At 54.4% G+C, this 113,116-nt stretch carries 117 protein-coding genes (2 of these 117 cut by a window edge); 72 read left to right on the top strand and 45 right to left on the bottom strand.

Annotated elements, in window-relative coordinates:
* Positions 1-455 carry the 3' portion of a DnaT-like ssDNA-binding protein gene (locus tag ACFPLB_RS04285; RefSeq protein ID WP_378228073.1) on the top strand. The gene continues 58 nt to the left of window position 1, outside the view, so the window shows 455 of its 513 coding nt (coding positions 59-513); its start codon lies off the left edge, out of view; its stop codon occupies positions 453-455.
* Between the two features lie 2 nt (positions 456-457).
* Here the strand turns inward: ACFPLB_RS04285 and ACFPLB_RS04290 are convergent, their stop codons facing one another.
* Entirely contained in the window at positions 458-631 is a 174-nt protein-coding gene (locus ACFPLB_RS04290; RefSeq protein WP_378228074.1) for a hypothetical protein, read from the bottom strand.
* A gap of 62 nt (positions 632-693) precedes the next feature.
* Between ACFPLB_RS04290 and ACFPLB_RS04295 the strand changes: the two genes are divergently transcribed.
* Positions 694-1,125, top strand: a complete 432-nt coding sequence (locus tag ACFPLB_RS04295) for a hypothetical protein (protein WP_378228076.1) — start codon at positions 694-696, stop codon at positions 1,123-1,125.
* On the opposite strand, the gene ACFPLB_RS04300 is transcribed toward ACFPLB_RS04295, so the two are convergent.
* Together ACFPLB_RS04300 and ACFPLB_RS04305 are read right to left on the bottom strand one after the other, a co-directional pair.
* The gene (locus ACFPLB_RS04300) at positions 1,118-1,399 is read right to left on the bottom strand and encodes a helix-turn-helix domain-containing protein (RefSeq protein ID WP_378228078.1); all 282 of its coding nucleotides are present in this window, start codon (positions 1,397-1,399) and stop codon (positions 1,118-1,120) included. The genes ACFPLB_RS04295 and ACFPLB_RS04300 overlap by 8 nt on opposite strands.
* On the bottom strand, positions 1,396-1,719 hold the full coding sequence (locus ACFPLB_RS04305) for a type II toxin-antitoxin system RelE/ParE family toxin (RefSeq protein WP_378228080.1): 324 nt from the start codon (positions 1,717-1,719) through the stop codon (positions 1,396-1,398). The genes ACFPLB_RS04300 and ACFPLB_RS04305 overlap by 4 nt, the downstream gene beginning before the upstream one ends.
* A 43-nt stretch (positions 1,720-1,762) precedes the next feature.
* Between ACFPLB_RS04305 and ACFPLB_RS04310 the strand changes: the two genes are divergently transcribed.
* The 7 genes from ACFPLB_RS04310 to ACFPLB_RS04340 all read left to right on the top strand — a co-directional run bounded on the left by ACFPLB_RS04310 (position 1,763) and on the right by ACFPLB_RS04340 (position 6,358).
* On the top strand, positions 1,763-2,830 hold the full coding sequence (locus ACFPLB_RS04310; RefSeq protein WP_378228081.1) for a head morphogenesis protein: 1,068 nt from the start codon (positions 1,763-1,765) through the stop codon (positions 2,828-2,830).
* The gene (locus tag ACFPLB_RS04315) at positions 2,823-3,281 is read left to right on the top strand and encodes an HK97 gp10 family phage protein (protein ID WP_378228082.1); all 459 of its coding nucleotides are present in this window, start codon (positions 2,823-2,825) and stop codon (positions 3,279-3,281) included. Before ACFPLB_RS04310 ends, ACFPLB_RS04315 begins: the two co-directional genes overlap by 8 nt.
* Positions 3,278-3,733 (top strand): phage tail terminator-like protein, encoded by a 456-nt coding sequence (locus ACFPLB_RS04320; protein WP_378228084.1) that lies wholly within the window; start codon positions 3,278-3,280, stop codon positions 3,731-3,733. The genes ACFPLB_RS04315 and ACFPLB_RS04320 overlap by 4 nt, the downstream gene beginning before the upstream one ends.
* A gap of 77 nt (positions 3,734-3,810) precedes the next feature.
* Positions 3,811-4,596, top strand: a complete 786-nt coding sequence (locus ACFPLB_RS04325) for a hypothetical protein (protein ID WP_378228085.1) — start codon at positions 3,811-3,813, stop codon at positions 4,594-4,596.
* Between the two features lie 75 nt (positions 4,597-4,671).
* Complete coding sequence (locus tag ACFPLB_RS04330) at positions 4,672-5,127, top strand: hypothetical protein (protein ID WP_378228086.1); 456 nt, start codon at positions 4,672-4,674, stop codon at positions 5,125-5,127.
* A 65-nt stretch (positions 5,128-5,192) separates the two neighbouring features.
* Positions 5,193-5,561, top strand: coding sequence for a phage tail assembly chaperone (locus ACFPLB_RS04335; RefSeq protein WP_378228087.1), 369 nt, complete (start codon positions 5,193-5,195; stop codon positions 5,559-5,561).
* A gap of 176 nt (positions 5,562-5,737) precedes the next feature.
* Positions 5,738-6,358: a hypothetical protein gene (locus tag ACFPLB_RS04340; protein ID WP_378228088.1), complete on the top strand. Its 621-nt coding sequence runs from the start codon at positions 5,738-5,740 to the stop codon at positions 6,356-6,358.
* A gap of 90 nt (positions 6,359-6,448) precedes the next feature.
* Here ACFPLB_RS04340 and ACFPLB_RS04345 read toward each other — a convergent pair whose 3' ends face one another.
* Together ACFPLB_RS04345 and ACFPLB_RS04350 are read right to left on the bottom strand one after the other, a co-directional pair.
* Complete coding sequence (locus ACFPLB_RS04345; RefSeq protein ID WP_378228089.1) at positions 6,449-6,742, bottom strand: hypothetical protein; 294 nt, start codon at positions 6,740-6,742, stop codon at positions 6,449-6,451.
* Entirely contained in the window at positions 6,739-7,140 is a 402-nt protein-coding gene (locus ACFPLB_RS04350) for a hypothetical protein (RefSeq protein WP_378228090.1), read from the bottom strand. The genes ACFPLB_RS04345 and ACFPLB_RS04350 overlap by 4 nt, the downstream gene beginning before the upstream one ends.
* Before the next feature lie 58 nt (positions 7,141-7,198).
* Here ACFPLB_RS04350 and ACFPLB_RS04355 point away from each other — a divergent pair, with 58 nt between their 5' ends.
* The 10 genes from ACFPLB_RS04355 to ACFPLB_RS04400 are packed head-to-tail and all read left to right on the top strand — an operon-like array spanning position 7,199 to position 16,742.
* Positions 7,199-9,718, top strand: coding sequence for a tape measure protein (locus ACFPLB_RS04355; RefSeq protein ID WP_378228092.1), 2,520 nt, complete (start codon positions 7,199-7,201; stop codon positions 9,716-9,718).
* The gene (locus tag ACFPLB_RS04360; RefSeq protein WP_378228094.1) at positions 9,715-10,452 is read left to right on the top strand and encodes a hypothetical protein; all 738 of its coding nucleotides are present in this window, start codon (positions 9,715-9,717) and stop codon (positions 10,450-10,452) included. Before ACFPLB_RS04355 ends, ACFPLB_RS04360 begins: the two co-directional genes overlap by 4 nt.
* Positions 10,442-11,026, top strand: coding sequence for a hypothetical protein (locus ACFPLB_RS04365; RefSeq protein WP_378228095.1), 585 nt, complete (start codon positions 10,442-10,444; stop codon positions 11,024-11,026). Before ACFPLB_RS04360 ends, ACFPLB_RS04365 begins: the two co-directional genes overlap by 11 nt.
* The gene (locus tag ACFPLB_RS04370; protein WP_378228096.1) at positions 11,026-11,427 is read left to right on the top strand and encodes a DUF6950 family protein; all 402 of its coding nucleotides are present in this window, start codon (positions 11,026-11,028) and stop codon (positions 11,425-11,427) included. Before ACFPLB_RS04365 ends, ACFPLB_RS04370 begins: the two co-directional genes overlap by 1 nt.
* Positions 11,420-12,952 carry a phage tail protein gene (locus ACFPLB_RS04375; RefSeq protein WP_378228097.1) on the top strand — a complete coding sequence of 511 codons (1,533 nt, stop codon included), beginning with the start codon at positions 11,420-11,422 and terminating at the stop codon, positions 12,950-12,952. The genes ACFPLB_RS04370 and ACFPLB_RS04375 overlap by 8 nt, the downstream gene beginning before the upstream one ends.
* 37 nt (positions 12,953-12,989) lie before the next feature.
* On the top strand, positions 12,990-14,219 hold the full coding sequence (locus tag ACFPLB_RS04380) for a DUF2793 domain-containing protein (protein WP_378228098.1): 1,230 nt from the start codon (positions 12,990-12,992) through the stop codon (positions 14,217-14,219).
* A gap of 1 nt (position 14,220) precedes the next feature.
* Entirely contained in the window at positions 14,221-15,045 is an 825-nt protein-coding gene (locus tag ACFPLB_RS04385; protein ID WP_378228099.1) for a hypothetical protein, read from the top strand.
* 1 nt (position 15,046) lies between these two features.
* A complete protein-coding gene (locus tag ACFPLB_RS04390) occupies positions 15,047-15,394 on the top strand; it encodes a hypothetical protein (RefSeq protein ID WP_378228100.1) in 348 nt (115 codons plus the stop codon).
* Positions 15,394-16,383 (top strand): hypothetical protein, encoded by a 990-nt coding sequence (locus tag ACFPLB_RS04395; protein ID WP_378228101.1) that lies wholly within the window; start codon positions 15,394-15,396, stop codon positions 16,381-16,383. The genes ACFPLB_RS04390 and ACFPLB_RS04395 overlap by 1 nt, the downstream gene beginning before the upstream one ends.
* Positions 16,380-16,742, top strand: a complete 363-nt coding sequence (locus tag ACFPLB_RS04400; RefSeq protein WP_378228102.1) for a hypothetical protein — start codon at positions 16,380-16,382, stop codon at positions 16,740-16,742. The genes ACFPLB_RS04395 and ACFPLB_RS04400 overlap by 4 nt, the downstream gene beginning before the upstream one ends.
* 115 nt (positions 16,743-16,857) lie before the next feature.
* Here the strand turns inward: ACFPLB_RS04400 and ACFPLB_RS04405 are convergent, their stop codons facing one another.
* Positions 16,858-18,228, bottom strand: a complete 1,371-nt coding sequence (locus ACFPLB_RS04405; RefSeq protein WP_378228103.1) for a phenylacetate--CoA ligase family protein — start codon at positions 18,226-18,228, stop codon at positions 16,858-16,860.
* A gap of 456 nt (positions 18,229-18,684) precedes the next feature.
* Positions 18,685-18,951, bottom strand: a complete 267-nt coding sequence (locus tag ACFPLB_RS04410) for a hypothetical protein (RefSeq protein WP_378228104.1) — start codon at positions 18,949-18,951, stop codon at positions 18,685-18,687.
* A gap of 68 nt (positions 18,952-19,019) precedes the next feature.
* Between ACFPLB_RS04410 and ACFPLB_RS04415 the strand changes: the two genes are divergently transcribed.
* From ACFPLB_RS04415 to ACFPLB_RS04425, 3 genes are all read left to right on the top strand, one after another.
* Positions 19,020-19,832, top strand: a complete 813-nt coding sequence (locus ACFPLB_RS04415; RefSeq protein WP_378228105.1) for a hypothetical protein — start codon at positions 19,020-19,022, stop codon at positions 19,830-19,832.
* Positions 19,829-20,080: a hypothetical protein gene (locus tag ACFPLB_RS04420; protein ID WP_378228106.1), complete on the top strand. Its 252-nt coding sequence runs from the start codon at positions 19,829-19,831 to the stop codon at positions 20,078-20,080. The genes ACFPLB_RS04415 and ACFPLB_RS04420 overlap by 4 nt, the downstream gene beginning before the upstream one ends.
* Before the next feature lie 126 nt (positions 20,081-20,206).
* Positions 20,207-20,440 carry a hypothetical protein gene (locus ACFPLB_RS04425; protein WP_378228107.1) on the top strand — a complete coding sequence of 78 codons (234 nt, stop codon included), beginning with the start codon at positions 20,207-20,209 and terminating at the stop codon, positions 20,438-20,440.
* A 31-nt stretch (positions 20,441-20,471) separates the two neighbouring features.
* Here ACFPLB_RS04425 and ACFPLB_RS04430 read toward each other — a convergent pair whose 3' ends face one another.
* The 3 genes from ACFPLB_RS04430 to ACFPLB_RS04440 form a co-directional block, all read right to left on the bottom strand.
* A complete protein-coding gene (locus tag ACFPLB_RS04430) occupies positions 20,472-21,011 on the bottom strand; it encodes a hypothetical protein (RefSeq protein ID WP_378228108.1) in 540 nt (179 codons plus the stop codon).
* A gap of 34 nt (positions 21,012-21,045) precedes the next feature.
* Entirely contained in the window at positions 21,046-21,495 is a 450-nt protein-coding gene (locus ACFPLB_RS04435) for a hypothetical protein (protein WP_378228109.1), read from the bottom strand.
* A gap of 298 nt (positions 21,496-21,793) precedes the next feature.
* Entirely contained in the window at positions 21,794-23,041 is a 1,248-nt protein-coding gene (locus ACFPLB_RS04440) for a mechanosensitive ion channel family protein (RefSeq protein ID WP_378228383.1), read from the bottom strand.
* Between the two features lie 109 nt (positions 23,042-23,150).
* Here ACFPLB_RS04440 and ACFPLB_RS04445 point away from each other — a divergent pair, with 109 nt between their 5' ends.
* From ACFPLB_RS04445 to ACFPLB_RS04455, 3 genes are read left to right on the top strand one after another with little or no spacing between them, the layout of a single operon-like run.
* Positions 23,151-24,527 carry a leucyl aminopeptidase family protein gene (locus ACFPLB_RS04445; RefSeq protein WP_378228384.1) on the top strand — a complete coding sequence of 459 codons (1,377 nt, stop codon included), beginning with the start codon at positions 23,151-23,153 and terminating at the stop codon, positions 24,525-24,527.
* 36 nt (positions 24,528-24,563) lie between these two features.
* Positions 24,564-24,914 (top strand): MarR family transcriptional regulator, encoded by a 351-nt coding sequence (locus ACFPLB_RS04450; protein WP_378228110.1) that lies wholly within the window; start codon positions 24,564-24,566, stop codon positions 24,912-24,914.
* A 12-nt stretch (positions 24,915-24,926) separates the two neighbouring features.
* Positions 24,927-25,787, top strand: a complete 861-nt coding sequence (locus ACFPLB_RS04455) for a C40 family peptidase (protein WP_378228111.1) — start codon at positions 24,927-24,929, stop codon at positions 25,785-25,787.
* A 72-nt stretch (positions 25,788-25,859) separates the two neighbouring features.
* On the opposite strand, the gene moaB is transcribed toward ACFPLB_RS04455, so the two are convergent.
* The 7 genes from moaB to ACFPLB_RS04490 all read right to left on the bottom strand — a co-directional run bounded on the left by moaB (position 25,860) and on the right by ACFPLB_RS04490 (position 31,144).
* The gene (gene moaB / locus ACFPLB_RS04460) at positions 25,860-26,399 is read right to left on the bottom strand and encodes a molybdenum cofactor biosynthesis protein B (RefSeq protein ID WP_378228113.1); all 540 of its coding nucleotides are present in this window, start codon (positions 26,397-26,399) and stop codon (positions 25,860-25,862) included.
* Between the two features lie 5 nt (positions 26,400-26,404).
* Positions 26,405-27,274: a 4-(cytidine 5'-diphospho)-2-C-methyl-D-erythritol kinase gene (locus ACFPLB_RS04465; protein ID WP_378228115.1), complete on the bottom strand. Its 870-nt coding sequence runs from the start codon at positions 27,272-27,274 to the stop codon at positions 26,405-26,407.
* Between the two features lie 5 nt (positions 27,275-27,279).
* Complete coding sequence (locus ACFPLB_RS04470; RefSeq protein ID WP_378228117.1) at positions 27,280-27,465, bottom strand: hypothetical protein; 186 nt, start codon at positions 27,463-27,465, stop codon at positions 27,280-27,282.
* Positions 27,466-27,539: 74 nt separating this feature from the next.
* The gene (locus tag ACFPLB_RS04475) at positions 27,540-28,400 is read right to left on the bottom strand and encodes a S49 family peptidase (protein ID WP_378228118.1); all 861 of its coding nucleotides are present in this window, start codon (positions 28,398-28,400) and stop codon (positions 27,540-27,542) included.
* Positions 28,401-28,461: 61 nt separating this feature from the next.
* A complete protein-coding gene (locus ACFPLB_RS04480) occupies positions 28,462-29,244 on the bottom strand; it encodes a tRNA1(Val) (adenine(37)-N6)-methyltransferase (protein ID WP_378228120.1) in 783 nt (260 codons plus the stop codon).
* Positions 29,244-29,468, bottom strand: a complete 225-nt coding sequence (locus ACFPLB_RS04485; RefSeq protein WP_378228122.1) for a putative signal transducing protein — start codon at positions 29,466-29,468, stop codon at positions 29,244-29,246. The genes ACFPLB_RS04480 and ACFPLB_RS04485 overlap by 1 nt, the downstream gene beginning before the upstream one ends.
* Complete coding sequence (locus tag ACFPLB_RS04490) at positions 29,465-31,144, bottom strand: alpha/beta hydrolase (RefSeq protein WP_378228123.1); 1,680 nt, start codon at positions 31,142-31,144, stop codon at positions 29,465-29,467. The genes ACFPLB_RS04485 and ACFPLB_RS04490 overlap by 4 nt, the downstream gene beginning before the upstream one ends.
* A gap of 206 nt (positions 31,145-31,350) precedes the next feature.
* Between ACFPLB_RS04490 and ACFPLB_RS04495 the strand changes: the two genes are divergently transcribed.
* From ACFPLB_RS04495 to ACFPLB_RS04525, 7 genes are all read left to right on the top strand, one after another.
* Positions 31,351-32,367 carry a polyprenyl synthetase family protein gene (locus ACFPLB_RS04495; protein WP_378228124.1) on the top strand — a complete coding sequence of 339 codons (1,017 nt, stop codon included), beginning with the start codon at positions 31,351-31,353 and terminating at the stop codon, positions 32,365-32,367.
* Between the two features lie 193 nt (positions 32,368-32,560).
* A complete protein-coding gene (locus ACFPLB_RS04500; RefSeq protein WP_378228126.1) occupies positions 32,561-34,345 on the top strand; it encodes a tetratricopeptide repeat protein in 1,785 nt (594 codons plus the stop codon).
* A gap of 226 nt (positions 34,346-34,571) precedes the next feature.
* Positions 34,572-35,501 (top strand): glycine--tRNA ligase subunit alpha, encoded by a 930-nt coding sequence (locus ACFPLB_RS04505; RefSeq protein ID WP_378228385.1) that lies wholly within the window; start codon positions 34,572-34,574, stop codon positions 35,499-35,501.
* A complete protein-coding gene (gene glyS, locus ACFPLB_RS04510) occupies positions 35,501-37,651 on the top strand; it encodes a glycine--tRNA ligase subunit beta (RefSeq protein ID WP_378228386.1) in 2,151 nt (716 codons plus the stop codon). The genes ACFPLB_RS04505 and glyS overlap by 1 nt, the downstream gene beginning before the upstream one ends.
* A gap of 45 nt (positions 37,652-37,696) precedes the next feature.
* On the top strand, positions 37,697-38,686 hold the full coding sequence (locus ACFPLB_RS04515; RefSeq protein ID WP_378228127.1) for an L-threonylcarbamoyladenylate synthase: 990 nt from the start codon (positions 37,697-37,699) through the stop codon (positions 38,684-38,686).
* 5 nt (positions 38,687-38,691) lie between these two features.
* Entirely contained in the window at positions 38,692-40,116 is a 1,425-nt protein-coding gene (locus tag ACFPLB_RS04520; RefSeq protein ID WP_378228129.1) for an FAD-binding oxidoreductase, read from the top strand.
* Positions 40,117-40,308: 192 nt separating this feature from the next.
* A complete protein-coding gene (locus tag ACFPLB_RS04525; protein WP_378228131.1) occupies positions 40,309-40,875 on the top strand; it encodes a DUF6101 family protein in 567 nt (188 codons plus the stop codon).
* Between the two features lie 74 nt (positions 40,876-40,949).
* Here ACFPLB_RS04525 and ACFPLB_RS04530 read toward each other — a convergent pair whose 3' ends face one another.
* A complete protein-coding gene (locus tag ACFPLB_RS04530; RefSeq protein WP_378228133.1) occupies positions 40,950-42,143 on the bottom strand; it encodes a porin in 1,194 nt (397 codons plus the stop codon).
* 616 nt (positions 42,144-42,759) lie between these two features.
* Positions 42,760-43,743 (bottom strand): 4-hydroxybenzoate octaprenyltransferase, encoded by a 984-nt coding sequence (gene ubiA, locus ACFPLB_RS04535; RefSeq protein ID WP_378228135.1) that lies wholly within the window; start codon positions 43,741-43,743, stop codon positions 42,760-42,762.
* A 165-nt stretch (positions 43,744-43,908) separates the two neighbouring features.
* On the opposite strand from ubiA, the gene purD reads away from it, so the two are divergent.
* On the top strand, positions 43,909-45,213 hold the full coding sequence (gene purD / locus ACFPLB_RS04540) for a phosphoribosylamine--glycine ligase (RefSeq protein ID WP_378228136.1): 1,305 nt from the start codon (positions 43,909-43,911) through the stop codon (positions 45,211-45,213).
* On the opposite strand, the gene pdxH is transcribed toward purD, so the two are convergent.
* The 5 genes from pdxH to ACFPLB_RS04565 all read right to left on the bottom strand — a co-directional run bounded on the left by pdxH (position 45,214) and on the right by ACFPLB_RS04565 (position 49,174).
* Positions 45,214-45,831: a pyridoxamine 5'-phosphate oxidase gene (gene pdxH, locus ACFPLB_RS04545; RefSeq protein WP_378228137.1), complete on the bottom strand. Its 618-nt coding sequence runs from the start codon at positions 45,829-45,831 to the stop codon at positions 45,214-45,216.
* 193 nt (positions 45,832-46,024) lie between these two features.
* Positions 46,025-46,327, bottom strand: a complete 303-nt coding sequence (locus ACFPLB_RS04550) for a helix-turn-helix domain-containing protein (protein ID WP_378228138.1) — start codon at positions 46,325-46,327, stop codon at positions 46,025-46,027.
* Positions 46,328-46,408: 81 nt separating this feature from the next.
* Positions 46,409-46,786: a DoxX family protein gene (locus ACFPLB_RS04555; protein ID WP_378228140.1), complete on the bottom strand. Its 378-nt coding sequence runs from the start codon at positions 46,784-46,786 to the stop codon at positions 46,409-46,411.
* 280 nt (positions 46,787-47,066) lie between these two features.
* Entirely contained in the window at positions 47,067-47,324 is a 258-nt protein-coding gene (locus ACFPLB_RS04560) for a hypothetical protein (RefSeq protein WP_378228141.1), read from the bottom strand.
* Positions 47,325-48,478: 1,154 nt separating this feature from the next.
* Positions 48,479-49,174, bottom strand: coding sequence for an outer membrane protein (locus tag ACFPLB_RS04565; protein WP_378228142.1), 696 nt, complete (start codon positions 49,172-49,174; stop codon positions 48,479-48,481).
* A gap of 496 nt (positions 49,175-49,670) precedes the next feature.
* On the opposite strand from ACFPLB_RS04565, the gene ACFPLB_RS04570 reads away from it, so the two are divergent.
* From ACFPLB_RS04570 to ACFPLB_RS04585, 4 genes are all read left to right on the top strand, one after another.
* A complete protein-coding gene (locus ACFPLB_RS04570) occupies positions 49,671-50,063 on the top strand; it encodes an RT0821/Lpp0805 family surface protein (protein WP_378228144.1) in 393 nt (130 codons plus the stop codon).
* 134 nt (positions 50,064-50,197) lie between these two features.
* Complete coding sequence (locus ACFPLB_RS04575) at positions 50,198-51,130, top strand: DnaJ C-terminal domain-containing protein (RefSeq protein WP_378228146.1); 933 nt, start codon at positions 50,198-50,200, stop codon at positions 51,128-51,130.
* 95 nt (positions 51,131-51,225) lie between these two features.
* The gene (gene fabI / locus ACFPLB_RS04580; RefSeq protein WP_378228148.1) at positions 51,226-52,044 is read left to right on the top strand and encodes an enoyl-ACP reductase FabI; all 819 of its coding nucleotides are present in this window, start codon (positions 51,226-51,228) and stop codon (positions 52,042-52,044) included.
* A gap of 42 nt (positions 52,045-52,086) precedes the next feature.
* A complete protein-coding gene (locus ACFPLB_RS04585; RefSeq protein WP_378228150.1) occupies positions 52,087-52,677 on the top strand; it encodes a histidine phosphatase family protein in 591 nt (196 codons plus the stop codon).
* A gap of 180 nt (positions 52,678-52,857) precedes the next feature.
* On the opposite strand, the gene ACFPLB_RS04590 is transcribed toward ACFPLB_RS04585, so the two are convergent.
* On the bottom strand, positions 52,858-53,121 hold the full coding sequence (locus ACFPLB_RS04590) for a DUF1344 domain-containing protein (RefSeq protein WP_378228151.1): 264 nt from the start codon (positions 53,119-53,121) through the stop codon (positions 52,858-52,860).
* A 206-nt stretch (positions 53,122-53,327) separates the two neighbouring features.
* Between ACFPLB_RS04590 and aroC the strand changes: the two genes are divergently transcribed.
* From aroC to ACFPLB_RS04625, 7 genes are all read left to right on the top strand, one after another.
* Positions 53,328-54,428: a chorismate synthase gene (gene aroC / locus ACFPLB_RS04595; protein WP_378228153.1), complete on the top strand. Its 1,101-nt coding sequence runs from the start codon at positions 53,328-53,330 to the stop codon at positions 54,426-54,428.
* A gap of 90 nt (positions 54,429-54,518) precedes the next feature.
* The gene (ribB, locus tag ACFPLB_RS04600) at positions 54,519-55,610 is read left to right on the top strand and encodes a 3,4-dihydroxy-2-butanone-4-phosphate synthase (RefSeq protein WP_378228155.1); all 1,092 of its coding nucleotides are present in this window, start codon (positions 54,519-54,521) and stop codon (positions 55,608-55,610) included.
* 105 nt (positions 55,611-55,715) lie between these two features.
* Entirely contained in the window at positions 55,716-56,645 is a 930-nt protein-coding gene (locus ACFPLB_RS04605; RefSeq protein ID WP_378228156.1) for a histone deacetylase family protein, read from the top strand.
* A gap of 3 nt (positions 56,646-56,648) precedes the next feature.
* A complete protein-coding gene (locus tag ACFPLB_RS04610) occupies positions 56,649-56,900 on the top strand; it encodes an exodeoxyribonuclease VII small subunit (protein WP_378228158.1) in 252 nt (83 codons plus the stop codon).
* Between the two features lie 155 nt (positions 56,901-57,055).
* Positions 57,056-57,310, top strand: coding sequence for a hypothetical protein (locus tag ACFPLB_RS04615; RefSeq protein ID WP_378228159.1), 255 nt, complete (start codon positions 57,056-57,058; stop codon positions 57,308-57,310).
* Between the two features lie 65 nt (positions 57,311-57,375).
* Complete coding sequence (locus ACFPLB_RS04620) at positions 57,376-58,140, top strand: TlyA family RNA methyltransferase (protein WP_378228161.1); 765 nt, start codon at positions 57,376-57,378, stop codon at positions 58,138-58,140.
* Positions 58,137-59,384, top strand: a complete 1,248-nt coding sequence (locus ACFPLB_RS04625; protein WP_378228163.1) for a class I SAM-dependent RNA methyltransferase — start codon at positions 58,137-58,139, stop codon at positions 59,382-59,384. The genes ACFPLB_RS04620 and ACFPLB_RS04625 overlap by 4 nt, the downstream gene beginning before the upstream one ends.
* 23 nt (positions 59,385-59,407) lie before the next feature.
* Here the strand turns inward: ACFPLB_RS04625 and tldD are convergent, their stop codons facing one another.
* Positions 59,408-60,820, bottom strand: a complete 1,413-nt coding sequence (gene tldD, locus ACFPLB_RS04630; protein ID WP_378228164.1) for a metalloprotease TldD — start codon at positions 60,818-60,820, stop codon at positions 59,408-59,410.
* Positions 60,821-60,903: 83 nt separating this feature from the next.
* Positions 60,904-61,428, bottom strand: a complete 525-nt coding sequence (locus ACFPLB_RS04635) for an invasion associated locus B family protein (protein ID WP_378228166.1) — start codon at positions 61,426-61,428, stop codon at positions 60,904-60,906.
* Positions 61,429-61,762: 334 nt separating this feature from the next.
* Here ACFPLB_RS04635 and coxB point away from each other — a divergent pair, with 334 nt between their 5' ends.
* The 11 genes from coxB to rnhA all read left to right on the top strand — a co-directional run bounded on the left by coxB (position 61,763) and on the right by rnhA (position 70,932).
* Positions 61,763-62,629: a cytochrome c oxidase subunit II gene (gene coxB / locus ACFPLB_RS04640; protein WP_378228167.1), complete on the top strand. Its 867-nt coding sequence runs from the start codon at positions 61,763-61,765 to the stop codon at positions 62,627-62,629.
* Between the two features lie 37 nt (positions 62,630-62,666).
* Positions 62,667-64,313, top strand: coding sequence for a cytochrome c oxidase subunit I (gene ctaD / locus ACFPLB_RS04645; protein WP_378228169.1), 1,647 nt, complete (start codon positions 62,667-62,669; stop codon positions 64,311-64,313).
* Positions 64,314-64,416: 103 nt separating this feature from the next.
* Positions 64,417-65,358: a heme o synthase gene (locus tag ACFPLB_RS04650; protein WP_378228171.1), complete on the top strand. Its 942-nt coding sequence runs from the start codon at positions 64,417-64,419 to the stop codon at positions 65,356-65,358.
* Between the two features lie 5 nt (positions 65,359-65,363).
* Positions 65,364-65,522 (top strand): hypothetical protein, encoded by a 159-nt coding sequence (locus ACFPLB_RS04655; protein WP_378228173.1) that lies wholly within the window; start codon positions 65,364-65,366, stop codon positions 65,520-65,522.
* A 9-nt stretch (positions 65,523-65,531) separates the two neighbouring features.
* Positions 65,532-66,161, top strand: coding sequence for a cytochrome c oxidase assembly protein (locus ACFPLB_RS04660; RefSeq protein WP_378228174.1), 630 nt, complete (start codon positions 65,532-65,534; stop codon positions 66,159-66,161).
* Position 66,162: 1 nt separating this feature from the next.
* Positions 66,163-67,041 (top strand): cytochrome c oxidase subunit 3, encoded by an 879-nt coding sequence (locus ACFPLB_RS04665; protein WP_378228175.1) that lies wholly within the window; start codon positions 66,163-66,165, stop codon positions 67,039-67,041.
* Positions 67,042-67,191: 150 nt separating this feature from the next.
* Positions 67,192-67,599 carry a DUF983 domain-containing protein gene (locus ACFPLB_RS04670; protein ID WP_378228176.1) on the top strand — a complete coding sequence of 136 codons (408 nt, stop codon included), beginning with the start codon at positions 67,192-67,194 and terminating at the stop codon, positions 67,597-67,599.
* On the top strand, positions 67,596-68,348 hold the full coding sequence (locus tag ACFPLB_RS04675; protein WP_378228178.1) for an SURF1 family protein: 753 nt from the start codon (positions 67,596-67,598) through the stop codon (positions 68,346-68,348). Before ACFPLB_RS04670 ends, ACFPLB_RS04675 begins: the two co-directional genes overlap by 4 nt.
* 142 nt (positions 68,349-68,490) lie before the next feature.
* Positions 68,491-69,525, top strand: coding sequence for a 4-hydroxy-3-methylbut-2-enyl diphosphate reductase (gene ispH, locus ACFPLB_RS04680; protein WP_378228387.1), 1,035 nt, complete (start codon positions 68,491-68,493; stop codon positions 69,523-69,525).
* A 10-nt stretch (positions 69,526-69,535) separates the two neighbouring features.
* Complete coding sequence (locus ACFPLB_RS04685) at positions 69,536-70,498, top strand: homoserine kinase (RefSeq protein ID WP_378228180.1); 963 nt, start codon at positions 69,536-69,538, stop codon at positions 70,496-70,498.
* A complete protein-coding gene (rnhA, locus tag ACFPLB_RS04690; protein ID WP_378228182.1) occupies positions 70,495-70,932 on the top strand; it encodes a ribonuclease HI in 438 nt (145 codons plus the stop codon). Before ACFPLB_RS04685 ends, rnhA begins: the two co-directional genes overlap by 4 nt.
* A gap of 51 nt (positions 70,933-70,983) precedes the next feature.
* On the opposite strand, the gene ACFPLB_RS04695 is transcribed toward rnhA, so the two are convergent.
* Together ACFPLB_RS04695 and ACFPLB_RS04700 are read right to left on the bottom strand one after the other, a co-directional pair.
* Positions 70,984-71,469, bottom strand: coding sequence for a peroxiredoxin (locus tag ACFPLB_RS04695; RefSeq protein WP_378228183.1), 486 nt, complete (start codon positions 71,467-71,469; stop codon positions 70,984-70,986).
* Positions 71,470-71,555: 86 nt separating this feature from the next.
* Positions 71,556-72,407, bottom strand: coding sequence for a protein-disulfide reductase DsbD domain-containing protein (locus ACFPLB_RS04700; protein ID WP_378228184.1), 852 nt, complete (start codon positions 72,405-72,407; stop codon positions 71,556-71,558).
* A gap of 55 nt (positions 72,408-72,462) precedes the next feature.
* Between ACFPLB_RS04700 and ACFPLB_RS04705 the strand changes: the two genes are divergently transcribed.
* A complete protein-coding gene (locus tag ACFPLB_RS04705; RefSeq protein WP_378228185.1) occupies positions 72,463-73,074 on the top strand; it encodes a YqgE/AlgH family protein in 612 nt (203 codons plus the stop codon).
* A 229-nt stretch (positions 73,075-73,303) separates the two neighbouring features.
* Here ACFPLB_RS04705 and ACFPLB_RS04710 read toward each other — a convergent pair whose 3' ends face one another.
* From ACFPLB_RS04710 to thrC, 4 genes are all read right to left on the bottom strand, one after another.
* Complete coding sequence (locus ACFPLB_RS04710; RefSeq protein WP_378228186.1) at positions 73,304-76,213, bottom strand: EAL domain-containing protein; 2,910 nt, start codon at positions 76,211-76,213, stop codon at positions 73,304-73,306.
* Between the two features lie 65 nt (positions 76,214-76,278).
* Positions 76,279-76,863, bottom strand: a complete 585-nt coding sequence (locus ACFPLB_RS04715) for a GNAT family N-acetyltransferase (protein ID WP_378228187.1) — start codon at positions 76,861-76,863, stop codon at positions 76,279-76,281.
* Between the two features lie 12 nt (positions 76,864-76,875).
* Positions 76,876-78,168 carry a M16 family metallopeptidase gene (locus ACFPLB_RS04720; protein WP_378228188.1) on the bottom strand — a complete coding sequence of 431 codons (1,293 nt, stop codon included), beginning with the start codon at positions 78,166-78,168 and terminating at the stop codon, positions 76,876-76,878.
* 30 nt (positions 78,169-78,198) lie between these two features.
* Entirely contained in the window at positions 78,199-79,608 is a 1,410-nt protein-coding gene (thrC, locus tag ACFPLB_RS04725; RefSeq protein ID WP_378228189.1) for a threonine synthase, read from the bottom strand.
* A 117-nt stretch (positions 79,609-79,725) separates the two neighbouring features.
* On the opposite strand from thrC, the gene ACFPLB_RS04730 reads away from it, so the two are divergent.
* Positions 79,726-80,427, top strand: coding sequence for a hypothetical protein (locus ACFPLB_RS04730; protein ID WP_378228190.1), 702 nt, complete (start codon positions 79,726-79,728; stop codon positions 80,425-80,427).
* A 166-nt stretch (positions 80,428-80,593) separates the two neighbouring features.
* On the opposite strand, the gene smc is transcribed toward ACFPLB_RS04730, so the two are convergent.
* From smc to ACFPLB_RS04745, 3 genes are all read right to left on the bottom strand, one after another.
* Positions 80,594-84,052 (bottom strand): chromosome segregation protein SMC, encoded by a 3,459-nt coding sequence (gene smc / locus ACFPLB_RS04735; RefSeq protein ID WP_378228191.1) that lies wholly within the window; start codon positions 84,050-84,052, stop codon positions 80,594-80,596.
* Between the two features lie 82 nt (positions 84,053-84,134).
* A complete protein-coding gene (locus ACFPLB_RS04740) occupies positions 84,135-84,827 on the bottom strand; it encodes a DsbA family protein (protein ID WP_378228192.1) in 693 nt (230 codons plus the stop codon).
* A 139-nt stretch (positions 84,828-84,966) separates the two neighbouring features.
* Complete coding sequence (locus ACFPLB_RS04745) at positions 84,967-85,470, bottom strand: DUF721 domain-containing protein (protein ID WP_378228194.1); 504 nt, start codon at positions 85,468-85,470, stop codon at positions 84,967-84,969.
* 60 nt (positions 85,471-85,530) lie between these two features.
* Between ACFPLB_RS04745 and mutY the strand changes: the two genes are divergently transcribed.
* The gene (gene mutY / locus ACFPLB_RS04750; RefSeq protein WP_378228196.1) at positions 85,531-86,622 is read left to right on the top strand and encodes an A/G-specific adenine glycosylase; all 1,092 of its coding nucleotides are present in this window, start codon (positions 85,531-85,533) and stop codon (positions 86,620-86,622) included.
* 18 nt (positions 86,623-86,640) lie between these two features.
* Here the strand turns inward: mutY and ACFPLB_RS04755 are convergent, their stop codons facing one another.
* Entirely contained in the window at positions 86,641-87,774 is a 1,134-nt protein-coding gene (locus ACFPLB_RS04755) for a site-specific DNA-methyltransferase (RefSeq protein ID WP_378228197.1), read from the bottom strand.
* A 165-nt stretch (positions 87,775-87,939) separates the two neighbouring features.
* Between ACFPLB_RS04755 and ACFPLB_RS04760 the strand changes: the two genes are divergently transcribed.
* Positions 87,940-88,635 (top strand): HAD family hydrolase, encoded by a 696-nt coding sequence (locus tag ACFPLB_RS04760; RefSeq protein ID WP_378228198.1) that lies wholly within the window; start codon positions 87,940-87,942, stop codon positions 88,633-88,635.
* Between the two features lie 22 nt (positions 88,636-88,657).
* On the opposite strand, the gene ACFPLB_RS04765 is transcribed toward ACFPLB_RS04760, so the two are convergent.
* From ACFPLB_RS04765 to ACFPLB_RS04800, 8 genes are all read right to left on the bottom strand, one after another.
* Positions 88,658-89,143: a class I SAM-dependent methyltransferase gene (locus ACFPLB_RS04765; protein ID WP_378228199.1), complete on the bottom strand. Its 486-nt coding sequence runs from the start codon at positions 89,141-89,143 to the stop codon at positions 88,658-88,660.
* A gap of 21 nt (positions 89,144-89,164) precedes the next feature.
* Positions 89,165-89,359: a hypothetical protein gene (locus tag ACFPLB_RS04770; protein ID WP_378228200.1), complete on the bottom strand. Its 195-nt coding sequence runs from the start codon at positions 89,357-89,359 to the stop codon at positions 89,165-89,167.
* 1 nt (position 89,360) lies between these two features.
* Positions 89,361-90,437, bottom strand: coding sequence for a CgeB family protein (locus ACFPLB_RS04775; RefSeq protein ID WP_378228201.1), 1,077 nt, complete (start codon positions 90,435-90,437; stop codon positions 89,361-89,363).
* Positions 90,406-91,257, bottom strand: coding sequence for an FkbM family methyltransferase (locus ACFPLB_RS04780; RefSeq protein WP_378228202.1), 852 nt, complete (start codon positions 91,255-91,257; stop codon positions 90,406-90,408). The genes ACFPLB_RS04775 and ACFPLB_RS04780 overlap by 32 nt, the downstream gene beginning before the upstream one ends.
* Before the next feature lie 65 nt (positions 91,258-91,322).
* Positions 91,323-92,648, bottom strand: a complete 1,326-nt coding sequence (locus ACFPLB_RS04785) for a lipopolysaccharide biosynthesis protein (RefSeq protein ID WP_378228203.1) — start codon at positions 92,646-92,648, stop codon at positions 91,323-91,325.
* 56 nt (positions 92,649-92,704) lie between these two features.
* On the bottom strand, positions 92,705-94,111 hold the full coding sequence (locus ACFPLB_RS04790) for a mannose-1-phosphate guanylyltransferase/mannose-6-phosphate isomerase (RefSeq protein WP_378228204.1): 1,407 nt from the start codon (positions 94,109-94,111) through the stop codon (positions 92,705-92,707).
* Between the two features lie 27 nt (positions 94,112-94,138).
* The gene (locus ACFPLB_RS04795) at positions 94,139-95,455 is read right to left on the bottom strand and encodes an exopolysaccharide biosynthesis polyprenyl glycosylphosphotransferase (protein ID WP_378228205.1); all 1,317 of its coding nucleotides are present in this window, start codon (positions 95,453-95,455) and stop codon (positions 94,139-94,141) included.
* A gap of 818 nt (positions 95,456-96,273) precedes the next feature.
* On the bottom strand, positions 96,274-97,587 hold the full coding sequence (locus ACFPLB_RS04800; protein WP_378228206.1) for a DUF2793 domain-containing protein: 1,314 nt from the start codon (positions 97,585-97,587) through the stop codon (positions 96,274-96,276).
* Between the two features lie 83 nt (positions 97,588-97,670).
* Between ACFPLB_RS04800 and ACFPLB_RS04805 the strand changes: the two genes are divergently transcribed.
* The 13 genes from ACFPLB_RS04805 to ACFPLB_RS04865 form a co-directional block, all read left to right on the top strand.
* The gene (locus tag ACFPLB_RS04805) at positions 97,671-99,194 is read left to right on the top strand and encodes a hypothetical protein (RefSeq protein ID WP_378228207.1); all 1,524 of its coding nucleotides are present in this window, start codon (positions 97,671-97,673) and stop codon (positions 99,192-99,194) included.
* Complete coding sequence (locus tag ACFPLB_RS04810) at positions 99,194-100,204, top strand: glycosyltransferase family 4 protein (RefSeq protein WP_378228388.1); 1,011 nt, start codon at positions 99,194-99,196, stop codon at positions 100,202-100,204. The genes ACFPLB_RS04805 and ACFPLB_RS04810 overlap by 1 nt, the downstream gene beginning before the upstream one ends.
* A complete protein-coding gene (locus ACFPLB_RS04815) occupies positions 100,201-101,385 on the top strand; it encodes a glycosyltransferase family 4 protein (protein WP_378228208.1) in 1,185 nt (394 codons plus the stop codon). The genes ACFPLB_RS04810 and ACFPLB_RS04815 overlap by 4 nt, the downstream gene beginning before the upstream one ends.
* Entirely contained in the window at positions 101,386-103,509 is a 2,124-nt protein-coding gene (locus ACFPLB_RS04820) for a bi-domain-containing oxidoreductase (protein ID WP_378228209.1), read from the top strand.
* Positions 103,506-105,329, top strand: a complete 1,824-nt coding sequence (locus tag ACFPLB_RS04825) for an acyltransferase family protein (RefSeq protein ID WP_378228210.1) — start codon at positions 103,506-103,508, stop codon at positions 105,327-105,329. Before ACFPLB_RS04820 ends, ACFPLB_RS04825 begins: the two co-directional genes overlap by 4 nt.
* On the top strand, positions 105,326-106,426 hold the full coding sequence (gene wecB / locus ACFPLB_RS04830; RefSeq protein WP_378228211.1) for a non-hydrolyzing UDP-N-acetylglucosamine 2-epimerase: 1,101 nt from the start codon (positions 105,326-105,328) through the stop codon (positions 106,424-106,426). The genes ACFPLB_RS04825 and wecB overlap by 4 nt, the downstream gene beginning before the upstream one ends.
* Positions 106,427-106,548: 122 nt before the next feature.
* Positions 106,549-108,060 (top strand): heparinase II/III family protein, encoded by a 1,512-nt coding sequence (locus ACFPLB_RS04835; RefSeq protein ID WP_378228212.1) that lies wholly within the window; start codon positions 106,549-106,551, stop codon positions 108,058-108,060.
* Between the two features lie 17 nt (positions 108,061-108,077).
* Entirely contained in the window at positions 108,078-109,310 is a 1,233-nt protein-coding gene (locus ACFPLB_RS04840; RefSeq protein ID WP_378228213.1) for a glycosyltransferase family 4 protein, read from the top strand.
* A gap of 9 nt (positions 109,311-109,319) precedes the next feature.
* Positions 109,320-109,781: a hypothetical protein gene (locus ACFPLB_RS04845; protein WP_378228215.1), complete on the top strand. Its 462-nt coding sequence runs from the start codon at positions 109,320-109,322 to the stop codon at positions 109,779-109,781.
* Positions 109,782-109,891: 110 nt separating this feature from the next.
* Complete coding sequence (locus ACFPLB_RS04850) at positions 109,892-110,401, top strand: FecR family protein (protein WP_378228216.1); 510 nt, start codon at positions 109,892-109,894, stop codon at positions 110,399-110,401.
* A 181-nt stretch (positions 110,402-110,582) separates the two neighbouring features.
* Entirely contained in the window at positions 110,583-111,392 is an 810-nt protein-coding gene (locus ACFPLB_RS04855; protein WP_378228217.1) for a tyrosine-protein phosphatase, read from the top strand.
* A gap of 9 nt (positions 111,393-111,401) precedes the next feature.
* Positions 111,402-112,154: a polysaccharide biosynthesis/export family protein gene (locus ACFPLB_RS04860; protein ID WP_378228218.1), complete on the top strand. Its 753-nt coding sequence runs from the start codon at positions 111,402-111,404 to the stop codon at positions 112,152-112,154.
* Positions 112,155-112,197: 43 nt separating this feature from the next.
* A protein-coding gene (locus ACFPLB_RS04865) for a GumC family protein (RefSeq protein WP_378228219.1) crosses the window boundary here: on the top strand, positions 112,198-113,116 show its start. The gene runs 1,454 nt beyond the window's last position; the window shows 919 of its 2,373 coding nt (coding positions 1-919); the start codon lies at positions 112,198-112,200; its stop codon lies beyond the right edge, outside the window.

Here is a 113,116-nt window from a genome sequence, read left to right on the forward strand (position 1 = left end):
CGGCTTGGTCCGCTTCTGGCGTCAATGATCCGCAGCGCACTGCCGCCCTTGTCCGCGCCAGTGCTGCTCTGGATGGCATCTATGGTGGGCGCTTTGCCGGCCACAAGGCCGGTGGGCGCTCACAGGCATTGGCATGGCCGAGGTCGGGCGCATTCGATCACTGCGCAGGCGAGGACATCTCAAACGATGAAATTCCGCAGGAAGTTATCAACGCTGCCTATGAGCTTGCATTGGCGGAATTGCAGCGTCCCGGCTCGTCATCGCCGACGGTAACGCCGGGGCGGCTGGTGAAGCGCCAAAAGGTCGAGGGTATTGAACGGGAATTCTTTGGACCTGGGGATGGCGTTTCAGGATCCTCCGATGGGATGCGCCCGGTGCTCATGGCCGTAGAAGATGCGCTTCGTTGCGTGCTTGAGCCGGCAGGTGGCGGCTCGGTCGATCTGCTGAGAGTGTAACCCTAGTTGCTTCCGTCGTTCGGGCGGGCCTTGTCGCCTTGCTTATCAACGCTTGAAGTTGTTTTGGCGTCTGCGCTCTGGCCGTAGTTCGTTCCGCCAAGATGACCGCCGCCGCTGGTATGTTCGACCACTTTCTCGATGCGCTTCTGGATTTTTTCCTTGTCAGATTTGGACATGAGATTGCCTCCTGTTTTGTCTGACCAACACGCGAACTGAGGTTCTGTTCCCTGGAGGAACTATGGCCGGCTTTTATGACGAGATGCGCGACATGGCGACTGAGCTGCTTGGCGAGTTCAAGCAGGGTCGCGTGACGCTTACTCGCACTACCCAGGCAGAGAAGCCCGAAGATTGGCCGACATGGGAGCCGTGGACGGGCGAGACGACGACGCAGGTCTACGAACTGGACGCGGTAGTGAAGGGCGTCTCCGCGAAGCTGATTGACGGCAATGTCGTGATCGCCAGCGACCGCGAATTGACGTGCTCGCACAAGATGACGTTGGTCGAGACGATTGTCGGCGATAACGATCCTGTAGTTTCCAGCACGCCAGCCGAGTTTGATGCTGGGTTGCTCGATACGCTCAGCATCGATGGCAAGCCCGTCACCATCGTGCGTGATCTGACCGTGCCGGGGGCGGGAACGCCGGTCGCGCATAGGTTTGTGATTAGGTAGCAGACACCAATTCGACATGCAGTTTCGTGCCGGTCGCTTCGGCGTATCGGCGCAGGGTAGAAAGAGACGGAGAGACACCGCCACCTTCGAGGCGAGCCACGGCGGATTGCGTAGTGCCTATGCGCTTGGCGAGTTCGGCTTGCGACAGCTTCGCAGCCGACCTGGCGCGCACAAGGGCCTCGATGATCGCGAATTCAGCATCGGCCTTTTCGTATTCCTCGCGGAATTCGGGCTTGTCCATCAGGCGCTTCTTGAGGTCAGCAATCTTGGTCATGGCTTCACCTGCTTCATTCGTTCACGGGCGGTTTCAAGAGCGGTGCGCGGTGTCTTCTGCGACTTCTTGACGAAAACATGGAGTACGACAACGCGACGGCCCGTCATGGTGACGTAGAGGCCGCGCGCGATGCCTTCGGATGCCTTGGCGCGCAGTTCCCACATCTTGCCTTCAATGTGCTTGACGTGAGGCTCGCGAAGGTTCTCCAGCCCGACATTCTCCACCATCTCCATGAGGCGGATGAGACGGGCCTGTAATGCGGGCGGCAAAGCCTCGATTTCGGCATCTACGATTTCGAGGGTTTCAACCGTCCAGTTCATGACCGGAATATAGCGGATACGCTATAGTTGGGCAAGGGCCGACATGCTGAAAAGATTGAGCCAGCGGGAATTGCTGGAACAAGTTGCGGCCGACTGGTCCCCTCAAATTCGCGCGGCATGGGTTGAAGCCATCAATGCCATTACCTCTCGGATTGTCCTGCGCAGGATTGTCGAGAAGCTGGAGCGCGGCGACGTGGCCGGCGTCGTCCGCGATCTGGGCATCGAGGAAGGTGTATTCGCCCGCTTCGAGAACGCGCTTGTGCAGGCTTACAATTCGGGCGGGCTAGCGACGGTGGACAGCATGCCAGCGTTGCGCGACCCGGCGGGCAATCGCATCGTCTTCAGTTGGGGCGTGCGCAATCTTCCGGCTGAGCAGGCGATGCGCGATCACGCTGCTCGGCTGGTCACTGGCATCGTCACCGAGGCGCGGGACGGTATCGCTGCCGTGTTGACCGAGAACCTTGCGCGCGGTCAAAGCCCTTATGATGCGGGACGCATGATTGCGGGGCGTTTGAACAGGGCAAACGGCGTCAGGGAAGGCGGCTTGGTCGGCCTGTCGCGGCCGCAGATGGAAACTGTCGCCCGCATCCAGCGCGCCATGCGCGAGGGCGATACCGCCTACATGCGGGACTATCTGACCTTCGCCAACCGTGACAAGCGGCTCGACAGGACGGTGCTCAAGGCTATCCGCGAAGGCAGGGGTCTTGCGCCCGAGGAAGCCGAGCGGGTCACGCGTCTCTATGCGAACAAGGCGCTGAAATATCGTGGTGACACGATATCCATCTTGGAGACGAATACCGCGCTGGCGATGGCAAAGCGGGACGCCTTCCAGCAGCAGATTGACGAAGGCAAGCTTGAGGCAGGAGACGTTACCAAAACGTGGGGCCGCTCCATCAGCAGAAACCGCCGCGAAATGCACAGCGCAATGGTTGGCGTGACGGTCCCGTTCGATCAACCGTTCACCTTGCCGGATGGCATCCAATGCACCGGCCCGCATGACCCGGCCCTGCCTGCAAGCCATCGCGTGAACTGCAAGTGCCCTATGCCTGAATATCGGATCGACTTCACAGGGCAGGCTCTCCGGCGTTACCGCGAGCGTACCGGTGGCTAACCAGACATTCGCGGCCCAGATCGAGGGTTGGACACGGCGCGTAAAGGAAGCAGAAGAAGCGGTTTTCAAGGAAGCCGCTCAAGAGCTGGTAAAGCAGCTCAACGACCAAATCACGGAGATGGTCTACGACACGCCGGAGACGCCGAACTATCGCCGCACCGGCTTCCTGCGGGCATCTCTGGTGGCATCAACTGAGGCAATGCCCCGCCTGATCCGCGACAATCCGGGCGCGCCCGTCAATACGGATATGGGCAGCGTGATCCTCGTCATCGCCGGGGCCGAACTCGGTGACACGATCTATCTGGGATACACCGCCAAATATGGACTTTTCGTGCACTCGGGATCGAACGGTCGCGCGCCGCGCCCATGGGTTGATCTGGTGGCGCAGCGGTGGCCCCAAATCGTTGCCGCAAAGGCTGCCGAAGTTGGGAAGAGGTTCGGCCTGTTATGACCACGCCCACGATTGAGACAAAGATCAGCCAAGCCATACAGGCCCGCGTGGCAACTTGCCTGCCAGCCTATCCGAAGGTCTGGACAGATGGTGAGCCTGTGGCGCTGCCGACCGCTGGCGGCCAGCCTGCTCCATACATCGAGGCGCATCACGAGCCGAACAGGACGGTGCGGCACTTCATCGGGTCCAGCGATCCACACGAGCGGCCCGGCCTGCTGCTGCTGACCTTGTGCTGGCCGCTGACGAAGGTTGGTACAGGCTCCGGCAAAACACACAAGGACGCGATCAGGGAGATTGCGGGGCAGATCGCAAGTCACTTCCAGGCCGATCTGCCGATGGATTTTGAAGGAGTCAGGGTCCGCGTAACCGCCGCACCTAGCGTCCTCGGATCGTATCGAGATGACGCCTATCTGCGCACTCAGGTTCGCGTCACTTACACCTGTTTCGCCTGACCTATTCCTGACCCGATCAGGTTAACCCGCCCCGCCGCCGAGCGGGGTTTTTCTATGCCATAAAGGAGAAACCCCAGATGGCGATCAATGCAAACAAGAATTCTCGGCTGTTCATCAGCCCGACGCCAGTGGTGCCGGATACCATCAATGCGATGGATGATGGCACTGCTATCTCGTTCTTTCAGGCGATCAACGACTGGATCGAGGTCGAGGAAATTGAAGACCTCGGCACGGCAGGCGATACGTCCGAAGCCATCACCTTCACGGCGATCAATAACAGCCGCGCTCGCAAGCTGAAAGGCCCGAAGGACGCCGGTACTCAGTCGGTTGTTGTTGGTCGCGACCCTCTTGATGACGGTCAGGAAGCGCTGATTGCTGCCGAGGCAACCGATTACAATTACGCCTTCAAACTGGTCCTGAACGACGCCCGTTCCCCCACGCATTCCAAGTCGGAAATGTACTATGCTGGCATGGTCATGTCGAAGGCGACGAATCTTGGCAATGTGAGCAACGTTGTGCGCCGCAACTTTGATGTCGGCATCAATACCGGCGTCTATGAGGTACTGAGCGACAGCCTGGCCGCGCCGGTCAACACGCTGCTGCCTTCCATCTCTGGCGTCGTCCAGCAGGGCGAAACCCTCACAGCGCTGACTGGCGTTTGGTCGAACGATCCGACCTCCTTCACGTACCAGTGGCAGGAGGATGACTCCGGCTGGGCCGATATCTCCGGCGCGACCGGCAAGACGTTCGTCCCGGCTGCCGGACAGGTGGGCAATCCGCTCCGCGTCGTGGTGACGGCGATCAATGGCGCGGGCAGCACGTCCGCCACGTCTGGAGCAACAGCTGACACGCTGGCCGAGTAATTCTGCGCAGAAACGGGGCGGTGCGTTGTCGGGATGCGCCGCCCCTCCCGACATCCCGATATCAGGTGAGAAAATATGAGCAAGGAACAGGTGGCTGCTGCTAGCAGCTTCGATCTTTCATCCGTTGATACCGCTGATGAGTCCGTGATGCAGGTTGTCATCAATGGCGAACCGGTAGACTGGCACTGGCGCATTGCCGGGCCGGGGCATCCAAAGACCGTCGAGCAGTCCAACAAGCTTGCCAAGGAGCGTCTCCGGCGCGAGAAAGAGCAGGAGCAGGCGCGCATCAACGGCAAGCGCTGGAAGGCCCCTGACGAGTCCGTGGACGAGGTTCTGGAGCGCAACGTCAATCTGGTGGTGGATCGCCTTCTTGGCTGGTCGCCGGTGACAATGGATGGAAAGGATTATCCTTTCAGCCCTGAAAATGCGCGGGCGCTGCTTCTGGATCGGCGGAAAGGTCAGCTTCTCGTTCAGGCGCTGGAATTCCTCGGCGATGAACAGTCTTTTGGGAAGCGCTCGGCGAGCAACTGACCGGGTACGCCGAGCGCAGTTTTGAACTCGACCGCGACGAGGAAGGGCGGACGCGGCGTGATCGTTTGGAAAGTCGGCTTGAACGGGCGTTGCGCAAGAACCGGCAGGACATAGCGGATGAGTTACTGGCCGAGCTGGAATGCCCTCCTTTCCCGCTGGCGCTGAATTACGTCTGGCAGGCGTGGGTGAGGCTGCGCCGCCGGACGCCGACCGGCTTCAACGGGCCGAACCCGATCACTATCGAGGCAATCGACGCCTTCATCCGACGGACAGGTCTTCGGCTCGATCCTCGCGATATCGATTTGATTGAGGCGATTGACGATCTCTATCTTGCCAAGATGGCCGAGCATCAGGCCTCTGAGCGTGACCAGCAGCAAGCGCTCAAAGATGGGCTTGAGCAGGTGAGCAAGCAGGGGTTGAAATCTGCGGGGTAGGTTACTCGCCGGTTCGCTTTGCCTCCCCTTTTGCTGGGCCGGTTAGCAGGTCGACTCTGACGTCTGATAGAGCATATCCTCTCCATATTTTGGAGGGGGAAATGCGATACTACCGGAGAGTTTTCCAATATGCTGGGCGGCTTTGGCTACGAAGGCTGTACGATGGGAGACAGAAATTGATAGGATTCATACTGCAAACCGCTGTGGTTTTTGCCGTTCTGTACTATTTCCCCATTTTTGGGGATTTGGCCGCTCGAGCCGGGGTTGTCGGGTCAACAGTGGCCGCTGTCATAGTTTCGGGAGCGCTGTACTACCTTTACGACCTTTGGCGTTCGCCGGTGCTGATTGACAGATACCAGCGGGAGGATATCGGCCTGTGTCTTAAGGCCGCTAATGATATTATGGATTCAGAGAGAAAACTGCGCGGCCTTGGAGAACTCCATGCCGAGGGCATGAGGTTGATTGATGAAAACCTCTCCCACGCCGATCTGCTTGCTAAATATCAAGACTGGATTGCTCGGTGTGAAGCATACCTCGAAATAAATTTTGCATACGCCAAACTGCACGATTTCAGGAACAGCAAGCCGAGCCATTTTTCAATGCAGCAGGCATCTCATCCCCGATCGAGAGCGATAACTGATTTGCTTTTGTTGGTAGGGGCAAAGGTTGATGTGCTCGACCGTACCATTTCACTCGGTGGCGATGTTTCTGTTTTGCCGTCAATACGAATGAATGGGATTATAGAGCGGAGCAAAGACCCAGTTTATCGCGTCCTCGCGCCGATTGAGCCGGATTGATTTCAGTCTTACGCAAGTGGGCGCTGGCCTCCCCACGCCTATCCAAGCGCGAAAGGGCAGGGGAGTCGAGACTACCGAATGGGAGGTCGGTTATTTGTAGTCGTTCCAGTCGTTAGTAATGACGGGATCGCTGCGTACTTGATTGCGGGATTGTTCGGGGCCTGATCCATCGGCAATCTTCGCCAGATGCCTTTCAATCAGCGCAAGGTAAGCGATCACCCCGCAAGCCAGCACCGCAACAAGAAAACCACCGACTGCCCCAAGGATTAGGCCCATAGATGATCCATCGGTGCCATAGAGGCCCGCAAAGGCACCACCGAAGACGATCAGTAATGCGATCAGGCCGTTAAGGGCGTTGAGGGAGCTTGCAAGGAGGCGGTTCATTCAAATGTTTCCTTCGTGCCATCTTCGTAGATGATAGTGCGGACGCATGTGGTGACTTCGATTTCGCTCCGATTAACAGTCGCTAGGCGCGGCAAATCGGGTCCGAATGAAGTGATTGAGAGACTGGAAGTTTCTCCGGGGGCGAGCGCATCATCGCGATTAAGCCCGAGAGACGCGATTGCGCTACCGGTCGCGTCGCGGAATCGGATTGAGCCGTCGATCATGCGGTAGGGCTGCGTACCATCATATTGATATGTCAGATCGATCTTTGTGAAAACCGTATCACCTTCGCTGCGCAGATTTTCAGCCGTCCAGTTGTCTTGAACGGAAATCATCTCGGTGTTGCATGCGATGGCCGGCGAAGCCGCCATCACTACCGCTGCGAAAAGAATGCGCATTACAAGCCTCCCGTTGAATGCGGGAAGGTAGTCTCTGCATCACCTAAAGGTAAAGCCCATGGATTTAGCCACACTCGGACTGGCCGTCGATAGCCGCCCGGTTGCGGATGCGTCGAAAGACCTTGATCGCATCCGTGAAGCTGCGGCGCGGGCCGAAAAGCAGGCTGATAGCTTCGGCAAGCGCGTCGAGGATGCCGGGAAGCGCGCGGCGGCGGCCAATGACAACGCTGCGAAGGCTGCAGGCCGAGCTGCAAAGGCATATGACGGCTATAGCAAAGCCGCTAGGCTGGCAGCAAAGGCTATAGGGGCTGTTGTCGGCGCGGCCATTGGCAAAGCGCTGATTGATTTTGCGGACACATGGTCCGACCTCAATGCCCGCGTTGGGCTGGCGGTCCGCGACATGGACGCCAGCGGTGCGGTTATGGACCGTCTGGCTGCCGTGGCGAGGCGTACCTATTCGGCGCTCGACCTCACGGCTGAAAGCTATATCCGCAACGCTTCGGTGCTGCGGGAACTTGGCAAGAGCACCGCCGAACAACTTGACTACACCGAAGCCCTTAATCTGGCATTGGTTGTGTCTGGCGCGAAGGGTGATCATGCAGCAAGGGTGCAGGATGCACTTGGCAAGGCGATGGCTGCCGGCAAACTTCGTGGTGAAGAATTGAACACGGTTATCGAGCGCGGGGGCCGGGTTGCAGAAATCCTCGCGGAAGAACTTGGGATCAGCCAGAACCAGCTTCGGAAACTTGGCTCGGAAGGCAAAATCACCGGCGATACAATATACAATGCGCTGACGAAGCGGCTCCAGCAGTTGCAGGATGAGGCCGAGAGCATGCCAGCCACTATTGGCGACGGTCTTCTGCTGATCCGCAACGCACTTTTGCAGTTTATCGGTAGTGCTGATCAGGCTTCCGGTGCTTCGGAGACTTTTGCATCTGGTCTGATTGCTATTGCCGACAACATTGGCCGAATCGTCACGTATGTGGCAACAGCCGTAACGGCATTCGGCACTTACTACGTTGCCGCGATGGTGGCGGCCTACGTTTCCACCATGACGCTTTCTGGTGCTCTGGTGTTCCTTCGTGGCGCTCTTATCCGCACCGGTATCGGCGCATTAGTCATTGGGGCTGGCGAACTCGTCTACCAGTTTGGCCGCCTTGTCAGCGCTGCTGGTGGGTTTGGAAATGCAGTCGGCCTCCTTGGCGATGTAGCTGCGGAGGTATGGGAGCGCATCAAGCTTGACGGTGAGTCCCTCGTTTTAGGTTTGCAAGCACTTTGGGCGAAGATCGGAACTGCATGGCTCGAATTGATGGCCTTCATGCAGGAGCGATGGGCGAATTTTCTGCATAATGTTGCCGGAGCCGCCCGCAACCTTACGCATATTCCAGGTATGGAAGGGATAGCGGACTCGCTCAGTGAATCCGCCATCCGTGCCGGGTCCGCATTCTATGAAACGAAATCTGCGATTGGCGAGGCCCGTGCAGAAGCCGAGCGGTTAAGCGCTGCATCAGATGAAGCGGCAAAGAAGGCCTTAGCGCCCCTCGAAAGCATTGCAGCTATCCGCAAGGCGCTGGCAGATGCCTCTACGGGTGAAATCCCAAACACGCCCGGCGTCCGCTCACCAACGACCCCTGACATAGACAAGGCTGCGGAGAAGGCGAAGAAGGCCTACGACAAGATTGTTCTTGGCGCGAAAGAGTTCATTGCTGCGCAGGAACTGGAACGTCAGGCACTCGGCATGACAGAGGTTGAGGCCAACCGCCTACGTTACACGCAGGATCTACTTAATCAGGCGACCCGTGCGAGTATCGATCTGGATACTCTTGCAGCGGATGGCATCCGCACCAAACGGCAGGAGCTTACGGACCTTGCTGCGCAGATGGCTGCCGCTGAACAGGAAACCATCGCTGCCGCAGAGACCCAAAAGGCATATAATGATGCCGCTCAGAGTATGGGCGGCGTCTTCAAGGGCCTGCTTGACCGCACCAAAGACTGGAAGGACGCGCTTCTTGACCTGATCCCCGTCGTGCTGAAGCTTCTCAACACGATGAACGTCGCGCAAGGCGGGCAGGGCATATTCGGCGGAGGCCTTTTCCAGTCCTTCATTGGCAGCCTGCTTGGTATTGGGTTCCAGTCTGGGGGTTACACAGGGGCAGGGGCTGCCTCTCAACCTGCGGGCATTGTTCATGCTGGCGAATACGTGTTCAGCAAGTCGGCGGTTGATCGCATTGGCCTCGGCTATCTCGACAGCCTGCATTCGGCTGCAAAGGGCTACATGGCCGGTGGTCTTGTGAGCAGGCTTTACGCCCCAGCCAACACTAATCTGCGTGGGTTTGAGCGAGGTGGCTTTGTCCCACGAGCGCAGGGTTATGGTACCAATGCTGCTGTTGCGCAGGCACCGGCAAGATTGGACGTGTACGTCCACGCTGAAGAAGGAAAGATGTTCCGCCCTGTCATCAGGGCTGAAAGCCAAGGCGTTGCAGTTAAGGTCGTACAGGCTGCTGCGCCAGGTATTATGGAAGGATCGGTAACAGCCACACAAGCTGCGGCAAGGCAGAAGCCGGGGTTGTTTAGATGACCTATCCTTTCAAAACCTTCGATCTTTCAGAAAGCATCTATCGCGTTGTGACCGGCACATTTGGGCTGGTGCCAGATAGTGAGATTTCGACATCGGCATGGGGCAATCTGTTTCGCGTCAATGGCCCGCGTCATATGCGATGGGTTTCAGACCTGGAAATGGCTCCACAATATGATGATGGCGCTGAAGATCGTCGGATGACATGGGATGCGACGATGGCAAGGGCGCTGGGCGGCTATGTTGCCATGCGGCTTTACCATCCTGCCCGGATTTATCCACGCGGGTTTGGTGCTGGCATTTATCGTCCAGGACAAGGCAAGGCCAGTCTTGGTGGGCAATATGTCATAGACGAGCAGCATTATATTGATCGAGCGCATCATATCGATGGCGGCTCAACCATCGCCTATGTTGATGAGAATGCACCGCGCTATGCAGATAGCATCGTCATGCGTGGCCTGTGGCCGTCCAGCAAGGTCTTTCATGACGGTGATCATTTCGGACTGGGCGGCAACCTTCATATGGTTTCTGGTGACTGTCATTCAGATGCTGATGGCCGTTGCCGCGTTTCGTTTCTGTGGCGTCTGTGGAAGCCAGCGGTCGCCGGTGATCGTATCGAACTGCATAAGCCTACAGGACGCTTTGTCCTGTCTTCAAAGGACGAAGGGATGCAGTCTTATTCGATGTTGATCGGCGCAACCTCACTGGCAGCAGTCGAGGTTCCGTATGTCGAATAAATATCGGCGCTGGACGCTTGCTCAATATCTGCACTCTGGAAATGTGACGGACGTTGTTCTGGTTCATATGCAGCATCCTGACGGCCCGGTCTATTTGTGGAATGGAATGGGCATCCTCGACCATGACGGCCATGAATGGCAGGGGCTAGGTCGGCTTGGCTCTGTTCAGATCGGGGCATCTGACATTGAGGTCAAGATTGACGATGTAGTCTTCACACTCTCAGGCATAGATGATGAGTATGTCAGCTATCTCGACCAGACGGTTAAAGGCTGCAAGGCGTGGGTCTGGAAAGCATTCATGGGGCCTGATTATCAGGTGCGCTTTACAGAACTGCTGACTGATTGCGAACTGGATCAACCGAGCTTTACAGCCGAACCAAACGGCCAGATGACAATGAAGGTGGTTGCCAATGGCGGCTTTTACTTTCTTGAAGTCCAAAGCCGGGCGGTTTGGGATACAGAAGAACAGCGCAATTATCTGATTTCAATCGGCTTAGATCCAGACAGTGATACGGGCTTTGACATGATGTCGGAATTGAAAAATCTGACATTGGCGTGGGAGCATCCGGGTTGATGCCGCTGGATGTGTTCTGGTCGCGCTGTGAAGGTCAGATTGTCTTTGGGCAGAACGATTGTTGCATGGTGGTGGCCGATGTGATCGTTGCCGCTGGCGGGCCGGATATGATGGCTTCCTATCGCGGTCGATACAGTACGCGATTGGGCTTCATCCGTGCTTTTCGTAAAATGGGGCACGTGTCTCTTGATGCTGCGGTCATGGCTGAATTTTCTCGATACGGTCATCTTGTTTCAGCGCCACAGGATTTTGACGTGGCCGTGGTTTCATATGCTGATGGTGATAGGCCGATGACTTCCCCGGCCTTTTTCCATTCCGGCTTTTGGTGCTTGCGTTCAGAGCGCGGAATGTTTGTCTCAAAAGGCTCGCCCGACAAAATATGGAGGCTGAGGCATGCCTGATCTTGGTGCTTCACTGGCATTCTCGCTGATATTTGCAACAGGCATTACGTCTGGTGTTGCAGTGACGGGCTTGGTGACGGCGGGAACTCTTCTTGGCTATGCAGCACCACTGGCATTGGCGCTCGGTTCACAGGCCTATTCTTTATCGAAGCTGAAAAAGAATATTGCGCTAACAAATGATCCAGGCGGCCTTCAACAAATCTTGAAGCAGGCCATTCCTTCGCAACGTCTCATTCTTGGGCGGGCGACCACAGGTGGTGCACTGTTCTTCTACAGAGCAAAAAAGCCTTATATTTGGTATGGCATTCTGCTGGCAGCGCATGAGATTGATGGCTTTGAAAATCTGTTCATCAATGGTCACACAGTCTTTATCGGCGATGACGGGTTTGCCACTTCTGTGCCGTTTCGCGATGGCGACCGGAAATACATAGAGGTCAGTTTTCGGAATGGCACACTGGATCAGCAGATTGACCCGATCATTGCGCGTGACTTCCCCGACATGCCGGAGACCTTCCGCCAACGGGGTCACGCTACTATTGTCATCAAGGCGCATTACGGCTTTGGCGATGGCTTTGAAAAGCAATATGAAGACCATAAGCGCGTTTATGGCGATCAGGGTTCATTGCAGCCTATGGTGCGTATGCGCGGGGCCAAGCTACCGGATTTGCGCAAGGCGGGTGTATCGCTTTCTGATCAGGGCACATGGGTCTGGTCAGACAATGCAGCTTTATGCTTAGGCCGCTATCTGACACATAAATGGCCAGATACACAGATCCTGTCGCCAGACAGGCTCAATTGGGATCTACTGCTGCGTGCAGCAGATGAGTGTGATCGTTGGGAAGCAAGTAAAGACGGATCCACCTTCCGTCGCCACACAGTCAATGGGGTTGTCCAGTCCACAGACGATCCTTGGGATGTGATCGAGAACCTGAAAATCGCCATGGGCGGTCATGTCGTTTTGGAGCGCGGCAAGGTCTATCCTATCGTGCGTGGCAGACGAGAGCCAAAGGCAACACTTCATCAGGAAATGCTGGTCGGGGGCATTGAATACACGTCTGAGCCGCGCCAACGTGAGCAGGTCAATATCGTCAAGCCGACATTCATATCAGCCGACCGTGAATATCAGGAAGTGGCCGGGCCTGTGTTGCGTCGTGATGACTTGATCGCGCAAGACAACAAGCCGCGTGAGACTTCGTTGCGTGGGGCCTTTGTTGAAGATCATCGGCGCATTCAGCGGCTTGCCTCTGCCCAGCTTAATTGGGCGCGTGATGGCCGGACGCTGTCTTGCGGCGCCACTCTGGAAGCGTTGTCGTGGGGCGTCGGCAATGTCTATCGCATTCACTTACTTGGCCCACTGGCGCGTGTGAACGGGCTTTATGAATTGGTCTCGAAAGCCTGGGATGACCGCATGAGTGGCTACAGGCTGTCCTTTGTCGGCTATGTCCCGACCGCGACTGATTTTGATCCTGATGATGAGCAGGATTTTATCATTGATGAAGATGTTCTGACCGCTCAAGCGGCTTGATTTTATCCAACAATCTGAAACTTGCAGGTGCTTGTCCATGACGACTGCGCTCGAAGCGGCGTTTCCGCTCAACTCCAACTGGCCCGCGGCTACCGTCCGATCAAAGTTGGCAGAGGCGATGATTGGTGTGTTCGACACACCTGACCTGTCCGGCGAGGATTTCTCGATCCAGCCTTATGCAGCAATTGCAGTAGCTGGACCGGGTGGTGACCTGACCTTTTATGCTTTTGATGAGGCCGACACGACCACAGCAGACGACGGCGGGATTACCTGCATTGTTGTATCCGGGCGGCGCTATATCCGCTCAGGTGAAGTGATTGTTCGCGATGCGGCGATCAGCGCAACGATTAGCGCACAGCCAGCAACGCCGACCTTTGGTGATACTTATATCGTTCCACAAGCACCATCCGGTGATGACTGGTCAGGGCAGGCCAAGACGGTTGCAACCTACACGGCGCGTGGCTGGGTATTCAGGCAGCCTTTCGTTGGCATGATCGTCTATGTCGAGGATGAGGACGGCCTCTATCACTATGACAGTTCTGGAAACTGGATTTCCGGGCTGCCCATTGGGGCTATTGCAGACAGGTCAATTCCAGTGACCAAGCTGGATGACCCGTTTGCGATCATCAAGGTTGAGGATGTCCGAAACGACCCGCCTGCAACCGAGCCGACCATTGGCACGAGCTACATTGTCGGGACGGCTCCGACAGGCGATTTCATCGGCCATGTCAATGATGTGGCGCGGTGGGCAGGTTCGGTATGGACCTTTCTGCCTCCGACTGAAGGCGACACGATTTATCGCCGGGACAGCGAGCAGCTTTATACATGGCGGTCTGGTCAGTGGGTGCCGTCGGTTGATGCGTCGCCACTCAAGTTTTTTCTTCGAGGTGGTGATACCGGCACAGTAAATTTTCCTGACCAATCAACTTACGAATTGGCTGCTGCCAATGGGCTGACTGGCAACCCGGGCGATTTCTGGCTTGTGGAAATAGTCTCAGCAAGACTCGTAGCGTCTGGCAGTGGCACTAGAACCTTTAGGCTGAATATCTATTTGGATAATGAAAGCGAACCCCGCGTGCAGATTCTCTCTGTTACGCACAACTCTTCACCTGCGGACACCTCGTCTGCATTTTACTATATCGAAGTTCCTGATGCTTCGCCTCACGACATCAGATTTGTAATTGATCGTATTTTTTCTAATAGCTCGTCTACCACAAGAACAGCGCAGCTTGATTACAACATCAAACGTCTAACCCCGAGCGAATAAAATGCCAATTATCAAACCATCCACAGCCTTCAAGTCCGAGGCAGACTGGGTGTCTGCTGAAGTTCGGGCCTACATAAAAGATCAGGTCTCAACGCATGTCGATGTGGTGCAGGACGTTCGCAACAATGACTTTGAAGAGACACGATTTCTTTATGTCAGGTCAAAAGACGCAACCTATCGCCTCGAACTTTCAAATGGCTCGCCTGACGATGGTGATACAGTTCTGCACGATAATTTGGGCCGTCGCTATGTGAAAGCGCTCGGTTCGGGCGGCGTAAGGCCATGGGATGTGCAGGTCGATGCACTGGCTGATCGAGACGCCTATGACAATGAAGCGGCGGGCTTTGTGGTTCTCGTTTCTGATGCGGGTGAGGGGCGCGCTGCTGTTTTCACGATGGGGGATGGCGGAGTTGGCGACTGGAGCGATCCGGCCTATCTGACAGGCCCCGCCGACACGGTCACAGCAGGTCTGCTTACCACGCATAAGAATGACCATAACAACCCGCATGCCGTGACGGCTGCGCAGGTCGGCGCGACGGAAGCACCTGAAAGCGCAGATGATGGAAACGTGGCTGTCTTTGACGGCGGCTCAGGCAAGCTGAAAGATGCGGGCTTTGGGCCGGTTGATCCATCCGCACTGGCGCTTGCTCTTGGTGACAAGGCTGACACTAGTGCAGTTGCTCTCGCACTGGCTGATAAAGCCGATGTCAGCGCTCTCACATCTCACACCTCAAACACAGACAACCCGCATGCCGTGACCGCCGATCAGGTCGGGGCGGCAACACCTGGCAAGGCTATCGCGCTTGCCATGATTTTTGGAGGTTGAAATGGCAGCGCCTAATATTATTGAAGCCGAAACCATCACTGGCCGGGTAGTTACGGTCACGCTTGGCGCTTCGGCAACTGATATTATTGTCAATGATTCGGCTTCTGGAAAAGTGCTACGGCTGGGCGGGTTGATCGTGGCCAATCCAACTGTGCTTGCGATGCCGCTCACACTTTCGCTGGTCAACGATGATCCAGCACACACGGCAGCGCTGGTGAGTGATCTGATCGTTCCAGCAGGTGGCTCTCTAAGCGTTCCTCTTGATAAATTCAATCTGGAGGAAGGTGACAAGATTACCGGCTCTGGTGCCGACCTTCACGCTACTGCGAGCTTTGAGGAGATTTCGTAATGCGATCTCTTGCGCAGTTTTCAGGCTCGGTTGCGTTTCAGGAGCCATCTGTTTTAGGAGCGCCGGGCATCTGGTCACTTGAGGACGCGCTTCGCTATCAGGCACTCGGACAGTGGCCTGTCTGGACACCACCTGTTCTGTTCACCAGCGGTGCGCAGGGCTGCCTGATAGATTTGAGTGACCAGACTACCCTGTTCCAAGACGCTCAAGGCACTGTTCCAGTGGCATCTTCCGGCCAGCCAGTCGGGATGGTGCTGGATCAGCGATTGTGGGGCGGCAGGACGATTGAGCAAGAGTTGGAGAGGCAGCCGGAACTATGGACCAATCCTGTGCCTTCGATAGCCAATTACGCAGGAACGGTTGGCTCATATGATCAAGCTACAAAGCGTATGCTAAACACAGGTACTTCGGTGGGTGGGTTTCCTAGATTCCAATTTAACTTAGGACTTATTTCAGGAAAATATTACCAAGTTCACGGTCAACTGTCTGGCTCAATAGATAAGTTAACATTTGTTAGACTAGCAAATACCGGAGCAGCAAATAATTTGAGTTATGATTTTTCGTCCGGTCAAATATCTGGAATAGTTGTCAGTGCTGTCAATAATATTGAATTTTTAATTGATCTTTTTGGCAACTGGATACCCGACGATTACCTGCAAATTGACAGCCTGACCATCAAGGCGCTCACCGGAAACCATGCCTCTCAGCCCACCACAGCTGCACGTCCTGCCTTTCGCGACGTTGGCGGCGTCCGCTATCTGGAAAGTGATGGCGTCGATGATGCGCTCAATATCACACTGCCATCTGGCACATACACACGCGCATATGTGAATGCTTCTGGCACCATGACCATTGATGAGGCTGTCGCAATCAGCGGGCCTGAAAACATCATGCGTGAGCAGACAATCGCTGGCATCCTCTACATTGACCGTGATTTGTCCGATAGTGAGAAGGACAGATTGGCGACTTACTGGGGAGCAGCATCATGAGCGACTGGAACCTTTCAATCGTCATGATCGTACCTGCCGAATTGCAGGATCAGGCCAATCGCATTTCTTGTGCGCTCGATTATGACGTTCTGCCTGGCAACACATTCTCTGTAGCGTTGTCAGTTGATGGCAGTGAGCCTGCCACTCACTATGGCTGCCGCACATCTGCTAAGCAGGAGTTTGTTGATATTCTCAATCAGGCAGGTTCTGGCAATCTGCCTGAAATTGAGTGGTCTGATTTTGATCTGACACCAGACGATGTGGCTGCAGTGCTTGGCGCGCTCATTATCGATGTGCGACCTGACGATCAGGTCACCGGTCATTTCGATGATGTGATGGCAGCAAGAGAGTTGCGCTAGTCTACAATGCTTACGATGCAAGGCCAGTTAATACTCCGGATTAATAATGACGCAGAACCTATTAATAGGTGAATCTATTGTCATTAAAAATACTAATAAGTAGTTTAATTTAAAATTAAGCTTCAATATTATTAATGACAGCTTTAATTTTTCCAGAGGGAGTCTTTTCAACACTTGGAACTAGATGGTAGTTGATATCAATTGCGTTGACTCCAAGCCGCTTCTCAAACTCAAAACTCAATGCACTTTTGGTGCTTGCTTCATTGTAGTCGTGAGCAGGAACTATCATGACATCAATACTACCTATATCATTCTGTACAATCTGGATAGCTTGAACGCCAACAGCGTATTCAAGAACCTGATTTAACCCCATTATATTTCGACCATCGCGCAATGTGATATAATCTTCTGACCTACCATCAAAACCTAGAATATAAGGACTATGGCGTCCGCAAGTACATGGCTTGGTTATTAAGTCGGATTTAGCTGCATCGCCGATATCGTAGCGGATGAATGGCATCACTGGATTTGCAAATCCCGTAAAAATCATCCTGCCATTCTCAATTTCAAGGTGACAGCATTCGAAATCCAAATGGTAATGTCCTTGTGGACAGCTAGACAGGTTACCACAGAATTCCGCCATACCATACTGATCTGTCACGTGGCATTTAAATGCTTCTGAGATGAGTCGTTTGGAGTTTGCATCCAATGCGTCAGACCCTGTGCTCACTAGGCGAGGTGCTACCGGCAAAGAAATGTTGTTGTCGAGCATGAAGGCAGCAATTTGTGCGATGGAACTGGGGTACCCAGTTATAAACGGGAATTTTTTTCGTGTGAGCATCTTAATGATGGCGGGTAACTGTCGTTCACCCAAGTGATAAGAACTTAAATATGTTCTGTTTGCGAGAATATCTTCTCTCCAATAAGGTGGGGCCACCTGTGCCGAATGAACAGGTACCCGCGCCCCAACAGTGAGGAAACGTTCACCGCGCTGCCATCCAAATCTGTGTCGGTGTCTCCACCAGAGTGCCCACTGAAAAGCTAAAGAATCAGGGCTGTGTTTAATAACGAGAGGCGAGCCTGTGGTGCCGCTGGTCCTAGTTGTGATCGTTTTACGTGATGCTGTTAAGGCATACATTTCCTGCATTGAGGCACGTGCATTCTCTTTAGAAATAATAGGAAAATCTTTAAGTTCGGTCAGGTTCTGAATCTGGCGCGACGATATTCCATGCAGGCCGTAAAGCTCTTTATAGAACGGTACGTTTCGGCTTGCGTGCTTAATAATCTCATTGGTTTTCTGAATCTGGTAGGCTTTGATTCGATCTTTGTCCCACCATTCAGTCTCAAGAAGCCAATCGAACTTTTCTTTGTAATGGTGACTGTAACGTTTTCTATCCTGAGCGGCGCATAAAGCAGAAAAAAGTACATTCTGAACTAAAATGGGAGCCGTGTAATAAGCGCGCTGAAAAATTGACGGGATGTCCATAAGCCCTCCAAATTTCTGATTATAAGAAAATGCAATTTAATCTATCTTCTGGCAGTTGTAACATATCTGGAGTTTAGCTCACTCTCAATTTGTTCAGTTAGCTCTGTCAAAACGCTTGATGATTTCGATAATGAGATTGTCAGGGCCGCATAAGAAAAGGACCGGCGCTTTGGAGAGAGCCGGTCCTTAATCATGGTAGGTCACTTACACTTTCGAGTGATACCGAGAATAGCAAGCTCTATATGAAGAACTACATATTCTTGACCCTCGATCTCTGAAACAAGGTCGCGAACATCCCATAGTTTCATTATTGCCGTATCCACAACGGTTTCGGCTTTATTTCGTTTGATGGGCTGCTGAATTTCCTTCGCTATCTTCGCCTCCCCTATAGCTTGAAGGCTAAAAGCTATCGCAAGCTATAGTAGAGTCAAGAATGATTCTAATACGCCAAGAAAATCAGTGATGCAGATTCTTCATTAAACGCATGACTTCTAGCGTTACTGCGCGGGCTTGCTCGGGGGCTCTCGTTATTTTCTCAAGCTCACGGGCGACCTCAAGAGCTTCCTTGCCATATTTTGCAATAATCGTTCTCGCGATCATTTCGATGTCGATGTCTTCTTCATTATTGCACATTCTGGAATGACTCAAAGCCTTTGAAAAACTTGAATAAGGTGAACTTCTACTTAGCGCAATCGCTGTGAGCGCATCTTTGACAGAACGCAACCATTATCAAGTTGCATTAGGCCACAGGCTGATCAAGCACACCATCCGATAATCTGAAAGGAACTGACATGACGAACGTGCCAACCGGTGCGGGCGATCGCTATTACGTATATCGTCCGCTGCTTGATTTGATCGGCCTTTCGGAAGGAACTGATAAAGCTCGTGGCTATAACGAGACGCTGGCTTACGGTGCTTACACAGGTGGGCCAGTCGATCTGGTCAAGATGACGCTCAAACAGTTGGACGAGCTTCAGGGCCGCATGCTGGCGCATCCCAAAAACAAATGGAAGTCGTCCGCCTGCGGTCGCTACCAGATCGTGCGCACCACGCGGCGCGCCATCCAGCAGGCGCTCAGCATCCCGGCGACCGCTCTGTTTGACCGTGACATGCAGGACCGCATGGCCTGCTATCTGCTTGGTGGGCGAGGTATCGACAAATGGCTTGCCGGTCGGCTGTCTCTCGAAACCTTGCTCAACAATCTGGCGCGTGAATGGGCCAGCCTGCCGACATCTCAGGGTAAAGGCTTTTACAGCGGACAGCGTGCATCTGTATCTGTCATGCAGGTGACGGCTGCACTGTCTGCAGTAAGAACCAGACATGAGGCAGGACAGCCGAAGATCGAGGTTGAGGTGCCTGTGCCGGTCGAAAAGCCTGTGGTGCCTGAAACGGTTGAGGCCAAGGTCAAGAAAGAAACCGGCCTGTGGGGCTGGCTGACAACTGGCTTCGGTGGCGTTGGCGCTGCGATCGCATGGTTTCGTGACAGCCAGCTTGCTGACATTGCGGCATTCGGTGCTGTTGCGATTGTCGGCCTGCTGATCCTGACGTTCCTGGGCCCGAGGCTGGCAGCTTCCATTCGCAAGATACGTGAGGAACTGGCGTGAGTTTCCTCCTGTCGCCGCTTGGGCGGGTGCTTGGGAGCATTGCGGTCGCGCTCATGCTTCTTGGCCTTGCGTGGGTTCATGGCTACCGGGCCGGTGCTGCGTCCGAGCGCACTGCCGTTCTTTCCAGATCAATCGACGTGCTGCGCGAAAGGAACAAGGTCGATGACCAGATCAAAGGTATGGATGATGCTCGCCTGTGTCGCGCTCTTGGCGGGATGCCAGACGAGTGCGCCGGCCTCGGTCTGTGACGGCTGGCGGCGCGTGCCGGTGACGGCGGCCGGAGCCGTAAAACTGGCGGGTGACTCTGACCTGCGTGTAACTGGCGAGGGCGTAGCGTCTCATAATCAATTCGGGGCAAGGCAGGGGTGCTGGGAATGAATGAAGCTGAAGTGCGAAAGATTGTGGCGGATGCGGTCAAGGAAACGCTGACCAGCATTGGCATCCCGGCTGACAGCCCTATTGAGGTGCAAAAAGACATGGCTCACTTACGGGCGTGGCGGGAAAGTGTCTCAACCGTGAAGCGGCAGGGCCTCATCACGGCTGTGGGCATCCTGACTGCTGGTGTCATTGGGGCGATTTGGATGGCAGTTAAGGGGTCGCCATCGTGACCATCTTCCGCTCTTGCGCAATATGGTCGGGTTATCCGGCGTCTGCCATTTCTTCCAAAGCATCTGCCGCAGCTTCCAATAGCTGCACGATCTCACCGGCTCTTGGCTCATCCAGCCACAGCATTTCACACAGCACAGTTGTTTCGTTCGCTGCATAAACTGTGCCGCTCAGAATGTCGGCTGGCTCATGCTCTGGCAGCGGATTGCCATCGTCATCGCACTCAACAACACGAGCGATAAAGCGCGGTGGCTGCATGTGCATGATGTATTCGCGCACCTTGCCATCTGCACCAAGCGCGTCACCAATCAGCCATTCATCGCGCGGGAATGGGGATCGCTCAGTTCCGCCCATAAGTTGAGCCAGTTCTTTTTCTGCCCATTCAGGAATGAAGTCAGCAGCAATCCATCGCTGGACCTGTCGCACAGTTACATGCTTCCCGTCGCGGGTAGGCAGCAGGCGGGCAATCTTTGATTGCCAGCCGATTGATGTCCCGAGAATCGCAATAGCGACGGCTTGAAATTCAGCAGTGTTCATGTGGTTATCGCCTTTATTGCGCTCGGGCTTTTCCATTGGCCGCCCATATGGCTATGAGAGGCCTTGTCTTTCAGGTGGTCTCAACAGCCGTAGCAAGAATGTTGACAGGCTTTTTCATCTTGTCGAAAAGAACTGTAAGAGCGCGATCACCTTCTTTTAGTACAGTGCCTTCGCCGAATTTCGGATGGCTAACACGACGAGCGTTTTCGCCGGCATTTTTCAAGGCCCGTGCATTGTTCTCGGCCTGACGTGCAGACTTCTGATCTTTCTTGTAATCTGAAATAGTGGCAGCAGATACTGTTTTGCCCAGAATGACGCCTTCTGCGCCGAGGATTTCGCGGAAATATTCTTCGTCGTTGATATTCATCCAGTAGCAGTCAGCAATGTTGTTGACGTTTCTGGCGACGACGATCTGATCCTTGCGAGCACGAATAACGCGGCGCGCATAAGAGGCGGCAGTTGCAGGGTTGCCGAAATCTCTTTTGTCGCCAACGCCATCTTTGATCAGGAAATATTGCATGGTCTTTCTCCTTGTTCAGGTCCGAGGCGGCCTGTGCCGTCCTCATGAATAAAAAACTACGACACTTTTTACGACATTGCAAGTAGGAAATTGCATATTTTTGTATTAAGCCATCCCGCCGACAAAGCCTGATGTGGCGCTCTGTGACTGGATGGAGAGGCGGAAAAGGTGCGGGGGTCACGCTGGATTATTCAATGATAACAATGGCCCAGTTTAGCGCCAAGGTGCGGGTGCTCATTGGTTTTTAATCCAATCATATCAATTCATTAAGTGGCATGGAATTAACAATAACAGCGGGTTAATTTCCGGCAAAAGCAACTTTGTCAGGTAAGTTTCCCAAGGCCCATGTGCTGAGATCGGCACCGCTCGGGTTTTGGAAAACACGCAAGTTGAATTCCGGCAGAATGGCAAACAGATGGTCGAAAATATCGGCCTGAATGCCTTCATAAGAGGTCCAGACCGTGGTGTTGGTAAAGCAGTAGATTTCAAGCGGCAGCCCTTCCGGTCCTGGCTCAAGCTGGCGCACCATGATCGTCATGGCCTTGTGCACGCCCGGATGATTGCGCAGATAAGTGTCTACATAAGCGCGAAACGTGCCGATATTGGTGATGCGGCGGGTGTTGGCGGCAATTTGCGCACGGGGTCCCAGCTTCTCGTTCCATTGGGAAATTTCTGCCTGTTTCTGCGTCAGATAGGTTTCAAGCAGGCCAAAACGTTCCAGCTTGCGCAAATCTTCCGGGCCAAGAAAGCCGATGCTGTTCTGGTCGAGGCAGATGGAACGCTTGATGCGGCGTCCGCCTGATTCCTGCATTCCGCGCCAGTTCTTGAAGGAATCGGTCACCAGTTTGCGGATCGGGATGGTGGTGATGGTCTTGTCAAAATTGCGCACCTGCACCGTATGCAAGGCAATTTCGATGACATCGCCATTGGCGTTCAGGCTCGGCATTTCGATCCAGTCGCCGACCCGTACCATGCCGGTGGAGGAAATCTGAATTCCGGCAACCAGAGACAACAGCGTATCCTGAAAGACCAGAATAAGCACCGCCGCCATGGCCCCAAGCCCTGAAAGCAGGATTAGCGGTGAGCGATCAACCAGGGTGGCGATCATCAAAAGGGCGGCAATGACATAGACTGCGATCTTGAGCACCTGAATATAGCCCTTGATGGGCTTGATGCGGGCATCCGACCGGCGGTGATAAAGCGTGTCGACAATATTAAGCGCGGCGCTGATGACCATCGCCACCATGAGAACGATGACGGCAAGGGCGACATTGGTGATGACTGCCGTCACGGAAGCTGGCAGGTCGGGCACAAGCGTGATGCCGCTTGCAATCACCTGCGCCGGCACGATATTGGCCATTCGCTCGACAAGGCCATGACGGCGCAGTTCCTCGTCACGCCCGAAGGCTGTTTTGGCGACGATGCGGTCGAGGATTTTCAACAGGATGGATTTGACGACGAAATTGGCGAACAGGGCCGCCAGCATGAGGCCAAGCAATGCTGCCAGCGTCAACAGCCAGGGGTAGGATTGAAAAAATTCTGTTATGGAGGCCGTCACTGTCTGGCTTGCCTTGCGTTGCATTTTGAAAAAATCAGGATCATGGAAAGCCTAACATAACGGTAAAGTGAGCCGATTGAACCCTTGGAGACAGATGATGGCTGTAGAATTCGTCGCAAACGGTCTTGCCGGTGCGCTTCCTGTTTACCTGATGCGTAAAAACGGGCTGGAAAATGCCGGTTTGCCTCAAGTGGCGCAAGATTGGGCAAAAGCCAATGATTTTACCGGAGAGGCTGGCAAAATTCTGGTTTTTCCGGGTGAGGGCGGGAAAATCGGTGGTGCGCTGTTTGGCCTTGGCGACGGAACCGGCGGGATGCTGGCGCTGGGCAGTCTTGCACGTTTTCTGCCCAAAGGGGACTGGCGGCTGGAAGGCGAATTGAAAGACCCCGAACTGGCAGCGCTGGGAATTGTTCTGGGCAGCTATGTGTTTACCCGTTATGGCAAGAAGCCGGGTCGCCCGCTCAGGCTGGCTCTGCCTGAAACGGTCGATGCCAGCCGCTTGATGCGGCTTGGTGACGGTGTTTTTCTGGCCCGTGATCTTGCCAATACACCCGCCAATGACATGGGGCCGGATGCGCTGGAACAGGCCGTGCGCAGCATGGCCAAAAAACATGGCGCGGATGTCGCAGTGACAGCAGGTGATGATCTTCTGTCAGCCAATTTTCCGTTGATCCATGCCGTTGGCCGTGCCGCAGAACAGGCGCCGCGCCTCATTGATTTGCGCTGGGGGGCGCTTGATGCACCAAAAATAACGCTGGTCGGCAAGGGTGTGTGTTTCGACACTGGCGGGCTCGACATCAAGCCTGCTGCGGGCATGTTGCTGATGAAAAAAGATATGGGTGGGGCTGCCAATGTGTTGGGCCTTGCCTCGATCATTATGGCAAGCGGGTTGAATGTGCGGCTGCGGGTGCTCATTCCGGCGGTTGAAAACGCCATTTCCGGCAATGCGTTCCGCCCCGGTGACATTTTGCCCAGCCGCAAGGGGCTGACGGTTGAAATCGGCAATACGGATGCGGAAGGGCGTCTGGTGCTGGCCGATGCGCTGGCGCTGGCCGATGAGGAAAAGCCGGAGCTTTTGATTGATATGGCCACCTTGACGGGGGCGGCGCGCGTGGCGCTCGGGCCGGATCTGCCGCCTTTTTATACCGATGATGAGGGGCTGGCCACAGATATTGCCGCCGCTTCTGTCGCGGTTGAAGACCCGCTATGGCGCTTGCCGCTCTGGCAGCCTTATGATGCAAAAATGGCTTCTAAAGTGGCTGACCTGAACAATGTCAATGCGGACGGTTTTGCCGGTTCGATTACAGCGGCGCTGTTTTTGAAGCGCTTTGTCGAAAACACACCGGCATGGGTGCATTTTGATATTTATGCCTGGAACCCGGCTGAGCGGCCGCATGGGCCGGTAGGAGGAGAGGCGCAAGGCATCCGTGCGCTGGAAAAGGTGATTGCCAAACGCTTTGGCTCCCAAAACTGAAACGGAAGCGAAACGATTATCGTCTAAATCGGGGGCATGACTGTAACCATGCGCCCGATACAGGCCTTGCGGCTCTGGCAGGAAGTGTGCCTGCATGAAGTGCACGATGAGGCACCGGACCTGACCATGCGCCAGATGGCAATCTTGTTTACCATCTATCTGGAGGCCCCGCCCCATACGGTGCGCGGGCTGGCGCAAAAGCTGAATGTCACCAAGCCGGTGATCACCCGTGCGCTGGACAGGATGGGGGCAATGAAACTGGTGTCACGCCATCGCGATGAACAGGACCGGCGCAATGTGCTGATCCGGCGCACGGTGGAAGGTGCGCTCTATGTTGAACGTTTTGGGGATGCTATTGTGGGCAAGGCCCTTGATCTTCCAACCTGAAAGTGTGCGCCCGTGACGTCACGAGATCCCCGTCTTCATGCTTTTCGTGCCGATCTTGCCGATATCCGGCTTGAAGGTCAGGTGGAAGCACAGCGTTTTGTTGCCGGCCAGCCAGCGCGGATTTCTGTGGCGGTAGCCGATGTGCGCAGCGCGCCACGCGAGGATGCGGGCATCAACACACAATTTCTGTTTGGCGATGATGTGCTGGTTTTTGAGCGCAAAGAAGGCTTTGCCTGGGTGCAGGCCAAACGTGATTGCTATGTCGGCTATGTGCGTGAAGCCGAGCTTGGGTCTGATGATGCGCAACAGACCCACCTTGTTTGTGTGCCGCGCACCTTCCTCTATCCCGGCCCGGATCTGCGCTTTCCACGTGCGGGGTGTTTGTCGCTTGGCTCTGCGCTCACAATTGTGGGGGCCGCTCAAACACGCGGCACCGACTATGCGCTGCTGGCGGATGGCAGCGCTGTCATTGCCCGCCATCTGACGCCAATAGATGAAGTTGCGCCCGATTATGTGGCGGTGGCTGAAACACTGCTAGGCACGCCCTATCTGTGGGGCGGCATGTCGGGTTTTGGCATTGATTGTTCCGGTCTGGTGCAGCTTGCCATGCGCATGAGCGGACACAATGTGTTGCGTGATTCTGATATGCAGGCCGCAGGGCTTGGTGAGATGTTTGATCCCGGTGCCGATTATGCGAAGTTAAAGCGCGGCGATCTGGTCTTCTGGAAAGGCCATGTCGCCATCATGAGCAATGCAAAAGACATGATTCACGCCAATGGCCATACCATGACGGTTGCGCGTGAGGGGTTGGCAGAAGCAATTGCCCGCATTGGCTATCTTTACGGCACCCCGACCGGCTTTCGCAAGCCATAAAGCATAATCCCAAAAAGTTGCAGACTTTTTGGACAAGATTATGCGTACAAGTAATAGCCTGGAGCCAAAAGATCAGCTTTTGCTGCGGCGCAGATGCTCGTCGAGCCGCGGCATGATTTCCACGAAATTGCAGGGCATGTGCCGGTAATCCAGCTGATGTTTTAAAATGCCATCCCAGGCATCGCGGCAGGCACCGGGGGAGCCTGGCAGCACAAAGACAAAAGTGGCATTGACGACACCGCCCGTGGCACGGCTTTGTATCGTGGATGTGCCGATCTTGTCGTAGGAAAGACGCTGGAAGAGGGCCGAAAAGCCATCCATGCGCTTTTCAAAGATCGGCTCCAGCGCATCGGGCGTTACGTCGCGTCCGGTAAAGCCCGTGCCGCCGGTGGTGATGATGACATCGATATTTTCATCTTTTGACCAGCCCAGCACCTTGTCGCGGATCAGATCCTTGTCATCGGTGACAATGTCGCGTGCGCCAAGCAGATGACCGGCTTCCAAAATACGCTCAACCAGCGTCTGGCCGGAGCGGTCTTCATCAAGGCTGCGCGAATCGGAAACGGTCAGCACTGCGATACGCACGGGGATGAAGGAACGTTGCACAGCCATGATTTTTACTCCGTGGTCGAGGTGGCGGTGACAAACCAGTCCGGCTGGGCGCGCTGGATGGTTTGGGCAGCAATCTTGGCTGCCGTCTCACTCTCATAAAGCCCAAAACAGGTGGCCCCTGAACCGGACATGCGCACAAAGCTGGCATTATTGGCGCGCAAGGCTGCAAGACTTTGCGCAATGACAGGGGCAATGGCCAGCGCGGCTGTTTCCAGATCATTGCGGCTGGCGGCAAGCCAGCCCAGCAGGGATGAAAAATCGACAGGATCGGGCAATGTCTGCAAGGGCGGGTTCTGGCGGCTGGCCAGATTTGAAAACACCTGCGGGGTTGAAATTTCCACACCCGGATTGACCAGCACGACAAACAGTTTTGGCAAGCCGCAAACGGGTTTGATACGCTCACCTATGCCCTGTGCCAGCAAGGGGCGGGCGGCAAGACACATGGGAACATCGGCGCCAAGCTGTAACGCAATGGCGGCAATAATCTTGCTATCATCAATCTGCCAGTAGCGGGCCAGTGCGCGCAAGATGGCTGCCGCATTGCTTGAGCCGCCACCAATGCCGGAGGCAATCGGCAGGTTTTTTTCAAGCCGGATGGCGACCGGAAAAAGGTTGGTTTGTTTGCTCATCTGCCGCAAGCTCTCGCGGGCGCCAATGACAAGATTTTTTGCGTCAACCGGCAGGCCGCGGGCATAAGGGCCATGAATGGAAAAATGGTCGGCTGGTGCAGGCGTCAGTCTTAGATGGTCACCATAGTCGGTAAAGACGACAAGCGTTTCCAACTTGTGATAGCCGTCCAAGCGGCGGCCAACCACATGCAAAGCAAGATTGAGCTTGGCAGGCGCTGCCTCAACAAGCGTAACGACTGTGTCCACGCAGCTTAATCCTGAACGACGCGATACTCACCCGTTTTCGGGTCTTTGACCAGCGTGCCGTTTGCACCTGTTGCCCGCTGTTCTTCGGTGCGGCGGATGCGGGCTGTGACCCGCTCGGCTTCCCGGATAAAAGTGCGGTAGCCAATATAGGCGATGACACCCACGGTGATGAAGAAGATGATTTGTGGCATCTCAACTCTCCTGCGGCGCGCAAGGTGAAGGCAGACCGCCGATCTGTATCATGGTAGCGCCTGCATCTGGTTTTTTAAAGGCCGAAGCGAGACCAGAGGGCGCGTTCCTGTGCCGCATCCAGAATAGATTCAACAGCGGCAGAAGCCAGGTCGGGAGTTACATTGGCGCGTGAACCGAATGGTCCGACCCGTGACAGCAGCCCGCGCGGGGCGCTGATCAGCTTCATCCGGGTCTTGGCGCCATAGCGCTCTTTCAAGATTGTGCGCATGTCGCCAAGCCTGTCGACAAGGCCCAGTTCCACACCCGTCTTGCCGGTCCAGAACAGGCCGGTAAACAGGTCTGGATCATCTTTAAGCCGCGCACCGCGCCGCTCTTTGACCATGTCGATGAATGTGTCGTGGATTTCAAGTTGCAGGCTTTTCAGCCGCTCGACATCTTCCGGCTTTTCCGCCTTGAATGGATCAAGCACAGACTTGTTTTGGCCTGCCGTATGGACACGGCGCTCAACGCCGATTTTCTTCAGCAATTCCGGAAAACCGAAAGAGGCTGAAACCACGCCAATCGAGCCGACAATGGAGGAAGGATCGGCAATGATTTCGTCGCCTGCCAGCGCAATCATATAGCCGCCCGAGGCTGCAACATCTTCCACAAACACCAGAACTTTTCGGTTTTTCTCAACAGCAAGGTCGCGAATGCGCTTGTAGATCAGTCGTGACTGTACCGGCGATCCGCCCGGTGAATTGATGGAAATGGCAATGGCGGGTGCGTCAAGGGCAAAGGCTTTTTCTATCAATCCGGCGGTGGAAGCCAGTGACAGGGCAGGGCGCATCGGGGAGCCGCCTGCCATGATGGTTCCATGCAGGCGAATGACCGGAATGGTGACACTGTTGGAACGCCAGGCTTTGGGGAGAAGGCGATTGATGAGCTTTTTCAAATTCTTGAGACTCCGGGTCATCTGCGCGACATGTAGGTGATGGGGTTGCCAAGGCAAGTATTTAATCACCAAAAAGTGAGGCGCTTCCATTGCAGATATGGTCGGCCTGTGTGCTTAAATGGTGGCTGTCCTTGTCGTGCAGGATCAGCGGTGGGCGGATTGTCAGTCTGCCGCGCGCGCCGCGTAAACCCCGCAAGATGATGCGGATTGCGGCTGTGTCAGGGCGCGGGTGAATGGCAATCAGTTCCATGGTGCCGAAGCGCTTGTCTGCTGCATTCAAAATGGTGCGCAGCGATTGCGGGCGGGCAATGATGGAAAGGCCACCGCCCGGGCGGGTGACGGCAGCCGCACTGCGCAGCCAGCTTTCAAACAGATCATCATCCATCACATGCGCCTGCCGTTTTAATTCATCCGGCGTTGCCCGGTCTTTCTGCGCATTGAAGGGCGGGTTCATGATCACATGGTCAAAATGATTGTCGGCAAGGCCAGATTCGTGGCGTGCTTTACCGCTTAAACTGACATCGGCTTCCAGAACCTGCGCGCGGGCGCCAAAATGTGCATTGCCGGGATGGGCAAGGGTGGCGCGGGCAAATTCTGCCATTTCAGGAGAGCGCTCGACCAAAAGTGCACTGGCCTGTGCACAGCGTGACAGGACCGCAAGCCCGGCAGCCCCTGCACCTGCACCAAAGTCAGCCAGTTTTCCGCTAAAACCGGAAGGCAGGCTGGCAGCCAGCATCATGGCGTCCATGCCTGCCCGATGGCCGCCTTTGGCGGGCTGGACCAGAAAGAAACGCCCGCGGTGAAAGGCGTCCAGTGTTTGCTCCTGAGAAATGGTGCTGGCCATTATTTCGCAAAAATCTCGCTGGCGATACCCGCATCGGTCAAGATCTTGCGCGCTGTTTCGACCTGTTTGGCCTCTACAAGGATGCGACGTGGCAAAATGCCAAGTGAACCATCCATGACGCTCATATTCTGGTCGGCGACCATGCAGGCAATATTGGCGTCACGCATCAAGGCTTCAACGAATGAGATGATGACGGCATCATTGGTGCGCACAAGTTCAATCATGGCTCTTCCATCAAAACAGCAAAATGCGCTTTCAGCCGATCGATTTCTGACCGGGACCAGCCCTGCACATCCGTGACCGCAATCCACGCATCTATATAATGTTGTGGGGCATAAACATGGCCATGGCCCATTGGCGTGGTGGTTGCAGTCATCATGTCGACCAGCAATTGCAGGAAGCTGACGATCGGATACCAGCGCATCTGGGGCGACACGTCAGGGCCGCGTGGCTGGTTCATCCATTCGGGCTGACGATAGACCGAGAGCGGATCAAAAAACACCACTGCATCGCTGGCATATTGCAGATAGACCACCCGCAGCGGCCCCCAATGCGCACCGGGAATGTCGAGGGCGTTTTCCTGATGGGTAAAGCGCACATAAGAGCCGTCGCGAAAGCGCGGCAGCCACACCGGCGAGCCGGGATTGCGGCGTTGGGTGATGGAATGCCACAAATGGCTGGAATAGGGCGGCCCGACCCACAATGCGCCCTGATAGGGGTTGTCGAGGATTTCAAACAATTCATTGGAGCGCTGGGAATTGAGCGCACCAAGGCTCAAGCCATAAAGATAAAGTTTTGGCCGGCTTTCCCTGGGCAGGCTGGACCAGTAGCCATAGATTTCGGCAAACATGGCCCGCGAAACCTCGCCGCCATATTCAGGCTCGACCAGCAGCGCCAGCCAGCTTGCCAGATAGGAATACTGGATGGCGACAGTCGCAACATCGCCGCCATGGAGATAGTCCAGCGTATCAATGGCTTGTGGATCGATCCAGCCGGTGCCGGTGGGGGTGATGAGAACGAGAATCGAACGCTCGAAGGCGCCGATGCGTTTGAGTTCTTCAAGCGCCAGTTGTGCCCGCTCCTCTGGTGTCTTTGCCGAGCGCAACCCCACATAGACACGCAAAGGCTCCATGGCCTGACGACCGAGAAAGGCGGAAATCTGCTCTTTTGTGGGGGCGGTTGCAACATATTGACGGCCGCGTCGGCCAATACTGTCCCAATCGAGCAGAGAAGCCGAACTGCCGGTCTTGAGCGGATCTTGCGGTTGGGGGGTGTCGGGTTCAATCAGTTCATCGGCGGCCCGAAACGAACTGTCGGCAACATAGACCGCATAGCGAAACAGCACGCCATTGGCGAGGCTGAAAAAAATGATGGTGGCAACTGTTACACCTGAAACCGCAGCAATGCGACGCGGTAAAAACCCCTGCAAACGGCCATCGATAAAATCAAGCGTGAGGCGAAACAACCGGCTGACGCCAAGCAATATGGCGAAGGTGAGAATGGCGATCAGCCCGACCCGGAACGGATAGACGCTGTTTTCCGGCTCCATCCCGACCAATATGCGGATGGAATTTTGCCATTCAGCCGCCTGCCATAAAAAGATCAGGGCAATGGCGGTGCAAATGAGGGCAGCAAACTGCTTGACGCGCCGTGATGCCTTGCCCTTGAGTGCTGGCAGTTCCAGATAGCTCCACAGCCAGACGCTGAGCACGCCCGTCAGATAGCCGCAGCCAAAGGCAAGGCCTGCCAGTGCACCTTGCAAAAGCCATGTGCGCGGAATGAGTGAGGGCGTGAAGGAGGCGGCAAAAAACAGCGTTCCTGTTAACAGGCCTATGGTGGACAGGGATTTTGCCAGTCGTGAAAACAGAGCGCGGCTGCGCAATGTGATGGAACGAGACATGTTTTAGTCACTACCGTTGATCTTGCCTGTCTGTGATCGGTATAGTTTGCATGCACGGCTTTTCCAGCGTGTTTTGCCATTTATCATAAATTATGATGAGAAAGAGCGCTTTGGCCGCGCCAAATCGCCTCTTGCCGCAGGGTGTGCAACTTTCTAAAATCTGCTATCAGCCGCCGGGTTACGGGCCGGAAGTCAGGAGTTGTTTGTTGGGTATTGTGGTCAATCTCGAAGACGGCAAGCGTAAAGTCGCTTCCATTCAGGAACTGGTTTTGCTCACAACTGCCGATATGGGGCGGGTCAATGAGTTGATCCTGTCAAAGGCCGGTTCGGATGTCGCGATGATTCCCGAGGTCGCCAACCATCTGATCTCTTCTGGCGGCAAGCGTTTGCGTCCGATGCTGACGCTCGCAGCAGCGCAAATGTTTGGCTATGAGGGTGATGGCCATGTCAAACTCGCCACCGCTGTCGAGTTCATGCATACCGCAACCTTGCTGCATGATGATGTCGTCGATGAAAGCGGCATGCGGCGCGGCCGGAAAACGGCGCGCATGATCTGGGGCAATCAGGCCAGCGTTCTGGTCGGTGATTTTCTGCTTGGACAGGCGTTTCGCATGATGGTTGAAGTCGGCTCGCTGGAGGCGCTGGATGTTTTATCAAGTGCGGCTGCCATCATTGCCGAGGGCGAAGTCATGCAATTGGCGGCTGCCAAAAATCTGGAGACCACGGAAGACGAGCATTTTGCCGTCATCAAGGCCAAAACGGCAGCGCTGTTTTCGGCAGCGGCTGAAGTCGGGCCGATTGTTGCCAATGCCTCTGGAACCGACCGTGCCGCCTTGCGCTCTTATGGCATGAATCTGGGTCTTGCCTTCCAGTTGATTGACGATGCGCTGGATTATAGCGGGTCAAGCAGTGATCTGGGCAAGAATGTCGGTGATGATTTTCGCGAAGGCAAGGTTACGCTGCCGGTGATTCTTGCCTACCGCCGTGGCACTGATGAAGAGCGCGCCTTCTGGAAAAAGGCCATCGAGGACAATGAAACCGATGATGGCGCCCTTGAAAAGGGGATTGGCCTTCTGGCTCGCCATTCAGCCATTTCCGATACAATTGGCCGTGCCCGCCATTTTGGTGAGATTGCGCGCGATGCACTGGCGCCGCTGCCTGCCACACCACAAAAAGCGGCATTGATTGATGTCATCGATTTCTGCATCAGCCGGGTGGTCTGATTTTTTCCATTCCTGTTTATCGTTTTCCTGTTGAGGAAAAAATAAGCTCTGTGGTCAAATATGGCAGGCTTGGCGATGGATAGACCGGGATGTGGATTGAAGCATGATCCTAAAAAGGCCATCCTCTTCGCCTATAGGATAAAACAAGACGGGTTCTGTCAGAGCGTTTTAAAGGTTCCCGGCTGAAAGGATCATGATGCCGCATCAACCTATTCGTTGGCTTCCGGGGCGCTGGCTCGCCGGGCTGACCGTGGCAACGGCAATTGCCCTGTGCGGCCCGGTCGTGATGGCCAGGGAAACGGCCAAACCTGTCGGGGTTACCTCTTTTTCCGGCGCCTTTCTGGCTGCGCGGGTGGCCGAGGGCGACAATGACCTTGATAATGCCATCACCTATTACAAGCAGGCGCTGGCATTTGCCCCCGATGATGTGCCATTGCAGCAAAGCCTGATGCTGACATTGATTGCCCAGGGGCGTTTTGATGAAGCGTTGCCCTATGCCGACAAACTCAAGGAAGTGCCCGATATTGAGCGTTTTTCGCGTCTGGCGCTGGCGGTCGATACTTTTCGCAAGAAGGATTATCCGAAAGCTGAATATTGGCTGAAACTGTCCTTGCAGGCTGATCTTGACCGGCTCATCAGCGGGGTCATGACCGGCTGGGCGCAGTTGGGCTCTGGCCATGATGAGGACGCCATTTCCTATATTGCCGGGTTGAAGGGGCCGGAATGGTTTGATCTGTTCAGATCCTACCATCGCGCGCTGATTGCCGATGTTGCGGGGCAGAAAGAGGCGGCCGACAAAGCCTATCGCGCTACGCTTGAAAACACCTCGGCAGGAGGGGCAGCGCCCGAAACCTGGCTGCGCAATGCCGAGGCCTATGCCCGCTTTTTAAACCGCAATGGCAAGCAGGAAGAAGCACTGTCGGTGCTTGAGCGTTCCGAGGAATTTGTGACCGGGCGCGTCGAGATTGAAGCTTTGCGTGACAGTATCGCCACGGGTGAGGATATTGCGCCGATGGTGGCCGGCCCTGCCGATGGCGCTGCGGAAATCCTCGTTAATCTGGCAACGGCACTGAATCGTGGCGGCGGCGAGCCTTTCGTGCGGCTTTATCTGGAATATGCACTGGCGCTCAGGCCCGATAGCGATATTGTCTTGATGCAGCTTGCTGGTGTGGCTGAACAGATGCGTGACAGTGCGCGCGCCATTTCCTATTACAAGCGCATTTCCGACACTTCTGCATACAAGCAGGTTGCCGAATTGCAGCTTGGGTTGAACCTTGCCGATCTTGACCGGAAGGACGAGGCGATTGAACATCTAAGCGCACTGGTTGAAGCCCAGCCCGATGAAATGCGCGGCTATCTGGCGCTTGGCGGTGTTTATGGCTCACAGGAAAACTGGCGTGCTTCTGCCGATCTTTATGATCGCGCTGTAAAACGCCTCAAGACGCCTGAGCCTGCCGACTGGAATGTTTTTTACCAGCGCGGCATTGCCCATGAGCGGCTCAAGGAATGGAGCGCGGCTGAACCCAATTTCCGCAAGGCGCTGGAACTTAATCCTGAGCAGCCACAGGTCATGAACTATCTGGGGTATTCCTGGGTGGACATGAACATGAACCTTGAAGAGGCGCTGGAGATGATCGAGCGCGCCGCAGAACTGCGCCCCAGCGATGGCTATATTATCGATTCGCTGGGCTGGGCCTATTACAAGCTCAACCGTTTTGAGGATGCGGTCAGCGAGCTTGAGCGGGCTGTTTCCCTGCGCCCCGAAGATCCGGTTCTCAATGATCATCTGGGCGATGCCTATTGGCGGGTAGGCCGCAGACTGGAAGCGACCTTCCAGTGGAGCTATGTCCGCGATCTGGATCCAGAGCCGGATGTGCTGGAGCAGGTGGAAAAAAAGCTGCAGGAAGGCCTGCCGACAATCGAGCCGGCAACAGCGCAGGATGTACCAAAGCCAAAACAGCCCGAGCCAAAGGGCTGATTGACGCTCCAAGAGCACGGGAAAAGCCGTGCTCTTTTCTTAGTTCCAGAGCATTTTGTGAGCACAGATGGTACCATCTGACGCAAGCACAATGCGGCTAAAACAAGAGCTTGGAGCATTTCGTCTTCTTCCAAAGAAACAAGAAATGCTCTAGGGATGGCAGCATCTTCCCTTGCCGCATCAAGATCGAGGTCGTTTTCTCGTGAACGCCGAACTTCCCGCCCATATGCACCCCAGCCGCTCATTTCAGGGGCTGATCCTGACCCTTCACAATTATTGGGCAAATTACGGCTGTGCTGTTTTGCAGCCCTATGACATGGAAGTGGGGGCAGGCACGTTTCACCCGGCCACAACATTGCGCGCATTGGGGCCAAAGGCGTGGAATGCTGCCTATGTGCAGCCCTCGCGCCGCCCCAAGGATGGCCGCTATGGTGAAAATCCGAACCGGCTGCAGCATTATTACCAGTATCAGGTGATTTTAAAGCCCAGCCCGCCCGATTTGCAGGCGCTTTATCTGGGCTCGCTCGACGCCATCGGCATTGACCCGTTGCTGCATGATATCCGCTTTGTCGAGGATGACTGGGAAAGCCCGACGCTGGGCGCATGGGGGCTTGGCTGGGAATGCTGGTGCGATGGCATGGAGGTCTCGCAATTTACCTATTTCCAGCAGGTGTGCGGCATTGAATGTGCGCCGGTGGCTGGTGAACTGACCTATGGGCTTGAGCGGCTGGCTATGTATGTGCAGGGCGTCGACAATGTCTATGACCTGAATTTCAATGGCCGCGAGGGTGAAGAAAAAGTCACCTATGGCGATGTTTTCCTGCAGGCCGAGCAGGAATATTCCCGTTATAATTTTGAACATGCCGATACCGCGATTTTGCATCAGCATTTCATTGATGCGGAAAAGGAATGTCTGGCGCTGCTGGCGGCAGGTGCCGATCGTCCTGCCAATGAGCCGCATCGCATGGTCTTTCCAGCCTATGACCAATGCATCAAGGCCAGCCATGCCTTCAATCTGCTCGATGCGCGCGGGGTCATTTCCGTGACCGAGCGCCAGAGCTATATTTTGCGCGTGCGCGACCTTGCCAAAGCTTGTGGGGAAGCCTTTCTTCAAACAGAAGCCGGCGGCTTCCAGCCTGCGCAGGAGACTGCATGATGCCTGATCTTCTGCTTGAACTTCGTTGTGAAGAAATCCCGGCCTCCATGCAGCGCAAAGCTGCCGAGAGCTTGAAAAAGCTGGTCACAGACGGGCTGGTTGAGGCTGGCCTGACCTATGAGGCGGCGCGCAGCTACTGGACACCGCGGCGGCTGGCGCTGGATATACGTGGGTTGAGCGCCCGCTCGCGTGATGTGCGCGAAGAACGCAAAGGGCCTTCTGTAAAAGCACCAGACGCCGCCATTCAGGGCTTTTTGCGCTCGGCAGGACTTGCCTCGGTGGAAGAGGCGCATATCCATAGCGACCCGAAAAAGGGTGATTTTTATGTCGCCCATATCGTCAAGCCGGGCCGGGCCGCAGAAGATATTATTGCGGACCTGATGCCGGGCATTATCCGGTCCTTCCCATGGCCGAAATCAATGCGCTGGGGTGCGGCTTCCGGCCCCAGAGGCAGGAGCTATGGTGGCGTTGACGGGCGTGGCGGTGAGGCGCTGCACTGGGTGCGGCCCTTGCAGTCGATCCTGTGCACATTCGGGCCGGAAACGGCGGAACCGGAAGTGGTGGATTTTGAGGTTGAAGGCATACGCTCCGGCAATGTGACCTATGGGCACCGTTTCCATGCGCCGCAACCCATCACCGTCAAGCGCTTTGAAGATTATGTCGCCTCGCTTGAGGCCGCAAGGGTTGTTCTTGATGCGGACCGGCGCAAACAGATTATTTTGACGGATGCCAAAAACCTGGCTTTTGCCAATAGCCTTGATCTGATCGAAGATGAGGGCCTGCTAGAGGAGGTTGCCGGTCTTGTCGAATGGCCGGTGGTGCTGCTGGGGGAATTTGAAGAGGAGTTTCTGGAAATTCCACCAGAAATTATCCGTCTGACCATTCGCGCCAACCAAAAATGCTTTGTTGCCCGCCCGCAAGGGCAGGTAAAAGCGCTGGCCAATCATTTTGTGCTGGTTTCCAATATTGAGGCAAAAGACGGCGGCAGGGAAATTTCCCTTGGCAATGGCAAGGTGGTGCGCGCCCGTCTTTCCGATGCCGTGCATTTCTGGAAAACCGATCAGGCCGATGTGCCTGATCTTGCCTTGCTGGAAGCGTCTGCGCAAAGATTGGGGCTGGAACTGAAAAAGCCGCTTGATCAGCGTATGGCGCGTCTGGATTATCTGAATGTCACCTTCCATGCCAAACTTGGTACACAAGGGGCGCGGGTGGAGCGCATCGTAAAGCTGGCGCGCGAGATTGCCTCGCTGGTCAAGGCCGATCCTGAATGGGCGGCGCGCGCGGCCCTGTTGGCCAAGGCGGACCTTCAGACCGAAGTGGTGGGAGAATTTCCTGAACTGCAAGGCGCAATGGGCCACAAATATGCGCTGTTGCAGGGCGAAGAGCCTGCCGTTGCGGCCGCAATTGAAGAGCATTACAAGCCACAGGGGCCAACAGACCGGGTGCCGGTTGACCCGGTTTCGATTGCTGTGGCGCTGGCCGACAAGCTCGACACTCTGGCGGGTTTCTGGGCTATTGATGAAAAGCCGACCGGCTCCAAAGACCCCTTTGCGCTGCGCCGTGCGGCATTGGGCGTCATCCGCATCATTGTTGAAAACCAGATTGCGCTTTCGCTGGCCAAATGGGCTTCTTCAGACCTGTTGTCCTTCTTCCATGACCGCCTGAAGGTTTATTTGAAGGACAAGGGGGTGCGTCATGATCTGATTGAATCGATCATTACACCGCAAGCTGATGATCTGCTGGCCATTCTGCGCCGGGTTGAGGCGCTGGGCGTTTTTCTCGATAGCGAAGATGGTCAAAACCTGCTGGCAGGCGCCAAACGTGCTGTCAATATTCTGGCGGCGGAGGAAAAGAAGGGCACGGCAATTTCGGATGCTGTGGACACGGCTCTTTTGCGCGATGATGCAGAAAAAGCCTTGTTGAATGCGCTGAATCAGATTGAGAAAGAGACGCGCCACGCCATTGAAAAAGAAGATTTTCCCGCTGCCATGCGCGCATTGAGCCGCTTGCGCGAGCCGGTTGATTCATTTTTTGAGCAGGTGCTTGTCAATGATGAGGACATGGCAGTTCGCGCCAACCGTCTGGCTCTCTTGTCGCGTATTCGTATGGCCACCGGCGAGGTAGCGGATTTTTCACGCATCAACAGCTGATTTAGAGCATGATCCCGAAAAGTTGCAGACTTTTCGGATAAGATTATGCGTATAAACAAAGGGAGCGCCTCGAAGGTGGCTCAGATATTGCCTGCATATGAGGCGTTTGAGCCGGCCCTGGCCCTGCTGCGACAGGGTGATGTTGTCGCTGTTCCCACGGAGACGGTTTACGGCCTTGCCGGCGACGCCACCAATGGCACGGCGATTGCGCGTATTTATGAAGCCAAGGGGCGGCCGCGCTTCAATCCGCTGATTGCTCATGTCAGCGATATGGATATGGCCATGCGGATTGGTTTGTTTGACCCGTTGTCACAAAAATTGGCGCAAACATTCTGGCCGGGACCGCTGACACTGGTGGTGCCGTTAAAGCCTGATGCCAATATTCACCCATTGGCGACAGCAGGTCTTGCGACGATTGCCCTGCGGATGCCGCGCGGCTTTGCGGCCCGGTTGATTGCAGCCTTTGGCCATCCGCTGGCAGCACCCAGCGCCAACACCTCCGGGCGCATCAGTGGCACCAGTGCACAAGCGGTTGCTGCTGATTTAGGAGGGCGCATCAGCCTGGTGGTGGATGACGGGGCAACGCCGGTTGGGCTGGAATCGACCATTCTCAAGGTTGAAGATGGCAAGGTGAGGCTGTTGCGACCGGGCGGAATTGCGGCAGAAGAAATTGAGGCGGCACTTGGTACGCGGCTGGAGCGTGGGGCCAAGGGCATTGAAGCGCCGGGCATGATGGTGTCTCACTATGCGCCTGTTGCCGGGATGCGCCTTGATGTTGGACAGGTTTACCCAGGTGAGGCGCTGCTGGCCTTTGGGTCAAAGCGCGTAAAAGGCGCGGACAGGGCTGCAATGTTGCTCAACCTGTCCCCTTTAGGGGATTTGCGTGAGGCGGCAAGCAATCTGTTTTCTTTCATGCAGCAACTGGATCGCACCGGCGTCAGCATGATTGCCGTTGAGCCTGTGCCGATGCAAGGGTTGGGGGAAGCGATCAATGACCGGCTGGCACGGGCGGCAGCCCCGCGCAACGGGAGTTGAAAGCCATGAGCGATGCTAGTCTTGATCCGGCTCTATTGCAGCGTTTTACCGGGATTGTCGGTGCGCGTCATGCCTTGACCAGCCTGCAGGATATTGCCCCTTATGTGAGCGAACCGCGCGGTCTGTGGCATGGTCGCACCTTGCTGGTTTTGCGACCCGGCAGTGTCGATGAAGTCAGCCGCATCCTGCAACTGGCGACACAAACACAAACACCCATCGTGCCACAAGGTGGCAATACCGGGCTGGTTGGTGGCCAGATGCCGGATGCCAGCGGCGGGCAGGTGGTGCTGTGTATGTCACGGTTAAACACGATCCGGGAAATCGATCCGCTGTCAAACACGATCACTGCCGAGGCGGGCGTGGTGTTGCAAAATGTGCAGGAAGCAGCCGAAAAAGTGGACCGCCTGTTTCCACTGTCGCTTGCTTCACAAGGCTCATGCCAGCTTGGTGGCAATCTGTCTTCCAATGCGGGCGGCACCAATGTTCTGGCCTATGGCAATGCGCGTGAATTGTGCCTTGGCCTTGAAGTGGTGTTGCCGACAGGCGAGGTGTTTGACGATCTGCGCAAACTGAAGAAGGACAATACCGGCTATGATTTGAAAAGCCTGTTTATCGGGGCTGAAGGCACGCTGGGGGTGATTACGGCTGCTGTTTTAAAACTGTTTCCGCAGCCAAAGGGCAAAAAAGTGGCCTTTGCCGGCTTGCCGTCAGTGCAGGCAGCCCTTGGCCTGTTTGGACTGGCCAGTGAGCAGGCGGGCGGCAGCCTGACCGCCTTTGAGCTGATAGGGGGGCGGCCTTATGAGTTTACCCTTGCGCATGGGGCACGGGTGGTGCGGCCACTGGCAAGCGAATGGCCCTGGTATGCGTTGATGGAAATATCTTCCAGCCGCTCTTTGGAAGATGCGGGAGAACTGATGGAAGCAGTTCTGGAGGCGGCGCTGGAGGCCGGGCTTGCAGGCGATGCGGTTGTTTCAGCCAGTGTTGCGCAAGCACAGGCATTGTGGGATTTCCGCGAAAAAATGTCGGAATCGCAAAAGCCGGAAGGTGCTTCCATCAAGCATGATATTTCTGTGCCGATTGCTTCCATTCCTGCCTTTATTGAACAGGCGGAAAAAGAGGTGAAGTGCCTGGTGCCGGGCGCCCGTCTGGTCTGTTTTGGCCATATGGGGGATGGCAATCTGCATTATAATATTTCGCGCCCGGTTGACGCAGAGGACGCTGATTTTCTTGCCCTGTACCGCCCGGTGAATGATGTTGTGCATGCGGTTGTGCGCCAGTTTGGCGGTTCGATCTCGGCTGAACATGGCATAGGCCAGTTAAAGCGCACAGAACTGATTGCCACCGCGCCGCCCGTGGCGATTGATCTGATGCGCCGCATGAAGGCGGTCTTTGATCCTGCGGGGATTATGAATCCTGGTAAGGTTATCTGATTCTGAACGGTGGAGAATTTGGTGATATTTTCCTAACCATCTGGAAAGTCAGCAAAATTTAACCCAGTTTCTTAAGCTGGTCGGTAAGGTGCTCACGCTATCCTGCTTTCATAACGAGGCCGAAACGGCCCGGAGAAGATCGGAAACCAGAAGACTGGAAAACCGGCTCTTTTAAAGAAACAGGAAGGCATTATGCAATCTGGACTGAAACCAGTCTGGGCGGGGCGCGATATGCGTCTCGATCCCTTTCGCTTGCCACAAATGGTGAGCTATGCGGCTTGTGAGGATCAGGCTCATGTGACGCTTACCATCGATCATCGTGGGGCCGTATTGCGCCGCACGCTTGAAAAGAGCGGTCTGCCGGCGGTGATTGCACTGCCAGCCAATGTGTTTCGCGGCGTGGCTGCGCGCGCACTGGAAGATGAGGAGGGCAATGTTACGGTTACGCTGGAACTGCTGCATGAGGACCCGCTTTTGTCCGTGCCGCTTCTGGTTGCGCATGACCTTACCGATATTGCCGCAGACTGGCGCGCCTGGGCGGAAGCCTATCGCTTGCCGATGCTTCTGATCGAGGCTGATGGTGTGGCGCGCACATTGGAAGAATCGCTGGGTGCAGCCATCAAGACCCTGCCGCCGCAGGATCGACGGCAGGGCAGGGCGCCCGCCCGGCGCAGACCGCGTTTTCTTGCCCGTCGCCGCATGGGCAATCTGGGGGTGCGGCTGATTGTTTGCGGTGAGGAAATCATTGCGCGCAATTGAGACCTGTCTTTATCGACCATGACAAAAAACCCGGCAGTTTCCTGCCGGGTTTTTCTGATGATAGCTGCTCTTTTTTAGAACGAGCGCTGGAAGCGGAGGTAGCCGCCCCAGGAGCTTTTGTCTGCGCCTGTCGCCTGTGCCGCAGCGGAATCGATCCTGCGATAGGCAATTTCCGGACGAATCTCAAAGCCGGGAACCATGTTGTAGCGAGCACCAACAACGGCTCCGAAGGTTTTGGCATCGTCATAGGAAAGCTGAACGTCAAGAGCAGCCTTTTCGGTCATCCAGTACTGACCGCCGCCCCAGATGGCCCAGTCGCCACCCCAGGGTGCGTAATAGCTGATTTCACCCTTTTTCCAGTCGGTGCTGGTGTAACCGCCCATCACCCAAAGGCTCAGAGCCTCGTTGACATTAACGTCAAGGCGGATCTTGCCGGTGGTTTCTCCGAAGTTGGAATCGTAAGCGACGACACCTGCGATTTTGCCCCAGCCTTGCGTATATGAGGCACCGGCCACGACATGCGGGACGTAGGAATCAAGAGCCCCGACAATCCCATTGCCGTCTTCAACGCCGATGGTTGCCGAGAAGCCGTTGCCGCCATCAAAAGTGTAGGCGATATAGTGGCTCTTGCCCGGCGAATAGGCAATGATGTCATCATTGATGACCGAGCCGGCTGAATCGGTCAGCGATTCAAACAGCGAGTCCGAATAGGCGATGGTCAGGCCGCCGAGCTGGATGATGGCATGGTCGATTGCCCAATCTTGCTCGGTTGTGGTTGTCAGGCCGACTGGAACCGGCGTACTTGTATCCGATCTGGTAGAAAGAACACCTGTTGTGGTCGTCTCATTGTCGAAGTTCAGGGCGATATAACCACGCAGCGTGCCATATTCGGTTTCCGAGCGGGCATCCAGATTCACCTGAGCGCGCATCAGTTTGTAATAGGTGTCATGCGTCTTGGCATCGAAGCGGTAAACATGGTCTGCGGGTGGGTCGTTCGGGTTGGTGAGAACCCAGTTGCCCGGATTTTTCTTGTCCAGCATATTTTCATGGCCAAGGGCGCCAACGCCGATGTCGTAGCGCAGATAACCCCCGACCTTGAGGCAGGTTTCAGTGCCGGGGATGTAATAGTAACCAGCGCCGTAAACGTCGCAGATGCGGACATATTCGGCGGGTTCGGGTTCAGACACCATGATGGCGTCAGCGGCGCTTGCGCCTGATACTGTGATCAGACCCGCAGCGGAGCCGAGAAGAAGGCTCTTGATATTCATTATGCTCTCCAGTTCAAAACTGAATGGTTTTCTGGGGGCCCGGGAGGGCCGTGGATGAAAAGATCGTGCAAATAGCCCTCTTTCCGTCCCGATTGATTTCCCAGCGAGCACATTATGGCAAGGAAAATTACACCTAAAGGTTGCGAGTTGAGCAAATTGCAACCTTAATGTTGCATGAAAGACACGTTTTGTGCGGCAAAGGCTATTCCAGTGGGTGTCCTGTATCAGAGATTTTCAACTAAAAATAGTGTATTTACAATATATGCAACTTATGAGAGTGTTAAATCCTCGATCTCCAGTCGGGAGAGGCCTTGCCTGAGAGGGGACGCGTAACCTTTTGCAAGGCCTCTATTTTTTTGAAATTACATTCAAGAAAAATTGGGTGCAGGACAAAACATCCTGATCCTAAAAAGCTGCTCATAAGCTTCTCAGGGCACGAAAACAGCACTTACAAGTTGTATTTTTTGAAGGCCTTTACCGAACCCTGTACTGAATACGGTGCGCAAGTGCGCAGAGCATTTTGTGAGTACAGATGGCACCATCTGACGTCGCAGAAATGCAGCTAAAACAAGAGATTAGAGCATCTCATCCGTTTTTCGTGAAAACAAGAAATGCTCTACAGCATCGGCTTGAAAAAGCTCCAGCAGGCGCCGCCAATCAGGCCCAGAAAAACCAGCCAGCCCACCTGATTGTTCGATTTGAACAGTTTGAGGCACTGGTCATTATCATCAATGTCGAGAAACATGATCTGGCGGCTCATATGGACAGCAGCGGCGATCAGCCCGGCCATGGCAGGCATCGGCACCTGAGCATTGGCAAAAGCCACGGCAAAACACATCAGCGCGCCGCTATAGAGTACGACAAGCCATGATTTCGTGTTTTCGCCAAACAGGCGCGCAGTGGATTTAACGCCGACAAGGGCATCATCTTCCTTGTCCTGATGGGCATAGATCGTGTCATAGCCGATCGTCCACATGATGGCTCCGGCATAAAGCAGGATGGCCGGACCGTTGACGTCGCCAAATTCGGCCGACCAGCCCATCAATGCACCCCATGAAAAAGCCAGACCCAGAACGAATTGTGGCCAATTGGTGATTCGTTTCATGAAGGGGTAGGCAGCCACGATCAGCAGCGAGCCAAATCCAAGCAGGATGGTAAAACTGTCAAATTGCAGCAGAACAGCAAGTCCGGCCAGCGCCTGAAGGATGAGAAACAGCCAGGCTTTGGTGCGGCTGACCTGACCGGAAGGCAAGGGCCGCGAGCGGGTGCGTTCAACCTGATTGTCGATATTGACATCGACAATGTCATTATAGGTGCAGCCGGCTCCGCGCATGGCAACCGCGCCAATGAAGAACAGGATCAGCGTTGAAAGCGGTGGCAGCAGCGAGGCAAGCGTATCTTGCGGGCGGGCATAGGCGGAAGCGGCCATTGCCGCCGACCACCAGCACGGCCACATCAAAAGCTGCCAGCCGATCGGGCGGTCCCAGCGGGCCAGTTGCGCATAAGGCCACAGGACACGCGGCAAAATCTTGTAAACCCAATGCCCGCCTGGGGCGTCCGCCACGCGCCCTTGCGCGGTTTTTGATTGAATGGTTCTCATGGCAGATCAAGTGGCAGGCACAGGCAGCAGCGTCAAGGACCCTTCACACCGAAAATCATGTTGAAAACAACCGATATTGCCTCTGCATCTTGACCTTGACGGCTATCGGCCATAGCGCAAGCTCTTTCTGGTTGCGGATATGCCCAAGATAGAGGAGGTCTGCTCATGAAGGTTCTGCTTATCGGCTCTGGCGGCCGCGAACATGCGCTGGCCTGGCGTCTTTCGGCTTCGTCCCTGCTGACAAAACTTTATGCTGCTCCCGGCAATCCCGGCATTGCCCATATGGCTGAACTGGTGGCGCTTGATGTGGAGGATCATGCGGTAATATCCCGTTTTTGCCTTGATCATGCCATTGATCTGGTGGTGGTTGGCCCCGAGGCTCCATTGGTTGCGGGTCTGGCCAATTATTTGCGCGCTGCCGGCATTCGTGTGTTCGGCCCTTCAAAGGCAGCAGCGCAACTGGAAGGCTCCAAAGGCTTCACCAAGGATCTATGCGCAAGATACAAGATTCCGACCGGCGCTTACGGGCGTTTTTCGGCACTGGAACCGGCCCGGGCCTATGTGCGCGAACAAGGGGCGCCGATTGTCATCAAGGCTGACGGTCTGGCGGCTGGAAAGGGGGTGACCGTCGCCATGACGCTGGAAGAGGCGCTGGAGGCGCTGGAAGCCTGTTTTGACGGTTCTTTTGGCAGTGCCGGAGCCGAAGTGGTTGTCGAGGAATTTCTGACCGGCGAGGAAGCCAGTTTCTTTTGCCTGTGCGATGGCAAGACGGCGCTGCCCTTTGGTACCGCACAGGACCATAAGCGCGTTGGAGACGGTGACACTGGCCCCAATACCGGGGGCATGGGTGCTTATTCGCCAGCCCCGGTGATGACGCCTGAGATGATTGAGCGTACCATGCGCGAGATTGTTGAGCCGACTATGCGCGGCATGGCGGAAATGGGACATCCGTTTCAGGGCGTTTTATTTGTCGGCCTGATGATCGGCGAGGATGGGCCAAAGCTCATTGAATATAATACCCGTTTTGGTGATCCTGAATGTCAGGTGCTGATGATGCGCCTGAAGGATGACCTTCTGGTGCTGCTGAATGCAGCGGTTGATGGCCAGTTAAGCCATATGTCCACGCGCTGGCGCAATGAAACGGCGCTGACTGTGGTGATGGCGGCAAAGGGTTATCCGGCGGCACCCGAAAAAGGCAGCATCATCCGTGGTGTTGATCTGCTGGCTGGTGAAGCAGGGGCCGGTGAAGCAGAGGCTGATGAGGAGATAAAAATCTTTCATGCCGGAACAGCATTGCGTGACGGGCAATTGATTGCCAATGGTGGGCGAGTTCTGAACGTCACCGCCATGGGCGCAAATGCTGCTTTGGCGCAGGCTCGTGCTTATGAGGCGGTGTCCCGCATCGACTGGCCAGAAGGGTTTTACCGTCGCGATATTGGCTGGCGCGCCGTGGAGCGCGAACAGCAATAATCAGGGATAAAGCCGTGTTTTTGTCCAGCCCTGTCCTGAGGCGTCGCGTGAAAAGACAATGCGATCATGCAGGCGAAACGGGCGATCATGCCAGAATTCGATTGTCTGGGGCACAATACGAAAACCGGACCAGTGTGGCGGGCGCGGGATAGTGCCGATTGCATGGCGCGCCGTATATTCGGCAACCGATTTTTCCAGCGCAAAGCGGCTTTCCAGCGGGCGCGACTGTTTGGAAGCCCATGCGCCGATGCGGCTGCCGCGCGGGCGTGAGGCATAATATTCGTCGGCTTCTGCATCGCTGACAATTTCCACCGGGCCGCGCAGCCGCACCTGTCGGCGCAATGATTTCCAGTGGAAGCACATGGCAGCCTTCATGGTTGACAATATTTCGCCGCCCTTGGCGCTTTCAAAATTGGTGTAGAAAACAAAGCCATGCTCATCGAAGCCTTTGAGCAGCACCATGCGCACATTGGGCAAACCCTCTTTATCGACGGTTGCCAGTGCAACGGCATTGGGATCATTGGCTTCGGATTTTGAAGCGTCATCAAGCCAGCGTGCAAACAGGAGAAAAGGCTCTTCTTCCTGAGTAAAGTCGTCTTCGGTTGTTGAGTTAACCATTTAAATCAATGCCTTAAAGTCAGATTTTCAAAACCTGTTTCACCACTGAAATACGGGGCTTTTGCCGTGCTTTTTCTAACAGGTTCTGACCTGGAGCATTTCTTGTTTTCACGAAAAACAGATAAAATGCTCTAAGCTCTTGTTTAACCGCATTTCTGCGACGCCAGACGATTCCGTCTGACTGCAAAATGCTCTAAGGAACATCATCTTTCGCTGTCGGGCCGCCTTCGCCTTCAAGAGTGGCAAGGCGTCTTGTAACTGACTGGCTGAATTTTAAACGAACACCGGCTCCATTCGCTCCTTTTTCGGGCAGAAAGACTGCGCCAAGTTCTTCAAGCGTGGAGCGGAGAGCTGCGATTGCTTCATCGTCAGGTGTATTGATGCCGCGCTCAAACATCTCGATAGTTCTTTTCTCCACGCCGGATCTCTCGGCGAGTTTAGAACGACTTATTTCCACGATAGCCCGGGCGGCTTTGCAGATTGATCCAGTTATCATCTTTATCTCAAAAATGGTCTTGAGCTCGAGAGACAGGCTTTGGTTTCAAAAGTGGCTGGCGAAGGGAAGGTGGCAGCCGGTTTATGACCGGCTGTCCAGGCTCCAGGCCCCCGGTCCGGAAAAGACCAGATAGAGAAAGACAAAGCAGAACAAGATGGCAGCATCACCGCCGTTAAGAACGGGAAAGAAGTTTTGTGGTGCGTGGGCCATAAAATAGGCAACGGCCATCATGCCCGACAAGACGAAGGCGACGATGCGGGTTTTGAAGCCGATGACGAGGCAGATACCGCCAATAACCTCAAGAATACCGGCAAGCCCCATAAGGGACATGTAGTTTACGATGCTGCCATCTCCGGGGAAGCCAAAAAGCTTCTGTGTTCCATGTGCGATGAACAGAAGCGACGACATGATTCGAAGGATGGCGAGCGCTTGAGGCTGGTATTGGTCGAGCTGTTGCATTGTATCCCCCAGGGAAAATTTTTGACGACGCCTTATTTAGCATAGGCGGGCGAGATGGTGAACCATGCCAACAGTCGAAATCAGGATCAGCTAAGCCATACAGGCTCATGTGATGACTTGCCTGCCGGGCGCTGGCAAAGGTCGGTGCAGGCTCCGGAAAAACGCATAAGGATGTGATTGGAGCATTTCATTGGTTTTCGTGAAAACAAGAAATATTCTAGCGCCCGAAGCAGAAAAGGCCCCGCTTGTGACAGGGCCTTTTGTTTAAGTGTGGGGCAGTTTAGCGACCAAGCAGGCTATCTGAGAACACCACACCAGCACGTCCGGTGTTATCGTTGATGATTACAGTGGCTTGCGAACCGGCTCCCAAATCTGCTGGAACTGCAACATGAAGCGGTACTGAAGCGGTCTCGCCACTCTCAAACACGATGGTGCGAGCCTGATTGTCATATGAGCGCACCGGGCCAGTGATCGAACCGGCAAAAGCCGACCCTGACAACAGGGCGAAAGCAGCGGCGGAAGCAATAATCTTGATCATAGTCAACTCCTTGAATTGGATTTCAATTTGAAGCGAGACAGTCAGTTGCCTGCCCCGATGACCAAGAGATAAACATTTTTTCGTTCATCGTAAGGTGTTAATGTGTGTCTGGTTCGTTTACTAATATTGAACGACAATGGCTGGAATTTGGCCGTGGCTTTTCTTATGGCGCAACCTTTTTCGTACATCGAAAGGAACTGACATGGACCGCAATTTTGTGCGGGTGCTTCCGCTCGTCTTGAAACATGAAAGCGGTTTTCAAATTATGCGTCAGATCCGGGTTGCGCTGTCAGCGGATGGCTCTGGTGATGGGTAGGTTGGTGAGGGTTACATAAGAAAAGGACCGGCTCCATTGGAAGTTGCCGGTCCTTAAATTGAGTGAATGTGCATTGATTACTTACATTTTTTAGAAATTTCAAAGATGGCGATTTCTATGAAATAAACGACGCACTCTTGTCCTTTTATATTCAATAGCAAGTCACGAGCATTCCATAAATTCAGTATCGCAGCTTCCAGATTTTTTCCATTTTTTGTCTGCGTGAGATGTTGAGTTCGCGTCTTCATCTCTGCTCCCTTTTTTATTTTTTTGACTGCTGGTGAGGCAGTCGCAACTCAAGGCGGAGTCAAGAATGCTTCTAATGTAGGTGAAAATATCAGTGATGCGTGACACCAATTAGTCTTCTGACTTCCTCTGTTACAGCGCGTGCGTATTCGGGAATTTTGGATGTGCGTTCAATCTCTTGTGCAACCGCAAGTGCATCTTTTCCAAATTTTGTAACGAGCGTTTGGGCAGACAGCTTAATGTCATTTTCTTTATCGGATATCGTTTGATGGGTCCTAACAATTCTAAAGGTAGGTCAAATTGATCACGCCTACAAAGGCTCTCTGGCCTGATTGAGCAATGGCTAATTTCAGCGCAGGCAGCGTAGCGCAGTTTTAATCTGACAATCTTGAAAGGAAGCGCATTCCGGTAATAGCAGCCGGTGCCGTCAAGCTGGCGGCTGATCCCAACCTTCGCCCGACAGGGGAAGGTGTGGCGGCTGATAATCTATTTGGTGCAGGGCAATGGTTTGACCGCAAGTCAAATCAGCATGACATATACGCAAAATAAAAGGCCCCGCTTGTGGCAGGGCCTTAATCAGGATGATGGCTGATCAGAATTTGTAGGCGATGCCGAGACGGATGTCGTGGGTTCTTAGTTTGATGGAGTTTCCAGAACCCCAGTCATTATCGAAGTTCTTGTCGCCAAAGTCGCTGAAGCGATACTCACCTCTAATGAGGATTTTATCAGTAGCAGCATATTCGACACCGCCGCCGATATTCCAGCCTGTAAAAGTCTTCTTTTCCCGGAAGTCCCAGTCTCCGGCGCCGTTGTGGTCCATGTTGAATCCGTACTTCGCAGTCGAAAGTCCACCAGCAATGTATGGCAACCACCGATCCATAGCGTAGCCGAGGCGGGCACGAACAGCCGCAGTATACTTGATCTCAGCGCTTGCGACATGACCTATCCAGCCTGGAACGGAAAAGCCGAACTTTGAATCTGCGCTCGAGAGATTAATGTCGGCCTCTACACCTAATACGACATTGTTGATGAACTGATGGTTGTAACCGACATAAAGTCCGCCGAAGAAACCATCAGGGTTGTAATCGAAACTCCAGTTGTAAGTTTCGGTGTGATAAGGAGAGTCGCCCCATCCATACCCAACCTGAGCGCCGACATATGCGCCCGTCCAGTTGAAAGCGGTTGTGATGTTTTCATCCAGAGCAGGCTCGTAAATAACGGCATCAGCGGCCTGAGCCGCAGAGAAAGTCAGCGCGGTTAGCGCAGATGCAAGTAAAAGCTTTTTCATGATCAACCCCCACAAATCTGACGAAAAGACTGATGTCCGGTTGGCGGATTCGTCAATGGGATAATGCTCTTGAGAGGGATGCGCGTTTGCAATCAACTGCTGCTGTGGCGGCTGTGCAACAGGTCAGACTGTTTCTTTACATTTTGGAAAGGATACTTGATGACGAACGTGCTCTCCGGCGCGGGCGATTGCTATTAGATGTACCGCCCACTTCTTGATCTCATCAATCTTTTGGAAGGAACGGATCAAAGCTCACGGTTAAAACAAGAGCCTGGAGCATTTCATCCGCTTTTCGTGAAAACAGGAAATGCCCCAAAATACTGAAAATTCAGGCGGTGTTCAGTAATCTTCTGTTAACTTTGCATCGCCCATAGATTTGATCAGACTTTTATTATTGTGCACCGGAGATAAGCCATTGCGGCAAAGCGCACAGGCTTTAGACAGACAAGGAGGCCGAAACGCAGTTTTTTCAGGCCGTGTCCGGCTGGCGGTTGCCATGGCGCTGCTGCTATCGCTTGGCGGTTGCGGCATGGGCGGTTTCAGCCTCGAGAAAGCCGCAATAGACCGCTCCATCGTGACTGGCAATGTGTCTGCCGCAAAGGAAGGGCAGGTCGAAGATGTCAGCCTGCTGGCCGACCGCATCACCATCCGTAACGCTGCTTCTGCTGCCGATCTGCAAGAACTGGCCGGGCAGCCGATTCCATGGGTCAATGCCGATACGGGTGCGCGCGGGGTGATTTCCAGCATTGCCGAAATCCGTGACCGGGGCGAATTGTGCCGCGTTTTTTCCACCACGCGTGAAAATTTCGATGGTGTTGCCCTTTATAAGGGACGCATCTGCATGGTTGGCGCCGGCAATTGGCGCATTGATGAATTCGGAACGCTTTAAGCCCGGAATGCTTTAAGCCCGGAATACTTTAAGCATGTGCAGCCAGAGGTTTTATCGGCGCCTCTGGAATTTCTTGCCCGGTGAGCGCATATAAGGCCCGATACCAGATCGATCCGTTTAAACAGGCAGGATAGATGCGCGACCCGTATGAGGTTCTGGGCGTTGCAAAAAACGCCTCGGCCAAGGAAATCAAATCGGCTTACAGAAAGCTGGCCAAAAAATATCACCCGGATCAGAACCCGGATGATCCCAAGGCCAAGGACCAGTTTGCTGTGGCAAGCCAGGCCTATGAAATCGTTGGTGATGAAAAACAGCGCGCCGCTTTTGACCGGGGTGAGATTGATGCCCAGGGCAAGCCGCGCTTTCAGGGTTTTGAAGGGGCCGCTGGCGGTGATCCTTTTGCCGCGTTTCGTCACAGGCAGCAGGGGCCAGGTGGTGGGCAATACGGGTTTCGCTCTGCAGGTGCTGGCAGTGACGCCTTTGGCGATGATATTTTCAGCCATATATTCGGGGATGCTTTCAGCCGTCAGCAAGGGGCGGGACCCGGAGGTTCGGGCCGCCGCCAGCAGGCATCACGCGGTCCAGACATGAATGTCGAACTGGGCATAACCGTTGAAGAAGCGGCCTTGACACCAAAGGTGACGGCGCAATTTCCTGATGGCCGCAAAATTGCGGTCAAACTGCCTGCCTATGTTGAAGATGGCCAGACCATACGCCTCAAGGGGCAGGGGGGGCAGGGTTTTGGACAACCGGGTGATGCGCTGGTCAAAATCCGTTTTCTGTCACATCCGCGCTACCGGGTTGAAGGTCGTGATCTTCATGCAGACCTGCCGGTAACGCTGCGCGATGCGGTGCTTGGGGCACGAATTCCAGTGGAAACGCCTGCCGGTAAACTGGCGCTCAATGTGCCGGCATGGTCGAGTTCTGACAAGGTGCTGCGTTTGAAGGCCAGAGGCTTGCCAACCAAAGCAGGCGGCCATGGTGATCTTTATGTGCATGTGCGTGTCATGCTGCCGGATGGGAAAGACAAGGCGCTGGAAGCGCTTATGCGCTCCGGTCAGGAGTAGCTGGCTGTCGAAAGGCGGTCTTTGAGAACTTGAAGCCTGACAGCGCCTGTGCGATAGGCTTGCTTTCAGGCGGATCATTTGCGGAGAATGTTGATATGGCAGGTGGACAGGGCCTCATGGCCGGTAAGCGCGGCCTTATTCTGGGGGTGGCCAATAATCGTTCCATTGCTTTTGGCATCGCAAAGGCGTGTGTTGATAATGGTGCGGAAATTGCGCTGACCTATCAGGGTGAGGCTTTCAAGAAGCGGGTTGAGCCATTGGCGGCAGAACTCGGCGCCCATATTGTCGGTCATTGTGATGTCACCGATCCGGCAAGCCTTGATGAGGTATTTGAAAATGTGGCTGCCCATTTCGGCAAAATCGACTTTGTCGTTCATGCCATTGCCTTTTCCGACAAGGAAGAGCTGGACGGGCGCTATGTTGAAACCACCCGTGCCAATTTCAACCGCACGATGGAGATTTCGGTCTTTTCCTTCACCGATATTGCCCGGCGCGCTGAAGTGATCATGAATGATGGCGGCTCGCTTTTGACGCTGACCTATTATGGCGCAGAAAAAGTCATGCCCCATTACAATGTCATGGGCATTGCCAAGGCAGCCCTGGAAGCCAGTGTGCGCTATCTGGCGGTTGATCTGGGCGGCCGCGGTATTCGCGTCAATGCGATTTCGGCCGGTCCGATCAAGACATTGGCGGCTTCTGGCATCGGTGATTTCCGCTATATCCTGAAGTGGAATGAATATAATTCACCGCTCAAGCGCACCGTCACACCCGAAGAGGTGGGTGATTCGGGGCTTTATCTTCTGTCTGATTTGTCGCGCAGCGTCACGGGTGAAATTCACCATGTTGATTCCGGTTATCATGTTGTGGGCATGAAGGCGGTGGATGCGCCCGATATTTCCACAGTCAAAGACTGATCTTTATTATTTTTGAATAATTTTTGAAGGACGCAAGCAACGATGTCTGCGCCTATCTATATTGTGCGCCATGGTCAGACCGACTGGAACGCCGAATATCGTCTTCAGGGGCAGGCTGATATTGACCTGAATGCGCTGGGGCGCAGTCAGGCAACGCAAAATGGCCATAAGCTGTCGGCGCTGATCGGCAGCGATGTGCACGCCTTTGATTTTGTTGCCAGCCCGATGGCGCGCACCCGCCACACCATGGAATTGATGCGTACGGCCATGGGGCTTGATCCTGCCGCCTATCGTATGGATGAGCGCCTGAAAGAGCTGAATTTCGGTGATTGGCAGGGCTATACATTAGACGAGCTGGAAGCCCTGCATCCGGGAACCGCGCGTGAACGTGCATTCGCTAAATGGGATTTTTGTCCGCCCGGCGACGGGGCTGAAAGCTACCAGATGCTCATGGAACGGGTGGAGCCGGTGTTTCGCAAGTTGCGTGGCCCTGCAGTCTGCGTCACCCATGGCGGTGTGATCCGCTCCTTGTTTTGCCTTGTTGGTACTGTGACAAGGCAAGAGGCCAGCGCCCTTGTCATTCGCCAGGATCGCATCCTGTTGTGGCAGAACGGCACTCTGGAATGGCTGTAAGGCTTGTGCTTGTATTTTAGAGCATGATCTTAAAGCGTGTCGCAATCTTTCAGATTCACGCGACCCGCTTTAAGCATTTGTTTTTACGCATGTCTTTATCTCGAAACTGGTTCTCAAGTCTCGAGAGACAGGCTTTAGAAAAGTTGCAGACTTTTTAGACAAGATCATGCGCATCAACATCTAATCCATTATTTGCATGTCGGTGATGACGTTTTCGCCGTCGCGCACATCATAGGCGATCACCACATCCATGCCGGGCTGGAGCGCATCGACATCCATTTCGGCGTTGAGCTTGTAGGATTTGCCATTATCCAGTGTCATTGTCATCGCGTCCTTGTCGATCTTGCCGATCAGCCCTTCCGCCTGTTCGGCAAAAGCCGCCGTTGAGATCAGCATGAAAGCGGCAATGATGCCGACAAGACGGCGCCCGGTTCTGCTTGACATGAAATGCCCTCTTGGTTTTTTGATTTCGGCCTCAGGCCGGTTGATTTTGCAAGCTTGACGATGTGAACAGAACCAGCCCTTTGTGTCAAAGGTCAGGCGTTGTCGATGATGGTTTGACCACGTGAAAAAACGCCAATAGAACACACGCAACGATTACAGCGGGAGCGGACCTTTACTACGGTTCCGGCCCGAAGGGCAGGTTTTTCATGTCTCATAACAGTTTTGGGCATCTGTTTCGTGTCACCACCTGGGGTGAAAGCCACGGCGCGGCCCTTGGCTGCGTGGTTGATGGCTGCCCGCCGGGGATACGCTTTAAACTGGCTGAAATTCAGGCAGAGCTTGATCGCCGCCGTCCCGGCCAGTCGCGCTTTGTCACCCAGCGGCAGGAGCCGGATCAGGTCAAGATACTGTCTGGCATTGTTGTCGATGAGGATGGCGAGACGATGATCACCACCGGCACACCGGTGTCGATGATGATTGAAAATGTCGATCAGCGCTCAAAAGATTATGGTGAGATTGCGCGCCAATACCGCCCCGGTCATGCCGATTATACCTATGATGTGAAATATGGCTTGCGTGATTATCGCGGCGGCGGGCGCTCATCTGCGCGCGAAACGGCAGCACGTGTTGCAGCCGGTGCGCTGGCCCGCAAGGTCGTGCCGGGGCTGGTGGTGCGTGGTGCGCTGATTTCCATGGGCGAAAAGCAGATTGACCGGGCCAATTGGGACTGGGGCTTTGTCGGCCATGAGGATAATCCGTTCTTTACCCCTGACCCTGCTTCCGTGCCGGTTTTCAGCACCTATCTGGATGGGATCCGCAAGGCAGGGTCATCGGTCGGTGCTGTGGTTGAAATTGTTGCCGAAGGGGTGCCGGCCGGGCTGGGTGCACCGCTTTATGGCAAACTCGATCAGGATATTGCGAGCAATCTGATGTCGATCAATGCCGTCAAGGGCGTCGAAATCGGCAATGGTTTTGAGGCAGCGCACATTACCGGCGAAGAAAATGCCGATGAGATGCGTATGGGCAATGATGGCCGCCCCCGCTTCCTGTCCAACAAGGCAGGCGGTGTTTTGGGTGGCATTGCAACGGGTGAGCCGGTCGTGGCGCGGTTTGCCGTCAAGCCGACATCGTCAATCCTCACACCGCGCCGTACCATTGATACGCAAGGTCAGGATGTGGAACTGCGTACCAAGGGCCGTCATGACCCTTGTGTCGGTATTCGCGCCGTCCCGGTGGGGGAGGCGATGATTGCCTGTGCGATTGCCGATCATTATCTGCGCCATCGGGGGCAGGTGGGAAGCCGGTAACTGGAGACAATCAGCAGGGACGGCTTTCATCTTGCCGCATCTTGCCTTATTTCCTTTGTCGTTCGTTGTTTTTGAAGGCGTGAGCGAGCCATGTATGATCAAAAAAAGATTGTTGAAGCCATTCGCGCTTTTGAACGAGGCGAAATCGTTGTCGTCATGGATGATGATGGCCGCGAAAATGAAGGTGATCTGATCGTTGCGGCTGTGCATTGCACGGCAGAAAAAATGGCTTTCATTGTGCGCCACACTTCCGGCATCGTCTGCACACCCATGTTGCGGGAAGATGCAAGGCGGCTCAATCTTGCGCCTATGGTGGCCGATAATGATTCGGCCCACACCACGGCCTTCACCATTTCGGTTGATTTCAAGCATGGCACCACCACCGGCATTTCGGCAGATGACCGCACCTTGACGGTGCGTAATCTTGCCAATGGCAATGTCGGCCCTTCAGATTTTGTGCGCCCCGGCCATATTTTTCCGCTGATTGCGCGTGAGGGCGGGGTGCTGATGCGCTCCGGCCATACGGAAGCGGCGGTTGATCTGTGCAAGCTGGCCAATCTGCCGCCGGTTGGTGTCATTTCCGAACTGGTCAATGATGATGGTACGGTCATGCGCGGCCCGCAGGTACAGGCTTTTGCGAAAGCCAATGGTCTCAAACAAGTGTCGGTCGCCGATCTGATTGCCTATCGCCAGCGGCAGGAAACGCTGGTCGAGCGAGTGGCAAGCACCGATATTGAAACGCCGGGCGGTAAGGCAAGGCTTTATGCCTATACGTTGCCCTGGGACCCGATGCAGCATCTGGCAATCGTGTTTGGCGATATTCGCGACGGTGAGGAAGTGCCGGTGCGCCTGCATCCGGAGAATGTGGTGGCCGATGTTTTCGGCACCGGCAATCACCTTGACGCCATTGTCCAGTCCATGGGCGAGCAGAAACGTGGGGTGATTGTCTATCTGCGTGAAGGTTCGGTCGGTGTCGGCCAGCAGGAAACCCGCAATCGCGGTGGTGATGAAGAGCATGAAGAGGCGCGCGAGCGTGAAAGTGAATGGCGCGAGATTGGTCTGGGCGCCCAAATCTTGAAGGATTTAGGCATTTCATCGATCAATCTGATTGCTTCGCGTGAACGCCATTATGTCGGGCTTGAGGGCTTTGGCATTCGTATCGTTAAAACCGAGATTGCCTGAAATCATGCCATGAAGATGGTGCGTGATCAGCCGTTTGTTGTTGATCGGCACCATTTGAAAGCGTGAAAACATGGTCAAGTGACGCGCAGACCCCTATATCGGGTCATGGTCACACGTCTTTACAGCCATCCGGCCTGTCTGGAGCATCTAACGCCAGCCGGGCACCCGGAGCGCCCTGATCGGCTGCGCGCCATTGAGCGCGCTTTGCTTGATGAGGAATTTGATGCGCTTGACCGGGTGCTGGCTCCAATGGCTGAGGAGGAGGCGCTGCTTTATGCGCATCCGCAAAACCATATAGACAGCGTGCGGGCAGCGGTGCCAGCAGATGGCATCCACCATTTTGATGGCGATACGGTGTTAAGCCCGAAAAGCTGGGAGGCAGCGCTCACCGCCGTGGGGGCGGCTAATGCTGCGGTGGATGATGTGTTTTCAGGGGTGGCCAGCAATGTTTTTGTTGCCACGCGCCCGCCCGGCCACCACGCTGAAAAGACAAGGGCCATGGGCTTTTGCCTGTTTAACACTGTGGCCATTGCAGCGCGCCATGCGCAAAAAAAACATGGCGCAGAGCGCGTCGCCATTGTTGATTGGGATGTCCATCACGGCAATGGTACGCAAGATATTTTCTGGGACGATCCAAGTGTTTTATATTGCTCGACTCACCAATTGCCGCTGTTTCCCGATAGCGGGCGGCGCAATGAAACCGGGGCCTTTGGCAATATCGTCAATGTGCCGCTGGCCCCAAATACCGGATCGGAAGCGTTTCGCGAGGCTTTTGGTACGCGCATCCTGCCGCGTCTGGATGATTTTGCGCCTGATCTGATCCTCATTTCAGCAGGCTTTGATGCCCATCATCGTGATCCGCTGGCAGATATCAATTTGACCGAGGATGATTTTGACTGGGCAACAGGCTATTTGCTGGAAACTGCGACGCGCGCTTGCAACAACCGGCTCGTGAGTGTGCTGGAAGGTGGTTATGATCTTCAGGGTCTGGCGTTTTCAACCGCTGCCCATATCAGCCGCCTGATGAAAGGATAAAGCATGGATATATCGGCAAATGATGATGTGAAAGCCATGAGCTTTGAGCAGGCGCTCGATGCACTGGAAAAGATCGTCGAAGATCTTGAGCGCGGTGAGGTGGCGCTTGATCAGTCGATCCGTATCTATGAGCGCGGCGAAGCACTGAAGGCTCATTGTGATCGTCTCCTGAAGGCGGCTGAGGACAAGGTCGAGAAGATCAGATTGTCCCGTGACGGCAAACCTGTCAGGGTCGAGCCGCTGGACAGTGAATAGGCATGTTTTGCATGGCCATGAGCAAGCCGTATCTTTGATCTTGCTCATCTCATAACTCTTTGTTGACGCTGATTTTTTCCTTTTTGCTCACCATTTCAATTGGGTTTGTCTCAACCCCGCTCTGTTAGCTTTTGCTCCGGTAAAGGGGCAGGGTGGTGACAAAAATATTTTTGGGCGCAATAGCTGTTTTAATAGTGGTGGCAAATGATGGGCTGGCCGGGTCGTGGCGCGTTGATACCAGCATTGATGAAGCGGCTCGCCAGATTGTAGCCACCAAAATGGGTGAGTTGCGGGGCGGGTTTTCTCTGGATGAAGAGCCTGTTTTTGTCGGGAAGGGCTTGCAGAAAAAAGAACTTGAGCCTTTAAAAGTTCTGCAATATGGGCGCTATCGCGACAAGTCAGATGGATAAGCCCGGATCAGGCAGGTATTGCGACAATGCTTGCGTTCCAGTCCAGCTTTCGCCAATGAAGGCAGATGAAGCCAGATATACCTGCCAGCCAAAGGCTGCGGCTCGATGAATTGCTTGTCGAGCGTGGTCTGTTTGCCAGCCGGTCGCGCGCGCGCGATGCGGTCAGTCGTAAAACCGTGTGCGTTGACGGCATTGTTGTAAGCAAACCGGGGCGCATGGTTGCCGGGGACGCCGCCATTGAAATCAACGATCCGGCGCAAAACTATGTTTCACGCGCAGCCCTGAAGCTGATTGCCGGGCTTGACTGTTTTGACCTCGACCCTTCGGCCAAGAATGCGCTCGATATTGGCGCTTCCACAGGCGGCTTTACGCAGGTTCTGCTGGAGCGCGGGGCTGCCCATGTCATTGCACTGGATGTCGGCCATGGCCAGATGAGCAAAAAAATTGCGACAGATAAACGGGTGACCTGCCTTGAAGGGCTGAATGCGCGTGATCTTGTTGCGGCTGATCTGGGTAATCTGACGCCAGATTTTATTGTTTCGGATGTCAGTTTTATTTCCCTGAAACTTGCCTTGCCCCCAGCGCTGGAACTGGCGGCATCGGGCGCGCAGGGCGTGTTCCTGGTCAAGCCGCAATTTGAGGCAGGCAGGCAGGCCATCGGCAAGGGCGGCCTGCTGAAAAATCCGCAGGATGCAGACGCTGTTGCTGCTGATTTGCAGGACTGGCTCAATGCACAGCCGGGCTGGCGGGTATTGGGTCTTTATCCTTCGCCGATTGAAGGCGGTGATGGCAATCGTGAATTTCTGCTTGGTGCGGTGAAAGACAGATGAGCACACGCTTTTCGATTGAAAAACTGGGCGCGCAAGGTGATGGCGTGGCTCAAACCGAGACGGGGCAGGTGTTCATTCCCTTCACCTTGTCGGGCGAGGTGGTAACGGCTGCCCGTGAGCGCAATCATGACCGTGCCACGCTGATGGCCGTACTTGAAAAATCCCCGCTGCGCATTGAGCCTGCCTGCCGCCATTTTGGTGATTGTGGCGGCTGCGCCATGCAGCATCTGGAAGAGGCGGCCTATCGTGACTGGAAACGGGACCGGCTGGTGCAGGTGTTGAAGGGCGCACGGATTGAGTGTGAGGTGGATGAGCTTGTGGCTTGTGCGCCGCATAGCCGCCGCCGGGTGACATTGAGTGCACGGCGCACCGATGCCGGTTTATTGCTTGGTTTCAACCGGCATATGTCAACGCAGATCGTCGATCTGGACGAATGCCCCATTGCCTTGCCGCAGATTGCTGGAGCACTGGATATGCTGCGCGAACTTGGCAGCCTGATCTGCGCCACGTCAAAAGCCTTTCATATGACGGTGACGGTAACGGCATCGGGGCTGGATGTGGCGGCTTCCGGCTCCGGGCGCATGGGCGAACGCCAGCGCCAGATTGCGGCCAATTTTGCTGTGCGCCATGGGGTGGCGCGCTTGTCGGTGGATGGGGAAATCATCATCGAGCCGCAAAAGCCGGTGGTCATGTTTGAGGCGGCAGCGGTGCCGATCCCGCCCGGTTCCTTTCTTCAGGCAACACAAGGCGCTGAACAGATCATGGCCGATCTTGTTGGACAGCATCTGGCACGTGCCAAAAAAGTCACCGATCTTTTTGCCGGTTGCGGCAGTTTTGCGCTGCGGCTGGCAAAAAAATCAGAAGTTCATGCGGTGGAAGGTGAGGCGCCAGCCCTTGCTGCCCTTGATCGCGGCTTTCGTTATGCTTCGGGCCTGAAGCGGGTGACGACAGAAAAACGGGATCTGTTTCGCCGCCCGCTGACCTTCAAGGAGTTGAATGCGTTTGACGGGCTGGTTTTTGACCCGCCACGCGCTGGCGCACAGGACCAGTGCCGGCAAATTGCGCGCTCCGATGTGCCGCTGGTTGCAGCTGTGTCGTGCAATCCGGTGACATTTGCCCGCGATCTGGCAATATTGCTTGCCGGTGGCTATCGCCTGATCCGGGTGGTGCCGATCGACCAGTTCTTATGGTCGCCGCATGTCGAGGCGGTGGCATTGCTCGAAAAGCCCCGGAAAAGACGATAAAAAGAAGAGGCGGTAAAAAAGAATCAGAGTTGGGTGCCGCCAACCGTCATCTGATCCATGCGCAGATGTGGCTGGCCCACACCAACCGGTACCCACTGGCCAGCCTTGCCGCAATTGCCGACGCCTGTGTCGAGCTTCATGTCATTGCCGACCATGGAAATGCGGTGCATGGCGTCCGGCCCGTTGCCGATCAGCATGGCCCCTTTGATCGGGCGGGTCACCTTGCCATCCTCGATCATATAGGCCTCGGTGCAGCCGAACACGAATTTTCCTGAGGTGATATCGACCTGACCGCCGCCAAAGGAAACGGCATAAATGCCATTTTTGACCGAGGTGATGATTTCTTCGGGGGTCTTGTCGCCGGACATCATGAAGGTGTTGGTCATGCGCGGCATGGGCCGGTAGGCATAGCCCTGGCGTCTGCCATTGCCGGTCGCCTTCATGTTCATCAGGCGGGCATTTTGCCGGTCCTGCATGTAATTGACCAGCCTGCCGTCCTCGATCAGCACATTATGGGCGCTGGGGGTACCTTCATCATCGACCGTGATGGACCCGCGCCGTTCGGGAAATGTGCCATCATCAACCACGGTAATGCCTTTTGCCGCGACCTGCTCGCCCATCAACCCGGAAAAGGCGGAAGCTTTCTTGCGATTGAAATCACCCTCCAGCCCGTGGCCAACCGCTTCATGCAGCATGACACCGGGCCAGCCATTGGCCAGAACAATGTCGAACGTGCCGGCAGGCGCAGGTGCTGCCTCCAGATTGACCAGAGCCTGTCGCAAGGCTTCGTCAGCGGCATATTGCCAGCTTTCCTCGCTTAGAAAATCGTCAAAGCCTTTGCGCCCACCCATGCCATAAGAGCCGCTTTCCTGACGCTCACCATCGCCGACCACCACTGATATGTTCATGCGAACCATCGGGCGAATATCGTGAACCACCTGCCCGTCACCGCGCAAAATTTCCACATGCTGCCATGAGGAGGCAAGCGAGGCGGTCACCTGGCGCACCCGGGGGTCGGCATTGCGGGCATAGGCGTCAATGTCTTGCAAGAGCTTTGCTTTTGCATCGAAACCGGGTGAGGGAATAGGGTTTTCGTCAGAATAAAGATGGTGGTTGGTGCGCGAAGGCGCCTCAGCCAGCGTGGCTTGATGCCCGTTTTTGACGGTGGAAACCGCATCGCTGGCGCGTAAAAGAGCGGCGTGCGACAACTCGCTGGAATGGGCGTAACCCGTTGCTTCCCCCGCGACAGCGCGCAATCCAAAGCCACGATCGGTGTTGAAGCTGGCTGTTTTAAGCCGGCCATTATCAAACATCAGTGATTCGCTTTGGCTGTGTTCTAAAAACAATTCGCCATCATCCGCGCCATGTAACGTGTCAGCTACAAGCCTGCGGATGCGTTCTTCAGAAATATCAAATTCGGAAAGCAGGCTGGTCATGGCTCATCCTCGATAACAGGTTTCATGTGCCATGTAGGCGTGGCAAACCTGTTCGGCAATGTGCCTTGCAAACAGGGGCAGGATCAGGGCAGGGCGGCAAAGCCGTCAGAAAAGCCGGTCAGATCAACCGGAATGCCAATGCCTTCTTCGGGTGTCTGGAAAATGATGAAGGTGGCAAAAGCGCCTGCCTTCAACGTATCCAGCAATGGTTTTTCCAAAATCACCTCAGCATAGCAGCCATCTTGAAAGCAGCGCACAAAATAGGCGCGGCCAATATCCTTGCCATCGACATTCAGGCCAAGCCCGTTGGGCAAGAGCACACCAAGCGGGGCAAGGATGCGCAGGATTTCAGCCTTGTTGTCGGCGGTGCGCAGCACAACCACGGACAGGCCCATTTCCGGTCGATCCTCGGCGACGACATTTTGCATCATCACGCATTGCTCGGAATTGGCGCCGGGCGGCGTGTCACAAATCACCGACCACGCACCATGGGTGGAGCGTACGGTTCCACTTTGTTGAGCAGAGGCCGGAATGGACACCGACATTGCTCCCAGCGATGCGGCGAGGAAAATAACCTTCGCCAAGGTTTTTAAAACCTGAGACTTCATGATGGCTCCACTGCGAATCGCCACAATCCTATGCCGCACTGGCGCACAGTGAAAGGATGTGAAAGCCTCCAATCGCCCTGGACTGCGGCAATAATAGGTTTTTGCACTTCTATTTTGACCTCGCAGCCAGCTTGCGGCATTGTTATTATAAATAGTGACACTGATGCGCTATTATGTCACCACGCGCAAAAATGCCGCATGGATGATCCGGGTCCTTCCTTGCAGAGGGAAACAGAGTATGGTTTGAACCGCCATTAGCTGACCGGGATTCCCGTTCCGGCACTATTAGGTTTATCCTCACGCCAGATGCGTGAGCAGGGGGAGTTGAAGAGCGATGAAAAGATTCATTGCGGGAGGCGTCGGCACTGCCGTCGCATTGTTCTCCGCAGCGACAGTATGGGCCGCACAGCCCGTGGACTGGGAGTACAGGTTCCAGCCTGCCGCAACCGACATCATGCGCCAGATCGCCTGGTTTGAGGGCTATACGCTGGCTTTTCTCATTCCGATCACGCTGCTGGTGCTCTTGCTGCTGCTTTATTGCATCATCCGTTTTCGTGCGAGCGCCAATCCGACGCCGTCGCGCACCAGTCACAATACGCTGATCGAGGTGATCTGGACGGTCGGTCCGGTTCTGGTTCTGCTGCTTTTGGCTGTGCCCTCCTTCCAGTTGCTGACCAATCAGTATACGCCGCCGGAAGAGGCTAAGCTGACGATCAAGGCAACCGCCAATCAGTGGAACTGGGATTACGAGTATCAGGGCGATGAGGATTTGTCGTTCAACTCGGCCATGTTGCAGGAGGGCGACCGTGCTGCTGCTGGCAAGGAGGATAAATCACTTTATCCGCGCCTGCTGGCTGTCGATAATGAAATGGTTGTTCCGGCCAATACAATGGTGCGGGTTCTGGTGACGGCCTCTGACGTGATCCATGCTTTTGCAATGCCAGCCTTTGGTCTCAAGACCGATGCGGTTCCGGGCCGCCTGAGCGAGATCTGGTTCAAGGTCGAGAAAGAAGGCTTTTATTACGGCCAGTGCTCGGAGCTTTGTGGCAAGGATCATGCGTTCATGCCGATCGCTATCCGGGTCGTTTCCCCGCAACAGTATGAAAGCTGGGCCGCGGCGGCTGCAGGCGATCTGCCTGCTGCCAACAAGGCGCTGACTGCGCAGATCGAAGCGGCCGGCAAGCTGGCCGCGGCGAATTGACCCCGCAACCCAGATATTCAAGGTAACGGAGCCGAAAATGGCACATGCTGTAACACATGATGAGCACCACGCCCCGCGTGGCCTTGCTCGCTGGGTCTATTCGACCAACCACAAGGACATCGGGACGCTTTATCTGATCTTCGCGATCATGTCCGGTATTATTGGTGGCGCCATGTCAATCATGATGCGCTGGGAACTGGCCGAGCCGGGGATTCAGATTTTTCACGGTCTGGCCTCCATGGTCTATGGCGTTGATGGCGAGGCGGCCATCGATGCGGGCAAGCACATGTTCAACGTGTTCACCACCATGCACGCGCTGATCATGATCTTCTTCATGGTCATGCCCGCGCTGATCGGCGGTTTTGCCAACTGGATGATCCCGATCATGATCGGTGCGCCTGACATGGCGTTTCCGCGCATGAACAACATCTCGTTCTGGCTGCTGCCGCCAGCCCTGATCCTGCTGCTGATCTCGTTCTTCGTGCCAAGTGCGCCGGGCGCGCATGGTATTGGTGGCGGCTGGACCATGTATCCGCCCTTTTCGACAACCGGCCAGCCGGGCCCTGCAATGGATTTTGCCATTCTCTCGGTTCACATTGCCGGTATCTCGTCGATCCTGGGCGCCATCAACTTCATCACCACCATTTTCAACATGCGCGCACCTGGCATGACCCTGCACAAGATGCCGTTGTTTGCCTGGTCGGTGCTGATTACGGCTTTCCTGCTGCTGTTGTCGCTTCCGGTTCTGGCCGGTGGCATCACCATGCTGCTGACCGACCGTAATTTCGACACGGCCTTCTTCAATCCTGAAGGTGGTGGAGATCCGATCCTGTATCAGCATCTGTTCTGGTTCTTCGGTCACCCTGAAGTCTATATTCTGATCCTGCCCGGTTTCGGTATTGTCAGTCACATCGTCTCGACCTTCTCGCGCAAGCCGGTCTTTGGCTATCTGGGCATGGCTTACGCCATGGTCGCCATCGGCGCCGTTGGCTTTGTCGTGTGGGCTCACCACATGTTCACGTCGGGTATTTCTTTGAATGCCCAGCGTTACTTCACCTTCGCCACCATGGTGATTGCAGTGCCGACCGGCATCAAGATCTTCTCATGGATTGCGACCATGTGGGGCGGGTCGATCACCTTCAAGTCGCCCATGCTGTGGGCCATCGGCTTCATCTTCCTGTTTACCGTGGGCGGTGTGACCGGGGTGCAACTGGCCAATGCGGGTCTTGATCGCATGTATCATGACACCTATTATGTGGTGGCGCATTTCCACTATGTGCTGTCACTGGGTGCGGTGTTTGCAATCTTTGCGGCCTGGTATTACTGGTTCCCGAAGATGACCGGCTACATGTATTCGTCGAAAATTGCCGACCTTCACTTCTGGGTCACATTCATCAGCGTCAATGTGGTGTTCTTCCCGCAGCACTTCCTGGGGCTGGCCGGTATGCCGCGTCGCTATATCGACTACCCGGATGCTTATGCGGGCTGGAATATGGTGTCGTCTTACGGCTCTTATTTTGCCGGAATCGGTGTGCTGATCTTCCTCTATGGCGTGTTTGAAGCCTTCCAGAAGAAGCGCGTTGCAGGCGCCAATCCATGGGGTCCGGGTGCGACCACGCTGGAATGGCAATTGCCATCGCCGCCGCCTTATCACCAGTGGGAGCAATTGCCCCGCATCCGTTGATACGGCAATTCAATACAGGCCGCCGACATCGGTCCGGCGGCCTGAACGCAGTAAAACCTGCCTGCAGTCCAGCCCGTAGTCCAGATTGAGCTTTGAGTTAAGAATGGCCCTGATCGACGACAGACATATAAACGAAGCACCGCTTCGCATGTCGGAAGCGACGCCTGGCGATTACATCACGCTGTTGAAGCCGCGTGTCATGTCGCTGGTTGTCTTCACGGCCGTTGTCGGCTTGCTGGCGGCCCCCGGCCAGATGAATCCATGGCTGGCCATTATTGCCATTCTGGCCATTGCCGTTGGTGCGGGCGCGTCCGGCTCGCTCAACATGTGGTATGATGCCGATATCGACAAGGTCATGAGCCGCACGGCCAACCGCCCGGTTCCTGCTGGTCGGGTGACGCCCGGAGAAGCTCTGGCCTTCGGTCTGGTTTTGTCTGTTCTGTCGGTGATGACGCTTGGCGTTCTCATCAACTGGCTGTCAGCGTGGCTGCTGGCTTTTACCATCTTCTTTTATGCGGTGGTTTACACCATGTGGCTCAAGCGCTGGACGCCACAGAATATTGTGATCGGCGGGGCCTCAGGCTCCTTTCCTCCGATGATCGGCTGGGCGGCTGCCACCGGCAATATCAGCCTTGAAAGCATCATCCTTTTCCTCATCATCTTCTTGTGGACGCCGCCGCATTTCTGGGCGCTGGCCCTGTTCAAGTCAGGTGATTATGAGCGCGCGGGCATTCCGATGATGCCGAATGTGGCAGGCCATGCCTCGACGCGCCGCCAGATTTTTGCCTATGCGCTGGTGCTGGCCCCGATTGGCGTGGCCCCATGGCTGCTTGGCTATACGACACTCTTTTATGGGGTGGTGTCGCTGGGGCTGGGCGCTGGTTTTGTCTGGTATGCCTGGAAAGTTCTGAGAATGCGCGATGATGACAAGGTCATGCAACCGGCCAAATCATTGTTCGGCTTTTCACTCATCTATCTTTTCGTCATTTTTGCAGCCTATCTTCTGGACGGGCTTGTCGCCTATCTCATGGCGGCAGGAGTATGAGCACCATGGGCGAGCTTGAAACGGTCGATCTGACTGAAAAGCAGAAAAAGGCGCGGCGCGGGCGCTCGATTGCGATCGGTCTTGCACTGGTCGGTCTGGTGGTTGTCTTTTATGTCGCCACACTGGTGAAATTTGGCCCGGCCATTCTCAACAGGGCATTTTGAGCTAAGGATATGACCAGCACCTCTGACAAGGATAAGGCAAAACAACAGAGCAACCAGAAGGTTGCTCTGATTTGTGTCGCCTTTTTCTGCGGCATGATCGGCATGGCTTATGCGGCGGTGCCGCTTTACACGCTGTTTTGTCAGGTGACCGGCTATGGCGGCACCACGCAGCGGGTGACACAATATTCAGACCGCGTTCTGGATCGTGACATCACCATTCGTTTTGACGCCAATACGGCCAATGGCATAGCGTGGAAATTTGCGCCGGTGGATCGTGCGGTCACGCTCAAGATCGGTGAAACCGGACAGGCCCATTATACCGCAACGAATGTGGCTTCCATGCCCACAGGCGGGCGCGCCACCTTTAATGTGACGCCGCCTGCTGCCGGGGCCTATTTCAACAAGGTGGAATGTTTCTGCTTTACCGACACCACGCTTGCTGCGGGTGAAACGATGGATATGCCGGTAGTTTTTTATGTCGATCCCGACATTGTGGATGCACCGGAACTGAAAAATGTGACCACAATCACATTGTCCTACACCATGTTCCCGATCGATGCAGATGAATCTGCGGTGACCGGTTCGATCGGAACCAACAACAAACCAACAGAAAATACACAAGAAAGTCTTGGGGGTTGAGATGGCGGAAGCACAGGCAAAACAACACGACTATCACATTCTCGATCCCAGCCCCTGGCCGATTCTCGGCTCTTTTGGCGCGTTGCTCATGTGCATTGGCGGCGTGTTCTGGATGCAATATCTGAAGGGCAATGAATTCCTGGTTTTTGGCGCCAATATGGCGTCGCCTTGGCTGTTCTGGATCGGCGTGCTCGTCGTCTTATACACCATGTATGGCTGGTGGTCAGACACGGTCAAGGAAGCGCATGAGGGACATCACACACGGGTGGTTTCCCTGCATCTGCGCTATGGCATGATGATGTTCATCGCCTCCGAGGTGATGTTCTTTGTCGCCTGGTTCTGGGTGTTTTTTGATGCCAGCCTGTTCCCGAGCGATGCTGCCCAATATGCGCGCACCGAATATACGGGAGGCGTCTGGCCGCCAAAGAGCATCGAGGTTCTCGATCCTTTCTATCTGCCGCTTTACAACACCATTATTCTGCTGTTGTCGGGCACGACGCTGACCTGGGCGCATCATTCCCTGCTGGTTGACGATCGCAAGGGGCTGGTTGCCGGTCTGGCGCTGACCGTGGCGCTGGGTGTCTTGTTCAGCTTTGTGCAGGTCTATGAATATGCCAATGCACCTTTCGCGTTCAAGGAATCCATCTATGGCGCCACCTTCTTCATGGCGACCGGGTTCCATGGTTTCCACGTTTTTGTCGGAACCGTTTTCCTGACCGTGTGCCTGATCCGCTCGATCCGCGGGGATTTCACGCCAAAGCAGCATTTTGGCCTTGAGGCGGCTGCCTGGTACTGGCATTTCGTTGACGTGGTGTGGCTGTTCCTTTTCGCCACCATCTATGTCTGGGCTTCGGTGGGCGGCACCATCGCCGTTCACTAAGGCACAAGCTGGAATATTATGACAGAAAAGGCGGCTGCGGTGACGTGGCCGCCTTTTCATTTTTGCATCAAGCCTGTCTTTTGAACTTAAAAAACAGCTTCAGGGTAAAGACAGGCAGCAAAGCAATATCAGGACAGGTTTTTTGCGGATATGACACAAGACCAAATGCCAAATGAGCAGGATCAGGCTTTGTGGGCGCCTGTTGATCCGGTGCGCGCCGGGATTGGCGGTTGTTGTCCGCGCTGCGGGGAGGGGCGGCTTTTTTCAGGCTTTCTCTCGGTGGCCAAAAAATGCAATTCTTGTGCACTGGATTATTCCTATGCCGATTCAGGCGACGGTCCGGCAGTGTTTGTCATTTTGATTATTGGCTTCATTGTGGTTGGCTTGGCCTTGTGGGTTGAGGTCAGCTACAGCCCTTCATTGCTGGTTCATATGCTGTTGTGGGTTCCGCTCACACTGTTTTTGACTTTGCTTTCGCTGCGCTGGATCAAGGGCATTCTTCTGAGCCTGCAATATGTCAACAAGGCTGCACCGGGCAGGCTGGATCAGGATAAATGAGCAGCGAAGTGCCAATCAGAAAAAAGGGCGGTGGCCGGTCATGGTTTGCTTTTGTGCTGGGCCTGATCGTGCTGGCCATTTTGCTGGCGCTTGGTACATGGCAGGTGCAAAGGCTGGCATGGAAGGAAGGTCTGCTTGCCACCATTGAACAGCGCATGCACGCGCCGCCGCTTGGATTACGCGATGCAGAACAGCTTTTTGCCCAAACCGGTGATGTAGATTATGTGCCGCTTTCGGTGCAAGGCACTTTTCTTCATGAAGGCGAGCGCCATTTTCTGGCTACATGGAATGGTCAATCGGGATTTTATGTCTATACGCCGCTGAAGCTGGAGGACGGTCGCTTCCTGCTGGTGAACCGTGGTTTTGTGCCCTACGACAAGAAGGATGCGGCCAGCCGGGCGCAAGGGCAGATAGAGGGCAATGTGACCATTACCGGACTGGCGCGCAATCCTCTGGGTGAAAAACCATCAAGCCTCATTCCAGATAATGATCTGGCCAAAAATGTGTTTTACTGGAAGGATCGGGATGTGATGGCTGCAACGGCTGGATTGCCTGCCGGCTATGTGTTGGTGCCATTTTTTCTGGATGCCGATGAAACACCCAATCCGGGTGGCTGGCCGGTTGGCGATGTGACCATTATTGCATTGCCCAATAATCATCTGGGCTATGCGGTGACCTGGTATGGGCTGGCGGCAGCCCTTGTTGGTGTAATGGTGTTTGCACGGGTCGGGCGGCGCAGGCCTCAATAGCAGCTCAAGGCAAGAGAACGGGTCTGGCTACAGGTCGGCGGGCCTTGACACAGGGGGCCTGGTCACCCCATGTCGGACCACATGTGATGCGCCCGGATGGACATGCCCGAATGGACATGTGTTGAGAAAGAATTTGAACAACATGCTTCAGACCACTTCAAACGGGACTGTGACCACAGGCACAAAACCTTCCTTGACGATCAGGCTTTGTCAGCCGCGCGGATTTTGTGCCGGTGTGGACCGGGCGATCCAGATCGTGGTTCTGGCGATCAAGAAATATGGCACGCCGGTCTATGTGCGCCATGAGATCGTGCATAATCGCTATGTGGTTGAAGGCTTGCAGAAATTAGGTGCGGTGTTCATTGAGGAATTGAACGAGATTCCTGATGAGAACCAGCATTGTCCGGTGGTGTTTTCAGCGCATGGTGTGCCGAAATCTGTTCCAGCCGATGCAAAGGCACGCAATCTGTTTTATCTGGACGCCACCTGCCCGTTGGTGTCCAAGGTTCATAAACAGGCCATCCGCCACCACCGCCATGGCCGCCATGTGCTTTTGATCGGCCATGCCGGGCACCCCGAGGTGATTGGCACAATGGGGCAATTGCCTGATGGCGCTGTGACCTTGATCGAGACGGAAGATGATGTTCGCAGTTTTCAGCCGCAAGATGGGCTGGAATTGGGTTTTGTGACCCAGACGACGCTGTCGGTGGAAGATACGGCTCATATTCTGGAAGCCTTGCAGGAGCGTTTTCCGGCCATGCAGGCCCCGGCGGCGGAATCGATCTGTTATGCAACCACCAACAGGCAGGAAGCGGTCAAGGAAACTGCACCCGGCGCTGATCTTTATCTGGTGGTTGGCGCGCCAAACTCGTCCAATTCACGGCGGCTGGTCGAGGTTGCCGAGCGGGCGGGCGCACGCATGTCGCTTCTGGTGCAGCGGGCCAGTGAAATTCCCTGGGACGATATTGGTGATATTTCCATACTTGGGCTTTCGGCAGGGGCTTCTGCGCCGGAGATTATTGTCGATGAGATCATTGAGGCCTTCAAACAGCGTTTTGAGGTTACGGTGGATCTGGCCATCACGGCCACCGAAACTGAAGATTTTCCTGTCATGCGCGCCTTGCGCGATGTGGAACTGACCAAGGCCGACATGGCCTTTGTCAATGGCGAACGATAAGCAGGCACATATGGCTGTCTATACCGATATCACCGAGGGTGATCTGGGCGCATTCTTGCGCAATTATTCCATTGGCGAGCTTTTGTCCTATAAAGGCATTGCCGAGGGTACGGAAAACTCCAATTTCCTGCTGCATACAAGTACGGGCCCATTCATCCTGACGCTTTATGAAAAGCGGGTGGAAGAGGCTGATCTGCCGTTTTTTCTTGGGTTGATGGATCATCTGGCAGCCAGGGGTATTTCCTGCCCGCTGCCCGTGCATCGTCATGATGGCGGCACGATTGGCACATTGGCGGGGCGTCCTGCCGCCATCATCACCTTTCTGGAAGGCATGTGGCCGCGCAGGCCAACAGTCGTTCATTGCCGTGAAGTGGGAAAAGTTCTGGCGGCCATGCATCTGGCCGGAGCTGACTTTGCGATGACGCGTAAGAATGCGCTGGCGGTTGAGGGTTGGCAGGAGTTATGGGCAGCCTCGCGTGAGCGTGCTGACGAGGTGGCGGCGGGCCTGACGCAGGAGGTGGATGCCGATTTTGCCCTGCTTGAGAAAGAGTGGCCAGACCATCTTCCCAAGGGCATCATTCATGCCGACCTGTTTCCTGACAATGTCTTCTTTCTTGGATCAGAATTGTCGGGGCTGATTGATTTTTATTTCGCCTGTAACGATCTGCTTGCCTATGATCTGGCCACCTGCCTCAATGCCTGGTGCTTTGAAAAGGATATGTCCTTCAACATCACCAAGGGTGCGGCATTGCTTTCCGGGTATCAGAGCGTACGGGTGTTAAGCGATGCGGAAAAGGCGGCACTGCCCGTTCTGGCGCGAGGTTCTGCCCTGCGCTTCATGCTGACAAGGCTTTATGACTGGTTGCATGGGCCAGATGGTGATCTGGTCGTCAAGCGCGATCCTGCTGAATATATCCGCAAGTTGCGGTTCCACCGCAGCATTTCTTCTGTGCAGGAATATGGGCTGTCATGAAGCAGGTGGAGATTTTCACCGACGGGGCCTGTTCGGGAAACCCCGGGCCGGGGGGCTGGGGTGCAATTTTGCGTTTCAACGGGGTGATGCGCGAAATGTCGGGCGGTGAGGCGCAAACCACCAATAATCGCATGGAGTTGATGGCCGCCATTTCAGCGTTGAATGCCCTGAAGGAGCCGTGCGCGGTCGATCTGCACACCGATTCCAGCTATGTAAAAGATGGTATTTCAAGCTGGATTGATGGCTGGAAGCGCCGTGGCTGGAAGACGGCGGCAAACAAGCCGGTCAGGAATGTCGAATTGTGGCAGGCGCTGGATGAAGCCCGCAAACGCCACAAGGTGACGTGGCATTGGGTGAAGGGACATGCCGGTCATGTCGAGAATGAACGCGCTGATGAACTGGCGCGCGAAGGCATGGCGCCGTTCAAGAAATAAGGCCTGCTCTCGAATCTGGAGGTCAGTTTCGGGAACAGGCCTTTATCAGGCTTAAAGCTGTTCGAGAATTTTGGCAGCCGTTGTCTCATCGGTCTTGCTTGGCACAGGCTCGACATTGAGCGCGGTGACTTTACCATCATCAATGATCATGGAAAAACGCTTGGAGCGCAGACCCATGCCCGCTCCGCTCAGGTCCAGATCAAGACCGAGTGCGGTAACGAAAGTCCCGCTGCCGTCAGCCAGATAGGTGATCTTGCCTTCGCCATTGGTAAATTTTTCCCATGCACCCATCACGAAAACATCATTGACGGCCACAACGGCAATAGTATCCACGCCGCGGGCGCGGATGGCGTCATTGTTTTCCAGATAGCCCGGCAGATGATTATTGTTGCAGGTGGGGGTGAAGGCGCCCGGAACACCGAACAGAACCACTTTTTTTCCTGCAAAAATGTCAGCGGTGGTCAGTTCCTTTGCACCATCGGCGGTCATGGTCTTCAAGGTGGCGTCTGGCAATGTGTCGCCAACGGAGATGGTCATGGCAATTCCTCATTCTGTAAAAAGGGGCGATGCAAGCGATAGAGTATTTTGCCGCCGGATGTAACCATCCGTGCTTACAAAACGCTTTAAGGATAGGGCAAAAACCCTGAAACGGCACCCTGTGGTGATGTCAGCGTGTAAGGCACGCCCTTGCCGGAGGGCTTTTGAGCAGGACGCCTTATCACTGCCACTTCAAATATGGTTTTTTTACCATTGTTTTTAAGCAATGGGGTGTCAAAAACATAACCGTCTTCGCCAGCGATAAAAAGATCGGCTGTGTGTGCATCTTGGGGCAGGAACACTTCCACGTTCAGTGTCGCATCTGTTGAACTGACAAGCTCGGCACCAAAATTTTCAGAAGCCGGGTGCGGCAGGGCAGCCCGTGCATTGTGCACCAGAGTTTCGTCCACCACCTCATGTGACAGTTGAGAAGGGCGAAGCGCCAGGCTGGCATGAACCGGAATGCAGATTTTTTCGCATATGCCAATCATCACCTGTGCCGCCAGATCCTCTGGCCGGGCTTTGGGGCCAAGTGTAAAACGAACCGGCAACAGCACTGAATGGTCATAGCCTGCCCATTGTGAATAGCCGTCATCATGGCGGGCGGGAGCCGGAAACTCGAAATTTGCTTGCCTGATATATTTGCCGTCGGGTATGATTTGTGGCGGCACACCACTGTCGCCGGGGTCGCGCCAATAGGTTTTCCAGCCGGGTTTCAAGCTGATTTCAAGCACGCCTTGCAGATGATGATTCTGATCGGGCTGACCTGCCGTCACCAGCCGGATACGCCCGCCTGCATTTTCATGCCACTCCGATGAGGCGGCATGAGCAGGCAGTGCGGCAAGAATGGCGCCAAGCGCAATAGCCGGGATCATCAATAGACGGGAAAAGAAATGACACATGGTTTTCATTTTGGCCTGTGGTGGCTGTCTGCGCAATATCTGATCCTGACGCATCTTTTCAGCGCGGCTGAAACGCGCTAGCCTTGCCTTTATGGATTTACTGTCTGGCAACAATACGGCTGCTGCGCGCGGCGGCTTTCTTGAAGACCACTTCCTCATTGCCATGCCCGGCATGCAGGATGAGCGCTTTGCACGTTCGGTCATCTATGTCTGCGCCCATAGTGAAGAAGGCGCGATGGGATTGATCATCAACCAGACCCAGAAAATCCTGTTTCCCGATCTTCTGGTGCAGCTTGGCATTATGGATGAGCAAGAAGCAATCCGTTTGCCACCGCCAGCCTGTGATCTGGTGATCCGCAATGGCGGTCCTGTCGATCGCAGCCGTGGTTTTGTGCTGCATTCGGGAGATTACCGGGTGGAATCTTCACTGAGCGTGGCCGATAATATCTGCCTGACGGCAACGGTGGATATATTGCGCGCTATTTCCAATGGGCGTGGCCCGAGTCGTGCGCTGATGGCGCTGGGTTATTCTGGTTGGGATGCGGGACAGCTTGAAAGCGAGATTGCCCAGAATGGCTGGCTGACTTGTCCGGCAACATCTGAATTGTTGTTCGATATGGACATCGAGAGCAAATATGAGCGCATCCTTGCTGCGATCGGCATTGATATTGCGCATTTGAGCGCCTCCGCAGGTCATGCTTAAAGCCTGACCCCAAAAAGTTGCAGACTTTTTGGACAAGGTCATGCGTGGAAATAAAAGCCTGACCCCAAAAAGTTGCAGACTTTTTGGACAAGGTCATGCGTGGAAATAAAAGCCTGACCCCAAAAAGTTGCAGGTTTTTTGGACAAGGTCATGCGTGGAAATAAAAGCCTGACCCCCGAAAAGTTGCAGGCTTTTCGGACAAGGTCATGCGGGGAATTAAAACCACTGATCAGGCTTGCGTCAGCGGATAATGTTCCTTGAGCAGCTTGATGACCCCATTGTCGGCAACAGGCGGGCCAAACATGAAGCTTTGCACATATTCGCAGCCGATTTGCCGCAGTTCCAATGCATCGCTTTGATCCGACACACCTTCGGCGACCACTGAAAGCCCCAGCTCATGGGCCATATTGACCATGGATTTGAGCAACATGCTGCGCTTTGGCGTGGTGTCATCGACAAAACTCTTGTCAATCTTGATCGTGTCGAAGGGAAAACGCGTCAGATAGGCAAGCGATGAATAGCCGGTGCCGAAATCATCCAGTGACAGGCCAATGCCAAGCTGGCGCAGCTTGTTGAGCACATGGGCGGCCTGCTCGGGATTGTCCATAACCAGCGATTCGGTCAGTTCCAGCCGGAAACAATGGGGTTTGAGATTGGTGCGTGACAGGATGGAGCGCACATCGCTGACCAGATCGCGGCGGATGAGCTGGCGGCTGGACAGATTGACGGAAACCGACAGCGGCACGTCGCCGATCTGCTTTTGCCAGGACACAAAATCCTCTGCGGCTTTTTGCATGGCAAACAGGCCAAGCGGAACAATCAGACCGCAATTTTCCGCCACGGGAATGAAATCGGCCGGCGGGATCATGCCACGGCGGGGATGCTCCCAGCGCATCAGGGCTTCAAAACCGGCAATGCTGTTGTCTTCCAGCCGCACAATCGGCTGATAGGCAAGGGTCAGCTCCTTGCGCTCAAGAGCGCGGCGCAGGTCGGACTCAAATTGCAGCTTGTCTGTGCCAACCGTGCGGAAGGAGGGACGGAAAGGCTCGATCCGGTCGCCGCCAAACCGCTTGGCCTGATGCAGCGCCAGTTCCGCATCCTTGACCATATCTTCAGCCGATGTCTGGCCTGAGGTCCATGTAATCAGGCCAACAGAAGCCGTGAGCACAATTTCGCGCCGGGCAAAGGTGATGGGTGAACTGATCGCATGTTTGATGGCGTCGGCCATGGCTGCAATACGGGCAGGCTCCTGTTCCGACAACAGCATCAGCGCAAACTGATCTCCGGCAAAACGGGAAAGAGAATCTTGCGGTTTCAAAAGCCGATGCAGCCGCCGTCCGATGGTGAGCAGGATCGTATCACCGGCAGAAATGCCCAGCCCGTCATTCACCTGTTTGAAGCGGTCAATGTCGATAACGAATACGGTGGGACGTATCTTTTCTTCCATGCGGGCAATGGCGATGACCGCTTCCAGCCGGTTTAAAAACAATTCGCGGCTGGGAAGGCCGGTAAGATTGTCGTGAACGGCATTATGAAGAAAGCGCTCTTCCGTCTTCTTGTGCTCGGTGATGTCGATCAAGGTGCCTATACAGCGGATCACCTCTCCGCCGGAGCCAATGACCGGGCGTGCCCGTAGCGCAAACCAGTGATAATGGCCGTCAGCCCCGCGCAGACGAAATTGCTGCCCGATACGCCCGCGCCGATGTTCCAGAATAATGTCTATCGTGGTGCGAAACGTATCGCGGTCATCGGCATGAAGAACCGGCAGCCAGTTGCGTGCTGGGCCATCAAGGCTTCTGGGTTCAAGGCCAAGCTGGAGGCTGATGTCGGGACTGGTCACCACACGGTCGCGCAGCACATCCCAGTCCCAGACAATATCGCCTGCACCCATCACCGCCAGCGCCTGCCGTTCCAGATCGGAAAACAGCCCTTGTTGCAGCCCGCCGCCAGAAAAGGCATGCTGCATGACGGTAAAGCCGATCAGCAGGATGATGAGAACCAGCCCCCCGCCCAGTGCCGGTTGCACAATGTCATTGTCGAGCAGGCCGGTAACCGCCATCCAGGAGCCGACAAGCCATAAAAGCACCATCACCCAGCCCGGAACCAGCATGATGGCGCGATCAAAGCCACGTATGCCCAGATACAGGATCAGCCCTATGCCCACCAATGCGGTGGCGGCAAAGGAGAAGCGGGCAATGCCTGCGGCAATTGGCGGGTCGATAATGGCAATACCGGCAATCAGTGTCAGGCACAGCATCCACACCAGCGCGCCATAGCTAAAATGGCCATGCCAGCGATTGAGGTTGAGATAGGCAAACAAGAACATGACAAAGGTGGCGGCCAGCGCGACTTCCGTTCCCGCGCGCCAGATCTGCTCATTGCCGGGCGAAAGCTCGATGATCTTGTAAAGAAAGCCGAAATCCACGCAGATATAAGCCAGAACAGTCCAGGAAAGGGCGGCTGTCGCCGGAAACATCGACGTGCCTTTGACCACGAATAAAATGGTTAAAAACAGCGCAAGCAGACCGGCAATGCCCAAGACAATGCCGCGATAAAATGTGTAGGAGTTGACCGAATCCTTATAGGCTTCCGGCTCCCATAAATAGACTTGTGGCAGTTTTGGCGAGGCAAGGTCGGCAACGAAGGTAATGACGGCGCCCGGATTGAGCGTAACGCGAAACACATCTGCGTCAGGGCTTGCCTGCCGGTCGAGAGCAAAACCCTCGCTGGGGGTGATGGCTGCAATGCGGGTAGAGCCAAGATCGGGCCATAAAAGGCCGGAATTGACCAGCCGGAAATGGGGCGCAACAATCAGGCGGTCGATCTGCTGGTCGGTGGTGTTGGCCAGTGCAAAGACGGCCCAGTCGCCGGTGGAGCGGCTGTCGTTGGTTTCCACCTCGATCCGGCGCACGATGCCGTCAGGTCCGGGAGCGGTGGAAACCTGAAAATTTTCGCCTTGATTGCGATAGATTTCAACAGCGCCTGACAGGTCGAGCGCCACATCGTCGCGTGAAATCTTGATCGGTTCGACGGCCTGGGCAGTCACAATCTGAAGAAGTAGGACAAGGACCAGAAGTGGAGCGGCTATGGCTGCCGATTTCACGCCCCTGATGGCCCGGTCAATGATCTTGACAGTCATTTTTATTTTTCGGGCTGATATTTTGGAAAATATCGTCAAGACAAGTCCTTTATCTATGCAGGCGTCTATGCGGGCGGCAAATCCGTTTCGACCCGGGCGTAAAGATAGTGGTCCTGCCACCTGCCATTAATCTTCAGATAGGAGTGCAGCAGTCCTTCGCGCTGAAATCCGGCTTTTTCAAGCACCCGGATCGAACGAATGTTTTTCGGGATACAGGCTGCCTCAATCCGGTGCAACTTCAACTTGTCAAATGTGAAGCGCGAAAGGGTTTTAACTGTATCTGTCATGAAACCCTGCCCGGCATAGGGCAAGCCGATCCAATAGCCCAGATGCGCGCTTCTGGAAACGCCGTAGCGGATATTGCCAAGCGTGATGCCACCGACCAGTCGGCCGGATGTTTTTTCAAAAATAAGAAAGGGCATCAATGTCCCGCGGGCCTGTTCTTGCCGGTAATGCTGGATGCGTGCGCGCCATGCCGCGCCACTCAACTCATCCAAAGCCCAGCGTGGCTCCCATGGCTCAAGAAAGTCTCGACTGACAGCGCGCAATTGCGACCATTCGCGATAGTGGGATGTCTGGGGAGAACGCAGGCTGACCCTTTCGCCTTCCAGTACCGGAGCTTCACGGCGGATGAAGGAAAAGGGCAGCATCGTTGCAAAGTTTTACACGGCGATCCGGTGTGTGGCTGACCCTGGGGGAGACAGCACGCCAGCCACGGATTCGTAAGAGGAGAGCGAGCCGATGGGGCCGATGGCGGCCAGAGTGGGCTTGGTGCAAAACAGGCGCTGCGACAGATCGGTCAACCGGCCGACGGTAAGTGCCGACAGGCGTTCCATCAGCTCCTGCGAAGGGATTGGGCGGCCAAACAAAAGAAGCTGGCGGGCAATCTGTGAGGCGCGGCTGGAAGGGCTTTCACCGGCCATGATGAGACCGGCGCGATATTGCGCGCGGGCCCGGTCCAGTTCCTCTTCCAGAATATGATCGCCGATCTTTTGCAATTCACCAGCGATCACCGGAACCAGTTCGCCCAGATTTGCCTGCCCGGTGGCGGCATGAATGCCGAAAATGCCGGTGTCAGAAAAACCCCAGTGGAACGCATAGACGGAATAGCACAGGCCGCGCTTTTCACGCACTTCCTGAAAAAGGCGTGATGACATGCCACCGCCCAGAATCATCGACAGCACCTGTGAGGCATAAAAATCGCGCACATGATAGGCGCGACCCTCAAAGCCGAGAATGATCTGTGCATCCATCAGGTCACGGTTTTCGCGAAAATCACCGCCGACATATTGTGCATATTGTACGGCACCCCCCTGCGCATGGGGCCGCAAACCACCAAACCTGTTTTCCACCTCGTGCACAAACTCATCGTGCTTTACGTCGCCCGCAGCAACGATGATCATGCGATCGGCGCCATATTCGCGCTGGATGAAACGGTGAAGCTGGGCTGAATTGAAAGACATCACCGTTTCAGGCGTGCCAAGAATGGAGCGGCCAAGCGTCTGATGGCGGAAAGCCGTTTCGGTAAAGTGATCAAAAACAATATCGTCGGGCGTGTCATGGGCTGCGCCGATTTCTTGCAGGATGACGTTTTGTTCCCGCTCCAGCTCTTCCGGATCGAAAGTGGAGTTTTGCAAGATGTCGGCAAGAAGATCGACCGCCAGCGGCACATCTGAGGAAAGAACACGGGCATAAAAGGCTGTGGTTTCGACACTGGTTGCGGCGTTGATTTCGCCGCCGACATTCTCGATTTCCGAAGCAATCTGGAAGGCGCTGCGCTGGGCCGTGCCCTTGAAGGCCATATGTTCAAGCAAATGGGCCATGCCATGCTCGTCATCGCGCTCATTGCGGGCCCCGGATTTGACCCAGACGCCAAGAGCAACAGATTCCATGCCTGGAAGCATTTCGGTTGCGACTGTCAGGCCGTTCGACAGACGGCTTACCTCTACACCCATATGGATGACACTCCCCTGTGGCCGGAGGGCCTAGCGGCCCACGCGCGTATGCTGCAAAATACGATCTTCCAACATTTTCTTGTCGGATGGAAGCACTGTATAATTTTCCTTTGCCTCCATCAGATGCGAAAGCCAGGCTGGCAAGGCTGGAAAAACACCGCTGGCCTGGCTGACCGCAGCCGGGAATTTGGCCGGGTGCGCGGTGCCAAGAATAATGTTGGGAATGGCTGATTTTTTTGTGCTTGCCCTGGTCTGGCGCGCAACATGGACGGCGGTGGCTGTGTGCGGATCGAGCAGATAGCCGCTTGAAGCCAATGTGGAGCGGATGGTTTGCGCCGTATCCTCCATGGTTGCGCGCCCGGCAGCAAAATGGTTGCGGATTGTCTCGATTTCCTGCGTTTTTATGGTGAATGCGCCTGATTGCTTCAACCCGTTCATATAGTGGCGTACGGTTTGTGCATTGCGGTTGGAGGCTTCAAACAAAAGGCGCTCGAAATTGGACGAAATCTGAATGTCCATGGAGGGAGAGGTGGTGGCAACCACGCCTTCCATCCGGTACTCGCCGGTTTCCAGGGTGCGGGCCAGAATGTCATTGTCATTGGTGGCGATGGTCAAGACCTCTACCGGCAGGCCCATGCGCTTTGCGGCGTAGCCTGCAAAAATATCACCGAAATTTCCGGTGGGAACGGTAAAGGATACAGCGCGATCAGGTGCGCCAAGTGAAAGTGCAGAGGTAAAATAATAGACGATCTGGGCCATGATGCGCGCCCAGTTGATCGAATTGACGCCTGAAAGAGCCACATGATCGCGGAAAATGTGGTCATTGAACAGTTCTTTGACCAGTCCCTGACAATCATCGAAATTGCCCTCGATGGCCAGTGCGTGAACATTGCTGGCGGTTGAGGTGGTCATCTGGCGCTGTTGCACCGGCGAGACCTTGTCATGGGGAAACAGGATGAAAATATCGGTCCGGCTGCGCCCGGCAAAAGCCTCGATGGCAGCGCCACCCGTATCGCCCGAGGTTGCGCCGATAATGGTGGCGCGCTGGTCGCGCTCAGCCAGCACATGATCCATCAGCCGGGCCAGCAATTGCATGGCCACATCCTTGAAGGCAAGGGTGGGTCCATGGAAAAGCTCCAGCACAAAGCTGTTGGGGCCAAGCTGAACCAGCGGACACACCGCGTCATGGCGAAAAGTAGCATAGGCCTCGTTGATCAGCCGTTCCAGAACCGGGGTGGCGATTTCATTGCCGACAAAAGGTGAGAGCACGCGCAGTGCAATCTCTTGATAGGACAGGCCGCGCATGGCGCGGATTTCAGCGGCAGAAAATTGAGGCCATTCCTGCGGAAGATAAAGGCCACCATCACGCGCCAATCCTGCAAGGACTGCATCGGAAAAGCCAAGGCGAGGCGCTTCACCGCGAGTGCTAATATAGTTCATGAGGTGTTTTTTCCGTCTTTCCAGCCAGTCGGCATGTGGATTTATTATTTTCGTCAGTCGCATTTTCGTCGCCAGATTGCTATAGGACACCAGCATCGCGAGAGGGAAGTGCGCTTTATGGTCGTTGCTACATCGAATTTTCGCTTTTTCACAGGGTTTGCTTTTGCCGGCCTGATGCTGGTGATGGCCGGGTGCCAGTCAGGCAGCAGTGATGCGCTGTCTGTGCAGGGCAGGCAGGGTGCCGATGCTTCGGGCGAGAAGATATTGGCCAGCGAGTTGAGGGCCTATTGCCCGACACTGACGCTGCGTGAAGGAACAGCCTATTTTAACACCTATGCCAAAGGCGGGCAGGATGACCCTGACAAGATTGTCTATCAGGCATCTATCAGTGAGGTTACACGCGATTGCAAGCGCGCCAATGGACAGTTGACCATGAATGTGGCTGCTGCCGGTCGTATCGTGCCCGGTCCGCAGGCAACGGCTGGCGCCATCACCATGCCGATCCGTGTTGTGGTGACACGCGGCAGCGAGGTGCTCTATTCACAGCTTCACCAGCACAAGGTGCAGGTCAGCGACACGTCTTCGGCCACCCAGTTTGTGTTTAATGACGCCAATGTCACCGTGCCCGATCCCAGTGCGCGCGATTATCAGGTGTTTGTCGGTTATGATGAAGGCCCGCCAAAGGCCAAGGCACAAGACAAGCCAAGGCCGGTAGCGCGCAGAAAAACTCCAGCCCCGGCGGCTGCCAGGCCTGCCCAGGCCGCTCCGGCAGCGCCCGCACCGTCAGAAACAACCTCGGCGTCGGATATTCCGCGCTGATTGAGCAGAGCGTTTTGCAGCTCTTTATCTCGAAACTGTTTCTCAAGTCTCGAGTGACAGGTTTTAAAGTCTGTCTCCCGAACTGGGAACCAGTTTCGGGATAAAGACATACGTAAAAACAAAGGCTTAAAGCAGGTTGCGTGAATCTGAAAGATTGCGACATGCTTTAGCCAGCATCGCGCATGGTTTCTGCTTGTTGCAGATCGACCGAGACAAGCTGGCTGACACCCTGTTCGGCCATGGTGACGCCAAACAGCCGGTCCATGCGCGCCATGGTGATGGGGTTGTGCGTGATGATGATAAAGCGGGTCTGTGTCGAGGCCGCCATTTCATCCATCAGATTGCAAAAGCGCTCGACATTATGATCGTCTAACGGTGCGTCCACCTCATCCAGAACACAGATCGGAGCTGGATTGGTCAAAAAGACGGCAAAGATCAGCGACATGGCCGTCAGCGCCTGCTCACCGCCAGAAAGCAGGGTCATGGTCTGTGGTTTTTTGCCCGGAGGACGCGCCAGAATTTCAAGCCCTGCCTCCAGCGGATCATCAGATTCGACAAGCTGTAATTGTGCTGTGCCACCGCCAAACAGATGCGTAAACAGACGCTGGAAATGGCTGTTCACCACCTCAAAAGCAGCCAGCAGCCGTTCGCGTCCTTCCCGGTTGAGGCTCAAAATGGCTTGCCGCAGCTTGCGAATTGCCTCGATAATATCATCGCGCTCGGTGATGATGTCTTGCAGCCGCCCGGTCAGCTCACGCTGTTCTTCCTCGGCCCGCAGATTAACCGCTCCCAGCCGCTCACGCTCGATCTTCAACCGCTCCAGCGTGCGCTCCACATTGACAGGGTCAGGCATTGGGTCACCCGATTGCAGGCCGGTGTGACGGATCACCAGATGCGGGGGTGTGTTCAATGCTTCCTGTATGCGCGCTTCAATCTCCTGTCGGCGCTGTTCAGCAGCCGTCAGCCGCTCTTCGGTGCGGGCACGCACTTCGCGCGCCTCAGCCAGCCCTTGAATGGCGCTTGCTGCCGCCCCATCAAGGGCCTTTTGCTCATTTTCAGCTTCCTGAAGCTGGTCTGCCGCCTCATTGCGGCTGGCCTGCGCCTGTGCAAGACGGGACAGCAATTGGCGGCGGCGCAGCTCAAACTCATCCGGGGCATCAACCAGCGCCTCGCGCTCCTCAAGCACTTCTGCGCGACGCTCCTGAAGGGCGCGAATATGGCTGTCGGCATTTTCAAGCCGCATCAGCCAGTTGCGACGTTCAGCTTCAATGGCCTGCAAGCGACGGGCACGAGCTTGCGCCTCATGGTTTAATCCCTCATGAACAGCGCGGGCTTCAGCAAGGCCTGTCCGGTCAGAAAAAACTTCAGCAGATGCCTGTTCAAACCGGGCCTGCAAATCACCGGGGTCGGGTGCAGTGCGCTGTGCTTCTTCAGCCTGCCAGTAAAGCGCAGATATTTCCTCCAGTTCCTCCATCACGCGCTGGCGTGCATCTTCCAGCACAGCACGGCGACTGGTGATTTCACCCTCTGCCCGCTGCGCTTGCGCCAGTGCTGCGCGGGCCTCATCAAGCTTTATTTGCGTGTCACGCAGGCTTTGTCGCGCCGTGCGCTCCGCCTCTATATGGGTGTAAATTGCGGCTTCTGCTGCGCCTAAAACTTCCTCGGCTGCGTGCAATTTCACCGTTGCGGCAATCGCTTCTGCCTCCAGTTCCGTCAGCCGGTTTTTCTGCGCCAGCCGAAGGGCTGCCATTGTGGGGGCATCTGCGCTGGCAACAAAACCGTCCCAGCGCCATAAAGCACCATCGCGTGTCACCAATTGCTGACCGGGGGCCAGGCTGGGCTGAAGGACTGCCCCTTCATGAGGCTCGATTATACCGATCTGCGCCAGACGCCGTGCAAGCTGGCAAGGCGCCTGCACCACTGAACCAAGATTTTTTACCCCTTCCGGCAGTGGCGGGTCATCTGCGACAGGCGCAATATTGCTCCAATAAGCGGGCGCATCCGGGTCCAGAGGTGCTTCAAGATCTTCACCCAGTGCAGCGCCCAGAGCCGCCTCGAACCCGGGTTTCACACTGATTTCTTCCAATATGGCCGAAAACCGATCACTGCCGTCTGCATGAAGCATCCGGGCAAGGGTGCGTGCTTCTGTTTCAATAGCAGCCAGTTGCCCGCGCACATCCTGTAAGGGGCCACGCGCCTTGTTTTCCACCTCGCGGGCTTGCGCGACCGCTTCTTCGCAAGTGGCAACAATTGCCTGTGCTGCCTCCAGCGCGTCTTCTGCCTGCTCGACCCATTCGTGTTTTTCAGCCGGGTCCGGCAAGGCCGCAAGCCGGGCGGCAATCTGGGCAAGCTCACGATCCATTTCGCCAAGCTGGCGGGTAAAGCGATCCCTGCGCTCGCCGACCTCGCGCAAGGACCGCTCAATTTGTGTGCGAAAAGCGGCAGATTCAGCACGTTCAGCCGTCAATCGCGCCAGTTCCGCCTCGCTTCTGCCAAGTCTTTCTGCGGCATCCTCAACAGCCTGCTGCATGGTTTTTGAACGGCCATCGGCCCTGGCAGTGTCTTTAGCAAGCTGGGCTTCTTCTTCAGCCAGCCGCTCCAGAATATCGGCATTTTCAACCACCATGCGTTCTTCGCGGGCAATATCGGCGTCAAGCTGTTCCAGCCGTCTGTGAAGTTCGGACTGGCGCAAGCGCACACGTTGCGCCTCTTCATCCAGTTGGGCATTGGCGATGGACAGGCGCTGGACGCCAGCCGCAGCCGCAGCTTCGGCTTCGCGCAATTGCGGTAATTTATGTGCGGCAATGGCTTGCGCCTTGGCAGCCTCAACCTGTGCGGCTGCGCGTGCTCCGACCTGTGATGTGGCCTCGGTCAGCGCCAAAGCAGTTTCAGCCTCCTGCGCCTTTGCCACACTCCAGCGCAAATGCAGCAAAACCGCCTCGGCCTTGCGAATATCGGCAGACAGGTTTTTGAAACGCGAAGCCTGACGTGCCTGGCGTTTCAGGCTTTCAACCTGACCTTCCAGTTCGCCCACCACATCATCGAGACGTTCCAGATTCTGTTCAGCGCCACGCAGGCGCAATTCAGCCTCATGGCGGCGGCTGTGCAGGCCGGAAATGCCTGCCGCCTCTTCCAGAAGCGCCCGCCTTGCCTGCGGTTTGGCGGCGATAAGTTCACCAATGCGCCCTTGTCCGACCATTGAAGGCGAGCGTGCGCCCGTTGACTGGTCGGCAAACAAAAGCTGCACATCTCTGGCGCGCGCTTCCTTGCCATTGATCCGATAGAGCGACCCTGCCTCACGCTCGATGCGGCGTGAGACCTGCAATTCATCAGCATCATTAAAGGCAGGTGGCGCCGTGCGGTCGCTGTTATCGAGAAACAGGGTCACTTCGGCGGTGTTGCGCGCAGGCCGCGAGCCCGAACCTGAAAAAATCACGTCATCCATGCCGGATGCGCGCATATTCTTGTAAGAGCTTTCGCCCATCACCCAGCGCAAAGCCTCGACAAGATTGGACTTGCCGCAACCATTGGGCCCGACAATACCGGTCAGGCCATGCTCAATGATGAATTCGCAGGGTTCGACGAAGGATTTGAACCCCAGAAGGCGAAGGCGCGAAAACTTCATCTACGCCCTGGCCTTCTGAAACAAGCCACGCGGTAAAAAGAGCGGTGCGCCAAAGGCGACCCGCTCCGGCGCTGCGGAAAAATTAAAGCAGCGGATCGATGATCGCTGACATTTCGTCAATCGACAAAGCTCCCTTGTAGACCTTGCCATTGATGATGAAACTTGGTGTGGAATCGATCTTGAACTCCTCCGCGCCACGCTTTTGAACGGCCCTTACCTGGTCAAGAAGCGCCTGATCCGTCAAGCAGGCATTGAAGCTTTCTTCGGTAAAGCCGGCAAGTTTTGCCAATTGGAACATGGCATCCTTGACGTTTTCGGCAGCCGCCCAGTTCATCTGCTGCTTGAACAGAACATCGATCATCGGGAAATAATTATCACCGGCACACCGTGCCAGCATGAAGCCGGCTTCCGCACGTGGATCGAAGGGGAATTCACGCAGGATGAAACGCACCTTGCCGGTATCGATATATTTCTTCTCCAGTTCCGGATAGGTGTTGACCGCAAAACTGGCGCAATGCGAGCAGGTCATGGAAGCATATTCAACAATGGTGACCTTGGCGTCCTCGCTGCCCTTCACCTTGTCGGGCAGGGCGCCTTCCTTCAAAACCTCTGCCATATTAAACGAGCCGGAAGAAGGCGGGGCGGCAATTGAAGAGGTGGTGGAAGGAGCGGCATTGGCAGCGCCTTGCTGCCCTGAATCACTACAGGCAGCCAGAAACAGCCCGGCAGGCACTACGGCCAGAGAAGACAGAACAGTTCTGCGCGACAAGGTCATACGAATCACCCGATTTGTTTTTCAATTGTGCAGTATCAATAGCTATAAAAACCACACTTGTGGCGAATTAAGGCATTGGTGCTGCCAATCCAACCTTCAAGCCACTTCTATTCAATCACAAAAGCGCGATGAGGCTGTCTCAACCCTGCTTTTTGCTGCCAAGCACCGATGTTCCCAGCCGCTCCAAAGATGCACGCAGGCCCTCATCGTCAATTGTATCGACACGGTGGGCAAGCCTTGTCTTTTCGGCCTCCGACAAAGCCCGCAACACCGGCTTCTTGCGCTGTGTCTGGTGAAAAACCGGTTTTTGCACGATCTGGATACGCCCGATGGCTGCAAAGCCGAGAAAGGCATTGACCCGGGACATGATTTCGCTGCTTTGGTGCTGAATATGAAGGGCGGCCAGCCCTTCACAGGCAATGATCAGCACTGCCGGTTCAAACGGGTCTTCTTCATTCAGGCGGCGTGGCCAGCGAATTTTTTCTGGTCGGCAGCCAAAAGCCAGCCGCTCGCCGACAATTTCTTCCCATGACTGGATCAGCCCCACCGATATGCCGGCGCGTTTGCGCAACAACGGATCAAGGATACCGGTTGCCAGATCGCTGACCGGGACGGGATTGCCCTTGAAGGGTTTCCCTGCCATGTGCGTATTCCAGCGACGTTTCATCAATATCCAGACACCAAAAGCTGAAGTTTCCGATCAATGGCACTACAGGATAAAAGCCGCAAGCCTGGCATCGCAACCCGTCTTTTGAACTGGTATGATCTCCATCATCGCGATTTGCCATGGCGCATCGGCCCTGCCGATCTTGCGCAGGGTAAATGGCCCGACCCTTATCGCGTGTGGCTTTCCGAAATTATGCTGCAACAAACCACGGTTGAAGCGGTCAAATCCTATTTTACCACTTTCACCAAGCGCTGGCCCGATATTTTTGCTCTGGCAGCCGCTTCCCAGAACGATATCATGAAGGCATGGGCCGGGCTTGGCTATTATTCGCGCGCCCGTAACCTGAAAGCCTGTGCCGATCTTATCGCAGCACAAGGCGGGATTTTTCCCGATACCGACAAAACCCTGCGCGCTCTGCCCGGCATTGGCCCTTATACGGCTGGCGCGATTGCCGCCATTGCCTTTAATCGCCCCGCAGCGGTGGTGGACGGCAATGTCGAGCGGGTTATTTCAAGGCTTTATCGCATTCAGACAGCCTTGCCGCAGGCTAAGCCGCAAATCCGTATTCTGGTGGAGCAATTGGTGCCAGCAGCGCGCCCCGGCGATTTTGCGCAAGCCATGATGGATCTGGGCGCAACCATCTGCACCCCGCGCCGCCCCAAATGTATGCTGTGTCCGCTATCTCAGGATTGCACAGCTTTGGTGGCGGGTGATCCCGAGCTTTATCCGGTCAAATTGCCAAAGCCTGAAAAGCCCTTGCGCCGCGGGGCAGCTTTTGTTGTCAGCCGCGCTGATGGTGCGGTGCTGCTGCGCCAGCGCCCGTCCAAAGGTCTGCTTGGCGGCATGAGTGAAGTGCCAACCACCAACTGGACGGCGCGCCAGGATGGAAAAACCTCACTGGAAGCGGCTCCCTTTTCAGCGCAATGGGAAAAAACCGGGCAGATCACCCATGTCTTTACTCATTTTAGGCTGAAACTGGATATTTACCACACCCGCTTTGACGGTGCAGCCCCTGCCGACCATTTCTGGTCTGTACCCGGTCGTCTTCATGATGAAGCCCTGCCCACCGTTATGAAAAAAGCGATCGAAGCCGCTCTTCCGGGCGCAACAAAACGCAAGCAGAACTGACAGTATCAAAAATGTACGTCAGGCTCCGGCCTTTTCCATGCCAAGGCGAGCAATCCGGCGTAACTCGTCAATCGGGGTCAGCCCGCCAGCGCGCTCATAATGCCAGAAGGTCCAGCCATTGCAGGCATCAAACCCCTGAACATGGGCTCCCATCTTGTGGATCGAGCCTGCCTCATCGCCAATTGACAAAGTGCCATCGGCGCGCACTCTGGCCGACCAGCGCCGCTTTGCATCCCAAAGCATGGCGCCGGCCTTGATCAGCCCCGTATCGACCAGGCTGCCAAAGGCGACGCGCGGCAAGGCGCGCTTGCCGGTCAAAACAGTCAGTTCGGCTGTCCCCAGCGGCTTGACCGCCTCAATGCGCTCCAAAGCGGCATCAATATAATTCTGCTCACGCTCAATGCCGACAAAATGACGGCCAAGACGCTTGGCCACCGCCCCCGTCGTTCCTGAGCCGAAGAATGGATCAAGCACCACGTCCCCCGGCTTGCTTGAGGCCAGCATAATGCGCGCCAGCAGCGCTTCCGGCTTCTGGGTCGGATGCAGCTTGTCACCCTTGTCATCCTTCAGCCGCTCATGCCCGGTGCAGATCGGAAACAGCCAGTCGGAGCGCATCTGCACATCTTCATTGGCAGCCTTCATGGCTTCATAATTGAAAGTATAGCCCTTGGCCTTTTCATCACGCGATGCCCAGATCATCGTCTCATGTGCATTCTGAAAACGGCGGCCCCGGAAATTCGGCATCGGATTGGTCTTGCGCCAGACAATATCGTTGAGAATCCAGAAGCCGAGATCCTGCAACTTGGCCCCGACCCGGAAAATATTATGATAGGAGCCGATCACCCAGATGGTGCCATTGGGTTTTAACACCCGGCGCGCCGCCAAAAGCCAGGCGCGGGTAAAGGCGTCATAGGCTTCAAAACTGTCAAACTGATCCCATGCGTCGTCTACCGCATCGACCTTGGACTGGTCCGGCCGGTGCAGATCGCCGTTCAACTGGAGATTATAGGGAGGGTCAGCAAAAATAATATCGACAGAAGCGTCGGGAAGCCGGTTCATCGCCGCCACGCAATCGCCCTTGAGGATCGTATTCAGCCAATTGGGCCCGGAGGCAGCATTGGAAAACCCGTCAGGGCGACGTAATGCAGACATTTTAAACACCCAGGATGCGCGTTACTGTTTACTGGTTGTTATGGTTACCCAACAGCGTAAATAATCCGTGAAGACCAATCTGCTGTTTGCCCCGCCGCACAGCTTGATGTATCCCCTGATCGCCGCTTGCCGGCATTTCTCCCACTTCAAATCGGATCAAGCCTCATGGAAAAGCCAGACCTCATTATTTTTGATTGCGACGGCGTTCTGGTCGATTCCGAAATCATTGCCGCACGCATCGAGGCCGATCTCTTAACCAGTGCCGGTTTTGAAATCACAGCAGAGCAATTGGCGCAGACCTATGCGGGCCTGACCTTCAAGGATATTCTGCTGCGCATCGAGGAAATTTCCGGTCTGCCTTTCAAGGCCACGCTGATCGATGAGGCTGAGGCTTTGGTCGAGCGCAAGCTCAAGCAGGATGTGCGCGCCATTGAAGGTGTGCGCGAAGCCATTTTACAGGTCGCCCACTGGCCCTGTTACATCTGCTCCAACTCAAGCACACAGCTTATCCGCGCCATGCTGGAAAAGACAGGCATCCTGCCACTGTTTCAAGGGGAGATCTTTTCCGCACGTGACCTGCCCGACGGCCGCCCCAAGCCTGCTCCCGACGTTTTTTTACATGCGGTGCGTGAATTTGGCGCTGACCCGGCGCGCTGCTTTGTGGTTGAGGATTCCGTGCATGGGGTGACGGGCGCCCGCGCGGCTGGAATGCGCGTCATCGGCTTTACCGGGGGTGCGCACAGCTATCCCGGCCATGCCGATGCACTGACGGAAGCGGGAGCTGAAACCGTCATCCGCCGCTGGGCAGATTTCAAGGGCGTACTGGACGCATTGCTTTCCTGGTCGGAAGATAGGCCTTAGCCATCCATTTTGCGCAGCCTGATCACCACCACGGCATCATAAGGAAAACGGGTTGTATAGATAAGTTAAAACAGGCAGAAATGACGTCACGCAGAAAATGACGTACCAGACGGACGAGAAAAACAACCGGCGTTCGTCCTCTGGCCCTGAACTGGTGGTCATATCGGACAATCTCAAAGCGGCTCTTCTGAATCAATTGTTCAAAAACACTGCGCGAAAGACAAGAGCGATGCGTTGGGTCGCCATGTTGCGGAGCCAGCCCGAACGGGCTTTGAGCATTGGGAAAACGCAGCAGTAAATGGCCCCCCGGCTTCAACATCTCCTCGCATGCCTGTAAACGTGTCACGATCTCATCCAGCGAGAAATGCTCAAACACATCAAAGGCGACAATCGTGTCAAAGCGGCTGCTATGCCTGTCTGCAATCTGCTCGAAATCTGCATCAAGAAGCTCAATACCGCGCTCGGCTGCAGCAGCAAGAAGCGCAGGGTTGATCTCGGTTGCTGCCACTTGCGCCCCGCAGTCAACAGCTCATTGCAGAAAATCACCCGAACCAAAACCGATTTCCAGGATTTCACCGCCGGCGATGGCAAGGCCGCGAGTCTCGCCGGCAAAATAATCAGCCTTGTCTGGCGTATAGCAAAAAAGGTTGCTCCAGCCTTTCCATGCTTCATAGCCGGAATAAAACCCGGGTGCAGTTTCGGTAGATAATCTGCTTTTGTCCATATTATGTCGTCCACTGCTTCGTAGCTACAATATCCGCCATCAGCTTTGCCCGTGCGGCATAACTATAGGCTGGCACGCAGCGCGCATAGGCACGTTCAATCATTTGCGCACGAAGCTCGGGACGCGCAAGGTAGAAGCGGACTTTATCAGCCAATTCCTCGGGTGTTGAAAACACATCAATCTCTTCGCCCGGTTTGAAAAACTCGCGCACTTCATCATTGTCGATATGCAGCATAAAGCCCTTGCAGGCGGGAATTTCAAAGGTGCGTGTGGAAACGAGGTCCTCCCATCCGGATGCAGTTGGTCCAAAATGGATGGCGATGTTGATACGCGCGGTCTGGATTGCTCTGGCATAGGCAACACCCATTTGCGCTCCCGGCATCCCGCACCGCGCCAGCACTCCTGCTGATCCATGCCTGGCCCAGCGATTGCCAACAATCTCAACCGAAATTTCTTCCGGTAAAATAGCCAGTGTTTCTTCAAGCCAACGTTGCTTGTAAGGCGAATGATTTCCTGAATAGAGCAGATCAATGTGGTAACTCTCTTCAGAAGTACAGTCGAATACAGGTCGGTGAACGCTACTGGAATAGCCGTGCGGAACATATGTAACATGCTCGCTTCCAAGCATGTTTTCGAGATATTCAAGTTGAAAGGTTTTGGTCGTAATGAACAGATCATATTCGTTAAAACTCTCAACCGAGACACCCCGGTGATTAAAGGCAACATCAGGGTAATACATCATCGTGCACACCCCGAGCGCCCTGATTTGCCGCAAGAGGTCAGGGGTAATGCCAATACCTTTAACGGTCAGAAAAACATCAGGCTTCAGCACCCGGCAGTTTTCAAGAATTCTGTTCTGGTAATTTTTTACCATATTCTTGCCAAATACGCGGGCAGCAAGCCGCAAGCCCAGATGGCGGCCGGGATTAATTTGAAAGTCCCTATTGTCAATTTCCTGCACTGCCCAGCCCAGTGTTCTGAAGCCGTTGGCCAGCCCGTTCTCCGTTGCTCCCGACCAAAATGAGCCAGCAAAGATCATAACCGGATTACGCTGCATGATGGACCTTGGTACGGCCATCAATTCGTTCCTTTGCCCATTTTGGAATTGCGACAAAATCACTTGATCCAGTTTCTTCTACCTTAACTAATGAGCCATCGTTTCTTATCCGCCTGTATTCATAATCCCCGCCACTTTGTTCAGATAAAAGAAAAATACATTTTTCAAGACCTTTGATATCGAGTGCTTCAAAAACGATAATAGGCCGGTCATTTCGGTGCAATGTCGCTACCGCACCAGAAAATACGCTGGGCTCGTAGCCTTCAACATCCACCTTGATAAATTGTGGATAGCCATATGAGGCACATAGATTATCCAAACTGGAGATAGTAACTCGCAGTTTTTGAGCTCCGGCAATGGGGATAAAGCTGGCACGATCCAGCGAAGGGGGCACATAGAATTCGAGTTGACCTTCCGCTTTCGATACACCCAGGTTCAGGAGAGTTATATTGGCTTTTTCTCCAAGCGAGCGTGAAAGTAAGGCAAATGAACGAGGTGAGGGTTCAACTGCAATAACACGACCATCTGAACCGACAATGTGAGAAAACAATGCTGTCGTATATCCGATATTTGCACCAATATCGAACACAAGATCACCAGGGCGCAGCAGGCTCGTGCATAACAAGTCAAATCCAGCTTGATGAGGAATATTGCCTGTTCGATAGAGAGAGGTGAATACGCTTTCCCTCAAATCACCTCTCAGACAGAGTGGAATATTCTTCAAGGGAAGAAATAAATCCTGCAAGGCAGGGTCGCGTTCAGCTGCAAACTTCAATATACGAAAATACCCTCTGGGGATTAATTTTGCTACAAACAGGCAAATCCGGCTGGTTGGCTTCATGGCAAATAGAGACCCCTTATTTTCTTATAGATTTAAAACATGTCGCAATCTTTCGGATTTTCTCCTTATTCTTTAAATACTTGTTTTGGAGACGAGAAGCCCGCCACTGCCCGACGCGCCAGGGTCGAGGCAAAAAGAAGCTGAATGCCAAATCCCGCCGACACCGAGAGTGCAGCGCCTGTTAACCCCCATAAAAAGATTGCCGGAACCATAACCGCAACTCCCAGAAGTCCGCCACTTGCTGCAAGAAGAAGAACGGCTTTTGTATCGTCAAAGGCATAGCAAAACCGGGTATAAACAGTTGCTATATTGTATAAGGCATAACCAAATGCGATCCATGGCATTAGCCCTGTCGCTAAACGATATTGCTCAGCCAACAGAAGGTGTCCCACCCAATCACTCAATAATATAAAGCAGATGACACCAAATGCAGCACCGGCCCCGGTAAGCAGTAGCCATATTCTTTTTGTACGTGTAACCAGCTTGCGATCTCCCGCTGCGACCGCATTTTGAAGGACCGGACGCATGGTCAGTTCCACCACGCCACTCAACATGAGGAACGGTCGGCTGGCGAGACCATAGGCAGCGGCATAAAGCCCCGCGTCCTGCAAACTCAACAGACCAGCAATGATATAGCGATCCCCTACACCGCTCAACCAGCCAAAGATGGCAAGCGGTGCAAGTGGCAGCGCATAGCGCCTGATCGAAAGGGCCAGTTTCTTATTAAAGTCTTCATCTGCGTCCAAAGGCGCATGAGGGCCGCTGGCGCCTTCCAGCCGCATCCAGAGATGCATAGCCAGAACCACGGCGGCTGAACCGGCAATATAACCGGCAAGTGCAGCCTCGGCGCTGGAACCGAAGATCAGAACACAGATAATTGCCATCAATGGCCGGGACCAGGCATCAGCCACATAGATCACCGAAGCGGCACGCTGACGACGTGCGGCATTGAACAGGGACAGTTCAAGTGAGCGCAAGCAATCGATGTAAAGCAACGCCGCCACCAGAAGCCCCATATACCACGCACTGCCGATCCATGTGCCGGCAAGCAGCCAAAACGCAGCAAGGATTACACAAGCAAGTGTTAACAAAGGCATGATAAGCTGAATGCCGACTTTGCGCAGGCTTTCGATGCGCCCTGTCCGCGCAGCATCAGGATAATAACGAATGAGTGCCTGAAGTTTTGGAGTTGCCGTAAGCCCCAGCGCCAATGCCGCCACACCGACCAGCAGCGTCAGTCGGCCAAATTCCTCCGGCGCGAGAAGTTCGGTCATGATGCGAATGGAAACCAGGGCTGCAATGGCGCTGAGGGCCTGCCCGAGAACCACCCATGCCCCCTCGCGCGCAATGCGCCGACCCAGCACACCAGTAGACAACCGCGCCATCACCATGCAACAGAACAGGACAGATAATTTAACAAGGCAAAATTCACTTAAATACCTGCACCCTATTCCGACTGGCGGTTATACACATCTTCCAGTCGCACAATGTCATCTTCACCCAGATAGTCGCCGGTCTGCACCTCGATCAGCACAACCGGCTCAGTGCCTCGATTGGCAAGACGGTGAACCGCGCCAAGCGGCACATAAACAGACTGGCCGGGAAAAATGGTGCGCAATTCTGCATCAATCGTCACCTCGGCTGCACCGCGCACCACCACCCAGTGTTCGGCGCGATGCTTATGCTTTTGCAATGACAAAACCCCGCCAGGATTCACAACAATACGCTTCACCTGATAGCCATCGTCCATGTCAAGGCGCTCATAATTGCCCCATGGCCGGAATATCTGGATACCTTCCAGCGCTTCGATACGCGCCTCTTGCTGAAGATGGTTCACCAGACGTTTCACGTCTTCCGCACAAGATTTCGGCGCCACAAGCAGGCAGTCGCGGGTTGAAACCACAACCATATCCTCAACGCCGATCAGCGTGGTCAGTTTTCCTTGTGAATAAACGAGATTGTCACGGCCATCGAGAATGGTGGCGTCACCGACAATTGCATTGCCCTGTGCATCGCGGGGAAGAACTTGTGAGATCGCATCCCAGCTTCCAATATCCGACCAGTGATAATCAACCGGCAGCACAGCAGCATGTCCGGTTTTTTCCATCACCGCATAGTCAACGGAAATTGATGGCGCGCTTTCAAAGGCGGACCCAAGCCGGAGAAAGTCAAGATCGGTCACGGCCTCTTCATGCGCCAGTTGCACCGCTTTCAAGATCTCCGGTTGCAGCTTTTCAAGCTCTTCCAGAAAAGATGCTGCACGAAACAGAAAATTGCCACTGTTCCATAGATAGTTGTCAGCCAGATATTCTGCGGCCTGTTCAGGTCCCGGTTTTTCAACGAAACGCGCCACGCAACGCGCCCTGTTCAACGGTTTGCCCGGCAGAATATAGCCATAGGAGGTTGCGGGACGATCAGGTTTTACACCAAATGTAATGAGATGGCCGGTGGCGGCATCCTCCAGCCCTTGCGCCACCGCTTTTCTGAAAGCTGTTTTGTCGGGAATACGATGGTCGGCTGCCAGCACCAGAACAACCGCATCGGCGGAGCGCTTGAGTGCCTGAAGACAGCCAGCAGCAATAGCTGCACAGGAATTGCGCGCTACAGGCTCCAGCAAAATATCGGCATCAACGCCGATTGCCTGCATATCTTCGGCAAGAAGAAAGCGGTGGCTGTCGGCCCCGACAATGATTGGACGGGGATCAAAAATATCTGACTGACACCGCAAGACTGTGTCCTGAAACAGCGAGTGTTCACCGCCGAAATTCAGAAATTGTTTGGGCTTGGTTGCGCGTGAAAGCGGCCACAGCCTTGTTCCTGAACCACCACTTAGAACCAGAGGAATAATTTTCATTGGCGCACTCGTAAATGATCCATCTTCTCATCGGGCTCCAAATCCGGTCAGCATGATGCACATGGTTCGCATGACGATAACCAGATCAAGCCAGGGTGAGAAATTCTTGATATAATAAAAATCGTAATGCAGTTTTTCGTGCACGTCATCGACAGCCGTCACGTGCCCCTGATTGACCTGCGCCCAACCCGTGATACCCGGTCGCACAATGTGACGATAGGCATAGAAGGCCAGTTCATTCTCATACCAGCGTGACAGCGCCATGGCTTCAGGGCGCGGTCCGATCCAGCTCATCTCGCCTCGCAATATATTGATGAGTTGCGGCAATTCATCGAGCCGACTGCGCCGCAAAACACGGCCGATGCGCGTAATGCGCGGATCGCCTTTTTGCGTCATGGCCGTTTCTCTACTTGCGTGCTGGCTGTGTGTTTCATGGTGCATGGTGCGAAATTTATAGACTGTAAACACACGCCCCCGATAACCGACACGCTCTTGACGAAACAGTGCAGGGCCAGCCGTTTCCAGGCGAACAAGCAGGGCAACAAGCAGTAAGAGAGGCGCCAATGCGATCAGCGCAATCAGTGCCGCCAGCCAGTCGGCTGCCTGCTTGACCTTGATATAGGTCTGGTTTGGGTTCAGTGAGCCCAGCGTATTTTCAGACAGATGTTCAATCTCGACACGGCCGGTCAGCGATTCCAGTATCTGCTTCACATGATAGACCGGGACGCCCGACAAAACACATCCGGTGATAAATCTTTGCCAGTTTTCGGGCAGGTCAGCCCGCAGATCTGCGACCACTCCCTGTACGCTTGCTGAATTCGTTGAACTCGAAGCAGAGTCCAACTCGGGAGTTTGCAACATATGCCAAACCGCATTGTCGACCTTTTCAAGCCGGTCGATGGCGCCAAAAGGAACCAGGGCCAACCGGTTCACTTCCTGTCGGACGACTATCATCCCAAGGCTGAAATACCACAGGATCGACAACAGGAAGGAGGTTGCTGCCTGAAAGCGGCTATAGTCAAGTCGCAGGAAAAAGATGGCGACAAACACCAGCCCGTAACCCAGCAGGAAGGCAGGCAAGATAGTGCTGAAATTTGCAACCCCGGGGAATGATCCCAAACGCCGATAGATCATATAGCCCAATATATGAGCAATAATCACTCCGGTGATGGTCACCTGAATGTTGATCGAGAATAAAACCCTTGGCTCCAGCATCATGCGCGCCAGCAATGGCGCACCGATTGCCAAAAGCAATCCACCCGCCAGTTGATAGCGTATGCGCAATAATGGATGGCGCCTGCTTCTGGCCGTGTCAGGTTTCGAAATCGAAAAAATACGGCTCATTTTTCCGGTCTCCCCAAACCGCGCAACAAACCTTGCAGACTGCCGTCCCTCAAACACGACACACCATGCATGACGTGTCCTCGATTGTGAGATCACTTCCTGTTTTTCACAAATCAGATGGAATGATCTAGCCTCTTGTTTCAGTTGCATTTATGCCAAGTCAGATGGTTCTGTCTGACGCGGCATAAATGCTTCAAATTCTGGTTTTTATGCATGTCTTTATCTCGAAACTGGTTCTCAAATCTCGAGAGACAGGCTTTGGAGCGCACAGGAAAACTGCCGCTCAGGAATTTTACAAGGATGGAATACGCCCCCGCACATCAAGGTTGATCAGCCTGTCGGTCTGTCGAAAGCAGTGTGCGTTCAATTAAATGCATAGCACTCTCATTTGTTTGGCCGCATTATTCTTGTGTCAGGTGCAATTATCTGACTGCAAAATACTCTGGCAAATAGCCCGCTTATCAACCCCGCCGTAATTATTTACAAGTAGCCTTAGGTTGAAATCAATGCAATCCCCGTCGTCTGCGTGTATAAAATCTTCAAGGTGGCAGTTTTCACCCGTTTTATCCTGTTCGTATCGTTTGTTTCCCGTCATGCACTCCGTGGCCAGCAGAGAAACTTATAAAACAGACATCAGCCGATTTGGAAATCCTGAATGTCGATTGCTCCCAGAGCGCCGTGCGTCCAGCAGGATGCACGGCGCTCTAAAGCCTGTCTCTTGAGACTTGAGAACCGGTTTCGAGATAAAGACATGCGTAAAAGCAAAGGCTTAAAGCGGGTCGTGTGAATTTGAGAAATTGCGACACGCTCTAAAATTGTCAACTCACCACAGCTTTATCCGCAATTCGACGCCAGTCTGTTCCGTCGGAAAAGGCAAGGGTTGCGCCGCCGGTCTCGTCAGACACAAAAACAATTGCGCCAGCACCAGTCGTTGAAGCCGATGGCAGTGTGGCAACCAGGTAAGAGCCGACTTTGGCAAAGCCTGCTGTCGAGATCGAACCGATCGTGGAGAGGTTTCCACCGTGATCGAGTTCCATTAGGGCAGGGCTGGCAAAGCTTCCGGTTTTCCAGAAGAATTTTGCCTGTCCGTTCTCGACCGCAGTCTGTTCCAGCCCAAACCAGCCGCCGGTACTGAATGAATAACCATTGACACCATTCCAGGCATGAGAGCGAAAGAACATATTGGGCTTTGTCAGCGGGTGTGCCGCTGTTGCATAGCCAGAACCATTTTCACCGATGCGCAGACCTTTGGCGCCAGCGGCATAATCGGCTGCCTGTGTCATGATCTGAATGGTCTCACCACGAATACCGTTGCCGCCAGAGATGCTGAAGCTGTATGTGCCGCTCAGGTTGAGGATGAGAGAGCGGCTCAGATAATGATGAAAATTGGTGCCGTCGAACAGGGCTCGCCACAGGCTGTTGCCTTCAGCATCATCGAAACGCAGAAGATTTTGTCCGTTGATTGGAGCCTTTGTATGAAGCACGGCCTGCGGTTTGCCCACGCCCACGCCCAGTCGTCCGGTTTCCCGGTCTACCGACAGCGCTGTTGTCCATGCCTCTCCGTCTGATGAAACCTTGATTGAAAAATCATCATTGCCAGCCAGACCCATCTCGGCGCGCCCGGAAAAGTCGGTTTGAAACAGAAGTGAGCCTGTGTCTGTTGCTGTGGCCTTGTTGAGCTTGAGGTGATGATCGGCACCGTCATGGCTCAAAAGTGTCGCGTCGGCAGCAATGGCAAGCCGGTTGAGCGTATCGGCCGTCGTGTTGATGCCAAGCAAGGGCATGTTTTGCGGGTCGAAGACAGGCTTCCAGCCTTCGTCGTTAAAAACCAGAAGCGTGCTTTCTGCGGCATCCCAGATTATCCAGCCTTCGTGTGGCTGGTGGAAAGACCAGTTGCCGTCCTGAAAAACAGCAATGGCGCCGGGATGATTGGCGAAAGACCCTGTCGGCTCCGCACCCAAAGCATGGCGTTGCCCCTCGGCAGGATCGAGTGGCGGGTCGTTGCGATCCCGGTCCTCCACGCTGATATGCAAAATTGCATCGAGCATACGCAATGCCTCATTGTGCGTAACATGCTTCTGTGCTTGTGAAGGCATGATATAGGGGAGATTGAGCAGAGCGGTTTCTTCCATCGGGGGCGTCCTTCCTTGACGTATTTTCAGTGTGCCAAGTATATTTCGATCCAAGGGGACGGGGATAAATCGGGGTACGCTCAATGGCACGGATGATGATACGGCACCCATATTCAGGTCGACCTGTTGCGTCATCGGATGCAGCAGCTATTGCAATTTCTGCCATGCGGCGACCAGGCCCTTCCAATGTGACCATGGTGCTTGCAGTGTTAACTGTACTGCTAGGGTATTTTTTCTTTTACTTTATAGGCGAGCCAATTGTTTTTTATGGAGGCTGTGCATTTCTAACAGGGGTCTGCGGCTACCATGCGCTATCAAGTTTATTTTTCGGAGAACTGAATATTGGTGCGGTTATTTCATCGCAGACAATGCTTTGGCATGCATTGCCATTTAGCTATATAGTTTTATTTGGATATGAGAATTATATACATGAAATTTCTGAATTGTATAATGCAGAATCTCTTGTTATTGTTGTTATTATATCATTAATTACTTATTTTTATTTTAATAAATTTGGGAAATCAATTTCCATTCAAGGTATCTTAATCAAATGGAGAGATTACGTCCCTGTTATACTGCCGATATTGATGATGCAAATCTATCTTATAGCGTCAGGTAGCAGGGGGTATGCAAGCGTTGTGGGTATCGGATCAGAGATAGGGGGGGAACGCGAAGCTACGCTGCTTTATCAATTTACCACTGGCCTTTCGCCGGCTCTTATGCCGATGTGTGCAGTTGCGCTTGCTGCAATATTTCGTGGACGACCTGCGCAGCGTAATATTATATCTGTTTCTTTTTTCTTATTTGTACTTGCTGTCCAGTTTCTCTGGTGGACTACCGCTGGAAGGCGCTCCATGACGATAATAGCGCTGATCTCGGCTGTGTCATTTTTTGCAATTTATTATAGAAGTCAATTGAATGGGAGAAGAGTTTTCATAATTGCAGCTCTCGTTCTTGCTGCAATCCCTATACTTTGGTTTTTATGGGAGGGGTATTATCTTCTTCGTATCGCAACCGATGTCAGCCGGGGTGCCGAGAATTTATCCATCCTGAACTTAGGGAGAGCAAGAGAACTATCTGTCAATTCTAATGTGGAGGGACAATTTGTCGAAAATATTATAAGACGCCCCTTCCTTATATTAACATCTTTATCGATTGTAAGGGAAGCAACTAATGGAGTATTATGGGGATGGAACATAATTTCTCAAGCTCTTTTAACTATTCCATCAGTTTTATTTCCAAATAAATTTGAATTTATTGGTCCAGTTTTAGAAAACCTATGGTATTTTGAACTTGGAGTTCCCTTAAATGATTGGACAAATACAATGTTTGTTGAGGGATATATAGATTTTTATATATTTGGCTTTCCAATCTATGTTTATATAATATATATTTTATTTATTTTAATTATTAAAATATCTATATATTCTGGATATACGGCTATCGTATTTTTTTCATACTTCAATTTGTCATTCTCAATATTAAGTGTTGAGACGACGACTAATGCTTTATTTGTTTGTATTCGCTCGACTTTATTTGTGATTTTCGTAGCTCTTTTTGTGAGATTCCTCCAGAGGGGGCGGTGGATGGGGCGCCAATTTTCGTGATGACACGCATCACCCATTTTATGCGCCACCCACGTCCGAACGTATTCAGTATTGAACGTTTATATGAAGATGTGCGTGGCGCAATGCCGGAAGACTGTCAGGTGAGTGTCTGGACCTGTCGTCATCCATCCACAGGGCTATGGCCACGGCTGAAGGATATTTGGGCTGCCCGAAAGGCGCAAGGTGATGTCAATCATGTCACGGGTGATGTGCATTATCTGACTTATCTGCTCGATTCCCGGAAAACCGTACTGACTGTTCATGATCTTGTGCTGCTTGGTCGTCTGCGCGGTCTCCAGCGCTGGCTTGTCTGGCTGCTCTGGTACTGGTTGCCGGTTAAGCGTAGCCGGGCTGTGGTGACGATTTCCGAGGCGACCCGCTCCGCCTTGCTTGCCAGTGTGCGTTGCGATCCTGCTAAGGTTCATGTGATCCATAACCCGGTCTCGGATGAATTTCAGCCGACGCCGCATTGTTTTAATGCAAAAAAACCGCGCATTCTTCAGATTGGAACGGGGTGGAATAAAAATCTGGAGCGTGTGGCAGAAGCGCTGGAAGGGATTTCCTGCCAGCTGGTGGTGATCGGCTCCTTGTCCGATAAGCAGGTCGAGGCTCTGCACCATTATAAAATCGACTATGAAAACCATGTCGGCCTGTCGCGAGAGGCGCTGGTGGCGCAATATGTTGACGCTGACATACTGATTTTTGTTTCGACCTTTGAAGGCTTTGGCCTGCCGATTGTCGAGGCGCAGGCTGTTGGCCGGCCGGTGATAACAAGTGCTTTGTCGCCCATGCCTGAGGTGGCGGGTGAGGGAGCCTGTCTGGCCGATCCTTTTGATGTGGCCAGCATTCGGGCTGCTGTGTTGGAGGTGATTGAAGACGAAAATTACAGAATTGGCCTTGCTGAGTCTGGCTTGCGCAATGTTGAGCAGTTTCGTACTCACGCTGTGGGTGAAAAATATGCTGAACTTTACCGCAAGATCGCTGAAAAGTCAGGAAGGCGTTACCTTTGAGTATCTCTGAGCCGATGCAGCGTCGTCCTGTAATTCTTGCTTTTGTGAGATATTATCTACCCGGTTACAAGTCTGGTGGACCTTTGCGTACGATTTCCAACATGGTTGAAGCATTGGGTGACGAGTTTGATTTTCGGATTGTCACCTCTGACCGTGATGCGACCGACACCCAGCCCTATTCTGATTTTGTCGAGGATATGTGGAAAAAAGTGGGCAAGGCAAGTGTGCTTTATCTTTCCCCTGCACAAAAAGGGGTGCGGGCAATTGCCAGAATATTACGTGAAACGCCGCATGATGTTCTTTATCTCAACAGCTTTTTTGACCCTGACTTTACGCTAAAGCCATTGTTGGCCCGCCGGTTTGGCTTTGCGCTAAAGACGCGCTGTGTGATTGCACCGCGTGGGGAGTTTTCCGAAGGTGCGCTGAGGCTCAAATCGCTCAAGAAAAAGACCTTTCTGCTGGCTGCGGGTATGGTGGGGCTATATCGTGATCTGGAGTGGCAGGCCTCAAGCGAGCATGAGGAAAAAGACATTTGCCGCATTATGGGCTCGACTGCCAATCATATAACAGTTGCAATTGATCTGCCTGACATTGCCATGCGTGAAGTGCCGTCCTTTGCTCCACGGGCCGAGAATGAGCCGTTACGTATTGTTTTCCTGTCCCGTATCTCGCCGATGAAAAACCTCAATTATGCGTTGGAGGTTTTAAAGCAGGTTGGTGCTCCTGTTCGATTTGATATTTATGGTCCCGTTAGAGAGGTTTCCTACTGGGAGCAATGCAAGAGAATAATAAAGCAGCTTCCTGCACACATAAATGCCAATTACTGTGGAAGCATAGAGCATGAGAAGGTGCCCTTTTTCCTGGCGCAATATGATTTGTTCTTTCTGCCTACCCTTGGTGAAAATTACGGCCATGTTATCCTTGAGGCGCTTACTGCCGGGGTTCCGGTTCTGATTGCAGATACGACGCCCTGGCGTAACCTTTCTGAAGTTGGAGCAGGTTGGGATTTGCCACTGGAGCGTCCTGACGAGTTTGCTGACAAGATTATCCTGATGGCGCAGTTGACTGTAACTGAGCAAATACAAATGAGGGAACGGGTGGCAAGTTTTGCGGAAATACGCAGGAGAGATCCAGCAAGTGTGGATGCGAACCGGGAATTGTTCATGCCGGTATTGTCTTAAATGAAACAAATTCTCCAATCGCTTAAAACCGGGGTCACTGAAGTTGCCGAGGTGCCATGCCCCACGGTCGGGCAAGGGCAGCTACTGATCCGCACTGCCCGCACGCTGGTTTCGGCCGGAACAGAGCGGATGCTGGTCGATTTCGGCAAGGCTGGTCTTCTTGGCAAGGCGCGCCAGCAGCCCGACAAGGTGCGCCAGGTGATCGACAAGATCAAAACCGATGGTTTGGCGCCCACGCTGGAGGCCGTTTTCAACAAGCTCGACCAGCCTTTGCCGCTTGGCTATTGCAATGTTGGAACTGTGCTGGAGACGGGTCGCGGCGTTAGTGGTTTTGCCCCCGGAGAGCGGGTCATCTCCAATGGTAAACATGCGCAGGCGGTCGTTGTTCCGGTCAATCTTTGCGCCAAAGTTCCCGATGCTGTGACCGATGATGAAGCTGCTTTTACCGTTCTGGCAGCCATTGCCCTTCAAGGCATAAGGCTGGTTCAGCCAACACTTGGCGAGGCCATTGTTGTCACGGGGCTGGGGCTGGTCGGCATCATGACCGTACAGCTTCTTCGGGCGCATGGCTGCCGGGTTCTGGGACTGGATTTTGATCCTGCCCGCTTGAAACTGGCGCAACATTTTGGCGCTGAAACTGTCGATCTTTCGAGCGGGGCCGACCCTGTCGCCATCGCACAAATCTTTTCGCGCGGGCGTGGCGTTGATGGTGTCATCATCACGGCTTCAACCAAAAGCAATGAACCGGTGCATCAGGCGGCGCTGATGTGCCGCAAGCGTGGCCGCATCGTGCTGGTTGGCGTCACCGGACTTGAATTGTCGCGGGCTGATTTTTATGAAAAAGAGCTGACCTTTCAGGTGTCGTGCTCTTATGGGCCGGGTCGCTATGATCCCGACTATGAAGAAAAAGGCCAGGATTATCCGGTCGGTTTTGTGCGCTGGACCGAGCAGCGAAATTTTGAGGCCGTTCTTGATATGATGGCCGATGGCAGGCTGGATGTGAAGCCGCTTGTCTCGCACCGCTTTGCGCTGGCTGAGGCTGCAAAGGCCTATGAGCTTGTTGCCGGAAAAGAAGCCTCGCTTGGTATTCTTCTTGAGTATCCGCCACCACAGGCTGTTCCCGTTGAAGTGCTGACGCAGCGCATGGTGGCGCTTGCGCCGCCCGTGCAGGTGACGGCCAAGGTGGGGGTTGGTCTCATCGGCTCAGGCAATTATGCAACAGCAGTGCTGATCCCCGCTTTCAAGGCAGCCGGGGCGCGTCTGGTGAGTGTGGCCTCTTCTGCCGGTGTCAGCGGCGTTCATGCCGGGCGTAAATTCGGCTTTGAAAAGACCACGACCGATGTGGACGCTCTATTGGCTGATCCTGATATTGATGCTGTGGTCATTGCCACCCGCCATGACAGCCATGCCGATCTTGTCTGCCGGGCGCTGGGAGCGCGAAAACATGTCTTTGTGGAAAAGCCGCTGGCGCTGACACAAGATGAAATTGCCCGCATCGAGGTTGCGCGAGACAATGCCATTGCCAGCGGGTTTCAGCCGCTGCTCATGGTGGGTTTCAACCGCCGTTTTGCACCACAGGTGCAAAAGATCAAAAACCTGCTTGGCAGTGCATCTGGCCCGAAATCCTTTGTTATGATGGTGAATGCAGGGGCTATTCCCGCCACGCACTGGACGCAGGATCTGGCGGTCGGGGGTGGCCGGATTATTGGTGAAGCCTGTCATTTCATTGATCTTTTGCGGTTTCTTGCCGACGCACCCATTGTCTCTCATCACGTGAGGGTGATGGAGGCTGTGGCAGGGGACACAGCAATCATTACGCTTTCCTTTGCCGATGGATCGATTGGCAGTGTGCATTATTTTGCCAATGGCAGCAAATCTTACCCCAAGGAGCGGCTGGAGGTTTTTTCCGATGGGCGCATCCTGCAACTGAATAATTTCCGTCGCATGAAAGGTTTTGGCTGGCCCGGTTTTCGCAAGCTGAACCTGTGGCGGCAGGATAAGGGCCAGAAGGCTTGTGCTGTGGCTTTCGTGCAAGCGCTGGAGAAGGGGACGAACTGTCCGGTTCCCCTGGATGAGTTGTTGAATGTGAGTCGGGTCAGTATCGAGGCACAGCACTTATCATGAGCAACCATGCTGCTGCATTTGGGAATGTTAGTCTTACCGTAAGTAACGACATGAGAAAAGGACAGGATCGGACAGCTATCTCCTATCGAAAGGATATTGATGGGCTTCGCGCTGTCGCCGTGATTGCCGTAATCGTCTTTCATCTTGGATTGGCGCCGGCGGGATATCTGGGCGTGGATATCTTTTTCGTGATTAGTGGCTATCTGATTACGAGTATTATCATCAAAGACGTGGCTTGCGGGGAATTTTCCTTTGCGTATTTTTACGAAAGAAGAGCGCGTAGGATCATTCCACTTGCCTTGGTCGCCAGTCTTGTCGCCATGGTTGCAAGCGCACTGCTGATGCTTCCAGATGATTTGGAAAATCTTGCTCAATCTGTTGTTGCAACGAATATATTCTCAAACAATATCCTCCAGGCAACCACGACAAGAAATTACTGGGATGTCGTTAACGAATATAAACCCCTGATGCATACGTGGAGCTTGGGGATTGAGGAGCAATTTTATATTTTTTGGCCGTTTGCAATAATTGCTGCTTTTGCATTGTCTGTAAAATGGAAGTACCTGATGCTGTACACAATTTGTGCAGTATCCTTTATTCTGTTTCTTTCCCCGTTTTCGCAGAGTGATAAGTTTTATTATCTTCCGTTCAGGTTGTTTGAGCTTGCGGCAGGAGGTCTGGTCGCTATGGCGCATATGCAGGGAACGGAAAAATTCATCTGGGGACAGGCCGGGCTGCCTATACTGGTTGTACTTTTATTTTTAGGGCAGGGGCTGCCGGGCGAGGCTCTTGTGATCCTTACAGTAGGCGCTACATGTATGATCATGGCTGCCAGCAGTGGGGGGTGGTATTCCCGGATTCTGGAAAACAGAGTTTTCGTATATCTTGGGCTCATAAGCTTCAGCCTGTACATGTGGCATCAGATTGTTTTTTCTCTGTTCAGATATTCATTTGTCGAGGATCTTGTAGGGGTTGCAGCCATAGCCGCCGTCGCCATTACACTGGCTCTATCTGTGCTTTCCTATACCTATATCGAACGTGTTTTCAGAGATCGAAAGAAAATCTCACTTCGGATGCTGTGTACGACGATGGTTGGGTTGTTTCTTGTCGGGACAAGCAGTGCACTGTTGATTTACAGTCAAGGAGGAGTAATCCGCGATGTACCGGAACTTGGTTTGAAAGTAGGCCAGGGCATACCGGGCGTCCACGCCCGCTATAATCACAGGGTTAATGACCTCAACCGGGATTTTTCAACAGACAAGGCAAAAATTCTGGTGGTCGGCAATAGTTTTGCCCGCGATTGGGCAAATATCTTGCTGAGCACTGAATGGGCAAAGCAGATCGAGATTTCCTATGCGCCAGAACTTCTGGGGCAGTCGAGTGCGATGAAGCGTGCCAAGCAGGCTGATTTAATCTTCTGGTCTGAAGCACCCTTGGATCAGATGTTGCAAATGGAAAAAACGCTCCAGGAAAAAATATATGTAGTTGGCACAAAAAATTTTGGGCGCAGTGCAGGGATTTTCTATAATTATTCTGGCGATAACTATTTTCAGCAGCGAGTAAAGCCCGGTCCGGAATGGCTCCAACTCAATCATGATCTGCGTGCTTCATATGATGATCGATACGTGGACTTGATGGCACCGCTGCTCGATGAAGATGATACAGTTCCGGTTTTTACACCTGATGGTCGGTTCATCAGTCAAGATTGCCGACATCTTACCATTGCGGGCGCCGAATATCTGGGGCGGGTTCTGGAACAGAGGATCGATGTGATTTTCACAAATTTCAGACTGCAGCGTCCGCAAGGAGCGCGCTTATGAACAATCCACTGATTGACATCATTGCCGGGGCGCGGCCGAATTTCATGAAAATTGCTCCCATCATCCATGCGCTGGAGGCACAAAAACAGGCGGGCGGGTCTTTGCGCTACCGGCTGGTGCATACCGGCCAGCATTATGATGCGCGCATGTCAGGCGATTTTTTTGCCCAGCTTGGAATTCCTGCCCCTGATGTCAATCTGGAAGCAGGGTCGGGGACGCAGGCCCAGCAGACAGCGGCAATCATGGTTCGCTATGAAAAGCTGCTTTTAGAAAACCCCAGCCATCTTTGCCTGGTGGTCGGCGATGTCACCTCGACCATGGCCTGTGCCATTGCTGCGCAGAAGCTGCATATTCCCGTTGCCCATGTTGAGGCCGGTATCCGCTCCGGCGACTGGACCATGCCGGAGGAAATCAACCGCATGGTGACAGATGCCATTACCAACTGGTTTTTTACCACCAGCCAGATGGCTTCCGATAATCTGCAACGCAATGGGGTGGATAAAGAGCGCATTTTCTTTGTTGGCAATACGATGATCGACACGCTGCTTGCCAATATGGGCAGGCTGCGTCCACCGCCATTTTGGGATGAATTGGAGCTCAAGCCGGGTAATTATTTCGTGGTGACGCTGCACAGGCCCTCCAATGTCGATGCCCTGGCGTCGTTTGAACACTTGCTGAAAGCGATCGGCGAGGGCACTCAAGAGCTTCCTGTGGTGTTTCCGGTTCATCCGCGTACAGCCGGAACGCTTAAGGCCATGCCCGGCCTGCCGGCTTCTATTTATTTTGTTGAGCCGCAGCCCTATCTGGAATTCAACTGGCTGGTGAAAAATGCAAAGGCGGTGATTACGGATTCTGGCGGCATTACCGAAGAAACAACGGTGATGGGCATTCCCTGCATGACCTTGCGCAACAGCACCGAGCGGCCAGAAACGGTGAGTGTCGGCACGAATAAAATTCTGGGAACCGACCCTGCCGCCTTGTCGGAGGCGCTTGAACGCCTGTTTGCCGGAAAATGGAAAAAAGGCAGCATTCCTGAAAAATGGGATGGCCGGGCTGGCGAAAGGATTGTTGGTGAACTTGAAAGATTGCTGGTTTGAAACGGCGCATCAGGCAGGCTTGCCTGTTCTGGCATACCATTCGCCATTTGAAGCCGGTTCAAATCAGCGGGCGGTTGCGGTTTCATCTTTATCGCCCGAAACCGGATTTACGTGCAGCACCCTTGCAGCGAAAAAATGGCGTATGGACAGCACCGGCGCGGCGGCGCCCAAGCCAGACTGGTCCGGACAGTTTTTGCTTTCTCAACCGGAATGGCGATCTTTCCGCCGGTTGGGACAATCCTGATCTTGATAAATTATGGTGCTATAATCTTCATTATTTCGATGATTTAAATGCCGAAGGGGCGCAAGCGCGGGTGCAATGGCATCTTGCGCTTATTGACCGCTGGATGAAGGAAAACCCGCCTGCCAGCGGCAGCGGGTGGGAGCCTTACCCCACATCGCTGCGGATTGTGAATTGGGTAAAATGGGCGCTTGCTGGCAATGTATTTTCAGAAGGGGCTGTCCAAAGTCTGGCTGTGCAGGCCCGGTGGTTGATGCGACGGCTGGAATATCATCTGCTTGGCAATCATCTTTTTGCAAATGCCAAGGCTCTGGTTTTTGCCGGCTGTTTTTTTGCAGGTGAGGAGGCTGAAAACTGGCTTTCCACGGGACTCAACATATTGGCGCACGAGGTGCCTGAACAGATCCTTGCCGATGGTGGCCATTTTGAGCTTAGCACCCTCTATCACGCGCTGGCGCTGGAAGACATGCTCGATCTTGTCAATGTCATGCGCAGCGCTGACCTGTCTGTGCCGGTTTTATGGGAAAACAAAATTTCAGACATGCGCCATTGGCTGGCCGCCATGTGCCATCCGGATGGTGAAATTTCCTTCTTTAATGATGCTGCTATCGGCATTGCGCCTTCACCGGAGGAGCTTGAACATTATGCAGTCAGGCTTGATTTTCCGGCTCATGCGGGCATTTTTGATGCCTGCACATGGTTGAAGGACAGTGGCTATGTCCGGCTCCAGAACGACCGGGCTGTGCTGCTGATTGATGTGGCGCGGATCGGGCCGGATTATCTTCCGGGCCATGCTCATGCCGATACGCTGTCCTTTGAACTTTCACTGGATGGGCAGCGCATCATCGTCAATTCGGGTACGTCAGTCTATGGAACTGGCCCGGAGCGCCAGCGTCAGCGGGGAACAACTGCGCATAATACGGTGGTTGTGGCGGACGAGAATTCGTCGGAAGTGTGGTCGGGTTTCAGGGTGGCAAGGCGGGCGCGCCCGCGTGATCTTTCAATAGAGCGGGAAAATGACAGCTATATTGTTGCTTGCGCTCATGATGGGTATCGGCGTCTGGAAGGTGGGCCGCTCCACCGTCGGCACTGGGCTTTTGGCGAGAAAGAATTTGTCGTTTCCGATTTCGTGAGTGGTGTTGGTCATCGGGCCAGGGCCGCATTTCATTTCCATCCGCACTGCAGGCTGACACTTGCACAAGATGGTCAGTCAGGTTTTGTTTTTGCAGGTCAGGACAAGGTTTTGCATTGGCAGCTTCGTACTGGCACGGCTCATCTGGAAAACGCCTCCTGGCATCCAGAGTTCGGGTGTTGTGAGCCAACACAAAGACTGGTCGTCACTCTTGTTGAAGGTCGCAGCATTATTGTGTTTGGTTGGGTATCTGACCGATAAGGGCAGGGGGGTGCCAGATGCATATTCTTTTTCTGACAGACAATTTTCCGCCGGAAGTAAATGCCCCGGCCAGCCGCACATTTGAACATTGTCAGGAGTGGGTGAAAGCTGGCCATCAGGTGACAGTTATCACCTGTGCGCCCAATTTCCCGGCGGGAAAATTATTTGATGGATATAAGAACTGGCTTTATGCGCGTGAAACCATGACCGGGATCAATGTGGTGCGGGTGTGGAGTTATATCTCCGCAAATGAAGGCTTTTTGCGCCGTACGCTTGATTATGTCAGCTTCATGTTCAGCGCGATACCTGCCAGTCTTGCGGTGAAACGGCCTGATGTGGTGATCGCCACCTCGCCACAGTTTTTTACAGCTTGCGCAGGCTATGTGGTCAGTCGCTTGCGGCGCATTCCTTTTATATTTGAGTTGCGCGACCTGTGGCCGGAATCCATCCGGGCGGTTGGCGCCATGAAGGGGGCGCGCCTGTTAAGCGCGCTGGAGGCGCTTGAATTGTTCCTTTACCGCAAGGCGGCGATGATTGTGCCCGTCACGCATTCCTTCAAGGCAAATCTTGAGCGGCGGGGGATTGATCCATCTAAACTTCATGTTGTTACCAACGGTGTCGATCTTGACCGGTTTGCTCCGCTGGAAAAGGATGATGAATTGCTGGAGCAGCTTGGTTTGCGTGGCAAGTTTGTCGCTGGTTATATTGGCACACATGGCCTTGCCCATGCACTCGACACCCTGCTGGAAACGGCTGTTTTGCTGCGTGATGAAGGGCGCACAGACATCCATTTTCTGTTTTTGGGAGGTGGAGCTGCAAAGGCAGCGCTGCGCGAAAAGGCTGCGGCGCTGAAGCTCGATACTGTCACCTTTGTAGAATCTGTGCCTAAATCGCAGGTGGTGCGCTATTGGTCATTGCTGGATGCCTCGATCATTCATCTGCGCAAGACCGATCTGTTTACTACGGTCATACCCTCAAAGCTGTTTGAAAGCATGGCAATGGGCATCCCGGTGCTGCTTGGCGTTCGTGGAGAATCCGCGGAAATTGTCAAAAAGCAACAGGCCGGGCTGACATTTGAACCTGAAAATGCAGAGGAACTGCGCAGCCACCTTGTCCATCTGGCTGAAAATGATGAATTCAGGGCGCGGTTGAGGGGCAATGCCATTGAGGGGGCAAAAGAATATGACAGGAAATATCTGGCGGATCAGATGCTTCGACTGATCAAAAACCTGTACACTGCAAAAGAGTAAAGCTGTGCAATGAACAGGAAAAAAATTGTATTTTTGATCCTTGCTGTACTGGGGTTTGCTGTCTTTATATTGTCTCTGCTTTCCACACAGGAACGACGCAGGCCAGACCAGAATGCACCAAAGACAGCAGAAGCGCTTGTTTTCAGTGGTAAGCTGGACATCCGGACACTGGATGATTTGCGCATTGGCGGGCGCAAAATCCTGTTGTGCGGCGTGGCTTTTAAAAAACCGCGCAATCTTGAAGCGCTGGCCCGGGAACAGGCACGCAAGGTCTATCAGGGCAAGACGTTTGAATGTGTTCAGGTCGGAGGGGCAACACCTTGCGATGGCAGGGCGGCATCAACTTTCGGTGATGCAATTGTTGCCCAATGCCGCGCCGCTGATGGCGGCGATCTGGCGGAACAGTTGAGCAAGGATGGCTATCTTTGTGATCTGCCTGCCCAGTCAGGTGGCCTTTACCGGGCCTGTTAAGGCTATTTCTTGCCATTGTTAAACATTGCTTAAGCGGGTACATGATGTTATTTGATGGGCCGTTAAAAATATGAATATTTCTGAGGCACTTAATGTCCGGGCGGAATAAGATGTTTGTGTGGAATAAGACTGGTGCGGTCGCCAGATCGTCGGCTTTGGTTTTCGCCTTGGCAGCGTTTGGCGGGATTGCAACTGTTGGCAGTGCAAATGCACAGTCAGGCACGTGCGCCTGTCAGGTTTCTCCCGGAGCGACGGGTGTTCTGGAAAATGTTGTCGGCAAGGTGTTTGTCAGGCAGGCTGGAGGATCGACCGCTGCCCAGTCTGGCATTCAATTGGGTGCAGGCGATTCCGTTATGGTTGGCCCGCGTTCATCTTCGACTGTTTCCTTTGGCGGTGGATGTTCTGTGTCGTTGAGCGCAAACACCACTTTGCAGGCCTTGCCTCAAGGTAATCAGCTTTGCGTTGCGGTAAATGAAAATGCCGCGGGCGCTGTGCAGGATGCGAGTGCGGCCACTGGTGCTTCCTCTGGTATTCCGACAGCCGGAATTGTTGCAATTGGTGGCGGAATTGCTCTGGGGGCTGTTCTTCTGTCAACGTCCGATGAGGGCGTGAGCAACTGATCAGTCTGGCCGGTTCGGTTTAAAGTCTGGAAGCAGTTTTGAAATGCTTATAGGCCAATGAAGTCGGTGACTTCATTGGCGCTGTATATTTCGCAAGGGCGCGTGAGGAGGCAGGGTCTGCCATGCGAGAAGCAAGTGAGCAGTCCTTGCGATCATTGCCAGGCTTTTACGATTGCCTCTGATGATTGATCTGCATTCACATATTCTGGCTTTTCTTGATGATGGTGCAGAAGATATAGTCACTTCAATTGCCATGGCGCGCATTGCTGTGGCCGATGGCATTACTCATATGGCCTGCACACCGCATATCGTTCCGGGCAAATATGAAAATTCGACAGCAACAATTCTGCCAGCGATGCACAGTTTGCAGGTCATGCTCGATGCGCAATCCATCCCTCTCCGCCTGACAAGTGGCGCTGATGTTCATATCGCGCCTGATCTTCTTGATCGTCTGCAGGCTGGCGACATACCGACCCTGAACCATACGCGCTATTTTTTGTTAGAGCCGCCACATGAGATCCTGCCGCCGCGGCTGGAAGAGTTTGCTGCACGCTTGCTTGAGGCAGGCTTTGTTCCCATTATCACCCATCCTGAGCGGCTTTCATGGGCGGGCAGGCATTTTGATGTCATTCAGCGCCTTGCCGATCTGGGTTGCCCGCTTCAACTGACGGCAGATTCGCTGACCGGGGTTTTTGGACCGGTCGCAAGACAATTATCGGAGCGGATCTTGCGTGAAGGCAGAGCCAGCTTTTTTGCCAGCGATGCGCATGGTGCATCATGGCGCAAACCGGTATTGTCGGGTGCTTTTGCACTTGTTGCTGAACAATTTGGGCGCCAAGATGCTGAACAGATGTTTCATCATCGTCCTGCTGCAATCTTGTCCAATGCAGAGCCAGCGGAGATTTTGCCCACACTGCGCACGGTTTCCAGGGGGAGGGCCAGGAAGAGTTTTGCCCAACGTCTTGTTGCACGGGTTTTGGGAAATGAATAAGGGCGCGGTATGACCAGAACATTACCTGCAATCATGCTGGCAATTTTGTGTTTTGTTGCCGGCTGTAACAGTACGGCCAATACGGGTGCTGCACCTGCCGATGTTCTTGCTCTTCAAACGGGTGATGTGACAGCCACCGCAGATGGCAGCCTGCGGCTGGTCAAAAGCCTGCCTGCGCCAGCGGGCACGCATGATGGCACCGAGCAATTGCTGGCGGCAAACGATGTTCTGGAAATCAATGTCTATAATGCAGATACGCTCAACCGGGTGGTTCAGGTTGATCCTTCGGGGCGCATCTCACTGCCTTTGATTGGTGTGCAAATGGCCGCCGGCAAGTCTGTTCGTCAATTGGAGCAGGATCTGGAGAAAGCCTATGGCACGTCCTATCTGCAATCGCCTGACATTACGGTTTTCTTGAAAGAATCGGCCAGTCAGCGGGTGACTGTGGATGGTGAGGTGGCCAAGGCTGGCCTTTATCAGGTTGCCGCCAGCACCACCTTGCTCGATGCTATCGCGCTGGCCGGAGGACTGCGAGACATTGCGGATCCGAGCAAGGTTTATGTGTTTCGCAATGTGGGGGGCGCCAGGCTGGTGGCCAATTACAGCGTCGAGCAAATTCGTAGTGGACGACTGGCCAATCCCCGTATTTATGGGGGCGATGTGATCATGGTGTTCACGTCCCAGAACCGGGTGGCTATCAACAATCTGAAAGAAGCGCTGGGCATGGCGGCCAATGCAAGCCGCCTGGCTGTTATTCCCTGATGTTTGACAGGCAGGGGTCAATGATCGGGGTTGGAACAGGGATATGCTAGATCGCCATCGCCAGATAGGTCCGGAGCATTCCGCAAGCGGAGCCGTTGCCATGCCCGGCGGCTATTATGATCCGCGCATGCAGATTCAGGATTACGCCTATGAGCCTCCGATGCAGGAGGAGGGCTTTGATGTTTTACGGCTGTTTTTCTATGTCGTGCATTATCGCTGGCTGCTGGTTACGCTGGCGGCGATTGGTCTGGTCAGTTCGCTGGCGCTGACCATGATGATGACGCCGCAATACAGGGCGACAGCAAAACTTGAGGTTCTGGTTCCCTCTGCCCGGGTGTACCAGGATATCGAGATGACTGCTGAAACCAGTGATATCCGCTCTTTTCTGACCGCGCGTGAAAAACTCAAAAGCCGCTCTCTGGCAGAGCGTGTGGTGTTTAATCTGGGGCTGAGCGAGCGGGCAGACTTTCTGTTTCCAAGGCCGGGTTTTTCGCCGCTTAACATTTTAAATCGTGCCTTTGGGAGAACAGTGACCGCAGATATAGCCGAATATAGCGCCAGTGAGCGGGCGCGTATGGCGACAAACCGGGTGCTGGACAATCTGACAGTTGATCCGATCATCAATACCAACCTGTTGTCGATCAGCTATTCCGATCAAAAGCCGGAATATGCCTATGAGATCGCCAATCAGATTGCCCAGAGTTTTATCGATCAGCGTGTCGATCAGGCCAGCGATACGTCCTTGCAAGCCCGTAAATTCATTCAGGAACAGGTGCTTCAGGTCAAGGAGCGGTTGCAGAAATCCGAGGAAGAACTGGTTGATTATGCCAAGAGCGCAGGCATCACCATCACCGGCAGTGACAGTTCGCTGATTGCAGCAAATCTGACCGAGATCAATAAGGCGCTGGCTCTGGCCATGCAGGAAAGCCTCGATTATGGCCGTCTGGTCCAGCAGATCGCCA

It is taken from the genome of Aquamicrobium segne, from assembly GCF_042656785.1.
GTDB lineage: Bacteria > Pseudomonadota > Alphaproteobacteria > Rhizobiales > Rhizobiaceae > Mesorhizobium > Mesorhizobium segne.

Coding starts and splice junctions, on each gene's coding strand:
- ACFPLB_RS04290 (WP_378228074.1), bottom strand. CDS start 631: ATGTCCAAATCTGACAAGGAAAAAATCCAGAAGCGCATCGAGAAAGTG.
- ACFPLB_RS04295 (WP_378228076.1), top strand. CDS start 694: ATGGCCGGCTTTTATGACGAGATGCGCGACATGGCGACTGAGCTGCTT.
- ACFPLB_RS04300 (WP_378228078.1), bottom strand. CDS start 1,399: ATGACCAAGATTGCTGACCTCAAGAAGCGCCTGATGGACAAGCCCGAA.
- ACFPLB_RS04305 (WP_378228080.1), bottom strand. CDS start 1,719: ATGAACTGGACGGTTGAAACCCTCGAAATCGTAGATGCCGAAATCGAG.
- ACFPLB_RS04310 (WP_378228081.1), top strand. CDS start 1,763: ATGCTGAAAAGATTGAGCCAGCGGGAATTGCTGGAACAAGTTGCGGCC.
- ACFPLB_RS04320 (WP_378228084.1), top strand. CDS start 3,278: ATGACCACGCCCACGATTGAGACAAAGATCAGCCAAGCCATACAGGCC.
- ACFPLB_RS04325 (WP_378228085.1), top strand. CDS start 3,811: ATGGCGATCAATGCAAACAAGAATTCTCGGCTGTTCATCAGCCCGACG.
- ACFPLB_RS04330 (WP_378228086.1), top strand. CDS start 4,672: ATGAGCAAGGAACAGGTGGCTGCTGCTAGCAGCTTCGATCTTTCATCC.
- ACFPLB_RS04345 (WP_378228089.1), bottom strand. CDS start 6,742: ATGAACCGCCTCCTTGCAAGCTCCCTCAACGCCCTTAACGGCCTGATC.
- ACFPLB_RS04350 (WP_378228090.1), bottom strand. CDS start 7,140: ATGCGCATTCTTTTCGCAGCGGTAGTGATGGCGGCTTCGCCGGCCATC.
- ACFPLB_RS04355 (WP_378228092.1), top strand. CDS start 7,199: ATGGATTTAGCCACACTCGGACTGGCCGTCGATAGCCGCCCGGTTGCG.
- ACFPLB_RS04360 (WP_378228094.1), top strand. CDS start 9,715: ATGACCTATCCTTTCAAAACCTTCGATCTTTCAGAAAGCATCTATCGC.
- ACFPLB_RS04365 (WP_378228095.1), top strand. CDS start 10,442: ATGTCGAATAAATATCGGCGCTGGACGCTTGCTCAATATCTGCACTCT.
- ACFPLB_RS04370 (WP_378228096.1), top strand. CDS start 11,026: ATGCCGCTGGATGTGTTCTGGTCGCGCTGTGAAGGTCAGATTGTCTTT.
- ACFPLB_RS04375 (WP_378228097.1), top strand. CDS start 11,420: ATGCCTGATCTTGGTGCTTCACTGGCATTCTCGCTGATATTTGCAACA.
- ACFPLB_RS04380 (WP_378228098.1), top strand. CDS start 12,990: ATGACGACTGCGCTCGAAGCGGCGTTTCCGCTCAACTCCAACTGGCCC.
- ACFPLB_RS04385 (WP_378228099.1), top strand. CDS start 14,221: ATGCCAATTATCAAACCATCCACAGCCTTCAAGTCCGAGGCAGACTGG.
- ACFPLB_RS04390 (WP_378228100.1), top strand. CDS start 15,047: ATGGCAGCGCCTAATATTATTGAAGCCGAAACCATCACTGGCCGGGTA.
- ACFPLB_RS04395 (WP_378228101.1), top strand. CDS start 15,394: ATGCGATCTCTTGCGCAGTTTTCAGGCTCGGTTGCGTTTCAGGAGCCA.
- ACFPLB_RS04400 (WP_378228102.1), top strand. CDS start 16,380: ATGAGCGACTGGAACCTTTCAATCGTCATGATCGTACCTGCCGAATTG.
- ACFPLB_RS04405 (WP_378228103.1), bottom strand. CDS start 18,228: ATGGACATCCCGTCAATTTTTCAGCGCGCTTATTACACGGCTCCCATT.
- ACFPLB_RS04415 (WP_378228105.1), top strand. CDS start 19,020: ATGACGAACGTGCCAACCGGTGCGGGCGATCGCTATTACGTATATCGT.
- ACFPLB_RS04425 (WP_378228107.1), top strand. CDS start 20,207: ATGAATGAAGCTGAAGTGCGAAAGATTGTGGCGGATGCGGTCAAGGAA.
- ACFPLB_RS04430 (WP_378228108.1), bottom strand. CDS start 21,011: ATGGAAAAGCCCGAGCGCAATAAAGGCGATAACCACATGAACACTGCT.
- ACFPLB_RS04435 (WP_378228109.1), bottom strand. CDS start 21,495: ATGCAATATTTCCTGATCAAAGATGGCGTTGGCGACAAAAGAGATTTC.
- ACFPLB_RS04445 (WP_378228384.1), top strand. CDS start 23,151: ATGGCTGTAGAATTCGTCGCAAACGGTCTTGCCGGTGCGCTTCCTGTT.
- ACFPLB_RS04450 (WP_378228110.1), top strand. CDS start 24,564: ATGACTGTAACCATGCGCCCGATACAGGCCTTGCGGCTCTGGCAGGAA.
- moaB (WP_378228113.1), bottom strand. CDS start 26,399: ATGGCTGTGCAACGTTCCTTCATCCCCGTGCGTATCGCAGTGCTGACC.
- ACFPLB_RS04470 (WP_378228117.1), bottom strand. CDS start 27,465: ATGCCACAAATCATCTTCTTCATCACCGTGGGTGTCATCGCCTATATT.
- ACFPLB_RS04480 (WP_378228120.1), bottom strand. CDS start 29,244: ATGGCCAGCACCATTTCTCAGGAGCAAACACTGGACGCCTTTCACCGC.
- ACFPLB_RS04485 (WP_378228122.1), bottom strand. CDS start 29,468: ATGATTGAACTTGTGCGCACCAATGATGCCGTCATCATCTCATTCGTT.
- ACFPLB_RS04490 (WP_378228123.1), bottom strand. CDS start 31,144: ATGTCTCGTTCCATCACATTGCGCAGCCGCGCTCTGTTTTCACGACTG.
- ACFPLB_RS04500 (WP_378228126.1), top strand. CDS start 32,561: ATGATGCCGCATCAACCTATTCGTTGGCTTCCGGGGCGCTGGCTCGCC.
- ACFPLB_RS04505 (WP_378228385.1), top strand. CDS start 34,572: ATGCACCCCAGCCGCTCATTTCAGGGGCTGATCCTGACCCTTCACAAT.
- glyS (WP_378228386.1), top strand. CDS start 35,501: ATGCCTGATCTTCTGCTTGAACTTCGTTGTGAAGAAATCCCGGCCTCC.
- ACFPLB_RS04515 (WP_378228127.1), top strand. CDS start 37,697: ATGCGTATAAACAAAGGGAGCGCCTCGAAGGTGGCTCAGATATTGCCT.
- ACFPLB_RS04520 (WP_378228129.1), top strand. CDS start 38,692: ATGAGCGATGCTAGTCTTGATCCGGCTCTATTGCAGCGTTTTACCGGG.
- ACFPLB_RS04525 (WP_378228131.1), top strand. CDS start 40,309: ATGCAATCTGGACTGAAACCAGTCTGGGCGGGGCGCGATATGCGTCTC.
- ACFPLB_RS04530 (WP_378228133.1), bottom strand. CDS start 42,143: ATGAATATCAAGAGCCTTCTTCTCGGCTCCGCTGCGGGTCTGATCACA.
- ubiA (WP_378228135.1), bottom strand. CDS start 43,743: ATGAGAACCATTCAATCAAAAACCGCGCAAGGGCGCGTGGCGGACGCC.
- purD (WP_378228136.1), top strand. CDS start 43,909: ATGAAGGTTCTGCTTATCGGCTCTGGCGGCCGCGAACATGCGCTGGCC.
- pdxH (WP_378228137.1), bottom strand. CDS start 45,831: ATGGTTAACTCAACAACCGAAGACGACTTTACTCAGGAAGAAGAGCCT.
- ACFPLB_RS04550 (WP_378228138.1), bottom strand. CDS start 46,327: ATGATAACTGGATCAATCTGCAAAGCCGCCCGGGCTATCGTGGAAATA.
- ACFPLB_RS04555 (WP_378228140.1), bottom strand. CDS start 46,786: ATGCAACAGCTCGACCAATACCAGCCTCAAGCGCTCGCCATCCTTCGA.
- ACFPLB_RS04560 (WP_378228141.1), bottom strand. CDS start 47,324: ATGATCAAGATTATTGCTTCCGCCGCTGCTTTCGCCCTGTTGTCAGGG.
- ACFPLB_RS04565 (WP_378228142.1), bottom strand. CDS start 49,174: ATGAAAAAGCTTTTACTTGCATCTGCGCTAACCGCGCTGACTTTCTCT.
- ACFPLB_RS04570 (WP_378228144.1), top strand. CDS start 49,671: ATGGCGCTGCTGCTATCGCTTGGCGGTTGCGGCATGGGCGGTTTCAGC.
- ACFPLB_RS04575 (WP_378228146.1), top strand. CDS start 50,198: ATGCGCGACCCGTATGAGGTTCTGGGCGTTGCAAAAAACGCCTCGGCC.
- fabI (WP_378228148.1), top strand. CDS start 51,226: ATGGCAGGTGGACAGGGCCTCATGGCCGGTAAGCGCGGCCTTATTCTG.
- ACFPLB_RS04585 (WP_378228150.1), top strand. CDS start 52,087: ATGTCTGCGCCTATCTATATTGTGCGCCATGGTCAGACCGACTGGAAC.
- ACFPLB_RS04590 (WP_378228151.1), bottom strand. CDS start 53,121: ATGTCAAGCAGAACCGGGCGCCGTCTTGTCGGCATCATTGCCGCTTTC.
- aroC (WP_378228153.1), top strand. CDS start 53,328: ATGTCTCATAACAGTTTTGGGCATCTGTTTCGTGTCACCACCTGGGGT.
- ribB (WP_378228155.1), top strand. CDS start 54,519: ATGTATGATCAAAAAAAGATTGTTGAAGCCATTCGCGCTTTTGAACGA.
- ACFPLB_RS04605 (WP_378228156.1), top strand. CDS start 55,716: ATGGTCACACGTCTTTACAGCCATCCGGCCTGTCTGGAGCATCTAACG.
- ACFPLB_RS04610 (WP_378228158.1), top strand. CDS start 56,649: ATGGATATATCGGCAAATGATGATGTGAAAGCCATGAGCTTTGAGCAG.
- ACFPLB_RS04620 (WP_378228161.1), top strand. CDS start 57,376: ATGAAGCCAGATATACCTGCCAGCCAAAGGCTGCGGCTCGATGAATTG.
- ACFPLB_RS04625 (WP_378228163.1), top strand. CDS start 58,137: ATGAGCACACGCTTTTCGATTGAAAAACTGGGCGCGCAAGGTGATGGC.
- tldD (WP_378228164.1), bottom strand. CDS start 60,820: ATGACCAGCCTGCTTTCCGAATTTGATATTTCTGAAGAACGCATCCGC.
- ACFPLB_RS04635 (WP_378228166.1), bottom strand. CDS start 61,428: ATGAAGTCTCAGGTTTTAAAAACCTTGGCGAAGGTTATTTTCCTCGCC.
- coxB (WP_378228167.1), top strand. CDS start 61,763: ATGAAAAGATTCATTGCGGGAGGCGTCGGCACTGCCGTCGCATTGTTC.
- ctaD (WP_378228169.1), top strand. CDS start 62,667: ATGGCACATGCTGTAACACATGATGAGCACCACGCCCCGCGTGGCCTT.
- ACFPLB_RS04650 (WP_378228171.1), top strand. CDS start 64,417: ATGGCCCTGATCGACGACAGACATATAAACGAAGCACCGCTTCGCATG.
- ACFPLB_RS04655 (WP_378228173.1), top strand. CDS start 65,364: ATGGGCGAGCTTGAAACGGTCGATCTGACTGAAAAGCAGAAAAAGGCG.
- ACFPLB_RS04660 (WP_378228174.1), top strand. CDS start 65,532: ATGACCAGCACCTCTGACAAGGATAAGGCAAAACAACAGAGCAACCAG.
- ACFPLB_RS04665 (WP_378228175.1), top strand. CDS start 66,163: ATGGCGGAAGCACAGGCAAAACAACACGACTATCACATTCTCGATCCC.
- ACFPLB_RS04670 (WP_378228176.1), top strand. CDS start 67,192: ATGACACAAGACCAAATGCCAAATGAGCAGGATCAGGCTTTGTGGGCG.
- ACFPLB_RS04675 (WP_378228178.1), top strand. CDS start 67,596: ATGAGCAGCGAAGTGCCAATCAGAAAAAAGGGCGGTGGCCGGTCATGG.
- ispH (WP_378228387.1), top strand. CDS start 68,491: ATGCTTCAGACCACTTCAAACGGGACTGTGACCACAGGCACAAAACCT.
- ACFPLB_RS04685 (WP_378228180.1), top strand. CDS start 69,536: ATGGCTGTCTATACCGATATCACCGAGGGTGATCTGGGCGCATTCTTG.
- rnhA (WP_378228182.1), top strand. CDS start 70,495: ATGAAGCAGGTGGAGATTTTCACCGACGGGGCCTGTTCGGGAAACCCC.
- ACFPLB_RS04695 (WP_378228183.1), bottom strand. CDS start 71,469: ATGACCATCTCCGTTGGCGACACATTGCCAGACGCCACCTTGAAGACC.
- ACFPLB_RS04705 (WP_378228185.1), top strand. CDS start 72,463: ATGGATTTACTGTCTGGCAACAATACGGCTGCTGCGCGCGGCGGCTTT.
- ACFPLB_RS04710 (WP_378228186.1), bottom strand. CDS start 76,213: ATGACTGTCAAGATCATTGACCGGGCCATCAGGGGCGTGAAATCGGCA.
- ACFPLB_RS04715 (WP_378228187.1), bottom strand. CDS start 76,863: ATGCTGCCCTTTTCCTTCATCCGCCGTGAAGCTCCGGTACTGGAAGGC.
- ACFPLB_RS04720 (WP_378228188.1), bottom strand. CDS start 78,168: ATGGGTGTAGAGGTAAGCCGTCTGTCGAACGGCCTGACAGTCGCAACC.
- thrC (WP_378228189.1), bottom strand. CDS start 79,608: ATGAACTATATTAGCACTCGCGGTGAAGCGCCTCGCCTTGGCTTTTCC.
- ACFPLB_RS04730 (WP_378228190.1), top strand. CDS start 79,726: ATGGTCGTTGCTACATCGAATTTTCGCTTTTTCACAGGGTTTGCTTTT.
- smc (WP_378228191.1), bottom strand. CDS start 84,052: ATGAAGTTTTCGCGCCTTCGCCTTCTGGGGTTCAAATCCTTCGTCGAA.
- ACFPLB_RS04740 (WP_378228192.1), bottom strand. CDS start 84,827: ATGACCTTGTCGCGCAGAACTGTTCTGTCTTCTCTGGCCGTAGTGCCT.
- ACFPLB_RS04745 (WP_378228194.1), bottom strand. CDS start 85,470: ATGGCAGGGAAACCCTTCAAGGGCAATCCCGTCCCGGTCAGCGATCTG.
- mutY (WP_378228196.1), top strand. CDS start 85,531: ATGGCACTACAGGATAAAAGCCGCAAGCCTGGCATCGCAACCCGTCTT.
- ACFPLB_RS04755 (WP_378228197.1), bottom strand. CDS start 87,774: ATGTCTGCATTACGTCGCCCTGACGGGTTTTCCAATGCTGCCTCCGGG.
- ACFPLB_RS04760 (WP_378228198.1), top strand. CDS start 87,940: ATGGAAAAGCCAGACCTCATTATTTTTGATTGCGACGGCGTTCTGGTC.
- ACFPLB_RS04770 (WP_378228200.1), bottom strand. CDS start 89,359: ATGGACAAAAGCAGATTATCTACCGAAACTGCACCCGGGTTTTATTCC.
- ACFPLB_RS04775 (WP_378228201.1), bottom strand. CDS start 90,437: ATGGCCGTACCAAGGTCCATCATGCAGCGTAATCCGGTTATGATCTTT.
- ACFPLB_RS04780 (WP_378228202.1), bottom strand. CDS start 91,257: ATGAAGCCAACCAGCCGGATTTGCCTGTTTGTAGCAAAATTAATCCCC.
- ACFPLB_RS04785 (WP_378228203.1), bottom strand. CDS start 92,648: ATGGTGATGGCGCGGTTGTCTACTGGTGTGCTGGGTCGGCGCATTGCG.
- ACFPLB_RS04790 (WP_378228204.1), bottom strand. CDS start 94,111: ATGAAAATTATTCCTCTGGTTCTAAGTGGTGGTTCAGGAACAAGGCTG.
- ACFPLB_RS04795 (WP_378228205.1), bottom strand. CDS start 95,455: ATGAGCCGTATTTTTTCGATTTCGAAACCTGACACGGCCAGAAGCAGG.
- ACFPLB_RS04800 (WP_378228206.1), bottom strand. CDS start 97,587: ATGGAAGAAACCGCTCTGCTCAATCTCCCCTATATCATGCCTTCACAA.
- ACFPLB_RS04805 (WP_378228207.1), top strand. CDS start 97,671: ATGGCACGGATGATGATACGGCACCCATATTCAGGTCGACCTGTTGCG.
- ACFPLB_RS04810 (WP_378228388.1), top strand. CDS start 99,194: ATGACACGCATCACCCATTTTATGCGCCACCCACGTCCGAACGTATTC.
- ACFPLB_RS04820 (WP_378228209.1), top strand. CDS start 101,386: ATGAAACAAATTCTCCAATCGCTTAAAACCGGGGTCACTGAAGTTGCC.
- ACFPLB_RS04825 (WP_378228210.1), top strand. CDS start 103,506: ATGAGCAACCATGCTGCTGCATTTGGGAATGTTAGTCTTACCGTAAGT.
- wecB (WP_378228211.1), top strand. CDS start 105,326: ATGAACAATCCACTGATTGACATCATTGCCGGGGCGCGGCCGAATTTC.
- ACFPLB_RS04840 (WP_378228213.1), top strand. CDS start 108,078: ATGCATATTCTTTTTCTGACAGACAATTTTCCGCCGGAAGTAAATGCC.
- ACFPLB_RS04845 (WP_378228215.1), top strand. CDS start 109,320: ATGAACAGGAAAAAAATTGTATTTTTGATCCTTGCTGTACTGGGGTTT.
- ACFPLB_RS04850 (WP_378228216.1), top strand. CDS start 109,892: ATGTTTGTGTGGAATAAGACTGGTGCGGTCGCCAGATCGTCGGCTTTG.
- ACFPLB_RS04855 (WP_378228217.1), top strand. CDS start 110,583: ATGATTGATCTGCATTCACATATTCTGGCTTTTCTTGATGATGGTGCA.
- ACFPLB_RS04860 (WP_378228218.1), top strand. CDS start 111,402: ATGACCAGAACATTACCTGCAATCATGCTGGCAATTTTGTGTTTTGTT.